The following is a 114,967-nucleotide window of genomic DNA, read 5'->3' as shown; positions in this document are numbered from 1 at the left end:
GTCGATGGTTCGACGCATCGCGCTACGTTTGAGGAGATTCGTTTCTATGGCAACGGTATCGACGATGGCAACCCGGGACGGCAGCCTCGCGCTTCGTCACGTGAGCAAGCGTTTCGCTGGCGATGACACCGCGCCCGTGCTCGACCGCATTGATCTGCATGTGGAAAGCGGCGAGTTCGTGAGCATCGTTGGGGCGAGCGGCTGCGGCAAGTCGACGCTACTGCGCCTCATCGCCGGTCTCGACGATGCCTTCGATGGCGAGATCGACTTCGGCGGCGAGCGCGTCGTCTCGGCGGACCTGTCGCGCGGCATCGTGTTTCAGGACCATCGGCTGTTTCCGTGGCTGAATGTCGAGCAGAACATCGCGGTCGCGTTGCGCAATGCGCCGCTATCGAAGGACGAAAAGGCCCGTGCCGTCGCCGAGCATGTCGCGCTCGTGGGCTTGCGCGGGTATGAGCGGCATCATCCGCATCAGTTGTCGGGCGGCATGGCGCAGCGCGTGGCGATTGCGCGCGGTCTCGTGAATCGTCCGCGTCTCTTGCTGCTGGATGAGCCGTTCGGCGCGCTCGATGCTCTCACCCGTGCGCGCATGCAGGATGAACTGCAGCGCATCTGGGCGACGGAACGGATCACGATGGTCCTCGTCACCCATGACGTGGAGGAAGCCGTCTTGCTGTCCGATCGCGTCGTGGTGATGCAGGCGCGGCCGGGGCGAATCGCCGAAGTCGTCGATGTCGCCGTGCCGCGTCCCCGAAAACGCGCCGATGCGAAGCTCGCGCTTGTCAGGGATCGCATCGTCGCCGAGTTCTTTTCCGAAGCCTGAATCAGGGCGCCGATGCAGGCGCTTCGCTCACTGCTTCGCTGGCGGCTTCGGGGCTCGAAGGCAATAACGGCGGCATCGTCTGAAAGACCGGTGGCTGAGCAGGCGCTTCTTCGGTCACTTCGGCTTCGGGTTCGGCAGGCGCACGCTTCACGCGAGCCGGCTTTTGCGTGGTCGTCTGGCCGGGCTTCGCCGTGGTCGGCTTCGCATCGTGGCCGAACGTCTCGTCGATCCATCCGCGCAAACGCGTCGTGAACGTCTGCCATGCGCTCGGCGGCGTCTGGATGTCGAAGCGCGCGCGGGCATCGATCAAATGCGAACGCAGCGCGCGCCGCGTGAAGTCGCCGACCATCGGCAACGCGCTATGCGCGCCTTGTCCCCAGTAGTCGCTGCGCAACGTGACGCGGCTATCGTTAAAGCCGACCCACGCGCCCGCGACCAGTTGCGGATGCATCAGGATGAACCAGCCATCCGCGTTGTCCTGCGTCGTGCCGGTCTTGCCCGCCACATCGGCGCGAATGCCGAAGCGCGTGCGAATGGCCGCGCCGGTGCCGCGATTCACCACGTCGCGCATGACATCGACGAGCTTGTGCGTCGCATCGACCGATAACGCGCGCTCCGGCGTGCTGTCGAACTGTGCGAGCACTTCGCCCTGCCTGTTTTCGATGCGCGTGACGAAGAGCGGCTCCATGTAATTGCCGTCGTTCGCGATGGTCCCGTACGCCGAGACCATCTCCTTCAGCGTGACCGGGCTCGTGCCGAGCGCAAGCGACGGCACTTCGTCGAGACGGCTCTCGCGCACGCCCATATCGCGTGCGAGCCGTGCGACGCGTGCGGGGCCGACCGTCTGCATCAATTGCGCGGTGATGCGGTTTCTCGAATACGCGATGCCGTCGCGCAAGCTGACCGCGCGGCCACTCGGCGGCGCTTCGTCGGTCGGATGCCAGGTTTCGTCGCCTTTGACGGGAATCGTCACGTCCTGGTCGATCAACGTATCGGTCGGCATCGCGCCGCGCGCGAAAGCCGCGCCATAGACGAACGGCTTGAACGTCGAGCCGGGCTGGCGGCGGGCCTGCTGAACGTGATCGAACGGGTCCTGCGTGAAGTCGCGGCTACCGACCCATGCCTTGATCTGGCCGGTGCGCGGATCGAGCGCGAGAAACGCGGCCTGCACGCGCGTCTTGTCTTCGCAGAGCGCACGCATGAAATTGCGATCCGCAATCAGATGCTTCAACGCATCGGCATCGTTCGCGCCGGCATCGCGGGCCTTTCGATAGTCGCCCGTCTCGCGGATGAATGCGCGCGTCAGATCCTCGTTCGCGCTCGCGCAGCCGCCGCGCCCGCCCCATGCCGCATTCGCGATCGATTGCAACTGATTGCCCTGCCACATCAGCGACTGAGTCGCCATCGACTGCAGACGCGAATCGATCGTCGTCCGAACGATCAGGCCATCGGAGTAGATATTGAAGTCGTTGTCATCGGCCCATGCGATCAGCCATTTGCGCAACTGCTGCGCAAAGTGCGGCGCGCGTCCCGGCTCCTCGGTCTGCCGCTCGAAGTCGATGCGCAGCGGGCGCTTCTTCAGGGCATCGAGCTTCGCGGGCGCGAGATGACCGAAGCGCACCATCTGACCGAGCACGATGTTGCGCCGATCCAGCGCGCGCTCCGGATTGATGACGGGGTTGTAGTAGCTGTTGCCCTTCAACATGCCGATGAGCGTTGCGCTTTCGAGCACGTCCAGTTGGCCGGCGGACTTGTCGAAATAAGTACGCGCGGCCATTTCGATGCCGTAGGCGTTATACAGGAACGGCACCGTGTTCAGATACGTTTCGAGAATCTCGTCCTTCGAATAAACGGCTTCGATCTTGAACGCGGTGATCGCTTCCTTCATCTTGCGCGTGAGCGTCTGCGAGCGGCCGACTTCATCCGGGTACAGGTTCCGTGCGAGCTGCTGCGTGAGCGTCGAGCCGCCCTGACGATCACCCGAGAACGTATGCAGCGCCGCCGAAGCGGTGCGCCGCCAGTCGATGCCGTGATGCTCGTAGAAACGCCGGTCCTCTGTTGCGATGAGCGCATCGATGACGTTCGGCGATATCTGCTTCAGGCTCACCCATTCACGATGCGTCGGCTTGAACTCGGCGAGCAGCTTGCCGTCGGCGGAATAGATCTGTGCGGGTTGATCGACCTTGGCTTTGCGAATGTCGCGGATGCCGGGGGTAAACGGAATCAGCACCAGCACATAAAGGAGGAACAACGCGGGCAGCAGAAGCAGCGTGCGGGGCCGCAGATGCGGGCGCAGCCGGACCGCGAGTCGGGTCAGCGCTGCGCGCGCGAGGGCTTTGAATTCGGACGCGGTCAAAACGAAACGGCGGGGCCGGACAGGGAAAAGACTGCATCGTAACGCATCTTTACATGTTCCCCGCCGGCGTTTTATCGCAAGATCATGCCTTGCGGACGAATTCGGACTTCAGGCTCATTGCGCCGAAGCCGTCGATCTTGCAGTCGATATCGTGATCGCTATCGACCAGGCGGATATTCTTGACCTTCGTGCCCATCTTGACGACGCCGCCCGAGCCCTTCAGTTTCAGGTCCTTGATGACGGTGACCGTGTCGCCGTCCTGAAGGATGTTGCCCGCCGAATCGCGATACACCTTGGCGGCGGCGTCCGGGGCGTCCCCGGCTTGCGCCTTCCATTCGTGCGCGCATTCGGGGCAGATGTAGACGCCGCCATCTTCATAGGTGAATTTGGAATGGCATTGCGGGCAGGGAGGGAGGGCGTTCATCGGTAATCCTGTGTTGCTGGTTCAAAGCGCGAGAGTATAGCGCCGCGCGTGCAGCCGATTACGAGCCTGCATTATCACGCTGTTGCCAGCCGAGTCCAAGACTCTTTTGCAGCGAAACGAAGTCCTTCAGCAATTCCGCCTGCGCCGCGACCACGTCCTGTTGCGCGGCGAATTGCGTGCGTTGTGCATCGAGCAGATCGATCAATGTCGATACCCCCGCCGTATAGCGTTGACGCACGAGCGTGGCCGAACGTTCGGACGAAGCCTGCACCTGCTGAAGCCGCACCACATGTTCGCGCTGATTGCCATAACGCGAGAGCGCGGAATTGGCGTCCTTCAGCGCAGCGAGCACGGTCTTCTCATAGCGCGCCTCGGCTTCGTCGCGCGACGCCTTCGCTGCATCGACGTTCGCGGTGGTGCGGCCGAAGTCGAACACGTTCCATTGCAGATACGGCACGCCCAGCCACGAGAAGTTCTGCTTTCGCAACAGATGGCCGGGGTCGGCAGCGGAGAAGCCGATATCGCCGAGCAAAGACACCTTCGGGAAATAATCGGCGATGCGCTCGCCGATCTGGGCATTGCTCGATGCAAGACGCCGTTCAGCCGCGCGAATGTCGGGGCGCTGCTGGAGCATCGTCGCGGGATCGCTGATGGAAACCGATGCGGGCAACGCAGGCAACGGCGCGGCCGGCGCGAGTTCGGCATCGAGCGCGCCAGGTGCGCGGCCCGTGAGCACGGCGAGTTGGTCCAGCGAATCGGTGATCTGAACCTGCAGCGGCACGAGCGTCGCGCGCGTCGTATTGACTTGCGTGGACAGGCGTTCGACATCGACTTCGGCCGCCGTGCCGCGTGCGCGCCGCTGCTCCGTAAGCGTCAGCATCTGCTGCTGATATTCCGCGGTGCGCTGGGCGAGCGCGAGACGTTCCTGCTGATCGCGCAGGTCGATATACGCCGACGCCACTTCCGCCGCAAGCGACACTTGCGTATCGGAGAGATCGGCCTGAACGGCGTCCGCTTCGCCGGATGCCGCTTCGATCGCGCGCCGCGTGCCGCCGAAGAGATCGATTTCCCAGGAGGCATCGAAGCCCACGGTGTAGAAATCGACGGGCCCGCGACCGCCTGAGCCCTCGGATTGCCCGAGGAACGACGTATCGGGCGAACGCATGCGCAACGCCGCGGCGGATGCCGACACCTTCGGCAACTCGCTCGCCTGCTGGCCGCGCAACTGCGAGCGCGCCTGCCGCAGACGCGCTTGCGCCATCTTGAGGTCAGGGTTGTGCGCGAGTGCGGCATCGATCAGCAAGTTCAGCTGCGGATCGTTGAGCGCGGCCCACCATGCAGCGGGCGCATGGGTCGTCGCAATGCCGTCGAGCGGCGCACGCACGAAGACGCCGCTACCTACGGATTCAGAGGCGACATCCGGCGCACCGCGATAGTCGGGGCCGACCGTGCACGCGGCAAGCGCGAATGCGGCGAGCGGCAGCAGCCGGGCGAACGAAAAGGGGCGTGGTGGCATCGTTGAGTGATTCATTGCATCAGTGTCCGGCCGATGGCATTTCGCCGGGCTGCGGCTTCGGCGTCTTCAGGAGCAGCGCGAGCGGCAGGCATGCGAGCAGTGCGATTGCGAGCACATAGAACGTTTCGGAGTACGTCATGACGATGGCTTGCTGGCTGATCTGCATCGACAGTTGGCCGAGCGCCTGCAGTTTCGCGTGCGCCATGTCGCCGGTCTGCGCGAAGAAACCGGCCGCGCTGCCGGCAATCCTTTCCTGGCCGATGATCGAATTCGCGGTCACGGATTCGCGGATGGCCGCGCCGTGAAAGTCGTTGCGCCGGTCGATGACCGTGCCGAGAATCGCGAGTCCGACCGATCCGCCCAGATTGCGCGCCATGTTGTAGAGGCCGGCGGCATCGCCTGATTCCTCGCGCGAGACCGCGGCCATCGAGGCCTGGTTGAGCGGCATCATCGCGAGCATCTGCCCGAAGCCGCGCAGAATCTGCGACCAGAAGAAATCGTGACCGACGCTTTGCGCGGTGAGCGAAATGTCGAGCAGGCAGCTTGCGGCGAAGAACAGCAAGCCCGCAATGACGAGCACGCGGGAATCGACCTTGCCGAGCAGGCGTGGCAGCACCGGCATGATGAGAAACGCGGGCACGCCGGATATCAGCATGATCGAACCGGACTGAAACGCGTTGTAGCCCGCGACGATGCTCAGGAACTGCGGCAGCAGGAACGACACGCAATACAGCCCCGCGCCGACCGCGAACACGATGAAGATCACGCTCGCATAGCGCGGATTGCGCAGCAGCGACAGCCGCACGATAGGCTGCTTCGCGACGAACTGCGACACCGCGATGAGGATGAAGCCGAACACGGTGATGCACGTCAGCATGACGATTTCATGCGACTCGAACCATTGATTGCGCTGGCCTTCTTCGAGCACGACCGTGAGCGAGCTCAGACCGATAGCCAGCCCCGCGATGCCGATCCAGTCCGCCTTGAAGAACGCTTCCCACTGCGGCCGATCCGCCGGCAGGCCGGTCACGAGCAGCACGGCAAGCGCGACGCCCACCGGCAGATTGATGAAGAAGCACCACGACCACGAAATGTTCTCCGCAAGCCAGCCGCCCAGCACGGGGCCGAGCAGCGGCCCGAGCAGCACGATCAGGCCGAAGATGGTCATGCCGACGGGCATCTGCTCGCGCGGCAGCCGCGTGCGGATGATGGTCTGCGCGGTCGGGATCATCGCGCCGCCGGTGAACCCCTGGCCGATGCGGCCCGCGACCATCATCGGCAGGGAATTGGAGAGGCCGCACATTACCGAGAACAGCGTGAAAAGCACCGCATTGCCGAGCAGAAAATTGCGCAGCCCGAACACGCGCGTGAGCCACGCGGCAAGCGGAATCATCACGATTTCCGACATCAGATAGCCGGTGGAAATCCAGGTGCCTTCGGTGCCGGTCGCGCCGATTTCGCCCTGAATCTGCGGCAGCGCGGAGTTCGTGATGGAGATGTCGAGCGTGGCCATTAACGCGCCGAGCGCGCCCGCCGTGACCGCGATCCAGTCGGTGGCGCTCGCGCGGGCTTGCGCTTTCGCGTCAGTCATGGCGATTTTCAGCGGCGATGCGCTTGCTTTCGTCGGTTGCGGATTTCGTATCGACATCGACGGTCACGGACAGCCCCGGCAACAGCACCTTGCGCGTTTCCGGCCCCGTGTCGATGCGAATGCGGACCGGCACGCGCTGCACGATCTTCGTGAAGTTGCCGGTTGCGTTCTCGGGCGGCAGCAGCGCGAACTGCGCGCCCGTGCCGGGCGAGAAGCTCTCGACGACGCCGTGCAGGTCGGTGCCCTTCAGTGCGTCGACGTGCAGCGTCGCCGGTTGCCCGACGCGCATGCGGCCCACTTGCGTTTCCTTGAAGTTGGCTTCCAGATAGACCGTCTGCACCGGCACCACGGTCATGAGCCGCGTGCCGGGTTGCACGTACTGGCCGACGCGGACTGAACGATCGCCGACGCGCCCGGCGAGCGGGCTATACAGCGTGGTGTCGTTGAGATCGAGCTTCGACTGATTCAGTTGCGCCTCTGCTGCTTCCATTTGCGCGCGGGCCTGGACGATCTGCGCTTGCGTCGCGCCGATCTGCGTGGCGGCGGAGCGGGCTGCGGCCTGATTCGCGGCGAGCGTGGCGCGCGCCTGATCGCGCCTGCTGACGAGGCTTGCAAGACGCTCTGCGCTTTCCGCGCCGGTCGCGACGAGCGGACGATAGCGCGCCACGTCGTCTTCCGCGTGCTGCAGGCTCACGCGCGAGACTTCGGCCTGAGCCTTCGCCTGATCCGCGTTGGCCTGCTGCTGCTTCAGCTCGGCTTCGGCGCGCTGGATGTCCGCGGCGCGGGCATCCAGCGTGGCCTTGGCCTGATCGAGCGATGCCTGATACTGCCGCGTGTCGAGCCGCGCGAGCGGAGCACCGACCGCGACGGCCTGATTGTCTTCGACGAGGACTTCGGTGATATAGCCGCTGACCTTCGGCGCGATGGTCACGCTATCGGCCTTCAGATACGCGTCGTCCGTGCTTTCGACGAAGCGGCCGACGGTCCACCACCGAAGCCCCCATGCGATGGCAACGACGGCCGCGACGATGCCGACGATAATGAGCAAGCGCCGCCGCGAGGGCTTGCCTTGCGTGGCCGCATTGGAATCGCCGCCTTGTGTGGGCGCTGCAACTGCCATGTTTTCTCCGGAGATTCGTGAGCGCGCGCGAGGGACGGCGACTCATTCGAGGCGGCGCATGCGATGTGAAGGTGCACGCCGTTGCGCTCGCCAAACTAGACGATGTCGTCTAGTATGCACGAATGTAGACGCGAGCGTCTAGTTTGATCAGATCATGGACACAAGATGACGAAGCAGCGCCACGACCGCGACACCGAAGACCACGACTCCGGCCGCGCCAGCGCCGCCCGCTCGCCGTTGCAGGCGCGTGGCCGCGCGAGGATCGAAGCCGTTCTCGACGCGACGGCGGAACTCATCGTGGAAAAGGGCTTGCCTGGCGTGACGATGCACGGCGTCGCGCGGCGGGCGCAAACGCCCATCGGCTCGATGTATCACTTCTTTCCGGACCGCGAGAGCCTGTTGAGCGCGCTGTGGGACCGGCACATGGCGGCGACCGGCGAGATCGACGACGAACTCGGCCAGATCGATAACGAAACGTGGCGCGCGCTGTCGTCCGAGGCGGTGATCGATCGCTTCATGACGCCGTACATCACCTATCTCGAGCAGAATCCGGATTGCCTGATCCTGATGACCGTCATGCCGCACGACGACAACAAGAAGCGCGATGCCGGCACGCTGAGAAAGGTGGTCGATGCGCGCATGCCGCACGTGAAGCCCGCCGAGCGTGCGCTCTATGTCGAAATCCTGCGTGCGCTCGCGAGCGGCTCGCTCGCCATCAAGCTGCGGCCTGCAATGGGCGACGTGCAGCTCGCCAGGCGTTATCTGCGTGAGGTGAAGCGTGCGCTGGCCGCTTATCTGGCGGCTGTCGAGGCTTCGGTGCTGAAATGAAGCGGCGGCAGGCCGCCTCCTTTCGAACCGCATAAAAGCCAATACAAAACAAAAAGGCGTTCGTCTGGCGGCGGATACGCGAACGGCTTCAGCAACGACGCGTTCGCGCTATCGGCCGCCAATCTCTATGCAGCCACGCAACCGGGCGGATCGCTGTGTGGCCTGAACAACTCGAATCCATTCGATGCGCGCTTTCTCGAACAGGGAAGCGGCATCGGGCGCACGCTCGGGGGCGTCATCACGTTCGGCGGCGGCGTCGCGCTTTATGCGGGCGGCAAGGTGATCGGCGGGCTGGGCGTGAGCGGCGACAGCGCATGCGCCGATCATATCGTCGCATATCGCATGCGCAAGCTCGCGGGGCTCGGGGGCGTGCCCGCCGGCCAGGGTCCGGGCAATGCGGACAACATCGCCTGTTCGACGGGCGCATCGCCGATGGGCTTCGAACGTCCGCATTGTTTTCCCACTGACACGCGCGCGCTTCCTGTCGCTCATAGCCGGTAAAATGCCACGCCCGCCGTCATTCCGGCCGCGCCGTGCGCCACCCGCGCACGCCGGCGCCACGGCGGGCATGCGCCCCACGAAGGCAAGCCTTTCGCAGTTCTCTTCGACCGCAAAGCCGCAGCGATTGCCGGCTCACGCGTCATTGCACCCATCAGCACACGACTTTCGAGGAACGCTTCAAATGCTTGCCCGCATCACCCGTCTTTTTCCGCTCTGGGCGGTCGTGGTTTCGATCGCCGCTTACCTCTCGCCTTCGTCCGTGACCGGCATTGCGCCGCACGTCACCACGCTGCTCACCATCATCATGCTGTCGATGGGCGTCACGCTTTCCATCGATGACTTCCGCCGCGTCTTCACGCGCCCCGCGCCCGTCATCGCGGGCATCGTGCTGCATTACCTCGTGATGCCGCTCGCAGCATGGGTGATCGCGAAGGCGCTGCGCATGCCGCCCGATCTCACGGCGGGCATGGTGCTCGTCGGCAGCGTCGCGAGCGGCACGGCGTCGAACGTGATGATCTATCTCGCGCGCGGCGACGTGGCGCTGTCCGTGACGATCAGCGCATTGTCGACGCTCGTCGGCGTGTTCGCGACACCGCTGCTCACGCGCCTCTACGTCGATGCGTCCATCGCCGTGGACGTGCACGGCATGCTGATGAGCATTCTGCAGATCGTCGCGCTGCCGATCGTCATCGGGCTGGTCGTGAATCACCTGCTCGGCAAGTTCGTGCGCAGGATCGAGCCGGTCCTCCCCATCATATCGATGGTCTCGATCCTGCTCATCATCGCCGCGGTGGTCGGCGGAACGCAGAAGAGCATCGCGTCGGTCGGCGTGGTGGTGGCGCTGGGCGTGGTGCTGCACAACGGCATCGGCCTGTTGGGCGGCTATTGGGGCGGCCGCCTGCTCGGCTTCGACGAAGCCGTCTGCCGCACGCTCGCGATCGAAGTCGGCATGCAGAATTCCGGCCTCGCCGCGACGCTCGGCAAGCTGTATTTCACGCCGATCGCCGCGCTCCCCGGCGCGTTGTTTTCCGTGTGGCACAACCTGTCGGGCTCAATGCTGGCCGGCTACTGGGCGGGCCGTCCGGCGAAAGGATCGACGCGTGACGCCGATGCTCCCGGCGTCGCGGCGCGGCAGAACTAAGCGGTCAGGGCCGGGCGAATGCGCTCGGCCAGCGCTTCCAGCGCCGCATCGTCGGCCCGCGTGCGGCCGTGCTGCCTGAGCGGCACATCGCGCCAGCGCGGAATGATGTGGAAGTGGATGTGCGGCACCGTCTGACCGGCCGCCTCGCCGTTGAACTGCGCGATCAGCATGCCATCGGGTTGCAGCGCATCCCGCACCGCTGCCGATACGCGCTTCACCTCGCGCATGCATTCGGCGAGCGCGGCATCGGATACATCGTGGACGGTGGCGGCGGGCTCTTTCGGAATGACGAGCACGTGCCCGTCCGATTGCGGCATGACATCCATGAAGGCGAGCGTGTGCTGCGTCTCGCGCAACCTGATGCACGGCAGTTCGCCGCGAAGAATGCGGGCGAAGATGTTGTTCGGGTCGTATTGCATGGGCGGCTCCGTGGAAGATACCCGAGTGTAGTGCGTCCGGATGGCGGGCGATCGCACGGCCTTTCGCGATGACAGGCAAATACGCGTTCGACCTGACCGCCGCTCCCATGAACCCTGCCAACCCCGACCGCTCCTTCGCCGCCGTTCGTGAATCGAATTCGCCGCGTTTCCTGCTGTTTCTCGTTTGCTTCTTCGCGTCCGCTGGTCAGCTTGCCATCGACATCTACGTGCCCGCGCTTCCCGCGATGGCGCGTTACTTCGCCACGTCGCCCCAGGCGATCCAGTCGAGCGTGTCCGGCTACATGGCGGCGTATGCGCTCGGCCAGCTGATTTTCGGACCCGTCGCCGATGCTTACGGCCGCAAGCGTGTGCTTGCCTTCGGCCTCGTGATCTTCACGCTCGGCTGCCTGCTTTCGCTCGCCGCGACGAACCTCGAAACGTTTCTGCTCGCGCGCTGCATGCAGGGCTTCGGCATCGCGACGACCAACCTGCTCGCGAAGACCATCATCACCGATTCGTTCAAGGGCCAGGCGCTGTTGCACGCGTTCACCTATATGTCGATCGCATGGGGCCTCGCGCCGATCGTCGCGCCGGTGATCGGCGCGCACCTGCAGACGCTGTTCGGCTGGAAGTCGTGCCTCGTATTCCTGCTGCTTTACTCGATCGTGATGTGGTTCCTCGTCTGGCGCTATCGCGAGACCTTGCCGCGTCCGGTGCGTCTTGCGCCGCGCACGCTCGTGACGAACGCGGGCAAGGTGCTGTCGAGCCCGGTGTTTCAAAGCTGCTTCCTCGCGCAAGGACTGTGCTACAGCATCCTGCTCGTGTTCAACATCGTCGGCCCGTTCATGGTGCAGAACACCTTGCACAAGCCGCCGACTTACTTCGGCTATCTCGCGCTCGGCATCGGCCTGGCGTACTTCCTCGGCGGCCTCTCGAACCGCGTGCATGGTCCGCGATTGCCGAGCGCGGAGCGGCGGCTGCGTATCGGGGCCTGCACGATGGCCGTCACTTCCATCGCCATGCTGCTGCTTGCGTTGACGGTCGGCCTGCGCGTGTGGACGCTGGCTGTGCCCGTGCTCGTGATGGGCTTCTGCGCCGGCGCGATGTATCCGACGCTGATGGCCAAGGGCAATTCGCTGTTCCCGCATATCGCCGGGCTGACGAGCGCGATTCTCGGCTGCGCGTTGCTGCTCGTTTCATCGGCGATGATGGGCCTCGCCGGTTTCGTATCGGTGCATGTGCTCGCGCCGCTCGCGGTGTTCTTCGTCGCGCTGGCGTTCACCGTCGTCTGGATGGTGACGAAGCTGTTGCGGCATCTCGAGCTGGCGCAAGCCGAGCCCGTCATGCAGCGCGAGGCCTGATATGGCGCATGGGTTGCTGGTGTCGCGTACAGATGTCCCACGCTCCCGGAGCGACCGTAATGAATCGAGCTGCATCCATCCGCAAGCGAATGGCGCTCGTGTGCGCGTTGACGGCAGCCTGCGCGTCGCCTTCGTTCGCCGATACCGCGCCGCCCCCGGTCACCGATGCAACGCGCGAACGCATCCAGCAGGACCTCGCGCAATACCGCTGCGCGGGCTTCAATCCGATGGCCGACGAGATCACCTACCCGGCCGATGTCGAAGCGGCCACGCAACGCCTGCAGACGAGCGGATGCCCGAACTCCGACGCGGCGGGAAACTCGTCGAAGCGGCGCAGCGGGCAATCGAAATGATCGCGGGGCGCGGAGTCAGAGCGTCTTCGTGACCATGAGCCAGAAGATCGCGAGGAACGCGACGAAGGCGAGCACGCCGAGCGCGGTCCATATCGCCATGAGCCGCCAGAAGCGCCGCGACAGCCGCGCCTGCGACGCCGCACAGTCGCGCGCTTCGGCGGCGATCAAAACCTGCAGCCACACGACCGGCAGCCAGCACGCAATCGCGAACACGTATAGCCCGATGGACCACGCGAGCCACGGCGTCTGCATCGGGAAGCCGACGAGCCGCATCATCAGATAGCCGGTAAGCGGCTGGATGATGGCCGTGGGCGTCGTGAAAAGCCAGTCCGCGAGCACGACGAGACGGCTCACGCGCGCGACCGTGCGCGCATCGCGCCCGAGGCTCGCGCTCAGCAGATAAAACGCCGAGCCGATGCCGGTGCCGAAGAGAATCGTGGACGACAGCACATGCACCCACTTGATGATGAGGTAAGTCACTTTCGGTTCTTTCTATCGAGTTGAATCAGTAAGACGAGGGCCGCGAGCATCGGCAGGTTCTTCGAAAGCGGACCATACGGATGCAGCCAGAACTCCGGCAAGCGCCAGCTGATGAGCGCCGTATAAGCGACGATCAACGCAATCTGACATTGCCAGAGCCGCGTGCGCGGGCCGAGACGCGCGGGCCACCAGAGCGACAGCACGCCGAGCAGCAGATCGAAGAGGGCAGCGGCGTAGAGCAGGAAAAGGCGCGTGCCGGGCGGCGCGCCGACGCGCGCGAGCAAATCGAGACTCGCCGCTTGCGGATAGAGCCATGCGGAAACGATCGCGGTCCAGATCCACACCGCCGCAATCGACGCGATCAGCAACGGCACGAGCCACGCGAGCTTCGCCTGCAGGCCGAGGCCGTGCGGCATCGCGCGCAACTGCGAGAGCCCTTTCGGCGGCCGGCCGAGCCATCGCGCGATGCCGTCGGCGGGCGCTGTGTTGCCGCGTTCCAGCATGCCGATGGAATCGCCGCTGACGAAGCCGCCCGGCAACTGTTCGCCGATGCGGGCGCTCAGCCGCACGAGCGGCATCGGCACCGATACGAAACGCGGGGCCGATGCGCCGGCGAGGCGCGCGAGCACGGCGAGATAGCTTCGCATCGTCATCGGCTCGGGGCCGACTGCGGCCACCGTTTCGTTTGGGGCATCCACGGCAATCGCGCCCTGGGTGACGAGTGCGACGACGTCATCGACATGCACGGGTTGGATGGACTGCGCGCCGCGCCCCGGCAGCGGGACGACCGGCAGCGTCGACCATGCGGTAAAAAACTTCGTGCTGGCTCCGTCCGGCGAAAAGACCAGCGACGGCTGCACGATCAGCGACGACACCGGTAGCGCGCGCAACGCATCGTCGGCGGCGCGCTTCGTCAAGTGATACGTGCTTGCGGCGTGCTCGTCCGCGCCGAGCGCCGAAATCTGCACGATGCGCCGCACGCCGGCCCGCGCCGCCGCATGAAAGAGCGCGATGGGCGCATCCGCATGCAGACGCTGGAAATCGTGGCCGGTGCGATCGTTGAAGATGCCGACCGCGTTGATCAGGATATCGACGCCTTCGAGAAGCGGTATCAAAGTTGCTTGATCGTCGATGCGCGCGAAGTCGAGCGCGACAAACCGGCATTGCTTCGATGGGTCCGCGTCCGCCGACGGATGGCGCGCGCAGCAGATCACCGAGTGACCATCGGCGAGCAAGGCCGCCGCGATGCGTGAACCGAGAAGGCCGGTTGAACCCGAGAGGAATATGACCATGACGCTGGGCATCGACCCGAAAAGAGACATTCTGTGGCCCGGCATCGCGGCCGGGCTGCTATCGACCGCGGCGCTCGCGGTGTGCGGCCGCCTCCACGGCAAGCGCGCGACGGCTCCGGTGAGCGCCGTGAGCCACTGGGTCTGGCCGCAAGAAGCGAACCAGACGGCGCGTCCGAAGCCACGGCATCTGCTGACGGGTCTCGCGATCCATCAACTGATGTCGGTCGGATGGGCGGCGGGCAACGCACTGGCTGTCGCGGCGGCGCGCCGTTCGATGGATCAGCGCGGCGGGCAGGGGGGGCACGGCCGGCGCATCGCGCTCGCTGCCGCGACGACCCTGGCCGCGGCGGCGGGCGATTATATTGTGGTGCCAAAGCGCTTCACGCCGGGCTTCGAATATCACTTGCCGGTCGCGCACATCGCGGCGGTGTATCTCGCGTTCGGGGCGGGGCTCGTCGTGCCGTTCATGATGAAGCGCCCGGCGCGCTGAGACTATTCCGCCGCCAGCGCATAGCGCCGGCAGTGCTCCAGATAGCCCACCTCGTGGCTGCCGACCAGCTCCACGATGCTGCTCCAGAGCCACAACGGCGCATCGATCGATTTGGTCTTCGCGCGCCGCAGTTCGGCGAGCCAGCCGCGACGCGTCGCCTTGTCCATCTGGCGCGCGTGCGCCTGGCCGACGACGAACGCGAGATAGCGCGCGACTTCCATCGCTTCCGTCTCGCCGATCTGCTCGATCTCCAGCTTCAGGTCTTGCGGCAGCAGTTCGCGCAGGACGACCGGCCGTTGCTGCAAGGTAGCGGCGAGCATCCGCTCACCGAGATGCGGCGACAATGCCCGCGCGCCCGCGACGACGCGTTCCGCGTTGTCGCGCGGCATCGAGACGCCGGGATATCGCGGCGCGGCGGCCTTCACGCCTTCCTTGATGTCGATGAGGCACAGATCGTCGCCTTCGACCACGCCGCCGTCGACATCGAGCAGCACGGCGTAGCGAAGGCGTCCGAGCGAGCTGCATCCCTTGACCCAGAACGCGGCGTCGAGGACGGTGACGTGTCCCGTATTCGGGCGATGACGCAGGCTCGTTGCGAGATCCGCGACCGTCGCCTTCTCGAAGAGCGCGTCGATTTCCGCGCGTTCGTCCTTGCTCACCGGCCAGAAGCGGCTGCCGAACGGAATGGTCGGGCGGGTGTCGTCGAGACGCTCGCGCGCGAGGTGCTTCCATGAGCGGCGCACCGCTTCGCGCATCACGACGCGCACCACTTCGGGCTTGCGGCACGCTTCGTCGGAGGCGCGGTCGCGGTCGAACGCGAGCACATAGCCCTGAAACAGCGCCTCGATCATGTTGATGGTGGTGACGCCGGGCAAGGCCGAACCGCGCGCCGCCGTCGCGAGCGAGAGCCCGAGGCGGATCAGGTCGTGCACCGGATTGCCGATGACCGTCTGATCGAGATCGCGAATCTGCACTTCGATGCGCCCATGCGCGTCCGCGACGGGCCCGAGATTGCCGGTGTGGCAATCGCCGCAGATCCAGATCGCCGGTCCTTCCGGCAGGCTGCGGATATCGGCCTGTTCCAGCCAGTCGTAAAACTTGGCGGTATTGCCGCGCACGTAGGCGTGCGTCGAGCGCGACATCTTGGCGTTGCGCCGCGCAGTCAGCAGGTCCTGTCGTTGGTCGAAGCGGGTCAGCCTGGGCTGTGGGGGATTGCGCATGGTGGCGTGTGTGCTGTGCGGACGTTTTCTCTCGTCCGATGAACGCATGGCGTGTGCCTGATTGTCAGCGGGTAGGCACGCGCTTCGCTGATCGATTGACGATTCCTACTCGGAGCACGAATGAGCACGCCGGAAACCATCGATAAAGCATCGACAGGCCGCATCGCACTGGCCTTGCAGGGCGGCGGCGCCATCGGCGCGTTCCAGGCGGGCGTGCTGGAAGTGCTGCACGAAGCGCAGGTGCCGATTCACGCGTGCTGCGGGTCGTCGATCGGTGCGATCAACGCGGCGCTCTTTTTCGGCAATCCGGCGTCGTCACGAATCGACCGCCTCCGCGCGTTCTGGGACGGCGTCTCGACGCCCGGCTCCGCCGCCCGCGACCAGATGCTGATGTTCTCCGGCTTCGCTCCGCTCGGCGATAACCTGCGCCGCATGTTCGCGGAGGCCGATCAGGGTTATGCGATGAGCTTCGGCATACCGGGTCTCTTCACGCGGCGGCTGAACGTTCCCTGGACGGTCGGCGCGGGCGATCCCGGCCTCGCGAGCGTCATGGACACGCGTCCGCTCATGCAGACGCTGACGCGCCTCTGCGACTTCGGCGCGCTGAACGCCAGCGAGACGCGCGTGTCCGTCATCGCGGCGAACGTGGCGACCGGTCAGCCGCGCTACTTCGACAATCGCGATGACGCCCTCGATGCGCGGATGATCGTCGCTTCCGGATCGCTCCCGCCGTGGTTCCCGGCCGTGGAGATCGACGGCGCGTGGTACTGGGACGGCTCGCTCGTGACGGCCGCGCCGCTGCGCCGCCTCATCGATACCGCGCCGCCCGGCCTGCCGACGACGGTGCTTCGCGCGGACCTGTGGAGCCCCGATGGCCCCGTGCCGGACACGATCACCGATGCCGAGATTCGCCAGAAGAACATCGAGCATGGAAGCAGGGCGGCCGAATACTACGAAGCGCTGCGTGAATCGCAGCAACTGAAGGCGCTGCTCGCGCATGCGCTCGAATCCATCGATGCGTCGCGCAGAGCGTCCGATCCGCAACTCGTGCGCGCCGCGTCGATGGTCGAGGCGAAGCCGGTGAACGTCGTGCCGGTCGATTACCGGCGGTCGCAATGCGTATCGCATTACAAGGACGGGCAGTTCGGCCGCGCGGCGCTCGCTGAACACTGGCGTCGCGGGCGCGATGCGGCCGAAGCGGCGCTTGCGCGAATGAATCGCGGCGGCTAGTGCGACGGGAAGGCGGTCGCGGGCACGATGAATGCGCGATGCGTCGCATCGAGTCACCGTTGCGGGTTCCGTCGTGGATCATCCTCCGTTCAGACTGACCGACTGGCATCGCTTCCTGTTCGGCAACACGTCATGGCACTTTCTGCTCGAAGTGCTGCTCCGGACGAGCCTCACCTATGTGCTGCTCGTCATGACGATGCGTCTGCTCGGCCGGCGTGTCGCGGCCCAATACACGCTGTTCGAGATATCGATCGTCGTCACGCTGGCGGCTGCCATCGGCGTGCCGCTTCAGGCTGCGAATCGCGGCATGCTGCCGCCGCTCCTGATCGCGCTCGTCGCCGTCGGATTGCAACGGCTGATCGCGCGGGCGGGCATCACGAATCGTCGCGTGGAAACGATGGTCGCCACCGATGTCACGCTGCTCGCCCGCGACGGCCGCCTGGATCACGCGGAACTCGTTCGCACCGCGATGCCGCGCGAGAAAATTTTCGAGGCGATGCGTATCGGCGGCTGGCAGCATCTCGGCCAGGTCAGCCGTCTGTACATGGAACCTTCGGGGCGCTTTTCCTTCATTCCGGCGCGTCCGGCGAAGCCCGGCCTGTCGGTGTTGCCCGCCGTCGACGAAGAGCTGCGCGCCGAGGCTCGCGTCGACGGATGGTCCGCGTGCACGCACTGCGGCAACACGGTCGGCGCCGACGGTTCAGCGGCGGCGTGCGACAACTGCGGCGCACGTGAGTGGACCTACGCCGTGTCCGACGTGGAGCGTTGATGGCATTCATCGAGCGGCTGCTCATCGGCGACGGACCGTGGGCCTTTCTCATCGAAATCATCGTGCGGGCCATCGTCATGTATGCGCTGCTGCTGGTCGCCATGCGGATGATGGGCAAGCGCGTGGCCGCGCAGCTCAGCATCACGGAGCTTGCGGTGATCCTGATGCTCGGCGCGGCGATCGGCATGCCGATCCAGGTATCGTCGCAGGGCGTGCTGCCCGCTGCGGTCGTCCTGCTCACGGTGGTCGCGCTGCAGCGCCTGAGCGGCAAGGCGGGGCTGCGCTGGCGGCGTTACGAAGTGCTCGAACAGGGCGACGTCACGATCCTCGTGAAGGACGGCCGCATTCTGATGGACGAGCTCAAGCGGAGCCAGATATCTCGCGAGATGCTCGCGTCCGAACTGCGCGCGATGAACGTCGCGCATCTCGGACAGCTCCGGCGCGTGTATCTCGAAGCGTCGGGGTCGTTCAGCATCGTCTACCGGAAGGAGCAGCGCCCCGGTCTCACGGTGCGGCCGGACATGGAGCAATCTCTTCTGGAGGCGATCGGCGTCGACGGTCATTTCTCATGCTGGAGCTGCGGCGTGACGGTCGCATCCCAGGAGCGGCCCCGCGAGCCGTGCGCGGCGTGTGGCGCGCATCGATGGGAATCGGCGGTGCGCGTACCCGACGAGCGATCGACGAAGACCGATCTCGGCGCGGCGCTCGACGCCTGAACATGGCCGCGCGAACCGGACGCGACGTCCGGCCCGCTGCGGCCGTCGGTCAATGAAAGAGCTTCACCGCCTGCGTGAGCGTGTTGGTGACGCCCCATGCGAGCGGGATCAGCACATAAAGCCAGAACAGCACCAGCAATCCCTTGTTCGACGAATTCATCGAGGTCTCCGAGTGTCAGCCGGCAGTCTGCGCCGCCGTGTCCATGTGATGCCTGTCGTTCACGCGCGTGACCAGCAGGTTGCAGAAGAAACCGATGACGAGCAGCACGGCCATGATGTGCAGCGTCATCGTGTAGGCATCCGCCTTGGCGACGCCGTGCGCCACTTCATACGCGCGGATATAGTTGACGAGCACCGGCCCCGCGATACCCGCCGCAGCCCATGCAGTCAGAAGCCGTCCATGAATGCCGCCGACGAACGCGGTGCCGAACATGTCCGCGAGATAAGCGGGAATGGTCGAGAAACCGCCGCCGTACATCGAGAGAATCACGCAGTACGCAGCCACGAAGAGCGCGACGTTGCCGGCCACGGCGAATTGCGGCACGAGATAGTAGAGCACCGCGCCGAGCACGAAGAAGACGAAGTACGTGTTCTTCCGGCCGATCCAGTCCGATGCCGACGCCCACACGAAACGTCCGCCCATGTTGAACAGCGACAGCAGCCCGACGAAACCCGCCGCCGCGCCCGCCGTGATCGACGACTTGAAGCTCTCCTGGATCATCACCGATGCCTGCCCGAGCACGCCAATGCCCGCCGTCACGTTGAGAAAGAGCACGAGCCACAGCAGATAGAACTGCGGCGTCCTGAGCGCCTGATCGATATGCACGTGGTTCTTCGTGATCATCCGGTTCGCGGTCACGGGCGGCGTCCATCCGGCGGGCTTCCAGTCGGCCGGGGGAATGCGGATGGCGAGCGCGCCGATCGTCATCGAGATGAAATAGACGACGCCGAGCACGACGAACGTCTCCGCCACGCCGGTGCTCGTCGCGCTCTTGAAGTAGTTCATCAGCGCGACGGAGCCGGGCGCCGCGATCATCGCGCCGCCGCCGAAGCCCATGATCGCCATGCCCGTCGCCATGCCGCGACGGTCGGGGAACCAGCGGATCAGCGTCGATACGGGCGATACATAGCCGAGCCCGAGCCCGATGCCGCCGATCACGCCATAGCCGAGATAAAGCAGCGCGATCTGATGCAGGTACACGCCGAGCGCGGAAACGAGGAAGCCGCCGCCGAAGCAGCATGCCGCGGTGAACATCGTGCGGCGCGGGCCGACCTTCTCGAGCCATTTGCCCGTGAACGCCGCCGATAGCCCGAGAAACACGATGGCCAGCGAGAAGATCCAGCCGAGCGTGGTGAGCGACCAGTCATCCGGCGCGGACTGCGTGATGCCGATGATCTTCGTGAGCGGCGCATTGAACACCGAGAACGCATACGCCTGCCCGATGCACAGATGCACGGCGAGCGCGGCGGGCGGCACCATCCAGCGTGAGAAGCCGGGCCGGGCGACGGTTGCTTCCTTCGAAAAGAAGCCATGCGGGCCATGTGCGGCCCCTTGCTTGATGCTGGTCATCGTGGTCTCCGTGACGCGCCGTTCGACTTCGAATTGCCGGCGCGCTCATCTTTGCTTTGTCATGGCCGTCCTGAAGCGCTGCGTCAAACATGCGATCCGCCGACATATGACGGAGGCAACGCATGACGGCTGCGCATGACCTTAGACAAGAGCAATGCGCTTTGCAATATGAATCGGCCCGGCATAAGCGTTTGCCCCAACCCGATGCGGGGCGCGGCCGCCACGCGCTTTGCACTGCAGGGAATGTGAACAGCGAGCGCGATGCCGGCATCGGCGCTTGTGCCGGTCGTCCATGCATCGGGGCTTCGCGCACGCAAAGGCGTCGAACGCGCGGATACGTCCCGCGCGGTGACGAAGCACGCATGAATCGCGTGCCGGCAACGGCGGGATGTTCCCGCTGGAACGTGCAAGGCGGAACGTGCCTGGCTAACGGGCCATGTGGTGCGAGGCGCGCGCTCGGTCGATCATCACCAGCGCGGCAACCGCTTTTCGACGAACGCCTGTGTCCCTTCTAGCGTGGCCTCGTTCATCATGTTGCAGGCCATCGTTTCCGATGCAAGCGCATAGGCGGCATCGATGCCCGCTTCGAGTTGCCGATAGAAAAGCCGCTTCCCCGCCGCGACGGCTTCGCGCGGCTTCCCTGCGATGCTCGATGCAAGCGCGCGGACCGCATCATCGAGTTCGCCCGGCGGCGCGACGCGATTCACGAGCCCGCGTTCCCGCGCCGTGCGTGCATCGATGAAATCGCCCGTCATCAGCATCTCGAACGCGGCCTTGCGCGATACGTTGCGCGAGAGCGCCACACTCGGCGTCGCGCAGAAAAGCCCCAGATTCACGCCGGATACCGCAAAGCGCGCTTCCTCGGATGCGACCGCGAGATCGCACATCGCGACGAGCTGGCAGCCCGCTGCAGTCGCAATGCCATGCACCCGCGCGATGACCGGCTGCGGGATGCGCTGAATCGTCAGCATCATGCGCGAACACCGCGTGAACAGGGCGCGATAGGTGTCGAGCGCCGGCTCCGCGCGCATCTCCTTCAGATCGTGGCCCGCGCAGAACGCGCGCCCTTCGCCGGCGATCAGCACGACGCGCGCCTCCGATTCACCGACGCGTTCGAGCTCGCGCTCCATCGCATCGAGCATGGCCTCCGAGAGCGCGTTGAACGCGTGCGGGCGATTCATCGTGAGCCTGACGGCGCCTTCGATGCCGTATGCGTCGTGTTCCACTACGACGAGTGCTTCGCTATCGCTCATTCGAAAGAGCCTCCTTCAAACGTCGATTGCCGCAACCGAGCCTGCGCGTTTGCGCAGTTCGAACTTCTGGATCTTGCCGGTCGATGTCTTCGGCAACTCGCAGAACTCGACGGCACGCGGCACCTTGAAGCCCGCAAGGTGCGCCTTGCAATGCGCGATCAGTTCGTCCGCGCTCACTTGCGCGCCGGGCTTCGTCTCGACGAACGCGCAGGGCGTCTCGCCCCATCGCGCATCCGGCTTCGCGACGACGGCCACCGTGAGCACCGCAGGATGCCGGTACAGCACGTCCTCCACTTCGATGCTCGATATGTTCTCGCCGCCCGAGATGATGATGTCCTTGCTGCGATCCTTGATGCGGACGTAGCCATCCGGATACGCGACGGCCAGATCGCCCGTATGAAACCAGCCGCCGCTGAACGCTTCCCCGGTGGCCTTCGCGTTTTTCAGATATCCCTTCATCGCGATGTTGCCGCGAAACATGATCTCGCCGATGGTTTCGCCGTCGTGGGCAACAGGCTGCATGGTCAGCGGATCGAGCACGCTGACCGCATCCTGCAAGTGATAACGCACGCCCTGCCGCGCATTGAGCCGCGCCCGCTCGCCGATATCGAGCGCACGCCATTCCGCTTGCTGCGCGCAGACGGTTGCGGGCCCATACACTTCGGTGAGCCCGTACACATGCGTCAGTTCGAAGCCGAGCCGCTCCATGCCTTCGATCATCGCGGCGGGCGGCGCGGCGCCCGCGACCATCGCATGGACCTTCTGCGCGATGCCTTGCTTCATCTCCTCCGGTGCGTTGACGAGCAGGTTCTGCACGATGGGCGCGCCGCAGTAATGCGTCACGCCTTCGTTGCGGATCAGATCGAAGATGGTCTTCGCATCGACCTTGCGCAGGCACACGTTCACGCCCGCCCGCGCGGCGACGGTCCAGGGAAAGCACCAGCCGTTGCAGTGGAACATGGGCAATGTCCACAGATACACGGCATGCTTCGGCATGTCCCATTCGAGGATATTGCTGATTGCATTCGTATAAGCGCCGCGATGGTGATACACGACGCCCTTCGGATTGCCCGTCGTGCCCGAGGTGTAGTTGAGGCAGATGGCGTTCCATTCGTCCGATGGCGGGGACCATTCATAAGCAGGATCGCCGCCCGCGAGCAACGCTTCATAGTCTATTTCGCCGATGCGCTCGCCTTCGCCCGCGTACTGGGAGTCATCGACATCGATCACCAGGATGGACTGCGGCACGTCTTCGAGCGCCTTCTTCATCGTACCGGCGAACTCACGGTCGACGAGCACCGCTTTGGCTTCGCCGTGCGTGAGCATGAAGGCGAGCGTGGCTGCATCGAGCCGCGTGTTGAGCGTGTTCAGCACGGCGCCCGTCATCGGCACGCCGAAGTGCGCTTCGACCATCTCGGGCGTATTCGATAGCATGGCCGCGACCGTATCGCCGATGCCGATGCCGCGCGCGATCAGCGCCGACGCGAGCCGGCGCGTTCGCGCGTACGTTTCGCCCCACGTGCGCCGTATTTCGCCATGCACGATGGCCGGCCGCTGCGGATACACGGACGCCGCGCGCTCGATGAAGGTCAGCGGCGTCAGCGCCGCGAAGTTGGCGGTGGTCTTCGGCAGGCCCTCGTCGTACATGTGCGCGGTCATGGTCGTCTCCTCGTTGCATCGGCCTCGAATGCCGCTCATCTTACGCGTGCCTGACGGTCGCGACGCATCAAGGCTGGTTGTCGAGCTTCACTTCGAAGCCGCGTCGCACGCCGGGCCTCGCGAACAAGGCGTCATACCAGCGTTCGACGTTCGGGTAATCGCCGAGCGCCACCTGATGACGCTCGTGCCGCCACGCCCAGCCGAGTATCGCGAAGTCCGCCACCGACAGCGCGCCCGCGACGAATTCGACTTCCGACAGCCGCTTGTCCAGCACGCGATAGAGGCGGCGCGTTTCGTCGGAATAGCGCTTCAGGCCATAGCGCCGGTCGCTTTCCGCTTCGACCATGCGGAAGTGATGCACTTGTCCCGGCATCGGCCCGAAGCCGCCCATCTGCCACATCAGCCATTCGAGCACCGGCACGCGATCGCGCAGGCTCGCGGGCAGAAACTGTCCGGTCTTTTCGCCGAGATAGAGCAGGATCGCGCCCGATTCGAACACGCTGATCGGCAGGCCGCCGGGGCCGTCGGGATCGACGATAGCCGGAATGCGGTTATTCGGGCTGATGCGCAGAAACTCGGGCGCGTGCTGCTCGCCTTTCGTGATGTCGACCGTCCTCACGGTATAAGGCAGTTGCATTTCTTCCAGCGCGACGCTGATCTTGCGCCCGTTGGGCGTGTTCCAGGTGTGCAGTTCGATGGTCATGTCGGTAGGGCGCCGATGGATGCGTTCAGGTCAGTTCTGCTGCGACGTAGCGCTGGAATCCCGCGCGCACGGACTGTTGCGCGTACCAGCGTTCGAGATCGGGCAGCGCGGGGCGTTCCAGTTCGGCGATGCCATACCATCGGCGCGCGTAAGCCGCGATGACGAGATCCGCCAGCGAGAACGCGTTGCCTTCGAGATGGTCGCGGGCTTTCAGGTGCGCGTCGACTACGCGCCAGAGTGTTTCGACTTCCCGCGCATCGGCTTCCAGTTGCCTGAGATGGCGCTTGGCTTCGGGCGTGCGGATGTAGCCCCAGAACACCGGGCGTTCCGCCGGCTGCAGCGTGGACAGCGTCCAGTCGAGCCAGCGATCGACGCTCGCGCGCAGCTTCGGCTCCGCCGGATAGATGGCGCTGCCGGGGCCGTACTGCATCGCGAGATAGCGGATGATTGCGTTCGATTCCCACAGCACGAAGTCGCCGTCGACGAGCGTCGGCACGCGGCCCATCGGGTTCATCGCGAGATAGCCGGGTTCGTGATTGCGGCCGAACTGCATGCCCGCGTCGATGCGTTCGTATTCGAGTCCCAGTTCGTCGCAGCACCACAGCACCTTCTGCACGTTGACCGAATTGGCCCGGCCCCAGATCGTCAGCATTCGATGTCTCCGTCTTGTCGAGTGTGTCGTTTGCTCAAGCATAACGGCTATTAAGCGAGGGCTGCAATCCGGCTTTGCTCTTACATAAGAGAGGGCTAATTCGTCCCTGGAAGATGCTTGGAAATACTAATCAAACGGCTGCGACCGTCGACAGCCGCGAGAACGCCCCGGAATGCCCGCGCGTTTGCGCTAAAGACAACACAAACGCCTGCCCGCTTGCCTGAGCCGATGCGCTGCGATATTTGATGTGATAAAAGTCCGCGTGCCCATCCGTCGTGCGGTCGCGCCCGCGATCCGAAGACAGCTAGACGAAAGCCGCTCGGATGGGCGCATCACATCGAACAGCAATAACGCCAAGACAACCATGAAGACGATCACCTCGCGCGCGGCCACCGCGCTTGCCGCATCCGCCATTGCCTGCGCCTGCCATTCCACGTTCGCGCAAAGCTCGGTCACGCTGTATGGCGTCGCCGATGTCAGCGTGCGCTATCTGACGAACGCCAACGCCAATAACGACGGCAAGCTGTCCATGACGAACGGCGCGATCACGAACAGCCGTATCGGCCTGAAGGGCACGGAAGACCTCGGCGGCGGACTGAAGGCGATCTTTCGCCTGGAGAGCGGCGTCGAACTGAGCAACGGCCAGTATTCGGACAGCCAGCGCGCCTTCAATCGCGCGGCCTATGTGGGGCTCGCGAACCAGTATGGCGCGCTGACGCTCGGCCGCCAGAAGACGCCTCTCTTCGACATGCTCGGCGATACCTACGATCCGCTCACGGTCGGCAATTACTTCGAGAACGCGTGGCTCCCCGTGGCGCTCGGCGCCGGACTCTATGCGGACAACGCCGTGAAGTACAACGGCACGTTCGCGGGCCTCACCATCGGGGCAATGTATTCGTTCGGCACCAACTACACGGCGACCGGCCCCGGTGGCTTCTCGGGCCAGGTGCCGGGGCATCTCGGCGCGGGCAACATGTACGGCTTCACGGCGTCGTATGCGGTGGGGCCGCTGTCGATCGGCGGCGGATACCAGCAGAACAGCGACAACGCCAGCAACAAGCAGAAGATCTGGAACGCGAACATCGTCTATGCGGTCGGGCCTGCGAAGCTCTATGTCGGCTATCTGCATTCGACCGACGACACCGGCTTTGTCGACAGTCTGCTCGCGCAACGCAATCTCGTATCGGGCGTGGACATTCTCAAGGGCTCAGGCCGCCGCGACGATGGCCCGTTCGCCGGCGTGACGTGGCAAGTGACGCCCGCGCTGCTGCTCACGGGCGCGTTCTACTACGATCACATGAAGAACGCGGCAATAGGCGGTGGCGAGACCGGCAGTGGCAATCGCTATACGGGCGTCGCGCTCGCGGAATATGCGTTGTCGAAGCGCACCGAAGTGTACGGCACCGTCGACTTCAACAAGGTCACGGGCGCGGGCTTCGTCGAGCTGCCGGGCAGGTCGAATCAGACAGGCGTATCGGTCGGATTGCGCAATCTGTTCTGATCGTGCCGATGGTGTCGGCTCCCACGCGGGCGCGGAACTTGCAACGCAGCGCGCGTAGTCAATATCAGGGAGACGAGAATGTCCGACACTCAAAGCACTCGACAGATCGACCCGTGCAGGCTCGGCGTTGCGTTCATCGACGCGCAATTGCTGTCGCTCTGCACGCACGCCGGCTTGCTGGCCGACTGGATCGAAAACGGCGAGCACGCGCCGGATTTCAGCGCACTGGCGCGGCTGGTTGCGCATCGGCGCGCGCATCCGGAAGCGCACGCGCATAGCGAAGACGGCATGCCGATGAAACAGGAGCCGACCGACGACCTGCAACCGTGGCCTTCGCTCGCGACTGCTTCCGAGCGCATGGCGTTCGCGTTGCGCGTGCCGTGCGTGAACGCGATTCTCGCGGTGGCGGATTTCTTCGACGTGCATCGGCTGTCGAGTTCGCGCACGCCCGAAGTGCAATTCCTGATGCGCCTGCGCGATGCCGCCGTGAATGGCGAGCGCTTTCGCATCGGCGAGGATGAGTACGTGCCGCATGCGGCATACGGCGGTCTCATCATCGACAAGACACTCGACGGTCAGGCCTTGTTCGGACAGACCGCGGATACCGGGTTCATTGCGTTCGGCGATGTGGTCGGTCTGCTCGCGTACTTGCGCAAGCTCCTGAAGAGCATGCAGGCGGTGATCAGTTCGGGCGATGCCGGCTGAAGCCGGAGAAACGCGGCCGCGTGCCATCTTGCGCGGCCGCGTTTCCTCGATGATGCGTTACTGCGCCGTCGCCTTCTTGTGATGCTTGTGGTGCTTGTGCGTCTTGCTATAGGCGGGGCGCTTCTGGTTCGACGGATAGTCGGCGGCGGCGAACGACAGCGTCGGCGCGGCAAACGCTGCGAGCACGAGCAGCGCGAGGGTCTTCTTGAAGGCAGTTTTCATCGGATGATCGAAAGTGAATCGTGAAAGATGCGGCGCGAACGATTCGACCGTCCGGGCCGCAGGCAATAAACGGTACGGCGCGGCCAGTGTAGCCGGACAAAATGACAGTGCCTCGATTGCCGCTTTCATGATTCACGCGTTCGGTCCTTCCGGCAACTTGCGCTGCCACGCCACCGCAATCGCGCTGCCGACGATCAGCGCAATCCCGCCAATCGATAACGCCGCGATCGTCTCGCCCCACGCAAGATAGCCGAACAACGCGGCCCACACGATGCTCGTGTAATTGAACGGTGCGAGCGCGCCCGCGTCGGCGCGGCGATAGGCAACCGTCATCAACAGTTGTCCCGCCGTCGCAAACGCGCCGAGCAGCGCCATTACGCCGAGCGCCTGCAGCGTCGGCATCTTCCAGCTGAAGGGGAGCGTGCACGCGGTGACGATCGTGCCGACCGCGCTGAAGAAGAGCACTGTCGTGCGTGAATCGTCGGTGGCGCGAATGCGCTTGATCTGCATGATCGACAACGCGCCGAAGAGCGCGCTCGCGAGCAGCAGCAACGGACCGAACCAGTTGGCCTCGCCCCCTCCGGGCCGCACGACCAGCAGCACGCCCGCGAAGCCGATGCACGCGGACCATGCGCCGCGCGTCGTCAATTTCTCCTTGAGGATGAACGGCGCGAGCACCACGACGATCAGCGTCTCCGAATAGGCGATCGCGACCGCTTCGCCGAGCGGGATGAACGGCAAGCCCGCGAAGAAGAAGCCCGATGCGCCGAGCAGCGTCAGCGCGCGCAAGGTCTGGCCTTTGACATCGAGCGTCCTGATGCGCTCGATCAGCGAGCGCTTGCCGATGCAGCACATTGCGAAGGCGGGAACGAGGCCGAACAGCATGCGAAAGAAGGTCACTTCGTTCGGCGGATACTGCAGCGCGACGACTTTCGCGAGGGCATCGACGATGGCGAAGGACAGCATCGACGCGAGAATGCAGCCGATGCTCGCAAGCGGTAGCGGCCCGGTGCGTGTGGCGGTGATCGATGGCATGAGGCGCAATGAGCAATCAGATAGCGGACAGGGCGCTGCCGCGACGCTTGCGCGGCTTCGGCTCGACGCCCACGCGCGGATCGCGGGCGAGCACGAGCGCGGTCAATTGCGCGGCGACGGTCTCGAAGTCGGGGCTTTCCTGCGCGACATACAGCCACTTCCCGAGCACCGGATGCGGCCGCAAGGCGGGCATCGCGTCGATCAGCGCTCCGTGGCGTTCGTGCGATGTACACACGAGCAGGCCGTTCCACGGCTTCTCGCGATCGGCGGCGACGAGGCACAGCAGGCCGTCGATATACGCCGCATCGCACCCGAACATGCGGCGGCGAATGTAAGTGGCGTCGCCTTCGAGAGCGTCGAAGATCCAGAGCAGCGAATTGCGGATGGAGGCGGGCATCGTTCAACCGGGTTGCTGCTGGCAGTCCGTCTGCAGCCAGCGAGCGATGCGGCGCTGCGCCATCTGGAGATCGTCGGGATAGTACGGGTCGTACCACTTCGACGGGTCGTAGCCCGCCTTCCTGAGCGCGGTCAGCTCGCTGCGCTTGCGCTCGGGCGTCGGCGGCGCGTGATCGCGCAGCGCGATGAGGTCGCGGCATTCCGTTGCGGACAGGCGCCCCGCGTCGGCGGGGGAGCCGCTCGCGGCGCAGCCCGCCAGCGCCGGTATCAGCGCGCACAGCGTCAATGAGGTGATAAAGGCGATCTTCATGTCAGGTCTCGGAGGAGAAGCCATTGCGCGGCTGGTGAATTGTGTCCGATTTCTCGCGATGTCGATTTGGGCCCCGGTGCATCGTCGTAGACTGTGTCGACTTTTTCAAGTGAAGGGTGAACACCATGGCTACCGGCACCGTCCGTCTGCAACGCGTCTTGCGCGCCACGCCCGAACGCGTCTATCGCGCGTTCGTCGAACCGGACGCCATCGCGAAGTGGCTTCCGCCGTATGGCTTCACGTGTCAGGTTCATCATATGGACGCCCGCGCGGGCGGCACGCACAAGATGTCGTTTCGCAATTTCAGCACCGGCCACAGCCATTCGTTCGGCGGCGAGTACATCGAACTCGTGCCCTTCGAGATGCTGCGCTACACCGACCGTTTCGACGATCCCAACCTTCCCGGCGAGATGCACGTCACCGTCTCGCTGCGGCAGGTGTCCTGCGGAACGGAGTTGAGCGTCGTGCAGGAGGGCATACCCGAAGTCATTCCAGTCGAGATGTGCTATCTCGGCTGGCAGGAATCGCTGCTGCAACTCGCGAGACTCGTCGAGCCCGACATCGCGGAATGACGTGTCGCGGCGCGTGTGCCGTTACGCTCAGGGCCTTGCCGCGACTTCATCCAGATGCGCCAGCAAGTCGGCCGGATCTTCGTACACGCGCAACGCGCCCGCGCGCTCCAGTTCGTCGCTGCCGTAGCCGCCCGATAGCAGGCCCACGCCGAGCGAACGGCAACGGCGCGCCGCGAGCATGTCCCAGATGCTGTCGCCGACGACCACCGTATGCTCGATCGGCACGTTCAGCCGTTCGGCGGCGGCGAGGAACAGGTCGGGGTCGGGCTTCGCATACTTGACGTCGTCGCGCGTAATGACGACCTGCTTCGACGCATCGACACCCAGCGCCTCGAGATTGACCGCCGCCGTTTCCATGCGTCCGCTGGTCGCGATGGCCCAGCGCGTGCCCGCGTCCGTCAGCGCGGCGAGCAGTTCACGCGCGCCCGGCAGCGGACAGACCTGCGCGCGCAGCCGCTTGTACGCTTCGGCATGCAACTGACGCAAGCGCTCCACGCGCTCCGCGCTGATCTCGCCGTGCGTCTCGCGCAAGAGCTGGTTGGTGAAGAGCCCGCCGCTCATGCCGATCTTGCGATGAATCCGCCACACCGACAGTTCGATGCCCTCGGCATCCAGCGCTTCCTTCCAGGCGAGCACGTGCTGATAGACGCTATCGACGAGCGTGCCGTCCAGGTCGAAGAGAAACGATGTTTCGATCCGCATGTTCTGCTCCCTTGAAGTCACTCCATGATACGCACGATCCCGCACGCGAGGGCCAATGCCCTGCATCGATGCGATAATCGATCCTCGCGCCTACTGGCCGCAATGACGCGGTAAAACCGCATCCAATCCCACTTCGAAGCATCGACAACGCACCACGGAGCCCATTTTGAGCCGCATCGACAATCCCGCTCGCGATCAGGAGGCCGGCGTGGCCGACTCCACGCAAGATACGACCCGCATCGACGACACGCGCATCGGCGCGGTGCGTCCGCTGATTTCGCCCGCGCTGCTGCTCGACGAACTGCCGGTCACGTCCGAGGTGCAATCGCTCGTCGAGCGAAGCCGCGCGGGAATAGCGAATATCCTGCATGGCCGCGACGACCGGCTCGTCGTCGTCGTCGGGCCGTGTTCCATTCACGACCACGATCAGGCGATGCAGTATGCGCGGACTTTGAAGACCGTCGCCGAGCGGCTCAGCGACGATCTGCTCATCGTGATGCGCGTGTACTTCGAGAAGCCGCGCACGACGGTCGGCTGGAAGGGCTATATCAACGATCCGCGTCTCGATGGCAGTTTCCGCATCAATGAAGGTCTGCGCCGCGCGCGCGAACTTCTGCTCGAAATCAGCGCGCTCGGGTTGCCGACCGCCACCGAGTTTCTCGACCTGCTGAGTCCGCAGTACATCGCGGATCTGATCGCGTGGGGCGCGATCGGCGCGCGCACGACCGAGAGCCAGAGTCATCGACAGCTCGCATCGGGGCTGTCATGCCCGATCGGTTTCAAGAACGGCACCGATGGCGGCGTGCAGGTGGCCGCCGACGCGATCGTCGCGGCGAGCGCGAGCCATGCGTTCATGGGCATGACGAAGATGGGCATGGCGGCGATCTTCGAAACGCGTGGCAATGCCGACTGTCACGTCATTCTGCGCGGCGGCAAGAAAGGCCCGAACTACGATGCGGACAGCGTGAACGCCAGTTGCGCGGCGCTGGCGGCGCTCGGTCAGCGCGAACAGGTGATGATCGACTGCTCGCACGCGAACTCGAACAAATCGCATCAGCGTCAGGTCGATGTCGCCGAGGACATCGCGCGCCAGTTGTCGGCGGGCGAGACGCGCATCACGGGCGTGATGATCGAGAGTCATCTCGAGGAAGGGCGTCAGGACCAGAAGCCCGGCGTGCCGTTGAAGCACGGGGTATCGATCACGGATGCGTGCCTCGGCTGGACGCAGACCGAGCCGGTGCTCGAGTTGCTGGCGGAAGCGGTGCGCAAGCGCAGGGCGCGGTAAGGCAGGGAAAAAGCTGCCGCGCTCAGGCGGCAGCCGCTGAATTTACCGCATCGAGCAGCGCTTCCGGATCGTAGGGCTTGCGCAGTTGAATCGCTCCCGGCAGCGCCTGGCGTTCCTCGTCGCTCAGTGCAAGCTCGTAGCCCGTCACGAACACCACGCCGAGCGACGGTTCTTCGCGACGCGCGGCCATCGCCAGCGCAACGCCGGACTCCCCCGCGAGGTCCACGTCCGTCAGCAAGACCTCGAAGCGATGCGCGCGCAACAGCGCCGTCGCTTCATCGACGCTCGCGGCTTCCGTCAGGTCGAGTCCCAGCGAGCGCAACAGTTCCGCGCTGCTCGTGCGGACCATTTCGTTATCTTCGACGAACAGCACGCGCTTGCCCGACACGCCATCGTCCGTGCCTTCGGGCGGCGCGGCTGCGGCATCGGCATTCGCGTCCGCGCTCTTGCGAACGTGTCGCCCGAGCACGAGCCGGACCTTGCGCGCGAGCGCGTCGTGCGTATAAGGCTTGCTCAACAGGTCGATGCCTTCGTCGAGCCGCCCCGCATGCACGATCGCGTTGTCGGTGTATCCCGACGTGAACAGCACCGCGATGCCCGGCACGCGCTCGCGCGCCTTGCGCGCCAGTTCGGTGCTGCGCAGCGGCCCCGGCATCACGACATCGGTGAAGATCATGTCGATGGGCACGCCGCTTTCGACGATGGCGAGCGCGCTATGCGCGTCCTTCGCGCGCAGCACGCGATAGCCGAGATCGGCGAGCAGGTCGACGACGGTGGCGCGCACTTCCTCATCGTCCTCGACGACGAGAATGGTTTCGCTGCCGCCCTTGGCCGGTCCCGCTTGCGTATTCGTTTCGAGGTCTTCTTCCTCGCGCGCACGCGGCACGTAGATACGCACCGTCGTGCCGTGGCCTTCCTCGCTGTAGACCTTCACGTGCCCGCCCGACTGCTTGACGAAGCCGTACACCATCGAGAGGCCGAGGCCCGTGCCTTGTCCTTCGCGCTTGGTCGTGAAAAACGGCTCGAACGCGCGTTCCTGCACTTCCGGCGACATGCCCGAGCCCGTATCGGTGACGGCGACCATCACGTACTGGCCGGGCAGGACATCGGCGTTGCGCATCACGTAGGTCTCATCGAGCGATGCATTGCCCGCCTCGATGGTGAGCTTGCCGTGGCCGTCCATCGCGTCGCGGGCGTTGATCGCGAGATTGAGCAGCGCGTTCTCCACCTGGAAAGGATCGACGAGCGTGTTCCACAAGCCGCCCGATACGATCGTCTCGATCTCGATGCCGTCGCCGAGCGCGCGGCGGAACATGTCGTCGAGGCCGCGCACGAAGCGGCCCAGATTGACGACCTTCGGCGCGAGCGGCTGGCGTCGTCCGAACGCGAGCAGTTGCGATGCGAGATTCGCGCCGCGCGCCACGCCCGCGAGCGCGCTGCGCACGCGCTGCTCGGCCTTGTCGTGACCGGCGACATCCTTCGCGAGCAGTTGCAGATTGCCGCCGACCACCTGCAGCAGGTTGTTGAAGTCGTGCGCGACGCCGCCCGTCAGCTTGCCGATGGCCTCCATCTTCTGCGCCATGCGCAGCGCCTCTTCGGCGTGACGCAGCGCGTCGGCGGTTTCGCGGTCGGCGGTGACGTCGCGGCCCACGCCGTGAATGCGCCGCGTGCGCGGATCGAGCGACAGCGTCCACGCGATCCATCGCCATCCGCCGTCGATGCGCGCAAGCCGGCACTCGTACCGCACCGGCGCGCCGCTCGCGCGCAGCTTGTCGAGTTCGAGCGCGACGCCGGGCGCGTCGTCGGCATGGACGAGTTCGAGCATCGTGCGCGCATGCAGGCGCTGCGCATCGATTCCGAGCACCGACGACCACGACGGACTCACGCGCAACAGCGCGCCTTCGAAACTCGCGATCACGAACAGGTCTTCGCTGAGTTCCCACAGCCGGTCGCGGTCCGCGACGACTTCCGTCACGCGCCGCTCGAGCGTTTCGTTCAGATCGCGCAGCGCGGCCTGCGCGCGGGTGCGCTCGGCGATCTCGTCCTGCGCCGCCTGAAAGAGCCGGGCATTGTCGATGGCGATCGACGCCTGCGCCGCGATGCCGCTGAGGATATGCTCGGCGCGCTCATCGAATATGTTTGGTTCGGGATGCCCGAAGAAGAGACCGCCGAGCACTTCGCCGGTTCGCGAGATGACGGGCGCGGCGAGATAGCTGCACACCGCGAGATGGCCCTTCGGCATGCCGTAATGCGGCGCGCTGTGGCCGTAGCGCGGGTCTTTCGTGATATCCGGCGAACGGACGATGCCCTCGCCGCGAAACGTCGGCCCGAAGACGCTCGTGTTGCGCGGCATCGGAAACTTCGCGAAGCTGTCTTTCGGCACGCCCGAGAGCGCATAGAGCTTGTAACTGCCGCCTTCGTTGTCGGGCACGTTATAGAAGAACGAACCGAACGCCGCGCCCGTCAGTTCGGTGGCCGCGTCCGTCACCACCTGGACGACACGCGCCAGATCGAGCTCGCCCGCGACCGTGGTTCCGACGCGGTTGAGCACTTCCAGCACGCGCGATTCCTCGCGCAGCCGCAGTTCCGTCTCGCGCCGCAGCCGCGCGAGCCGCAGATTGTTCGCCACGCGCGCGAGCAGTTCGCGAGCGGAGAAGGGCTTGGTCAGGTAATCGTCGGCGCCGGCGTCGAGGCCGCCCACGCGCGCTTCCTCGCCCGCGCGCGCCGACAGCAGCACGACGGGCGTGTCGCGCAGCATGTCGTCGTCACGCAGCGCGCGCAGCAGGCCGAAGCCGTCGAGGCGCGGCATCATCACATCGGAGACGATCACGTCGGGGCGCAACGCACGGGCGGCATCGAGCGCGGCGGCGCCGTCTGCGGCGACGTCGACCTCGTGGCCTGCGGCGGCCAGCATGCGGCGCATGTACTCGCGCAAGTCGGCGTTATCGTCGACGACGAGCACGCGGCCCGTCGTCGCGAGGATCGACGCCGTTTCACCGTCGGCAGGCGCGAGCGGTGCGTCGAACGCGGGCGCAAGGCCGTCGATCGCGCGGAGATCGCCGGTTTCGTCGGCATCGGGCGTCCAGCGCAGCGCCGCATCCACGTATGAACGCGCGCCGCTGCTCGCTTCGGCGCGCGCGGCGGCGTCGCGCGGAACGGACGCCAGCTGCGCGGCGGGCAGCGTGACGCGGAAGCACGCGCCGTCGCCGGGGCTGCTGTCGACGCCGATGCGCCCGCCGTGCAGCTTGACGAGTTCCTGGACCATCGCGAGGCCGATGCCGCTGCCTTCGACCGAGCGCCCCGTCGCGCCCGCGACGCGATGAAAGCGCTCGAAGACGCGCTCCAGCTCCTCTTGCGGAATGCCGATGCCCGTATCGCGCACGCACATCTCCACTTCCTGACCGGCAATCGTGCGCAGCGACACTTCGATCGCGCCGTCGAACGTGAACTTGAACGCGTTCGACAGCAGATTCATCACGACCTTCTCCCACATGTCGCGGTCGATGTCCGCGATGATGGGCGTATCGGGAATGTCGATGCGAAGCTCGATCCCGGCCGATTCGATGGCCGAGCGGAACAGCGACGCGAGTTCGGCGGTGAAGGCGGCGATATCCGTCGTCTGCCGGTGAATCTCGATGCGTCCCGCCTCGATGCGCGAAAAGTCCAGCAGCGCGTTGACGAGCTTCAGAAGCCGCAAGCCGTTGCGATGCATCATCTCGACGAGCCGCACGTCGCCGGGCGCGACGCGCTCGCGGTTCGCGAGCATCTCTTCGAGCGGGCCGAGCATCAGCGTGAGCGGCGTACGAAATTCGTGGCTGATGTTGGAGAAGAACGTCGTCTTGGCGCGATCGATTTCCGCGAGCGCCTCGGCGCGGCGGCGCTCTTCGTCGTACGCATGGGCGTAGCCGATCGCCGCGCTGACCTGTCCCGCGACGAGATTCATGAACGCGCGATAGCCGTCATCGAACAAGCGATACGGATTCAGCCCGACGACCAGCACGCCAGCCGGGCCCGTCTCGCCGGTCGGTGCAATCGGCAGGAGCGCGGCGCGCGTCGGCGCGGCGTTCCATGCGCCGCTCGGCAGGGCGGTGTCGAAGTGCTCTTGCAGATTCGTCACGAGCCGCGCCTGATTTTCGCGCAGGACGTCGTGAACGGGCCATGCGCCGGGTTGCCCCGCATGCAGCGTGTCGGGCGCGGCCGGATGCCCCGGTGCGATGCCGCACGCGCCGACGAGCGCCGCCGTCTGGCTGGCGGGCTCGGCTGCATAAAGGAGCGCGAACGGCATGTCGCGCGGCGCGTTTCCGAGCGCTTTCATGGAACGTTCGCAGGCTTCCCGCCAGGTGCGCGCATCGGCGGCGGAAGTCGCCAGTTCGCGCAGCACGAGTAGTTGCCGCTCGCCGAGCACGCGTTGCGTATCGTCGCTGTTCGCGCAGATGATGCCGCCCGCGCTGCCGCGGTCGTCGGGAATCGGGCTATAGGAGAACGTGTAATACGTTTCCTCCGGAAAGCCGTTGCGCTCCATGATGAGCAGCTTCTGTTCGACGAATGTCCCTTCCACGCCCGAGAGCGCGGTGTCGAGCAGCGGGCCGATGTCGTTCCAGATTTCCCGCCATACGACCGAAGTCGGCTGGCCGAGCGCCTCGGGATGCTTGCCGCCGATGATCGACTTGTACGCGTCGTTATAGAAGAACAGCAGTTCGCGGCCCCAGCCGATCCAGATGGGCTGGCGCGAGGTGAGCATGATGCGGATGGCGGTCTTGAGGCTCTGCGGCCAGAGCATCGGTTCGCCGAGCGAAGTCTGCGCCCAATCGAAGCCCCGGATGAGCACGCCCATTTCGCCGCCGCCGAGCAGGAAACTCGGTTCCACGCCGTCTGCTGTCGTATCCGGGATCAGATTGTTGGACTTCATCGACGCAAAATCTCCTCGCTGGTCTTTTCGATGCCGCGGCATGATCGCGCAAGAGCGACGTTCTGTGGATGAGGCTGCCTGAATGAGCCACGCGATTTTCGCATGGAACAGCGGTCGCCCCGCGTCGGCTCGCGCGGCCGCGATGCGCTTTTTTGCGTGACGGCGATAGCAACTTTCGTGACCAGCGCGCGCCCGCGGATTGCGGACGGACAGGATTGCAGGGACCTGGAAGTCTCGTGTAAGGATTGCTTCTTGCTGTCCGGCTTGTGTCCAGCAGGGAGGAATATATGCAAACCAAAGGCCACACTTCCACCGACCAACTCGACACCATCCCCGACACCACGAGTCCCGCCTATGCGAAGGCGAACCCGATCATGCGGGCGTTCGACAGTTTCGCGAGTCTCGTCACGCGTTGGGCCGGCTCGCCGTATGCCTTCGGCTTCGCGGTGACGAGCATCGTCGTATGGGTCGTCACCGGGCCGCTCTTTCATTACTCGGACGGATGGCAGCTCGTCATCAATACCGGCACCACGATCGTCACGTTCCTGATGGTGTTCCTCATTCAGCAGAGCCAGAACAAGGACAGCGTCGCGCTGCACCTGAAGCTGAACGAACTGCTCGCGACGCATCGGCGGGCGAGCAATCATCTGATCGGCATCGAGGATGCGAGCGAGGAGGAACTGCGCAGACTCGCCGCGGCGTATCTGCGCCTGGCTGCCGACGGCGGTTCGAAAGCGGGGGCGAGTCCGTCGCCCGCGTGCGATGTCGACGCTCAAACCGAAGTGGAAGGCGCGAGCGCCAAGGGCGCACGCTGAAGCGCGGCGCCCGTTAGGAACAGCGCCGGTTACTTGTCCTTATGCCCCGGCAGCACGGCGCCGAGCACTTGCCTGGCCGTATCGACGATGACGTTGCCCTGATCGGGATCGCCCTCGAACAACGTCGTCGCGAACGCCTTCGCCTGTTGCAGCGTGAAGTGCGGCGGCAGTGGCGGCACATTTGGATCGGTCTTCACTTCGATCACGACAGGACGGTCCGACGCCAGCGCTTCGTCCCACACGGCGGCCATGCGCTCCGCGTCGTCGACATAGAAGCCCCGCAAGCCGATCAGCTCCGCGAACCGGTGATACGGCACCGACGGAATGTTCTGGGATGCTTCGAACTTCGGATCGCCGTTCATCACGCGCTGCTCCCATGTGACCTGATTCAAGTCTTCGTTGTTGAGCACCATGCAGATCCAGCGCGGATCGGACCATTGCTTCCAGTACTTCGATACTGTGATGAGCTCGGCCATGTTGCTCATCTGCATCGCGCCATCGCCGACGAGCGCGATCACCGGTCTGCCCGGATGCGCGAACTTGGTTGCGATCGCATAAGGCACCGCCGCGCCCATCGATGCAAGGCCGCCCGATAGCGAGCACATCATGCCGCGCTTTACTTTCAGGTCGCGCGCATACCAGTTCGCGCACGATCCGGAATCGCTCGTGACGATCGCATTCGACGGCACGCGCGGCGACAGTTCCCATACGGTGCGTTGCGGATTCACGCCGGTCTCTGCAGGCTCGAGCGCGCGCTTTTCGAGCTTCTTCCACCAGTCGCCCATCCAGCCTTCGATGTCGTCGCGCCATCCGTGATCGGTCTTCTCCTGCAGCAGCGGCAGCAGCGCACGCAACGTCTCGGCGCTGTCGCCGACGAGATTGACTTCCATCGGATAGCGGATGGAGAGCATGTCCGCCTTGATATCGATCTGCACGCCGCGCGCCTGACCTTCCTTCGGCAAGAACTCGGAATATGGAAAGCCCGAGCCGATCATCAGGAGCGTGTCGCATTCGGTCATCAGCTTGTAGCTGGGCTCGGTGCCGAGCAGGCCAATTGAGCCGGTGACGAACGGCAGATCGTCGGGCAACGCGGCCTTGCCGAGCAGCGCCTTCGCGACGCCCGCGCCGAGTTTTTCGGCGACCGCGATCACTTCGTCAGTCGCCTGAAGTGCGCCCGCGCCGACGAGAATCGCGACCTTCTTGCCGGCGTTGAGGACATCGGCGGCGCGTTGCAGATCGTCGGCATAAGGGACGATCTTCGGCGCGCGATAGCCCACGCCCGAATGCACGGTGCCATGCTTGCGCGGCGGCGGCTCGTACTTCAGGTCCTGCAAGTCGTTCGGCAGAATCAGCGCGGTTACGCGGCGTTCGCCGAGCGCCGTACGCACCGCGCGATCGACCAGATGGCGAACTTGCGACGGCACGCTCGCCTGCGCGACGAAAGCGCCCGCGACGTCCTTGAACATCGCCTGAAGGTCGAGTTCCTGCTGATAGTGTCCGCCGAGCGCGGCCCGCGCCTGCTGGCCCGCGATGGCGAGCACCGGCATGTGATCGAGCCTTGCGTCATAGAGACCGGTGAGCAGATGAGACGCACCCGGTCCCGAAGTCGCGATGCACACGCCCAGCTCGCCCGTGAACTTGGCATGGGCGGAGGCCATGAACGCGGCCATCTCTTCGTGGCGCGCCTGAATGAATTCGATCTTGCCGTTCGCGCGATTGAGCGCGCCGAACACGCCGTTGATGCCATCGCCCGGATAGCCGTAGATGCGGCGCACGCCCCAGGCGTACAGGCGGTCGACCAGAAAATCGCCGACGGTGGTGCTCATGATGATTGCCTCCGTGATGCGTTCGGAAAGGAATGCAGGAACGAGAGGCGGGCAGCAAGGCACATGCCGTGCGCGTGCAATCGACGCGTAAGCTCAGTGCGCGACTTTCGCAGGCATCGCCCTTCGCTTCAGCACGCGCGCCTGCAGCACGATCACGAGCAACAGGAACAACCCGCGAATCACCGACTGCCAGTACGCCGACAGGCTGATATAGCCCAGACCATTTTCGAAGTTCAGCAGATTGAACACGAGCCCGAGCAGCGCGACGCCTGCAATCGTCATCGCGATGGAGCCTTCGCCGCCCGTCAGCCGGGTGCCGCCGAGCACGACCGCCGAAATCGCGAACAGCTCCCAGCCGACGCCTTCGTTCGGCTGTCCCGCGCCGAATTGCGCCGCGAGAATCGCGCCCGCGATGCCCGCCAGCAGTCCGCTCACCGCATAGACCGCGACGAGCGTGCGATCCACGTTCAGGCCCATCAGCCGCGATGCCTCTTCGCTCCCGCCGATGGCGAGCGCATGCCGCCCGAAGCGCGAACTGCGCAGCGCGATCCATCCCGCGACCGCTGCGATCAGCGACACGATGCCCGGTATCGGCAGGCCGAACAGATCGTCCTGGCCGAAGGCGGCGAAGTTCGTGCCGGATGAAATCGCGACGGCATCGTTATGGCCGAGCAGCAGCGCGAGACCATGCGCGCCGAGACTGGTCGCGAGCGTGACGATGAACGGAAGAATCCGCATGTGCGTGATGACCATGCCGTTCAGCACGCCCACGGCCAGCCCCGCGAGCGAACCCGCAAGCACGCCCGCCACCGCGCCGTAGGGGCTCGCCAGCGCCGCCACGACGCTCGCGAGCGCGGCCACCGCGCCCACGGAGAGATCGATGCCGCCCGTGATGATGACGAACGCCATGCCGATGGAGATCAGCGCGAACATCGAGTTGTATCGCCAGAAGGACGTGACGTTGTATGCCGACGCGAAGTGCTCGTAGCGCACGAGGCCGAGCACGACCAGCGCGACGAGTGCGATGAGGATGGGAAGGTTCTTCTTCATGTCATGAGCCCCGGCGACGCTGCACATAGACGGCGGCGATGATGATCGCGGCCTTGAGCACGAGCGCGGCGGCATCCGGAATGCCGTGCGCGAGCAGCGTATAGCGCAATAGCTGGATGATGAGCGCGCCGATCAGCGTGCCCGTGATATAGGCCTTGCCGCCCGTCAACGCGGTGCCGCCGACGGCCACCGCCGCGATGGCGTCCAGTTCGACGCCGAGACCCACCACGTTCGCATCCGACGACGAATTGACCGAGATCGAGATCAGGCCCGCGAGTCCCGCAAGCGCGGCGCACAACGTATAGGCGATCATCTTCACGCGCGCGGTCGGAATGCCGCATAGATAGGCTGCATCCTCGTTGCCGCCGGTGACGAGCAGGTACTTCCCGAAGAGCGTCTTGCGCACGATCCACGTGAAGATCGCGACGAGCGCGAGCATCAACAGAATCTGGAACGGCACGCCGGCGACCTTGCCGAGCGCAATCCACTGAAACGCGGGATTGTTGAACGCCTGCAGGCTGCCATCGGTGACGACCTGCGCGATGCCGCGGCCCGCGATGAACAGCACGAGCGTCGCGACGATCGGCTGCACATGGAGCCTCGTCACGAGCAAGCCGTTGAAGACGCCGCATAGCGCAGCGGCCAGCACGGGCAACGTGAACGCGAGCAGAATGCCCAATGGCCCGTCGATGTTCATGAAGAGCATCGGCGCGAGCGCGCCTGCAATGGCCATCGAAGCGCCCACGGACAGGTCGATGCCCCCCGTCGCCACGACGAGCGTCATGCCGATGCCGACGATCACGATCGTCACCACCTGCGTGAGATTCACGTTGAAGGTCTGCAGCGACCAGAAGTGGTCCGTGAAGATGAGGTTGAACACGATCATCGCGACGAGCACGACGATCTCTCGCTGGATTGCGATGCCGCGCTTCTTCTTCGACGGCGTTGCCTGCGCGTCGGCGGCGAGGGGTGCGGCCGGTTGCGTCTTGTCGATCATGCTTCGTTCCCTTGCGCGGCGCTCGCTTGCGCCAGCGACGATTCTTCGCCCGAACCGTAGGCGATGGCATCCATGATCGATGCCTCGTTCATTTGCGCGCCGTCCAGTTGCGCGACCGTTTCGCCATCGCGAATGACGACCGCGCGGTCGGCCACGGCGGTCAGTTCTTCGAGCTCGGATGCCGATAGCAGCACGGCCATCCCCGCATCGCGCAGTTCGCGCACGATCTTCGCGACATCCGCTTTCGCGCCGACGTCGATGCCGCGTGTCGGCTCGTCGAGCAGCAAGAGACGCGGACTGGTCGCGAGCCAGCGCGCGAGCAGCACTTTCTGCTGATTGCCGCCCGACAGCTCGCGCACCGGCTGATCCGGCGAACGCAGCTTGATGCCGAGCGATGCGATGAAGCCATCGACGATCTCCCGCTGTTTCGCGACATCCACGATGCCGCGTTTCGTCAGCGCGGGCAGGCAGACGAGCGTGAGGTTGTCGCGCACCGAAAGGTCCGGGACGATGCCCTCGGCCTTGCGGTCCTCGGTCAGATACGCGATGCCCCGCGCGATCGCATCCTTCGGAGAACGGAACGATACGTCATCGCCGCCGACCGCGAGCGCACCCTGAGACGGACGGTCCGCGCCGAACAGAAGGCGCATGGTTTCCGTGCGGCCCGAGCCGAGCAGGCCCGCGAGGCCGACGGCTTCGCCCGCGTGGACATCGAGCGATACGTTCGTGACCTTCGCGCCTGCCGCAAGCGACTGCGCGCTCAACGCAACCGCGCCGCGCTTCGCGAGATTCGCTTCCTTCACCGCGCTGTCTTCGTGAACGACGGCGGCGAGCGTGCGGCCGAGCATCGTCGTGACGAGCCTGAGCTTGTCCATCTCCTGCATCGTGCTTTCCGCGACGGTCTGACCATCGCGCATCACCGTGACGCGGTCGCATAGCGCGTAGAGTTCGTCCAGCCGGTGCGATACGAAGATCACCGCGCGGCCGTCGTCACGCAGGCGGCGCACAACGGTGAACAGCAGTTCGACTTCGCGTTCGTCCAGCGAAGATGTGGATTCGTCCATGATGACCATCTTCGCATCCGACGACACCGCACGGGCGAGCGCGACCATCTGCTGAATCGCGGTCGAATAGTCGCGTACGGGCTTTCTCACGTCAATATGCAATCCGAATGATTCGAGCAGGCCGGACGCCTGACGCTGCACCGTTTTCCAGTCGATGAGGCCGAAGCGCCGCGGCTCACGCCCGAGGAAGATGTTCTCGGCGACCGAGCGGAACGGCACGAGGTTGATCTCCTGATAGATCGTGCTGATGCCGGATTCCCGTGCTTCCTTCGGCGTGCGGAAATCGACTTCGCGGCCGTCGAAGCGAATCGTGCCGCCGCTCTTGCGATAAGCGCCCGTCAGGATCTTGATGAGTGTCGACTTGCCCGCGCCGTTCTGGCCGATGAGCGCGTGCACTTCGCCCGCCGCCACGGTGAGCCGCGCGTGCTTGAGCGCCGCGACGCCGCCGAACGCGATATCGATGTCCTGCATGTCGAGTAAGGGAGTCTGAGCCATGCGTGTCGTCCGTCGATTGAGAAAAGCGGGCGCGCTCGAACACGCGCCCGCAACACACACGCCTGCTTCAGTACCCGTACTGCATGCTTTGATCGACGTTGCTCTTGTCGTAGAAGCGGTCGGACACCTTCACCCAGGCCGGAATGGTCTCGCCCTTCGCGTACTTCTGCGCAACTTCGCACGCAAGCGGTCCGAAGAACGGGCTCGACTGCACGCTCGCGCCGAGCTCGCCTGCCTTGATCGCTTCGAGGCCGCCCTTGGTGCCGTCGATGGTCACGAGAATGATGTCCTTGCCGGGCTGCTTGCCGGCGGCCTTGATCGCGGCAATCGCGCCGAGCGCCATTTCGTCGTTGTGCGCGTAGACGGCGGTCACGTCCGGGTGCGCCTGCAACAGCGTTTCCATGACCTGGCGGCCCTTGTCGCGCGCGAAGTCACCGCTTTGCGACGCGATGATCTTCATGCCCGGATTCTTCGCGATGACTTCGTCGAAGCCCTTCTTGCGATCGTTCGCGGCCGATGCGCCCGTCGACCCTTCGAGTTCGATGATCGTGGCTTTGCCGTTCGTCGCCTTCACGAGCCAGTCGGCGGCGCGGTGTCCCTGATCGATGAAGTCCGAGCCGATGAACGTGAGGTAGTCGCGGCCGGCCTTCGCCATCGACTGATCGATGTTGCGGTCGACCAGGATCACCGGAATGCCCGCCTTCTTCGCCTGCATGACGACCGGCACGAGCGGCTTCTCTTCGCGCGGCGGAAACACGAGCAGGTCGACGCGCTGCGCGATCATGCTCTGGATATCCGAGACCTGCTTCGCCGCCGAACTGTTCGCATCGGTCATCACCATCTGCCAGCCGCACTTCGCGGCGACGTCCTTGAAGCTCTTCGTTTCCGCAAGCCGCCACGGGTTGTTGCTTTCGGTCTGTGCGAAGCCCACGCGCAGCGGCTTCTTGTTCGGAATCTTGGGCAGGGCGTCGTCGGCGGCGTGCGCGGCGGTGAAGCCCGCGGAAAGCGTCAGCGCGGCGAGCGCGCTGAGTGCGGCGGCGAGCGGGCGCAGGCCCGGGCGTGATTGCTTCTCTAGCGACAGCATGTCTTCCTCCGATAAGGATGCTTCTCTTGTGGTGATGCCGATGCTTGTTGTTGCACGGTCGATCTGCTGCGAGAGTGGCTTGCTGTTGCTGCTTTTATGGTTATGTGCGCCGGGTCATCCGCCGTCAGCCGATTCACTCGCCGATTTGATTGATGGCGAGTTGCCTGACTTCATTGATGGCCCTGACCGATCCGCGCTCGATCAGCGGACCGTCGAGCTTCACGGTGCGGCGTCGCACCGGCGCGCCCGCCGCGCGATTGTGTTCTTCCTGCAAAAGCGTTTCGACGGCCCAGCGGCCGAGATCGTAGTTCGGCAGCACGACCGTCGTGAGCGGCGGATGCGTGTGCCGCGCGATTTCCTGATCGTCGTAGCCGACGACGGACACATCGTCCGGCACGCGCAGTCCCAGTTGCTTCAGCGCTTCGATGGCGCCGAGCGCCATCAGGTCGTTCGCGCAGAAGATCGCCGTGGGCGGATTGGCTTCGCGCATCAGCGAAAGCGTCTGCTCGAAGCCGGTGCCGGAACTCCAGTCGCCTTCGCGCACGAGTTCCGGCGCGAACGGCAGATCGGCTGTCGCAAGTGCCGTGCGATACCCCTTCAGGCGCTCGCGCGCGGCGTCCTGCCATGGCTCGCCGTTGATATACGCAATGCGCCGATGCCCCGCCGCGAGCAGATGATCCGTCGCCGTATGGCCGCCCGCGACCTCCGCCGGCACCACCGACGACACGCTCGCCTCGCTCGTGTAGCAGTTGAGCAGCACGGTCGGCACCTGCGCGAGCGAAGCGGGCAGCGTGACGCGGCGTGTGTACACCGTCGCGTAGATCACGCCGAGCACGTTCGGATTGCCGAGCGTCGAGTCCAGCACGCGCTGCTCGATCTCCGCGTTGCCGTGCGTCGAATAGACGGCGAGCATCCGGCCATGCGCAAACGCCGTTTCACGCGCGCCGTCGATGCTGACGACCGGATGCGGGCTCGTCGAGATTTCGTCGGCGAGATACACGATCAGATTGCGCTCGCCTTGCGCGCCGAGCGTGTCGATGGCTTCGAGGCTCGCCGATTCGCGCGGCGTCATGCGATAGCCGAGCTCTTGCGCGACCTTCAGCACCTTGTCGCGCGTCGCGTCCGAGAACTTCGCGCCGCTCGCGTTGTTGAGCACCAGCGATACCGTCGATTGCGAGACTCCGGTGAGCTTCGCGATGTCGGTCATCGTCGGACGGCGGGGCGTGGTTTTCTTCATCGTGCGGGCAACGCAAGTCATAGAGCGAATGAAACTTACCACTAATATTAATGATGAACAACGCGGGAAGCCCCTAAGCGAACAGAGCCGTCACGGGGTTTTCCCTGTCTATTACTAATAATATTGACGAGCCGATTACCCCCATGCCATGCTGTTTTCGATCGAACCGAGACCGAAACATGGAGGAGACGATGGGCCGGTATGACGAAAGCACGAGAGATGCGCTCGCCCGAGCGTTCGAGCAGGATGGATTCGTACTGCTGCGCGACCACTTCGACCGCGCGAAGCTCGAAGCATGGCGCGATGCGTTCGCGCCGCTCTTCGCGCCGCATGTCGAGTCGGCGAAAGCGGCATCCGTCAGTGGCAACCGCGGGCCGGGGCGCTACTACGTGACCTTGCCGTTCGAAGGCGAGTTCGCGGACCCGGCTTTCTTCTGCGATGAGGATATCGTCGGCATCGTAGAGCGCGTGGCGGGGCCGGACCCGGTGATGTGCCAGCTCGCCACCGATACGCCGGTGCGCGGCTCAGATTTCCAGGACTGGCATCGCGACACGCCGCCGCTCTTCGACGACGCGCCCGAAACGCCATCGTTCCAGCTTGCCGTGAACTTTCCGCTCGTCGATGTCGACGACAGAAACGGGTCGCTCGAAACGACGCGCGGCACGCATCGCATCTCTCGCGAAGAAGCGCTCGCCGGTCTCGCCGATGGCCGCTTCCCGCCCGAGCGCGTGCCGATGCGCCTCGGCGACGTGATGATCCGCGACGTGCGCGGGCTGCATCGCGGCACGCCGAATCTGACCGACGAGCCGCGTCCGATGGTCGTGATCGGTTATAGCCGCGCCTGGTACTTCCGGCCCGAAGTGCATATCGACGTGCCGCGCGCCGTGCTCGCCAGCTTGCCGCCGCGCGCGAAGCGTCTCTTGCGATACTGCCCGGTGGTCGAGCAAACCGCGCGCACCTTCGACGAAAACTACCGGCAGTTCGCATATTGAGCGCCGATCCCAACGAAGGCGCGGACCACGCGCTCGTCACATTGCGGCATGGCGCGCGGCGCGTGGTGCTCGCGCCGCATATCGGCGGGGCGATTGCGGCGTTCTTCGACGCGCACGGGGACGGCGAGCGTCACTGGCTGCGTCCCGCCACGCCCGATGCGCTCGCCGCGCGCAATCCACTCGGCATGGCGAGCTTTCCGCTGGCGCCGTACTGCAACCGCATCCGCGATGCGCGTTTCACGTTCGATGGCGCGCCTGTCGATCTGTCCGGCGACGGCAACCTGTTCCCGCATGCGCTGCACGGCAATGCGTGGCGGCGGCCGTGGCGCGTCGATGCGTTGTCGGAGGCGAGCGCGCGGCTCACGCTCAGTCACGATCCGTCGATGGACGTGGCGCATCACTGGCCGTTCGCCTATGAGGCCGCGCAGGACATCGCGCTCGACAACACATCGCTGACGGTCACGATGTCGCTCTGCAACCGGTCCGACCGGCGCATGCCGTTCGGCATCGGCCATCATCCGTACTTTCCGCGCACGCCGAACACGCGCGTGCGTGCGCAGGTTTCATCGATGTGGCATACGACGCCCGATCCGCTGCCGACGCACATCGGACCGCATCCGTGCGTGGATGCGCTGGCATCGCCCGAAGGCATGGCCGCCGATGCGTTCGACCTCGACAACAACTTCGCGGGCTGGACGCGCACGGCGTCGATTGCCTGGCCGGATGAGCATCGCTCCATCACGCTCGATGCCGATGCGCCGTTCGACTTCATGGTGATCTATGCGCCGGCGGCTTTTCCGTCGCTGCTGTGCGTGGAGCCGGTGAGCAACGTGGCCGACTGGGTGAACCTCGATGTCGATCACGCGCTCAAGGGCGGCGGCGTGCTGGAACCCGGTGAAGCGGCCAGCGTCGCGTTCCGATTGACGCCGCGGACGGATTAGGGTCCACGGCGTCCGCACGCGTTTCAATGCCCGAAGAACACGGTACATGCAGGCGCCCATGCGCAATCGGCGCTGCGTCCGCTCGCCGATGTTCCCGCGTTGCCGGTCGCGCCGCCATAGGCGCGATCGTCGCTCGCCCTCGACTGCGCGCTCGCATCCTGTTCGGGCGCGCCGTTGTGCGGCTGCATCGGACGCATCGTCTGCACGAGTTGCTGCGCGGACTCGGGCATGCCTTCGGCGCGCGCAGTGCCGACGGTCGCGGTCACTGCACAGGCGGCCATCATCGCGACGACTTTCAGGTTCAGGCTCGGCTTCATGTTCCAGCTCCTTGTAACGAATGCTCAAGCAGCCGGAAACGAATTTCGCGGACTCCTTGCAGCGTTGGGACGAAGTGGCGCGATGATCGAATGCGGCCAGGCGCGCGAACGATTCGGCCATGCGGCGTGTTTGCCGCAGTGCCGTGTCGAGCGCGTGAGACATCGCGCAGGCACACGTTACGGATTCGGGAGAGGACGCGAAATCCCTATGTCGAAGGGATGCGTTCGGAGGGATTGGTCATGGGGCGTGACCGTCGACAGCGAAGTAATGAGGGAAGAAAAGGCCGCGCATTCAACGCGGCCTGTGCGTTCATCGGCGCAGCGCGTTAATACGCCTTGCTGCCGCTGCTCGAACCGCTCTTCTTGTTCATATGGCTGCTGGAACCGGTCGATCCGCTCGTGCCGCCCGAGGAATCCATCGTGCTCGAACCGGATGCGCCTGACGTGGCGCCGGTCGTGCCGTGTGCGTTCGGCGTGCTCATGCCGGTGCCGCCCTGGCCAGCGCCATTACCGCCCGCCGTGCCGCCGCCCGCACCGCCCGCTCCACCGCCGCCGCCCGCACCGCCGCCTGCACCCTGCGCGAATACAGCGCCCGACATGCTCAGAACCAGCGCGGATACAAGCAAGCTCTTCTTTGCGATCTTCATGGTGCCTCCCTTGATGGTGGTTTAAGCGCGCCGCTTCGCGTGGACTGCGCGGCGTCGCGGCTTACATACCGCAATCGCTGTGCCGCGCGATGAAAGCCGCCACGTCAGGAAGTAACGAACACGTCAGGCGAGCGCTTCGTCGCACCATTCGATGGCCCATGCCCGCGCGCAATGTAAGGCGTCCCATTCATTCGCGAAGGCGTCGAGGTCACCAGAGTCGTGGACTTCGAGATTAGGCGTATTTTCGTTCGGCGCGCTCGTGATCCGGGCATGTGCGTAGAAGCTGCCGTCTTCATCATGACGGGCCGTGCAGTCGATATGAAAGTGCTTGTAGTCGAAACGCATTCGGGAAGTCTCCGCTAGTAAGGAAAGGCGATGTCACGGGAGCGATGTTTGCTCGAACAATGCGACGCGATACCGGGAGCAAACTCGTGACCACAGCCACTACGCATGGACAATCGACGGACGAAGAAGACAGGGCCGCGTTCGAAGAGTTCAAGACGCTCGTCAACATGACGGCGCACCAACTCGAGAAGTGGCTTGCGACGGAAGAGTCCCGCGCAGTCGGCCAGAAAGACGGTGATGCGGAGTCCGTGGGCCACAAGTCGGGCAGACGCATTATCGAGCTGCTCGGCGCGAAGAAAAGCGATTTGCAGGCCGACGACTACGCGCACATGCGCAAGGTGGCCGGCTACGTGAAGCGCCATATGGCGCAGCGCCCGCATGGCGATATCGAGCATACGAACTGGCGTTATTCGCTGATGAACTGGGGACATGATCCGCTGAAGTGAAGCGCCCTTTCAACCTCGCACGACACCGATAGCATACTGTATAAACATACAGTATCATAGCCAGAATGGAACTGTCAGAGAAGCTCGAAATTCTTGCGGATGCCGCCAAGTACGACGCCTCGTGCGCGAGCGGCGGCGCGCCGAAACGCGAGTCGCGCGGGGTAGACGGCCTCGGTGCGAGCACGGGTTCGGGCATCTGTCACAGTTTCACGCCGGATGGCCGCTGCGTGTCCTTGCTGAAAATCCTGCTGACCAACTTCTGCCTGTACGACTGCCGTTATTGCATCAATCGCCGGTCGAGCAACGTGCCACGCGCGCGCTTCACGCCGGAGGAAGTCGTCTCGCTGACGGTGGACTTTTATCGCCGCAATTACATCGACGGCCTCTTCCTCAGTTCGGGCGTCATTCGCTCATCGAACTACACGATGGAACAACTCGTTCTCGTCGCCAGGACGCTGCGCGAGAAACATCAGTTTCGCGGCTATATCCACCTGAAGACCATTCCCGACGCCGATCCCGAAATCATCGCGCAGGCGGGGCGGTATGCGGACCGGTTGAGCGTGAACATCGAGTTGCCGACCGAGATCAGCCTGGAGCGTCTCGCGCCCGAAAAAAGCGGGCGGACGATCAAGCTCGCGATGGGCAATATCCGCGTGGCGCGCGAGGAATCGGAAGCGGAGCCGCGCGCTCCGCGTTTCGCGCCGGCGGGGCAGAGCACGCAGATGATCGTCGGCGCGGACGAGACGGACGACCGCACGATCCTCGGCACCGCTGAAACGCTGTACGGCTCGTATCAATTGAAGCGCGTCTACTATTCCGCGTTCAGCCCCATTCCCGACAGCCCGACCGGCGTGCCGTCGAAAGCGCCGCCGCTCTTGCGCGAGCATCGGCTGTATCAGGCGGATTTTCTGATGCGCGGTTACGGCTTCAACGCAGCCGAATTGCTCGGCGATGCCGGCAACCTGCCACTCGATGTGGATCCGAAGCTCGCCTGGGCGCTCGCGCACCGCGAGCGCTTTCCGGTGGACCTGAACGTCGCGCCCGGGCGGATGATCGCGCGCGTGCCGGGCATCGGGATGCGCAACGCGAAGCGCATCGTCGAGTTGCGGCGAACGCGCCGCGTGCGCTATCACGATCTCGTGCGGCTGCGCTGCAGCATGGACAAGGTCAAGCCGTTCGTGGTGACGGAAGACTATCGGCCGCCGCTCGTCGAGGCGTCGTCGGAAAATCTGCGGCGAGCGCTCGCAACGCAGCCGGTGCAGTTGTCGCTTCTCTAGCGCCACGATGCAGGCCATCACCATCGACGACGACTTCGACGCCTGGCGCAGCGCGGCACTGAACGCGCTGTCGCTCGGGCTTGCGCCCGAAGCGATCGACTGGCGCACGCGCGAAACAGAGGCGCCGCCGCTATTCGACGCGACCGACCCCGGCGCCGCGCCATCCGGCAATCCGGAACAGGTGCGCGTTTCGCGCGAGCTTGCCGCGCTGCTGAAAGACGCCGCCCATTTCCGCGACGTGCATCGCTGGGGCTTTCTGTATCGCGTGTTATGGCGATGGACGCACGGCGACCGCTCGGTCGCCTCTCCCGCCGATGAGGACGGCGCGCGCCTCTACAAAATGGCGAAGGCCGTGCGGCGCGCACAGCACGACATGATCGCCTACGTGCGTTTCCGCCAGCGCGATGCATCGCTCGGCGCGCCGGAATACGTCGCGTGGTACGAGCCGGATCACGATGTGCTCGCGTGGGGCGCGGAGCACTTCGCAGCGCGCATGGGCCGCTCGACGTGGCTCATCACGACGCCCGATGGCGCGGCGATGTGGAACGGCGAGCGCTTGCAGATCGAGCGTCGCCGCGCGCTGGCGGCGGACCATGCGACGGACACGCCCGACGCCGCCGAAGACCTCTGGATGACTTACTACCGCAGCATCTTCAACCCGGCGCGGCTCAACGAATCCGCGCTCGAACAGCAGATGCCGGTGCGGTTCTGGAAGGGCTTGCCCGAAGGCGCGCTGATCCCGCAAATGCTGAGCGATGCGCGCGGCGGGGCGCGGCGCGTCGCGCAGGCGAGAACGGTCGGCGCGCTCGGCGGCAAGACGGTGCACGTCGAGGCCGAAGATGCGCAGCCGGAACGCGACGCGCCCACATCGCTCGATAGCTGCCGCCGCTGCGATCTCTGGCGCAACGCGACGCAGGCGGTGCACGGCGCGGGGCCGTCGGATGCGCGCATCATGCTGCTTGGCGAGCAGCCCGGCGATCAGGAAGACCTGAAGGGCGAGCCGTTCGTCGGACCGGCGGGACAGCTGCTCGATGACGCGATGCGCCGCGCCGGCGTGCCGCGCGAACAGGTGTATCTCACCAACGCGGTGAAGCACTTCAAGTGGGAACCGCGCGGTAAGCGGCGTCTGCACAAGACACCCGGGCAGCAGGAAGTCGAAGCGTGCTCGTACTGGCTCGAACGCGAGCTGGACGACACCGCTGCGCGCGTCATCGTCACGCTCGGCGCGACGGCGCTTACCGCGCTCCTCGGCAAGCGCGCGACGTTGCGCGAGCATGTCGGACGCGTGGTGCCGTTCGGCGACAAGCTGATCGTCGCGACGTATCACCCGTCATACGCGCTCAGGCAACAGGACGATACGGCGCGCGAGAAGACCGTCGCCGATATCACCGATGCGCTCGCAAAAGCGCACGCGCTGAGCAACGATCCGGGCACGCGCTAGAACGCCGCGCGCACCACGCCGCCATCGGCGCGTAACGCCGCGCCGTTCGTCGCCGACGACAGCGCCGAGCACACGTACACGACCATGCTGGCGATCTCCTCCGGCTCGATGAAGCGCTTGAGCAGCGAACTCGGCCGCGCCTCCGCGAAGAACGACTTCTCGGCTTCCTCGAAGCTCTTGCCGCCCGAGAGCTTGTCGACGAACTCGGTCACGCCCTCCGAACTCGTCGGGCCGGGCAAGACCGCGTTCACCGTCACGCCGGTGCCGGCGCACGTTTCGGCGAGACCGCGAGACAGCGCGAGCTGCGCGGTCTTCGTCAGCCCGTAGTGAATCATCTCCACGGGAATCTGGATGCCGCTCTCGCTGCTGATGAAGACGACGCGGCCCCAGTTCCTCGCCTTCATCTTCGGCAGATATGCACGCGACAGCCGCACGCCCGACATCACGTTGGCGTTGAAGAAGCGCAGCCAGTCGTCGTCGGTAATGTCTTCGAACGGCCTCGGTTCGAAGATGCCCATATTGTTCACGAGAATATCGACGTCCGGAAAGCGCTGCACGAGCGCGTCGACTTGCGCGGCATCGGAGACATCGCCGGCGAAACCTTCGGCCTGCGCATTCGGCACGGCCTTACGCAGCTTGTCGAGCGCGGCATCGACGGATGATTGCGAGCGTCCGTTGACGATCACGCGCGCGCCTTCACGCGCGAGACTCACCGCGATTGCATGACCGATTCCTTTCGTCGATCCGGAAACGAACGCGAGCTTGCTGGCGATCTGTAGGTCCATTCCTGACTCCCTGGTTGATCTGGTTGACTGGCGATTCGTGCAACCGGTGAATGGTAGCGACGTCGGCGCAAACGCGCTGAATCGCGGGCAGAAGGCCCATCGCGCGATGAAACTCCGCGACATAAATGTTCGATGGCGTGAGCGTCGGGCGTCGTCCATAGTTGCGCCTGCAGCCAACCACTGAGCCAATGTCACCATGTCCAAGCCGATCCTTGTCTCCTCACTCGATTCCATCCTCAAACATGCGCGCCGCGTCGTGATCGCCGGCGTGATGACCGGCACCGCATTGTTCGCGGGCTGTGCGCAAGCCGGCCCGTATGCGGATGCGACGACGGTCGCCTCAGCGCCCGCGACGCGTCCCGATGCGATCTACGTCTACGCGTTCGACAGCGATGCAAGCGACGTCAGGCTCGACGACCACGGTCTCGCAGCCAAGCTGAAAGCCTCGATGTCCGGCGAATCGCGCGCGCAGCAGCAATCGCAGGAAGCGGTCGAAGCGCGTGAGGAAGTCGCCAACGAAATCGTCGCGAAACTTCAGTCGATGGGCTTGCCCGCGATCCGTGCCGATGTCCCGCCGCCGGACGACCGGAGCGTGCTCGTCGTCGCGGGCAGCATCGACAGGATCGACGCCGGCAACCGTCGGCGCCGCATGCTGATCGGTCTTGGCGCGGGCGAAAGCAAGGTCGGCGCGACGGTGCAACTCGTCTACAAGCCGGCGCACGGCGTGCCGCAACTCGTCGAACAGTTCGACGCGAGCGCGGACAGCGGTCACGCGCCGGGCGTCGCGGAAATGGCGGGCGTCGGCGCAGCGGCGGGTCATGCGGTGAGTTCCCTCGCGGTATCGGGCGGTCTGCATGCGGTATCCGAAACGAAGCGGGCGGGCGTCTCGTCCGACGAGAAACGCCTCGGCGATGCGATCGCGGCGCAGATCGGTAAAAGCGGCGCGGCGCAGGGCTGGATGCCCGCGAAGAGCTGAGCGCGGATTCAAGATTGCCCGGCACGCGCCGATAAGACGCAGAAGCAAACAAGCATCTTCAACCGGCACCCATGCACGGCACTTACAACTTCTGGCTCGTCGCGGCGTCGCTCGTCGTGGCGGCGCTCGCCTCGCTCACGGCGCTCGACATCTCCGGCCGCATCGCGATGCTGTCGCGCTCGCGCGTGCGCTATCTGTGGCTCGCGGGCGGCGCGGCATCGATGGGCACCGGCATCTGGTCGATGCACTTCATCGGCGTGCTGGCTTTCTCGTTGCCGATTCCGCTCGGCTACGACCTGCGCATCACGGCGGCGTCGCTCGGCGTCGCGATACTGGTTTCGTTCTTCGCGCTGTCGGTCATCAATGGCGCGCGGCTCACCTTCGCGCGGCTCGCGGTGAGCAGCGTGCTGATGGGCGCGGGCATCGCGACGATGCACTACATGGGCGATGCCGCGATGCGGATGCAACCGGCCATCGTCTACGATCCGGCGCTCTTCGCTGCATCGATTGCGATCGCGGTCGTGGCATCGGGCGCGGCGTTGTGGATCGCGCGTGCGTTGGCCGATGCGAGCCAGGCGCACCTGACGGCCAAGCGTATGGCATCGGCACTCGTGATGGGTGTCGCGATCACCGGCATGCATTACACCGGCAATGCCGCCGCGAAATTTCCGCTCGGCGCGATCTGCGGCGCGGCCAACGATGTCGACGTGTACTGGCTCGGCACGACGGTCACGCTCTTCACGCTGACGATTCTCGTCATCACGCTCGTGCTGTCGCGCTTCGACGCGCATAACGCGATGCTCGCCGGCTCCGTGACGCGCCTGCACGGACAGATGGTGCACATGGCGACCTTCGACACGCTCACGGACTTGCCGAACCGCCGCACGATGACCGAGCGCATCGAGCTTGCCGTGCGCAATGCGACGCATGGCGGCACGCGCTTCGCGATTCTCTTCATGGACCTCGACGGCTTCAAGACCATCAACGATTCGCTCGGCCACTCGACGGGCGACGAAGTGCTCAAGGCGTTCGCGCGACGGCTGCTGCGATGCGTGCGCGGCGGCGATACGGTGGCGCGGCTCGGCGGTGACGAGTTCGTGGTGTTGCTGGAGAACATGAAAGCGCATGAGGATGCGGAGCGGCTTGCCGAACGCATCCTCGATACGATGAGGAAGGGGCTCGTGATCGGCGAGCATCCGTTGCAGGTGATGCCGAGCATCGGCATTGCGCTCTTTCCCGACGATGGGGAGAGCGTCGAGGCGCTGCTCAAACATGCGGATGTCGCGATGTACGAAGCGAAGCGCGGCGGACGCAGCACGTATCGCTTCTTCGAGGCGAGCATGAACGAGGCGGCGGTTCGCACGCTGCAGATTCAGCAGGCGTTGCACGAAGCGCTGGACGCGGGCTATTTCTTTTTGCTGTTTCAGCCGAAGTTTCGCGGCGACGGCGAGCTTGCGGGCGCGGAGGCGCTGATCCGGCTCGATCATCCGCAGAGCGGGTTGCTGACGCCGCTCGAGTTCATTCCTATTGCGGAGCGTTCGGGGCAGATCGTGGAGATCGGCTATTGGGTCGTGCGCGAGACATGCCGGCAGATCGTGCGATGGCGCGAAGCGGGATGTCCGCCGGTGAAAGTGGCGATCAACCTGTCGCCGCGGCAGATGAACGAGACCGATCTCGTCGAGCGCATTCTTGCGATTTTGCGCGAGGAAGGCGTGGCGAGCGAGCAGTTGATGTTCGAGATCACGGAGTCGGTGGCGATGCAGGACGCGCCGCGCACCATCGACATGATTCGCGCGTTTCAGGACAGCGGCTTCGAGATCGCCATCGACGATTTCGGCACGGGGTATTCGAGTCTCGCGTATCTGCAGCGGTTTCGCGCAAAGCAGTTGAAGATCGACCGGTTCTTTACGAACGGGCTCGACGAGAACGGGCAGGAAGGGCGCGCGATCGTATCGGCGATCATCGCGCTTGCGCATTCGCTGGATATGGATGTGGTCGCGGAAGGCGTCGAGACGGGGACGCAGCGGGATCGATTGCGGGATCTCCGGTGCGACGAGATGCAGGGCTTCTTGCTGGCGAAGCCGCTTTCGGCGCAGGCGTTCGAGGCGTTGCTGGAGGAGGGGGCGGTGGGTGTCTGAGTCCACGCATTAGCGGCGCGCGCTTTCGTGCGCGTGCATTTCGATTAGGCATCCTACGACTCTGTGTTAAATCTCCCCTCGCGCGGATCGACTTCGTTCATCCCCGCGTGATGACAACGAGGCAACAAACGAGGGGGGCAGTATGACCAAGAAGCAAACGTCGCACGTGTTGAGCTTTATCAATCTCAAAGGCGGCGTCGGCAAGACGACGACGGCGGTCGCCGTCGCTGAAATCCTTGCGCAGGACATGGGCAAGCGCGTGTTGCTCATCGATCTCGATCCGCAGACCAACGCGACGGTGAACCTCATCACCGAGGAAGCGTGGGATGAACTGGACCGCGATGGGCGAACTATCGCCCAGCTTTTCAGCGACAAGATCAATCATCATTTGCCGCCGCGCTTCGATATCGCCCGTTCGATTGTCCGCGGCGTCTCGACCATCGACGGCGGCATCCGGACACTCGATCTTCTGCCTTCGAGCATCCAGTTGGTCGAACTGCAGGACAGGATTCCGACGATCGCGATGACGGGCAACTTTACGGTGAATCCGCGCGACATCCTGAGAATTGCGTTGCAGCCGGTCATCGACGACTACGACTATGTGATTATCGATTGCCCGCCGAGCCTCGGAACAGTGACAAAGAACGGGCTGAACATATCGAACAGCTACGTCATCCCGACGATCCCCGACATCGTGTCGACGTGGGGCATTTACCAGATCGTCGAGAATGTGCGCCGCTTCGCGCAGGAAGTGAAGCAGTCCATCGAGCCCCTCGGCATTGTCGCGACGAAGGTGCAGGGCAACAACCTGCACGTAAGGGTGATGAGCGATCTCTCGCACGGACGTCTCGGCAAGTTCGCGGAATCGGACGTGCCGCAACCGCGCTTCTTCAAGCATCACATTCCGCAATCCGTCGCTGTCGCACGCGGCGCCGATGCGCAAGCTGACTTGCGCACGTTCAAAGGCAAGTACGGCGTGCCCGCTTACGAGGCATTGCTGGGCGTGACACAGGAAATTCAGACGCTATGCGAAGCAAGCAATCTTTGATCGAATTGCTGCATGGGCTCGTCCAGCTCATCGACGACGAAGCGTCGCGCAATTCCGAATTCGCGGCGAAACTGGATGCGCTGGTGCAGCCGGTTTACGACCGGCCAGAGGGGCGCGCGAGAGCGGGGGGAAAGCGGAAGGACGCGGACGTACCCGACGTGCATCAAGAACTCGCGTCGCGGGGCGAGGATGCGTTTCGTACATGGCTCCGCGAGCAGAGTGTCGAGGTGCTCAGAGCGATCATTCGTCGTGAAGACCTCGATGCGTCGCGACGGGCGTCGAAGTGGAAAGACGTGACGAAGCTGGCGAATTTCATAGCGGATGGGTTGAAGGCAAGGATGTCGCGAGGGGCGGCGTTCATGGCGAGGAAAGACTAAGAGCCGTGCCGCAATGGATGAAAGCGTCATGGTTCGTTCGTTGCGGCTCTTGGTGACCGGTTTGCAATCGGCGAAGAACGTGCTGCTTCGCGGCTTTCGGAAAGACACAGCGGCTTACAGGCAACTATTCATATCGAGAATCGGATTCTTCCGAATTGCATTGCGCTAGGCAGTACCTCACAATGCTGTCACTATTTTTCGGGCTGGTGAACGAGCGTTACCGCGCATCACACATGCGCCGTCGTTCAATCGAGACATAGTCACTGAATAGATAGTAAGCATGACGTAATGGCGTTAGTCGACGATGTTTTTCGTCGCCTGGTCACGCACGCACCAACGTCCGGGTCGTGCAGGCCTCTTCATTGGTCACTAGACAGCGATTCACCAGTCGGAGCGGACGTGAAACCAAGATTTCAGGAGTACTATGAACGGGAAGAAAACTACGTTAGCGAGTCGTTCCGGGATTTTGCGGTAGACCATCCAAAGATCGCTGCGAGGCTCGGCGCGCGGGCGGGCGACGCCCAGGATTCTTATGCGCAGCGTTTGCTTCAGGCTTTTGCGTTCGCGTCTGCGCGCTCCCAGATGCGTATCGATGACTGGACCCTTGATCTACCGCTGCGCGAACTCGAGGCCGTCAATCCTAACTTTGTGGCGCCGCTGCCTTCGCTGGCCGTGGCGCGTTTCTATCCTGATGCGCAAGCTGCTCATAGTCCTCAGGGTCTTCTGTTGCCACGCGGCACACGCCTCACGACACACGCTACAGACAAAGGCGCGACTGCTGAATTCCGCACCGCTCAACCCGTCAGAGTATGGCCGCTCCGGATAGATCGCGTACGCTCGACGGGCATTCCTGCCGATATTCCTTCATTACATCGTTTTGTGGAGGGAAGCCAGGACGTCGCGGTCGTGCGCGGAGCACTCCGTATTCGTCTTGCCACGATCAATGGTGCGCGCCTGTCGAGCCTGGCAGCGCTGGACAGGTTGCCGGTCTACTTGTGTGGCGAGGAACGCTTGGCCTCGCGCCTCTTCGAGTTGATCCATACCTCTGTGATAGGAATGGTGATGGGCGCGCCGGACCGGTTCGAGAGCGGCGACCTGTACGGTGCGAAGCTTCCCGGTCTGCCGCACATGACTGTGAGTTACGAAGGGCTGAATCCCGACGAGAGCTTGCTGCGCCCAATTTCGCCAAAATTTCACGGGCAGATGCTGGTGCACGAATTCTTCGCACTACCCGCAAGATTCTGGTTCTTTGCCCTGAATGGCTTAGGTCCGGGGTTGCGGAAGATCGATGGTCCGGAGGTGGAAATCGTGCTCCTGCTCTCGCGGGAAGTGAACGTGTTCGAAGAGCACATCGACGCTTCGCAATTTGCGCTCTTTTGCTCTCCGGTCGCGAATTTGTTCCCGACGCGAACGGCGCGTCTCGATCTTGCTACGCAAGCGGCAGAGCCGATCATTACACCCGTTGCCGGGGCACCCGATGATTTCGAAGTCCATTCAGTCGATCTGGTATTGGGCCAGGTGGACAAGGACTCCGGGCCCGTAGCATTTCGGCCTCTCGACGTGCCGTTTGCCGACGACAGTGCTCGTCACCCGCGCTTTTTCACGTTACGGCGGGAGCTCGAAGCAGTCGTGGACCACGAACGCCGCTACGACAAGCGTCAGCAGTTCGTCCGCACACGCACGCGACTGAAGCTGCTCGGTCCGGACCTCCAGCCGGACGACATCGGTATCCAGTACGTCACCCTCGAAGCGTGGCTGACGAACGGGGACCTGCCGTGTATCGTGCCGCGCAACGGAGTGAACGACCTGATCGCGAAGGATGCGAAGTCGGTCGCGACGGTCGGTTTCGTGCGTGCCCCGACTGCTCCCCGGGCGCCGCTCGCGTTCGATGCCGGTAGCGACGCGGCTTGGGATCTGCTGCGCCAGCTCCATATCGAGTTGCAAGCCTTCGATGACGAGTTCGACGAGAAAGATCCAGGCGAAGGACTGCGCTCGATGCTGCGTCCTTTTCTCGGTGCGGGCGATCCGACAATGGCCCGCTGCCTTGAAAGCCTCGTCGGCGCGAGTGGCAGGCCCGTGTACGACATGCATCGCTGCGGCGGTGAACTCGAACTGTCGCGTGGCATCGAGGTGACGCTTACCTTCGACGAAGAGGACGAAGGCGACTGGTTACCGTTCACTTTCGCCTTGGCGCTGGAGCGCTACGTCGCGCGTCACGTCTCAGCGCATGCCTTCACGCGCACCGTTATGCGTACCGTGCAGCGCGGAGTAGTTTTCACTTGGCCGACGCGCGCGGGCACGCGCGGCATCTTCTAGAAAAGGTTAACAAAATGGACTGGCTGACTCAGGCCCGCCCGCTGGCGGTCCACAGCGATGCGTTCCCGAACTATTGCGGAGAACCGATCTTCGAAGCCGCGCGCCTGTGCGGCGTGGAGAAACTCGGGCGGCTGTCGGTGCGCGGCACCGTGTCGCTGTTCGCGTACCAGCAGGGGATGCGGTTCATTGCGGCGAAGGGACCGTGGATGGCACAGGCGCAAAGCGGCGCGATGTCGCTGGCTGCGCTCAACGATGTGACGGTCAGCAGCTCCGATGGACGCGTGGTGATCACGGCGGCGAAGGAGGTGTGGATCGGGGCGGGGGGATCGTATGTGCAGATCAACGGCAGTGGAATTGTGAATGGATCGCCGGGGGCGATTCTGGAGAAGGGGGCGGTGTGGGATAAGGCGGGGGCGGATTCCATGCGCGTCCCGCCTCCGGATCTGCCTGGAGAGAAAGCGTACAGCGCGCAATTCACCGTGCGCGACCGGGATGGCTCAATTCTCAAGAACTACTCATACCGAATGGAAGCGGAAAGCGGTGTGACATGGTACGGGAGGACGGATGAGAATGGTCTGACGGAGCGGGTCTGGACGGCAAGCGAACAGTCAATTCATTTGTATCCACACGCCGGGCCACATCGAGATGATGAGTGCGACGACGCACGCTGCAGTTGCACCTGAGTAAGAGTGCTCACGCTGGCACGCGAAAGGCCATATTGGCCTGCGCTCAACTAATAAAACCGACAAGACATGGCCACACAAACAAAAGCAACGGAACCGATAGCCACGATGAGAAGTGGCACGCAACTTCCTACTGAGCCCGCTCATCATAAGCGTCGCGTGGTCAAGTTCAATGTCTATTGCGCGCCGCTGGATGAGCGCGGAGCAAATCCGCTTTACAACGCGAAGTATGACGGAGACACAAGCAAGCTCGCTTGTACGGATTCCGCCTCATACTTGACAGGCTCGCCGTACGTGCTAATTGACGCCGACACTAAGGCGGAGCTTGCGAGAGCGAATTTCCAAGCGTACACCAAAGTTTCCGTTTGGAGGGATGGAACGAGAAACTTACACGCGCTGACTCCGATCACAATTCGCGATGATGTCAAGAAGATCGCTCTCTTCATTGCCAACGATTCATACAGGTCTCGGCGCCAATATCCCTTGTTCCCATTTGATCTGCCCGATTCGGCGAGTACGACGATTAATATCTTCGAGATCAGAACGGACTTGGTCCTGGATTTCTGTGACGTCAACACATTGGGCGCAGCGCCGGACACGAACAGCTTAAAGAAGGCACCATCCCACACAGACGAATACTTCGGGTTCCTCACCGGAGACATGTGGCGAAAAATTAGCCACGAGTTTCATAACGAAGTAGGAACGCTGTGCCCGATCGAGTCCATTTCTCGGCCGCTCTTGAAAGGACACCCGGCGCATATTCCGCCCGAGTCGTCGCTAGCTAATGTGTCAAGCACCCGGCCAGCGCAGATTCCTCGACTACCTGACCAATCCGAAAATCCGCAGACTCATAGTGGACCAGTGACCGGTCCATATGCCAGCGGGACGCCAACCACTCCGCGCGGTGGCACCGGTGCTCCGCCTCAACTCTCGACCAAGGACGGAGTCGAAACGCTGAGCAATGTAGATTGGACCGCGGTACTTTCGCCGATCTACGAGGCCGGCGCTGGATCGCGGTCATTGGACGCCTTTGAAGTCCACATACCGTTGTTACAAATCAAGCTGACGTTTGCCGAGAGGTCGTTTGCTAATGCGATTAACTCTAGTAACGACACCAACGTCCGGGATGCTATTCGACGTACGTCGCCAGGGACATTCGCCGCAATATTGAAAGCTATGTGGCGTTGCACATTAATACGGTGGCACTGAGCAGTTCGTGGAGACCGATGCTCGGTTCGCGGCTCCATAAGATGGGAACGGCTCTGGACGTGGCGCGCTTTGACGACGACGATGAGGACATTCACTTCGCCCTACATAACAACGGCAAGAATGACCGCGGCAAACCATTTCCAAAGGGCGCGGGAGGCAGCAAGATGGCCGCATTTTACAGAGAACTCACCTCGGATTCGCATATCCAGGCGGGCGCAGTTTACACCCCGTGGGTCAATTGGGTTAGACCCCACGATAGCCATATGCATGTGACAGCGAAGGATAATGCCGATGAATGAATTCGAGCCTCGAACGTTCGAGCGAGTCACCAGTGCGGTTGCGGCTCTGTCGCTGCTCATTTCCAGCAATGCGATCGCCGCAAGCGCGGCGATCCGGATAAATGACCTAACCATCCACTACGACGAAGTTCTTAAGCCCAAATGTAACGTTTTTTTGAGGAGCACCATCGGTGAATGGCGGGCCGGCTCCGCCCTGCTATCGGTGCCATGTTTTACCTATCGAGGCTCGTCAGATGACGACATTCTAAGAACTATACGGCCCACTGATAGCCGGAGAGACCAGTTCATTTTTAGAAAAAAGGACATGATCTCGCTTGAGGAGATGTCCCCCAGAGAAGGGCTTCCCCCATATCGAGTGTCATTCATGATTCAGTATAAGGTTGAGCCACCCGATCCGGAAGGCGCCGTACCTTTTTTTCCTTATGACAGCAGTAGGCAGGTCGTCGACTATCTCGCCATAAATGCTGATGGATTTGAGTTGGATCCAAAGACTGGAACTGCTACGGGCTATAGGGTGTTTGAATCTTCGGGTACTTGTTACCTGGCAACGGACAGGAAACCTCGTTCATATAAGCTGTTCTGGTTTTGGAGTGATGCATCCACTCCGCGGTACAAGGGCCTGCCCTCGACGATAGATACGACCACGCTCCCGTGGGTGAACGTTTCTTACGAAAACACAATCGCGAAGAACGTGGAAATGCCCAAAGAAGTGGCGATCGACGCAAGACTTCCTGTGAAGCCGCTGATTTATTCCGACTACGCGATTAGAGCAGACGGACGAGTTCGAAAAGGGAAGGCTATGTGCATGGCAGACTGTCCTCCCGGAATGCTAATGAAGCTGCTCCATGCCGGACAAAGCATCTGGGGACCGTCGGGCAAGCCACCTGTAACCAAATGAGGAGCTTCGAATGATTAATCTGATCCGCCTCGGCGACACCACCGACCACGATGGCGAAGTCATAACCGCATCGGACAGCATGCGTTACGACGGCATACCGGTCGCCCGCAAGGGTGACGAAGTGAAGTGCCCGCAGCATCCGGAGGTGCAGCCCAATTTAATCGTGGAAGGCGATTCCGGCATCACCGACAACGGCATCCCGGTTGCTCGAGAGGGGCATCGGGGCACCTGTGGTTGTCGCTTGATATCGAGCATCAAGTGAATTGGAGGACCGTTTGATGTGCGGCTTAACGACAGACGGACACAGGCACAAGATGGATTTTCCGGTACAACTGATGGAGCGTTTGCAGTCCGCGCCCTGGCGCTTCGGCTTCCTGCCACTTCTGCGCCAGATCAACGCCAACTGCGCGCGCGACCCGGTCGGCGCCGCACAGCGCCCGGGCGCCGAGCCGTATCGTATCGGTCAGAAACCCAGTCTCGTGTTTGCTCCGCGCGAAGTCGCGGACGCAAAGCTGAGAAATGGCAAGCTGCATATCCGGCTTTTCGGCCTCGGCATGCTGGGACCGAACGGGCCGTTGCCGATTCACGTCACCGAAATCGCCCGCGAGCGCGAAGAGCAACGACACGACCCGACGCTTTGCAACTTCCTCGACATCTTTCACCATCGATCGCTGACGCTGCTGTATCGCGCCTGGGCGTCGGCGCAATCGGCGGCGAGTCTGGACCGGCCCGAGCACGACCGCTTCTCTGCCTATACGGCCAGCTTCTCCGGACATGCGCAACGACGCGGCCGCGCACCGTTGCTGCCGGAACACGCGCGTCTGTCTGCCGCGCCGCACCTGGTCGGCGAGTCGCGCGATCCATCCGCGCTTTGCAACGCGGTGGCGCATCACTTCGGCGTGCCGGTGAGCATCGAAGAGTACGCGGCGCACTGGATTGTGCTGCCGCCAGAGCTTCATTGTCGTTTGGGGCATTCGAACGCGGCAGCGTGTCTGGGCGGTGGCGCGTTGCTGGGCGAGCGCGCGCCCGACCGGCGGCACCGCTTCTGCATGACCATCGGACCACTCGAGATAGAGACGTATCACCGCTTCACTCCGCGCGGCGATGATCTGTTGCGGCTCATCGAGTGGGTGCGGGTCTACGTCGGCCTCGAGTTCGAGTGGATGCTGGAGTTGCAGATCGAACCGCATAGCGCGCCGGCGGCGGTACTGGGCGGCTCTCAACAACTCGGGTGGTCGAGCTGGCTCGGTGAATCACGGAGCAACGCGCCGATCACCGGCATGCGCTTTGAACCGGAGCAATACCGGCGGCAGTTGCGTGCGAAAGGCGGGCGACGAGTCGATGAGTCGACACGACGGCCTCGAGTCGGCGTCAATGGAAAGTAAGTGGAAGAACTGCGAGCCGCACTGGACGCGAAAAACGCAAACCGGATCGCTTCTTGCTCTTGGATTCGGAAACCCACCTCACCGGAGCCGCCCATGCTCACACTCCGCACCGCCCCTCTGGCAGTCATCGCCTTGTCCGTCGCCGCGCTCGTCACTGTGCCCGTGACGCCCGCGCAGGCTCAGGACTCCGCCGCCTCCACACCGAAGGAAGCCAAGAAGGCCGAGCGTAAAGCCGCACGGGCGAAGAAGAACGCCGAGCTTAAAGAACTGGAGCAGAACGGCTACAACCCGTCGGGCGAGCAGACGGACTATCCGCGCAATCTGCAGAACGCGCAGCAGCGCATCAACGCGCAGAAGGCCGGTCAGGCTGCGCCGGCTTCGGCGCCTTAATCGGAGCATGAAACGCGATGCGCCTTTGATCCGCGCATCGCCCGATCAGGCATACAAGCGCCATCAAGCTGCAGTCGCGAGATGCAGGTCCGTCACGACGCTACCCCGCATCGACGCTCGTACGCCCGGCACGTTACCCATTCCGAACACAGGCCTCGCGAGATAGAAGCCCTGCGCAAGCGCTTGCGGCCACTGTGCGAGCCACTGCGCCTGCGCGGGCGTTTCCACGCCCTCGACGACGATTTTCACGTTGAGCCGCGTCAGCAGCGCAAGCACCGACGAAAACACCATCCGCGCGTTCGGGCAACGCGGCGCTTCCGCCAGCAGTTCCTTCGCGATCTTCACCGTACTGAAGTCGATAGGCCCGAGCGCCGAAAGACAGGCGAAGCCTGTGCCGAAGTCGTCCATCGCCACGCCGACGCCGCGATTGCGCAGCCGTTGCACGACCCTCGGCATGGAAGGAAAGCGCGCAAGATCCTGGCTCTCGGAGAGTTCGAGTTCGATCAGGTCAGGCGTGATGCCGTGCGCATCGCATACGGTTTCGAGCCTTTCGCCGAACCCGTCCGACGACGCGACCGAGGGCGGGACGTTGATCGCGACGGGATAGCACACGCCGCGCGCCTGCAGCGCCGCGATGTCGCGGGATACGGTGTTCATCACGAAGTCCGTCAACTCGACGACGACCTCGTCATCTTCGAGCGCCTCATGAAAACTCCCTGGCAACAACACGCCGAACTCCGGATGACGCCACCGGATGAGCGCTTCCATCTGTGAGAGCTCGCTGGTATCGACCCGGTAGATGCCCTGGTAAGCCACGCAAAACTCACCGGCTCTCAACCCCTGAAGCACACGCCGCTTGAGCGCATGACCGGCTTCTGGCGCGGCGTTCGAAATGTACGACCGACGTGTTGCTGCGTTCATGCTGTGCCGCCCCTTGATTGAACCGGGCGTTTAAATGCATGACTCGTGCCCGTGGCCACAATGGTCGGGCGAATTGGGATGGCAGCGAGGGAAAACCCCGATGCATGCATCATGACGGGGCGTATCCCTAGTCGTACCAAGTATCGCGGCGAAGTAAAGGTAGGAACATTGCACGCCGTCGCCGGTAACACTGACAGCAAGAGCGAACGATCGTGCCGAAGCGCTTTGCAGCAAACGTTGAAGTTTCTTCGAAGTTTTGTAATACGGACTAACGAAACGTCAGAGCCTTCAGTCAGACGATAGCCGCCTCGGCGACCGGCCGCATGCGTTCGAGCGCGCTGCCGTCTTCGCGAAAGAGATGCACGTGACGAATGCTGAAGCCGACGTTGAGGCGTTGACCATCCACCGCGGTCGACTCGCCCGAGCCCTTCACGTTGATGACGAGATCGTTCGGCAAGCGGATGTGCAAAAGCGTTTCGCCGCCAAGATGCTCGATCACCATGACTTCGCCAGTGAGGCCGCTGTCGATGTCGCCGCTGCCCGACTCGATGAAATGCTCCGGACGGATGCCGAGCGTAAGCGTCTCTCCAACGTTGACAGATGCCCCTGCGAAAGGAAGCGTCAGCGGTTCGCCTCCCGGCAATTCGATGGTGACGCCCGCGGCATCGGCACGCAGCACGCGGACATCGATGAAGTTCATCTTCGGCGAGCCGATGAAGCCCGCAACGAAGCGATTGTGAGGCGTACGATACAACTCCAGCGGCGAGCCGATCTGCTCCACACGTCCATGATTCAACACGACGATGCGGTCGGCCATCGTCATCGCTTCGGTCTGATCGTGCGTGACGTAGATCATCGTCGCGTTGAGTTGCTTGTGCAGCTTGATGAGTTCGAGGCGCATCTGCACGCGCAACGCTGCATCGAGGTTCGACAAGGGTTCATCGAAGAGAAAGACTTTCGGCTCCCGAACGATCGATCGGCCAATGGCGACGCGCTGCCGCTGCCCGCCCGACAGCGCGCGTGGACGCCGTTCGAGCAGTTGCCCGATCTGCAGGATCTCCGCAGCGCGATTGACCCGTTCCCTGATCTGCGCTTCGGGCAGCTTCAGCATGCGCAACCCGAACGCGATGTTCTCGTACACCGACATGTGCGGATACAGCGCATACGACTGGAACACCATTGCGACGCCGCGCTGTGAAGGCTCGAGGTCCGTCACGTCTTCACCGCCGATCAGCACTTGTCCCGAGTCGCACTGCTCGAGTCCGGCAATGCTGCGAAGCAGAGTGGACTTGCCGCAGCCTGACGGTCCGACAAAGACCATGAACTCGCGGTCGGCCACTTCGATATCGACGCCCTTCAGCACTTCGGTACTCGCGAAGGTCTTGCGAATCTGCTGCAAATGGACTGCACTCATGCGTGTCTCCATCTAAGCCGCGTTTCAATCGCCGGACTGCGCAGCAAGCATCGCAGTGCAGCATCGAATGCCTTGACTCACATTGTTCTTGACAACCTGTTCGGGCCCAAATATACAATTGTAAAACCGAAATTACAAGTGAAACGACGCGGCGCTCAACCGTGTCTTTTCAATCCGCCACGCAGGGAAGGACGCACGACACGAACGTATCCGCTCGAGAAAACAGAAAGGAGACAAGGCATGAAAAAGCGCATCATGCAGGGCATACATTCCCGTCCGTTGAAGCACATTGCGGCGGTCACGCTGCTGGCAGCAAGCGCGGCGTTTGCTGCATCCAGTGCGCAAGCGTGGACGCTGAAGGAAGCGGCGCAGCCGTACTCCGGCACCACCATCAAGGCTATATTTCTCGATCGCCCCGGCTACAAGGCCGCACAAACCCTGATTCCTCAGTTCGAGAAAGAGACGGGGATCAAGGTGCGCTGGGAAGTCATTCCCTACGAGAACACGCGCGAAAAGGAAGTGCTCAACTTCGTCGGCGGCGGGGAGCAGGATGTCGTGCTCGTCGATGTGGTGTGGATCGGTGAATTCGCAAGCAACAAGTGGCTCGTGCCGATCAAGAAGTTCACCGATGACCCCAAGCTCGCGGACCCGAACCTCAACCTGCAGGGCTTCTTCCCGATCCTGCTCGATTCGTTCGGCACATGGGACAAGGTCACCTACGGCCTGCCGTTCGATAACTATTCGGGCCTCATGTTCTACAACAAGTGCATGTTGAAGGACGCCGGCTTCGATGAGCCGCCGAAGACCTGGGACGAACTCCTCAACACCTATGCGCCGAAGCTCACGAAGGGCGACAAGTTCGCATTCGCGCTCCAGTCGCGGCGCGGCGAAACGCAATCGGCAGACAGCTTCATGCGCGTGCTGTGGCCCAACGGCGGCTCGCTGCTCGATGCGAAGTTCAAGTCGAACCTGATGTCCCCGCAATCGCAGGCGGGGCTCGAGTATCGGCAAAAGCTGATGAAGTACATGCCGCCGGGCATCGTCGATTTCGATCACGCCGAAGCGGTGAACGCGCTTGCGCAAGGCCAGGTCGCGATGATCACCGAATGGTCCGCGTTCTACCCCACGCTTACCGATCCGAGCAAGTCGAAGATCGGCAACTGTCTCGCGATCACGACCGAGCCGAAGGGTCCGGCGGGCCTTAAGCCAGCACTCGGCGGCTTCTCGCTCGCGGTCAACGCCAAGTCGAACGCGAAGAAGCAGGCGGCATCGTGGCTGTTCATTCAGTGGATCACGTCCGAGGCGATGGCGAAGCCCTATCTCGAAGCGGGCGGCGTGCCGGCGCGCACGGCGGTGTACCAGGACAAGGCCGTGCAGGACAAGTATCCGTTCGTGAAGCCGATGGTCGAATCGTGGCAGGGCGGCGTGCCGGATTATCGGCCGCGCTTCCCGGAATGGCCCGCGGTGTCGGAAGTCATCGGCGAATGGGGCAGCAAGATGATGCTCGGTCAGGTCACGGTGAAGGAAGGCGCCCAGACCATCGGCCAGAAAACCGAGGACATCCTGAAGAAAGCGGGCTATTACGACGGCAAGAAGCCTTTGTTGAAGTAATCCCTGATCACGCAGCATCCCTAAGGAACCGGAGGCGAATCAATGGCGAACGGCACTGCATCTGCGACGCAGGCGAGGGGGCCGCGCAGGCATGCGCGCCGCTTCGGCGTATTGCCGCGCTCGCCCGCCTTCTGGTTCCTGTTTCCCGCAATCTTCGCGCTCGCGGTCATCGGCATCTATCCGCTGCTGCTTGCGCTCTACAACTCGTTTCATCAGTACAAGCTGGCCGATCTCGCATCGGGCACGCCGTTCGTCGGCGTCGATAACTACATCGCGACGCTGTCCGATCCCTCGTTCTGGGGCGCGCTCGGCCGCACCGCGCTCTTTCTTTGCCTCACGCTGCCGATCGAAGTCGCGCTCGGTCTCTTCGCTGCGCTCATGTTGCATCGCATGGATTTGCGCTTCATGCGTGCCGCCGCGCGCGTGAGTCTCGTCATTCCGATGGCGACGACTTATGCGGTCGTCGGTCTCATCGGCCGGCTGATCTTCAACCGGCAATTCGGTGTGGCGAACTATTTGACGGGGTTGCTGGGCATTCCGCCGCAAGACTGGCTCGCCGATCCCACGCTCGCGTTCGTCTCCGTGATGATCATGGATATCTGGCAGTGGACGCCGTTCTGCGCGCTCATCATGCTCGCGGGTCTTTCAATGGTCCCGAAGGAAGCGGAAGAAGCGGCGCGCCTGGAAACGCCGAAGTGGAGCATGATTCTCTGGCACTTGCAGCGGCCTTACCTGTTGCCGGGCCTGACCGCGATCCTCATTCTCCGCTCCGCCGACATGCTCAAGATGTTCGACGCCGTCTTCACGATGACGCGCGGCGGCCCCGGCGCGGCGACGGAGTTCATCAGTGTCTATATTCAGCGCGTGGGCTTCCGGCTCTTCGATCAGGGCATGGCGTCGGCGCAAGCCATCATCCTGCTGATCCTGACCATCGTGCTGTCGCGACTTTATATTCGCTTCGTTTATCGGGAGGCCGCGTGAGCACGACAAATTCGCAAACCCCAAACGGCGGCGTGGCGCAGCGCGGCAAGCGTGCGCGCGCAGCACGCAGACGCGCAACCGTATGGCACTTTCTGGGCCTTCTGGTGGTGTTTCTGTCGTCCGTGTTTCCGTTCTACTGGATGGTGACGACGAGCCTCAAGAGCCAGTCCGACGCATTGGCGTATCCGCCGAAATGGCTCTTCAGTCCGACGTTCCATCACTATTCGGCCGCGCTCTTCGAGCATGACGTGGCGGGCAGTCTGCTCAACTCGTTCATCATCGCGAGCTCGACGACCGTGCTCGCCATCCTGCTCGGCGCACCCGCCGCTTACGCGCTCGCACGTTATGAATTCCGCGGCAAGGAAGACCTGTGGTTCTGGTTCATCTCGAACCGCATGGTGAGTCCCGTGGTGCTCGCGGTGCCGTTCTTCCTGATCGCGACGAAGCTCGATATCGTTGATACCCATATCGTGCTGATCCTGCTCTATCTGACTTTCTCGCTGCCGATCGTCGTATGGATATGCACCGACCAGTTCCGCAACATCCCCGTCGAGCTCGATGAAGCCGCGCGGCTCGACGGCGCATCGCCGTGGCGCGTGTTCTGGCGCATCAACTTGCCGCTCGCGATGCCGGGCATCGTCGTATCCGCGATCTTCGCGTTCATCTTCTCGTGGAACGACCTGCTCTATGCGCTCGTGCTGACGCGCACCGAAGCCATCACATCGCCTGTTGCCGCGACGAGTTACATGAGCGGCTATGAGTTGCCCTGGGGCGAGATCATGGCGACAGGCACGCTGATCGTCTTGCCGATGGTGGTATTCGCGCTGCTCGTATCGGGCCGGCTCGTGCAGGGGCTCACGATGGGTGCAGTGAAGTAAACTCGCGCGGCCCTTCATTGCGACTACATAGAGAACATGAGCAAGACAGCCCCGCCCATCGCGATTGCCGTAACGGACGGTTCGATCGACTCGGAGGAGGAACTGCAGGCGCGCGTCGCGTGGCATTACTACGTCGGCAATCTGACGCAGCAGGAGATCGCGCAGCGCATCGGCAGCAATCGCGTGCGGGTGAACCGGCTGCTCGCCGCGAGCCGCGAATCGGGCCTCGTGCAGATCACCATCAACAGCAAGATCGCGCCGTGCGTGGCGCTCGAGGAGGCGCTAGTCAGGCGCTTCGGGCTCGAAAGCGCGGTCGTGGTGCCGAGCGGTGCGAACACCGAGGCGAACAATGCGGCGCTGGGGATCGGCGCGGCGAGTTACTTCGCCAAGCAGATCGTCGCGGGGCAGACCATCGGGCTAGGCTGGGGGCGCACGATACGCGCCGTCCTTCGTGCGATGCCGCAGCGTTCGTACGGCGCGGTGTCGGCGGTATCGCTGCAAGGGGGACTGTCGCATTGCCCGAGCATCAACACATTCGATCTCGTATCGGATTTCGCGGACATCTGCCGCGCCGACGGCTATATCTTCGCGGCGCCGATCTACGTGAGCAGTCAGAAGGCGCGCGACGTCATCCTGCAGGAAGGCACCGTGCGCGAAACCTACGATCTTGCGCGCAACGCGGACCTTGCCTTGCTGACGTGCGGCGATCTGACGGAATCGCTCGTCGTCACGTACGGCATCGACAATCCCGAGCAATTGCGCACGCTGGAGAAGGCGGGCGCGGTCGGCGACATGCTCGGCCATTTCATGGATGAAGACGGCGAGCTGATCGATCATCCGCTGAATCGCCGCACCGTGGCCATTACGCTCGAAGACTTGCGCAAGATTCGTCGCGTGATACTGGTCAGCGGCGGACCGAAGAAATTCCATGTGACACGCGCGGCGTTGCGCGGCCGCTATCCGTCGGTGCTCGTCACCGATGAAGAGACCGCGCGGCGCTTATGTGACGAGCCTTGAACGAGCCATGACGACCATCGACAGAAATCGCGAATTCGAAGGAAAGACCGTGCTCGTCACGGGTGCGGGCAAAGGCATCGGTCATGCGACGGTGCATCTGCTGAGCGAACGGGGCGCGCGCGTCATTGCACTGAGCCGCAGCGCGGAAGACCTCGCGGTGCTGGCGAGGGAAACCGGCTGCGACACCATCGCAGTCGATCTCGCCGATGCCCGCGCCGCGAGCGAAGCCGCGCGATCCGCGCAGCCGGTCGACCTGCTCGTCAACTGCGCCGGTCTCGTGGAACTGCAGCCGTTTCTCGATACCACCGCCGATGCCTTCGATCTCACGATGAACGTCAACGTGCGCGCGGCGATGATCGTCGCTCAGGCATGCGCGAGAAGCATGATCGAGCGCGGCAACGGCGGAGCGATCGTCAACGTGTCGAGCATATCGGCGGCGGTCGGCTTGCCGCTGCATGCGTCGTATTGCGCATCGAAGGGCGCGCTCGACGCGATGACGCGCGTGATGGCCGTGGAACTCGGCCCGCACGGCATACGCGTGAACGCAGTCAACCCTGTGGTCACCATGACGCCGATGGCGGAAAAGGCATGGAGCGACCCCGCGAAATCAGGCCCGATGCTCGCGCGCGTTCCGATGAATCGCTTCGTGCAGCCGGTGGAAGTGGCGCGCACCATCGCTTACTTGCTGAGCGACGATTCGAGCATGGTAAGCGGCGTGAGCCTCGCAGTCGACGGCGGCTTTCAGGCGGGATGATACGGAATCCTCATACAAACGCGAAGGAACGACGATGGAAGCACTGGTTCTTGAAGAAGCACGGCGCATCAGCCTGCGTCCGTTCAGCTTGCCGCAGGTCGTGGGTCCGCATGACGTGCGGATACGCATCCACACGGTAGGCATTTGCGGCAGCGATGTTCACTATTATCAGCACGGACGCATCGGGCCGTTCGTCGTGAACGAGCCGATGGTGCTCGGGCACGAAGCATCCGGCACGGTCGTGGAAGTGGGCGATGAAGTCACGCATCTGAAGGCGGGCGACCGCGTGTGCATGGAGCCGGGCGTGCCGGACATGCAGTCGCGTGCATCGCGCGAAGGCATGTATAACCTCGATCCCAAAGTGCGCTTCTGGGCGACGCCGCCAGTGCATGGCTGCCTCGCGCCGTTCGTCGTGCATCCGGCGGCGTTCACCTACAAGCTGCCCGACAACGTGAGCTTTGCGGAAGGCGCGATCGTCGAGCCGCTGTCCATCGGGTTGCAGGCCGCGAAGAAAGCGGCGATCCAGCCGGGTGATGTTGCCGTGGTGCTCGGCGCGGGCACCATCGGGATGATGTGCGCGCTCGCCGCGCTCGCGGGGGGATGCAGCCGCGCGATCGTCTGCGATCTGGTACAGGAAAAGCTCGATCTGATCGGCGCGGTGCAGGGCGTCACCGCAGTCAATATTCGCGAGCAGCGCGTGCAGGACGTGATCGCCGAACTGACGGACGGCTGGGGCGCGAACATCGTGTTCGAAGCAAGCGGCAATGAGAAGGCGTTCGAAGGCATCGTCGATCTGCTGTGTCCCGGCGGATGTCTCGTCCTCGTCGGCATGCCGCAACACGCAATTCCGCTCGATGTCGTCGCGGTGCAGATCAAGGAAGCGCGCATCGAATCCGTGTTTCGCTACGCGAATATCTTTCCGCGTGCGATTCAGTTGATCGCATCCGGCAAGCTCGATGTCAAGCCTTTCATCTCGCGCACGTTCCCCTTCGCCGAGGGCATCAAGGCCTTCGAGGAAGCCGCGAGCGGCGTGCCGACGGATGTGAAAGTACAGATCGTCATGGAATGACGCGACAACTACCGGGAGACGCGATCATGGAGAACACCGACAACGCGGAGATGACGGCGATCGTATGCCGTGCGCCGAAGGATTATCGCGTCGAGCGCGTGCAGCGTCCGCGTGCGGGGCCGAACGAGCTGGTCATCCGCATCGCGGCATGCGGCATCTGCGCGAGCGACTGCAAATGCTGGTCGGGCGCGAAGATGTTCTGGGGCGGGCCGAATCCGTGGGTCAAGGCGCCGGTCATCCCCGGACATGAGTTCTTCGGTTATGTCGAAGAACTCGGCGATGGCGCCGCGGAACATTTCGGGGTGCAGAAGGGCGATCGCGTGATCGCGGAGCAGATCGTGCCGTGCGCGAAGTGCCGCTATTGCAGGTCGGGCCAGTACTGGATGTGCGAAGTGCACAACATCTTCGGCTTTCAGCGCGAAGTGGCGGACGGCGGCATGGCGGAATACATGCGCTTTCCGCCCACGGCAATCGTTCACAAGATTCCCGACGGCATCTCGCTCGAAGACGCAGCGATCATCGAACCGCTTGCCTGCGCGATCCATACGGTGAACCGCGGCGACATTCAGTTGAGCGATGTCGTCGTGATCGCAGGCGCGGGTCCGCTCGGCCTGATGATGGTGCAGGTCGCGCATCTCAAGACACCGAAGAAACTGGTCGTGATCGATCTCGTCGACGAGCGTCTCGAACTCGCGCGCGAATACGGCGCGGATATCACGATCAACCCGAAGACCGACAATGCGCTCGAAGCGATCCGCGCGATCACCGATCAATACGGCTGCGATGTGTACATTGAAACCACCGGCTCGCCGGCGGGCGTCACGCAAGGGCTCGAACTGATTCGCAAGCTCGGGCGTTTCGTGGAGTTCTCCGTCTTCGGCAGCGATACGACGGTCGACTGGTCGATCATCGGCGATCGCAAGGAACTCGACGTGCGCGGCGCGCATCTCGGACCGTACTGCTATCCCATCGCCATCGACCTGCTCGCACGCGGTCTCGTGACGTCGAAGGGCATCGTCACGCACGGCTTTACGCTCGAAGAGTGGGACGAGGCGATCGAAGTCGCGAACTCGCTCGATTCGATCAAGGTGCTGCTGCGGCCCAAATAAAAAAGGCGGAGCGCGATACGCGCTCCGCCCGGAGACACTTACTTCGAGGCCGCGACCGCCGCCTTCACCGACGAATAGACCGCCTTGTTCGCGCCGCCATTCGTCAGGATGCCGAACGTGCCGCTAGGATCGTCATACAGCTCGTACCAGTTGAAGCCGATCACGTTGTACGTGCTTCGCGCCGCGTACAGCTCCGGAATCGTCTTGGCGATGTAAGCCTGCGCCTTGGCCGTCGAGAAGTCCGCGTTGATGCCGATTTCGGTGAACATGATCGGCAGGTTGTATGTGTCGTGAAGAATCTTGAGCACGTTATAGTTGGTGCCGTCCTTGCCCCACGTGTTCACCGGATCGAGACCGTCCGAGTACCAGTGCAACTGGATGATGTCCGTGGGCACTTTCGGATGGCCCGTCGAACCGTCCGGCTGCGTGCCGGTCAGCATGCCCTTGTACCAGCCGAGATTCAGGAAGCCCGTCGACGCCGTGTTGATGATCTTCGTCTGGCCGGACTTGTCGACCGAGCGCCAGCCGTCATACGAGCCGCGCATCGTGCCGCGCCAGATCGGCCACGTGTTGTTGTCGTAGTCGGAGACATTGACGCCGTCGTTCGCGATGCGCTGATTGTGCTCGTCGATGTCGTACTCGTTGCCGAACTCCACGACCGGCACGCCCTTGAAGCGCGTCGCCGCGTAAGCGGCCATGTTGTAGGCGTACGTGTAAGCCGATGCTTCCGTCGGCGTGCGGCCGTTGAGCGTCGGGTCCATCCACGGATGAGGAATCACCAGCGGCATCACGTTGACCTTCGAGCCGACGTTCGGCATGACCTTGTCGGCGAGGATATCGATCTGCGCGTTGCTGTAGACGTCCTGACGCACGCTCGTCAGACCGAGGTCGACCATCGTCGCGGATTGCGTCGCGAGCGGGATCGACGAATACACGCCGCCCTGAATGTAGTGGGCGTTCACGCCGAAGAACGGGATCGCCGTCGAAGCGGCGGCGGCCGTCGCCGTGCGCGGATCGCTGGACGTGACCCACGTGTTGTTCTGCCACACCCACCACAGCTTGTTCACGTTCTGCTGATAAATCTTGCCGCCGTACCACAGCAACTGGATGACCGCCTGCGAGAAGCCAGCCTTCTGGCCCGCGCGATAAATCACGCCGTTGGTCACGGTCCAGACCGCGTTCGAGGAATCGACGATCGACGTGGCGGAAGGGATGGTCGTGCCGCTGGGCGAGGGGGCTTGCGTGCCCGCTTTCGCAACCGCCGCCGGATCATTCGCGCTGTTTGCCACGCTCGACGGGAGATTGTCCGCGCCGCCGCCGCATGCCGACAGGATTAGCGAGCTTGCACAGAAAGAATAAACGATGAAATGGTTTTTCTTCATTGTGAGTTTGGATGAACGTGTTCCAATTCCGACCGCCGAAAAAAGGTCTTCCCTGAATGCTTTTCGAAGCACTCGCGATTCGAACCTGAAGGGAATAGACAGGCGATCAACCAGTGCGCCTCAGAAATGAGAGGCGCGTTTCGCAGTCGTTTTTGCTGACCGGACGAAAGCAATGGTACCTGCTCGTTATTTCTTACCGTATGAAAAAGGCCGTAACGGTATGTAACAGTGAACGTTTGCGCGGCAATTTATGCATTCCTGCGCATACAAATAAGAACGGAACCCGTATTAGGTCTTGCGTCTCGGCTTCAACGTCGATAAGAACCGGTCATTTGAAAGCATGTGTTCATATGAATGGTGGCATAACTTACGTATCGCCGCATTGCTCGTTTCATCGGATAAATGTACTTTCTATCGAACGTGCGGGCGCTAAAAAGTAACCTTTTTTTGACTATGGTTAAATCGCGGTTTCTGAACGCGCTGAAACTCGCGTGTCGACCGGTTCAAAAAATGGGAATCGCAAATAATGGGCGTTTTGCGAAGCCGGTATTTGCACGGATATCGGATCGCCATTTACGAGCCATTCGCGGCCGAAAAAAAGCCCGCCATCGCTGGCGGGCCGGGCATTCAAAGCGTAAATGCGCTTGCGGATTATCAGGAGCCGTACAGCCACCGCAACGCCGGCGACAATGATCCGACCGGCATTGCCCATGCGCCGTTGGCGCTGAAGTCCCACGTCGGACCGAAGCTTGCCGTATCGCCCAGTTGCGCGTCGGTGAGCCCGGCTGACGCCGGCGCTCCCGCGCCCTGGCCGACCGGCGAGGCTACGCCCGACGACTCCTTGTTCCAGAACACGTTCGACGCGATCAACCCGCGGTTTCCGCCCACGATGCCGCCCGCTCGCGCGCCCGCGCCGGTGGACAGCGTGGACGTCGTGTAGGACTCGTAGATGCCGCCCGCATTGCCGCCCACGAGTCCGCCGACGGCTCCGTTGCCCGTCAGCGATTCCTGCGCATACGACTGCACGACCCTGCCGTTATTGATGCCGACGAGTCCGCCGAGCGCGCCCTGGCCGCTTGCCGCCGCGGAGCCGAGCGCATACGACTGGCCGATGAACCCGTCGTTGCGGCCGACGAGTCCGCCGACCGCGCTGCCGCCGCTGACATTGCCGCCGGCCCACGATTGCTCGATGCGTCCGAAGTTCTCGCCCGCCAGTCCGCCCGCCACCGTGGAGCCTTCGCCCGTCGACGTGATCACACCCGATGCGCCCACGTTCACGAGATAGCCGCGGTTAGTGCCGACGAGCATCCCGACCGGTCCGCTGGACGCCGTGGCCGTGGTTCCGGCAAGCACGAAGTTGCGCAGGATGCCGCTCGCGCCGACGACGCCGAAAAGCCCCGTCTCGCCACCGCCCAGCGTGAGGCCCACGGGCAGATGGCCCATGCCGTCGAACTGTCCGGTGAACGGCGTTGCCGCCGTGCCGATGCCACCGAGACCCGTCGCGCCGAAGAGTCCGAGGCTCGTGCCGAGCGCGTAAGTGCCGGAGAGATCGTTCTTGACCGCGCGCAGATCGTCGATCGAATTGACGAGCCTATATGCCGTGTACTGCGTGACGAGGCCGCTATAGGGCGCGGCGCTCCACGACGGATTGACGCGCACCGTGCCAGGCGTATTCGCGCCGTTCATGTCGTAAAGCACGGAGATGACGCCGTTGCTGCGCGACCAGTCGATGGTCCCGAGGTTCGTCACGCTGCCGCCGTTGTTGAACGCGTGCGCGTCCGCGTACAGCTTGAGCGAGCCCGAACCGGCATTGGCGACGGTGACGCCGGGCGCGATCGTCACCGAGTGCGCCGCGTTGAGCGTGAGCGACGACGCGCCGTTCCAGCGCAGGTTCGTCGGCACGACGATATTGCCCTTGCCGGTCGCGCCGGCGCTGCCGTCCGTGCCGTCCGCATTCACCGTGATCGACGTGCCGCGGTTCAGGCTCGATGTGAACGTGCCGGCGGTCGCGGCATCGGCGGTGAATTCGCCGGTCGTGATGTTGAGCGCGCCCGCGCTGATGTCCGCGCCGCCGACCTTGACGTCCCGGCCGATCATGTCGACGCCCGACGGCGTGCCGTCCGCATTGCGTGCGCTGATCTGCGCGCCGCGTGCATCGACCGAGCCGGTATCGGCAACAAGCCACACGTGGCCGTCGCGCGTGGCGGTGCCAGTCGCGCGCAACGCGGCCGAGCGGCCCGCGAGCGCGAAGATATTGCCGTCGGCTGCCTGCAGATTAATGAGCGCCGCCTGGACTTCGCCCGCGTTCGCGATCGTGCCGTGGCTGCCGACGGCCACGCCGATCTGCTGGTCGTAGCCGGTGTCGATCAGCGACACGGAACGGCCCGCCACGAGATTGGCCGATCCCTCCGGCGCCTCGATGCGTCCCGCGTTCATCACCTTGTTCGCGGAGATGAGATACACGTTGCCGCCGGTCGAACTGATGTTGCCCAGATTGACGACGCTCGCATTGGAGTTGCCGGTGAACGTGGCCTGATAGCCGGAAGCGAAGTCGTCGTTGCTGATGTCGAGCGTCGAGGCGACGAAATGGCCGCCCGTCGACACGACGCCGCGCGGTCCGACGACCACGCCGTGCGGATTGATGAGGTAGACCGTACCGGTTCCCTTGAGCGTGCCGTAGATCGAAGAGACGTCGTTACCGGTCACGCGATTGAGCGTCGCGCCGGTCCCGTTGTTGATCGACACCGTCCGCCCCGAAGCAATCGAGAAGCTGTTCCAGTCAATGACGCCGCGCGCCCCCGATTGCGTGATGGTCATGTTGCCGCCGCTTTGCGTGATGCTTCCCGCGCCGGCGACGAACTGCCCGCCTTGCGGCAGAGGCGGAGCGGCTATCGCGGCCGATGCGAACGACCCGCAAGCAATGGCGATGAACATGGAAAGAGGGCGGATGGTGAAGCACGCCGCCCGCGCGCCTGCATGACCGGCAGCACTGCCGGTTGCGAAGGCGCTTACGAGACGATTGACTGAATGACGCATAGGCCCCCCTTTGGGCTGTGACATTCCCCGTCTTACTGGTCGCTATTATCTGGTCGCTTAGTGGCGCTCTGGTGGCAGGGCAGTGTAGCAGCACTAACGAAGCGCAACGACAGTCTTTTGCGTTCGTGTCGGATCGGCGGCACGCTTCGAATTCTTGTGGCGTCAGCCCGGAGAATGTGCCGTTGTGGCGAGAGCGAATGACTCGCAAGTCTGCAAGTCGGGATCGACCGGGTACTGCAACTCATCGCGATGGACAAGCGCATCCCCGCGCCGGTAAAAATGCCAGTCACCCCCGAATGTTTTCCGGCGCACATACAAGAGACGATTCAAGCCCGTGCCCGCATGGCCGTAAACGTGAGCATCAACGCCACCCTTTGCGGCCATGCCAGTCCCGAACCAAGCCTCACGACCCCGACTCTCCTATCCCGCCGCTTCGCTCGACGCACCGAAGCGCAGAACCTTTCTCGCGATGATGCTCGCGTCGGCCGGCAGCGCCGTGCTGGCCGGCTGCGGCGGCGGAGGCGGCGGCAGCAGCGATTCGCAGGCCGCCGGCAAGACGAGCGCGAGCACGAACCCGGCGTCGTCGACGACCTCGACGCCATCGACGAACGGAACGCCGGTCGCGACGACGACGGCAGCGAATACGACCGCAAGCACGAGCACCAGCAACGCGACGCAGCCCGCGAACACGAACGCGAACGATGCGAGCTCGCAAGCGCCGGCCGCATCGGACGGGCTTTTCTACGGCATCAACGGTCACATGGCGTGGGGCGAAGGCATCTACATGACGATGCCGCCGGCTGCGCAGCTCGCCATCCTTCAGGATCTGGGCGTCACGAACTATCGCTGCGACATCGCCGACGGCGGCATGGCGACCACGCTCGCCAACGCGCTGAAGGGACCGTTCGCGAACAGCGGCGTATCGATCCTGCCGGTGTTCAATCCGCTGTCGGCGCACTGGGACCCGCACAGCAGCGAAGCGGATGCCTATGCGCTCGGCTATGACCTCGCGGTGCGCTGCACGCGTCCGTTGAAGGGGCTCGTCAAGTACATCGAGTGCGGCAACGAGCTTGACGTGGACCTGAAGATCGCCGGCGACGGCAGTTCGCGCGCGGACTGGGACCCCGCCTGCTGGCCGTCGTTTCGCGGTGCGCTGCGCGGCATGATCGACGGCGTGCGCGCTATCGATCCGACTATCCAGTGCGGCGTGAACGTCGGCATTCCGATGGCCTACGGCGCACTGCAAATGCTGTGGAACGGCATCTCGCCCGATGGCACGGTGCAGGGCGTGAGCGGCGCGGCGTCGCTGCGCTGGGACTTCACGAGCTATCACTGGTACAAGAGTTCGGGCGACATCCAGTGCGGCGGCCGCAACAACGCGTGCATCGACGTGCTGCAAGTGCTGAAGGATTCTTTCAACGTGCCGATCTGGCTGACCGAGTGGGGCTGGTCCGGTGCGAACGATACGCCGCAATCGGCCGCTGCATATACGAGCAGGGCGCTCACGCAGTATCGCGCGATCAAGGACAAGTACAACATTCAGTCCATCATGATGTATGCGGTGATGGACCGGAACTACGGTCTCATGCAGCTCGACGGCGTGACGAAGAATCCGGCGTATGCCGTGTTCAAGGACTTCATTGCGGCGAACCCGGTATAAGTCGCGGGGCGGCTGGAAAGGGAAAAGCGCATCGCGCGATTAACGGGTATCGTGTCGCGAATACCGGACTCTCGCCGATGCCATGAACGCCATTCGTCTTGCCCGCGCGCGCTCGGTCGCGCTTTCGACCTTCGTTGCGCTCGCGCTGGCAGGCTGCGCGTCGTCGTCGCTCAAAGACAACACGTCGCTCGATGCCGCCATCGGCGGATCGCAACGCGCGGACAAGGCGCGTGCGCGAGATGGATATCGCCATCCGAAAGAGACGCTGCAGTTCTTCGGTCTCGCGCCGACACAAGCCGTGCTGGAAATCGCGCCGGGCGGCGGCTGGTACACGGATATTCTCGCCCCTTATCTGCGCGATGCCGGCCATCTCTACGAAGCGCAATATCTGAGCACGTCCGCCGATCTTGCCGCTGAAGACAGCGCAAGCGACACCGCCTATCGACGCAAGCTCGCGAGCAATCCATCGGTGTATGGAAAGGTTGTCGTCGGCACTTTGCATGCCGGGCGGTTCATCGGCTTCGACGCCGCCGAGCGGTTCGACCGCGTGCTCACGTTCCGCAATATCCATAACTGGATCAAGGACGGACAAGTCGATGCGAACCTGCGGGCGTTCTACGGCGCGCTCAAGCATGGCGGGGAATTGGGCGTCGAAGAGCATCGCGCGCGGCCGGGGGCGAGCGTGCAGCAGATGATCGATACCGGTTACGTGACCGAGGCCTTCGTCATCGAACGTGCTCAGGCAGCGGGCTTCGTGCTGAGCGCGCGCAGCGAGATCAACGCGAATCCGAAGGATACGAAGGATCACCCGCACGGCGTGTGGTCGCTGCCGCCCACTTACGAAGGCGGCGATGCCGACCGCTCGCGCTTTGCGGCCATCGGCGAATCGGACCGCATGACGCTCAGGTTCGTCAAGCCGTGAGCGTCGTCTCGTTTATCGGCTGTGTGCGCGTTGCCGGATGGCTTCGAAGTCGGCCGGCAGCCGATGCAGGTCCAGACGGCGGCCCGCCTTGACGATCTGACTCGGAATGTCATGGCCGATGAGCGCCGGCAAGCGCCGCGAAGCATCGATGAGACCGCCGAGGTCCACGCCGGTGTCGTAGCCCATCAGTTCGAGGCCATGCACGATTTCTTCCGTGCACACGTTGCCCGTCGCGCCCGGCGCATACGGACAGCCGCCGATGCCGCCGAGCGACGCATCGAAACGGTCGGCTCCTGCATCGATCGCGGCGAGTACGTTCGCCATCCCGAGACCCCGCGTGTTATGGAAGTGCAGCGTCAGTTCCACGCCGGGCCATCGTTCGCGGAAGGCTTGGGTCAGTGCCGCGACTTGCGTCGGATAGGCCATGCCGGTGGTGTCGCATAGCGTGATGCCGCGCGCGCCCAGCTTGCCGACGAATGCGCTGCACCAGTCCATGACCGTGTCTTCGGGCACATCGCCTTCCATCGGGCAGCCGAAGGCGCAGGATAGCGAAACGTTCACCGATACCCCGGCATCCCGCGCGATCGACGCGACTTCGGACAGCGCATCGAACGACTGGCTGCGCGTCATTCGCAAGTTCGAGAGATTGTGGGTTTCACTCGCGGACATGACGAGATTCAGCTCGTCGGCACGGGCTTCGATCGCACGTTCGGCGCCGCGCACGTTCGGCACGAGGGCGCTGTACACGACGCCGGGCCGGCGCTCGATGCCGCGCAGCACCGCATCGGCGTCGCTCAGGGCCGGAATCGCTTTCGGCGAGACGAAGGCCGTCACTTCTATCTTGGCCAGGCCGGAGCGCGATAACGCATCGACGAGCGCGATCTTGTCCCGCGTCGGGACGAACGCCGTTTCGGCCTGCAAACCGTCGCGCGTGCCGACTTCCTGCATATGGATGCGCCGTCCGGCGCCGTTCCAGAGTGTCATGCGACCACCTTTCTGCCGCGCAGCGCGGCGATGTCCTGCGTCGAATAGCCGAGTTCCTGCAGCACGGCGTCGGTGTCGTCGCCGAGACCGGGAGCCGAACTGCGCACCGTGCCTGGCGTGCCCATCAGCTTCGGCACGACGCCGGGGACCTCGACTTCGTAACCGTCGCGCGTGGTTTGCGAGAGGATCATGTCGCGCGCGCGGTAGTGAGGGTCCTCGACGATATCCTTCGCGGTGTACACCTTGCCGGCCGGCACGCCTGCCGCGCCGAGCACATCGAGCACCTGCTGCACGGACTGCGTGAGCGTCCATGCTTCGATGGCCCGGTCGAGTTCGTCGGCCCGCGCGACGCGGCCTGCGTTGTCGGCGAGATCGGGTGCGCCGCCGAGGTCGTTGCGGCCGATCGTCTCCATCAGGCGCCTGAAGATGCTGTCGCCGTTTCCGGCGATCAGCACGAAGCCATCCGTGCATCGATACGCATTCGACGGCGCGATGCCGGGCAGCGCGCTTCCGGCTGCTTCGCGCACCGCGCCGAACGCGCTGTATTCGGGGACGAGGCTTTCCATCACGTTGAACACGGCTTCGTTCAACGCCACGTCGATGACTTGCCCCACGCCGCCGTTCACCTTGCGGTGATAAAGCGCAGTCAGAATGCCGATGGCGCCGTGCAAGGCCGCGAGCGTATCGCCGATCGATATCCCGCATCGCACCGGCACGCGGCCCGGCTCGCCGGTCACGTGACGCAGCCCGCCCATCGCTTCCCCGATTGCGCCGAAGCCCGGCAAATCGCGATACGGGCCGGTTTGCCCATAGCCGGAAATGCGCAGCATGACGAGGCCGGGATTGATGCGGGACAGCTCGTCCCAGCCCATGCCCCATCGTTCGAGCGTGCCGGGGCGGAAGTTTTCGATGAGCACATCGGCTTCGGCGATCAGCTTGCGCGCGATCTCCTGACCCTCGGCGCTGCGCAGATCGAGTGCGATCGAGCGCTTGTTGCGCGATTGAACCTGCCACCAGACCGATGTGCCATCCTTGATCAGACGCCAGTTGCGCAGCGGATCGCCGCTGCCGGGCGCTTCGATCTTGATGACGTCGGCGCCGAAGTCACCGAGCGTCTTTCCGGCGAACGGCCCGGCGATCAGTTGCCCCATCTCGACAACGCGCAGTCCCTGCAAGGCGGCGGCGGATATGCCGTGGTTCATCATCGTGTTCCTTCTAATGACGCGTCCGCGCCGGCGAGGCGGCATGGACGTCGTGTATCGGTTTCATCTGGAAGTCCGTCGTGAGTCGAGGCGGACGCATCAACTGGCGGATGCATGCGCTTCTCTTGCACGCAGCCTGGCGGGCAGCGCGAAGAGCAGAATCGCCGCGCAGACGATGGCAAGCCCGCCGATCGCATAGAGCGCCGGTGTGGTGCTGCCGGTGACGTCCTTGATGCGGCCGACCATCACGGGACTGACGATGCCGCCGAGTTGACCGAGCGTGTTGATGAGCGCGATGCCGCCCGCAGCGCCCGCGCCGGTCATCAGCTTCGGCGGCAGCGCCCAGAAGGCCGGAATGGAAGCGATGATGCCCGCGCCCATCACCGCCAGCGCGGCGATCAGAAAGGACGTGTGCTTGTCGAAGAGGCCCGCGCACAGGAAGCCCACGGCCGCGAGCAGCATGAGCGCGGCGACGAAGCGGCTGCGATGTCCGCTCGCATCGGAGAGCCGGCCGACCACGACCATCGTCACTGCGCCGCAGATATACGGCACGGCAGTGAGAAAGCCGATCGTCGTCGGATGCGTGATGCCCGAGGTGCGAATCAGATGCGGCGCCCAGAAGTTCAGCCCGTAGGAGCACACCTGGATCATGAAGTAGACGAGGCCGAGTTTGAGAAAGCCGGGCGTCTTCAGCGCGCCGGGCAACGAGTGCCCGCCGATGTGCCGGTTTTGATCGGCGATTCGCCGTGACAGCATCGCTTGCTCGTCGGATGTGAGCCACGGCGCGTCCTCGATACGATCCTTCAGCACCTTGAACACGAGATAGCCGAGCGCGACGCAAGGCAGTCCGCCCACGAGAAAGAGCCAGTGCCAGCCGCGCATGCCGAGCACGCCTTCCATCTGCGAAAGCACGAGTCCCGCAACGGGCGCGCCGAGGATGCCGGCGAAAGCCGAGGCGAGGAAGAGCGTCGACGTGATGCGGCCGCGATACGCCACCGGGAACCACAGCGTCAGATAGAACAGGACGCCGGGTGCGAAGCCGGCTTCCATCGCGCCGATCAGAAAGCGCAGCGTATAGAACTGCCACTCGGTCTGCACGAAGGCCATCAACGCAGTGGCGATGCCCCACGAGATCATGATCCGGCAGATCCAGCGGCGCGCGCCGACCTTGTAGAGCATCATGTTGCTCGGGACTTCGAAGAGCACGTACCCGACGACGAACAGGCCCGCGCCGAGGCCGTAGGCCGTGTCGGTCAGTGACAGATCGCTCTGCAGCGCGAACTTGGCGAAGCTGATGTTGATGCGGTCGAAGAACGCAAAGAGATAGCACACCATGATGAGCGGCATGATCCGCCAGGCGACCTTGCGAACGGTGCGGGCTTCGTCGGGAGGCGCCAGGCCGATGCTGGCGGATAGGGCTTCGTTCACGTTTGTCTCCGGTGACCAGTCAGGAATCGTGCGCTTCTCATGGCGCATGGAGACATGGTGATGGCGCGCTCGCGCCTCGAAAAGCGCAAAGCGGCGAAACGAGCTTTCGCGATTCGCGAAAGCTAAGCCGACGGCTCGCTGTTCGCGTTGCAGAGATGATCGACTAGCAGGCGAGCGTGACGTGGGACGGCGGCCGGATCGCGCATGCCGATGAGCAGCCGGCGTTCGGTCCATGCGTCTTTCAATGCGACCTGCCGCAGGTTCAGCGATCGCACGAGCGCATGAACGGCAAGCGATGGCAGCACGGCGACGCCCATGCCGGCCGCCACCATCTGACACATGGCGTCGAAACTGCGGACGCGGATGCGCAGCTTCAGATGTCGCCCGAGCGCTTCGGCTTCCATCTGCATGCGCTCGGCCAGGGATGTTCCCTTCGACAGACTCACGAAATCGTATTCGAGCGCTTCTTCGAAGCAGATCGACCGTCGCCCGGCCAACGGATGCGTCCGGGGCATGACGAGCACGAGACGGTCCACGCGATAGTCCGTCAAATGAATGCCGAGCGCCGGCGTGCGGTCCGCGAAGATGCCGAGATCGGCGCGGCCATCGAGCAACGCCAGCACGATTTCCCTGCTGTTCTGCTCTTCCAGTTCGATGCGTATGCCCGGATTCGTCTCGGTGAAAGCCGCGATCTCGGACGGCAGAAACTGCGTGATCGCCGATGTATTCGCCCACAGCCGAACGATGCCGACCATCCCCGACGCATAGTCGGACAGATCGGCGGCGAGGCGGTCGACATCGTGAAGAATGCGCTGTGCGTGGTCATACAACGCCTGTCCCGCGACGCTGAGCGTCACGCCTCGCGAATGGCGCTCGAGCAAGCTCGAACCGACGGCGCCTTCCAGGTCCGAGATGCGCTTGCTCGCAGCGCCGACAGCCAGGTTCGCGAGCGCCGCGCCCTTGCTGATGCTGCCGGCGCGCACGACGAGATTGAACAGCGACAGGGAGACGAGGTCGAGGCGGTGCAGGTTCATCGCGGAGGGCTCGGAGACGATTCGCGCCATTGTGCGCTAGGGAGTCGGTTCGTCGTCGGGCAAGTGTCTTAGCGTCGTTTCGAAAGCCATCTGAAAACACGCGGTAAGTCGTATGACATCTGACTGCATCACGCTCACTCTTTCGAAGAAAGCCCCTAGTTAAACGGTATCCCTCTACGGGTAATTGCCTAGTGAATTCGAGCCGGTCGTCGGCGATAGTACGTCATCGTATGACTTCGCGCAGGCATTGATACTGAAGGCGCAGCCGCTTCGCCGGCGTCATCGTCATCTTCCCGGAAAAGGTTTTCCATGAAAAAGATCGCTCTCAGTGGCGCCGGAGGGCAGCTCGGCGCTGTCGTCCGCGCTGCGTTCGTTGCGCGCGGCGTTCCGCTGCGCTCGGCTGCCGGCTCGAAAGCCCTCACGCCGCTGGTCGTCGGCGAGGATGTGATGCACGGCGATCTTCGCGATCCCGCCGTCGTCGACCGGCTGCTGGACGGCGTCGATGTACTGATCCACTTCGCCGGCACGAGCGTCGAGCGGCCACTGCCGGAGATCATCGAGAACAACCTGCGCGGCCTCGTGGAAGTGTACGAAGGCGCGCGCCGGCACGGCGTGAAGCGCATCGTCTTTGCAAGCTCGAATCATGCGATCGGCATGTACCCCGTCACCGAGCGTCTCGCTCTCGATTGCGAACTGCGTCCGGACGGCTTCTACGGCCTGAGCAAGGTTTGGGGCGAAGCGCTCGCGCGAATGTATTGGGACAAGCACGGCATCGAGAGCGTCTGCGTGCGCATCGGCAGTTGCCTCGAGCGGCCGACGGAGCCGCGGCATCTGAGCACGTGGTTCGGTCATCAGGACCTGCTGCATTTTCTTAACCGCTGTATCGAAGCGGACGACGTGGGTTTTCTCACTGTCTGGGGCGTGTCCGCGAACACGCGCAGCTGGTGGGACAACAGCGGCGCGGCACGCCTCGGCTATCGGCCGACGCAAAACGCCGAGGACTACGCCGACGAAATTCTGGCGCGCCCGAATCCGCTCGATGCGCTCGGTCAGCGTTTCCAGGGCGGCAGCTTCGTCGGCATCGACTATTCGCGTAACGATGCAGCTGCAAGCGGTCAGTCCGCTTCGACGGCTGCGCAAGCCTGACCGCATCGACGCTCAGGAGGAGACTTCACATGAAAATCAAGGGCATTCGCTGGTGGATGGTCAGCCTCGTCGCTGCCGGCCTCATCATCAACTATCTGGCTCGTAACACGCTGTCGGTCGCGGCGCCGAGTCTCATGAAGGATCTGAACGTCACGACGGAGCAGTACGCGCATGTCGTGGTCGCGTGGCAGCTTTGCTATGCGTTCATGCAGCCGGTGGCGGGCTTCATTCTCGATACCATCGGGACCAAGGTCGGCTTCGTGGTCTTCGCGCTCGCGTGGTCGCTTGCATGCGCGGCGGCGGCGTTGTCGACGGGCTGGCGCAGCCTCGCGTTCTTCCGCGGCCTGCTCGGCGTGGCCGAGGCGGCGGGCATTCCGGCCGGCGTCAAGGCGACGAGCGAGTGGTTTCCCGCGAAGGAGCGGTCCGTCGCGATCGGCTGGTTCAACATCGGCTCGTCCATCGGGGCGCTGCTCGCGCCGCCGCTGGTCGTGTGGGCGCTGATGCACGGCGAGTGGCAACTGGCGTTCGTGCTGGTGGGCGTGGCGGGCATCGTATGGTGCGTGCTGTGGATGGCGCTCTATCAGCATCCGCGCAAGCAGAAGATGCTGGGCAACGCCGAGCGCGACTACATCCTGACCGGCCAGGAAGCCATTCACAGCGATGCGGGCGGCGCGAAGCGCAGCCGCTTTGCGATGCTGCGCAGCCGCGACTTCTGGGCGATCGGCATCCCGCGCATCTTGTCCGAGCCGGCATGGCAGACCTTCAATGCGTGGATTCCGCTCTACATGATGACCGAGCGCCACATGAATCTGAAGGAAGTCGCGCTGTATGCATGGATGCCGTTCCTTGCCGCCGATATCGGCTGCGTGCTCGGCGGTTATCTGAGCCCGCTCTTTCATAAGTACGCGAAGGTGTCGCTTTTCACGTCGCGCAAGATGGTATTCGTGGTCGGCGCGCTGTGCATGGTCGGACCGGCGTGCGTCGGGCTCGTCGCGAGTCCTTATGCGGCGGTTGCGCTGCTGTGCGTCGGCGGCTTCGCTCACCAGACCTTGTCCGGTGCGCTGTATGCCATCACGTCCGACATGTTCGGCAAGAACGAAGTCGCGACGGCGACGGGCATGGGCGGCATGGCCGGCTATCTCGGCGCGGCGGCCTTCACTGCGCTCTTCGGCGTGCTGGTGACGCGCATCGGCTACAGCCCGCTGTTCGTCGTGCTCGCGGTATTCGACATCATCGCGGCAGGCGTCGTGTGTCTGCTGGCAAGGCGCGACGACCGTGCGACCGCGCCGGCCTGGGCCGCAGCGGGCGCAGCGGCGAAGTAAGTCAGCCTGGATGTGTTGTATCGACGCCGTCGCTTCCTCAACGAGCGACGGCATTTTTGCTTTCGCCCCCGGGACGCCGGTTCTGTCGGCCGCATGTCGTCTCATACGGGCGTGGTGTCGGCATCGTGTCGGACAACGAAAAGCCCGCTGTAAGCGATGCATCGCATCCCGATGACGGCTGCTCGTCAGGCACGACTCGTGCACCTTCCGCATGGCCGTTTCCTTCAACTACAAAGGGATTCGTCCATGATTCCGCTCCGTCCGCGATACCGCTCGCGACTGGCCACGGCGCTCTTCGACTGGCTCAATCCGGTCCCGTATGGCCTCTTCGTTGGCACGCTCATCTTCGACATCGTCTACGCGAACACCGCCGTGATCTTCTGGGCGAAGGCGGCTGCCTGGCTCGTCACCGTCGGCGTTCTCTTTGCGATCGTTCCGCGTTTCATCAACCTCGGCCATGTCTGGTTCGGCCCGCGCGGGACAGTCACGGGCCTCGAACGCACCGACTTCTGGCTGAACTTCGCAGGCATCGTGGCCGCGATCGTCAATGCATTCGTCCATAGCCGCGATGCTTATGCGATGGTCCCGCTCGCCACCATCCTTTCGGTCGTGACGGTGGCGCTCCTGAGCGTCGCCCAGATCGCGCTCGCGCTAGACAGGTTCAACCGATTCGACCTGCCGGAGGCCGCCCGTGAATAAATCCATGTTGACCGGCGTCCTGTCGATGGCCGTTGCGCTGTGCGTTGCGGGATGCAACGAGCACGCCGCTTACGATTCGCAGCATCAGGCCGGCGCGAATCCCCCGCTGCCGGGACCGCGCAACTTCTTCACGCCGCCGATGCAGGTTCCGAAGCACGTCGGCTGGAAAAGCGGCGAAGCGCCCAAGGTCGCGGACGGTTTGAGGATAGAGAACATCGCTTCGGGCCTCGAGCATCCGCGGCAGGTGCTCGCGCTGCCGAACGGGGATATCCTCGTCGCCGAATCGAGCAGCCCGCAGGAAGAACCGGTGACGACGCCGAAGCAGCTCGTCGCGGGCATGGTGCAAAGCCGCTCGGGGAAGGAGGCGAAGGGCGGCAACCGTATCACGCTGCTGCGCAAAAGCGGCGGCGCGTGGCAGAAGCATGTGTTCATCGAGCATTTGCATTCGCCGTTCGGCATGCAGTTGATCGGCGATACCCTCTACGTCGCCGATACCGATGCGATCCTCGCGTTCCCATACAAGGCCGGGGCGACGAGCATCGCGCAGCCGGGCGTCGAACTGGCCGATCTCCCGAGCACGATCAATCATCACTGGACGAAGGCGCTGCTGGCGAGCCGTGACGGCAAGAAGCTGTATGTCGGCGTCGGTTCGAACAGCAATGTCGGCGAGAACGGTCTCGAGGTGGAGTACCGGCGCGCGGCCGTGCTGGAGGTCGATGTCGCGACCGGCGCAAGCCGCGTCTATGCGTCGGGCATTCGCAATCCGACCGGCCTGCAGTGGGAGCCGAGCACGGGAGCGTTGTGGGCGGTCGCGAACGAGCGCGACGAGATCGGTGCGGATCTCGTTCCCGACTATCTGACATCGGTGCGCGAGCACGGTTTTTACGGCTGGCCCTATAGCTACTACGGACAACATCTCGATGAGCGCGTGCATCAGCAGCGGCCCGATCTCGTCGCGAAGGCGCTGAAGCCGGACTACGCGATCGGCTCGCACGTCGCGCCGCTCGGCCTGTTGTTCTATACGGGCGATAACCTGCCGGCGCAATATCGCGGTGGCGCGTTCATCGGCGAGCATGGCAGTTGGGACCGTTCGCCGCTGTCGGGATATGCCGTCGCGTATGTCGCGTTCGAGAACGGCAAGCCTGTGGGTGCGCCGAAGCCGATCGTCACCGGGTTCGTCACCGCCGACGAGAAGGAACTGCGCGGCGCGCCTGTTGGACTGGCGCAGGATAGAGACGGCGCGCTCATCATTGCCGATGACGCGGGCAACGCGGTGTGGCGGGTAACTGCGGCGGGTGGATAGCGGCGAGCGGCATTTTGAATGCGGGCGGGTCATGCGGCGTGCTGCATGCCGCATGCCGCATGCAAAAAGCGATGCGCGTTCGCATGCAAAAGATGCGCGCTCAACGCTGCGCAACGCCTCGATAACGTCGCCGCCGACGATGTTCGTGTGTTGCATGCTGCGTGTGGCGCGCTGCATGCCGCACGCAAAACGAGGGCTTCGATCGCGGCCACTTGTCCGCCGCGCCACGCCACGCTCGTGCACCGCATCCCAGCCGTCGACCGATCGCTCCACCGCGACGGTCGCCTGCGTGCTGGCATTTGCATCGTTCAACCCGTCGGCATCGCGCAGATACGCTTTTTGCGCCGCGAGCACACCGAGAAAGCCCGATGCGTTCATCGTCCACAGCGCAGACGCGCCTGCCTTTCGTCAGAACAGCCCGACGCACAGACCAAGCGTTCATGAACTATGCTTGAACGCACGGCGGCACGCGTCCGCGGTTCGATGGCCTCAGACGGAGGTGCGTCATGTCATGCATTGCCGCGCGAGCGCATGGCGCTCCTTTCGCTTTCTCGCTGACTTCCATCGCGCTTGCCGTGATGTTCGCATCGAATGCCGGCGCGGCTCCGCCATTGCCTCAGTGCGGGCAGTTCGTGGCGGGACAAGGTTCGATCAGCACGCAAGCGCAGTCCGTCAGCATCACGCAGACGACATCGCGCGGCGTGATCGACTGGCGCAGTTTTTCCATCGGCAAGGGCAATAGCGTCAGATTCGACAACGGCTCGGGCGCGACGCTCAATCGCGTGACCGGGCTCGAACGCTCGATCATCGACGGAAAACTGAGCGCCACCGGAAGCCTCTATCTGATCAATCCGCAGGGCGTCGTGATCGGACGGTCAGGCGTGGTGACGACCGGCGGGCGCTTCGTCGCTTCCTCGCTCGATGCGTCGAACAGCGCCTTCATGACCGGCGGCGATGTAAGGCTCGGCGGAACCGGCGACGGCGTCGTGGCGAATCTCGGGAAGATCGAGTCGAGCGGCGGCGATGTGTTCCTGATCGCGCGCCGGGCGGTCTTCAATCGCGGGGAAATCAGCGCACCGCAAGGCACGGCGGAACTCGCGGCCGGAACGCAGGTGCTGCTGCACGACGCGGCTTCCGGCCAGCAAGTGTTCGTGCAGGCCGGAAGCCGTGGCACCGTGGATGCCTCCGGCGCCATCGCCGCCGCGCAGATCAGCCTGCAGGCCGCCGATGGCAACGTCTTCGCGCTCGCCGGACGCCCCGGCGAACTGCGCGCGACCGGCACCGCGACGCGCCAGGGCCGCGTGTGGCTCGTCGCGGAGAGCGGCGCAGTGCACGCGCACGGCCGCATTGCGGCGGCGAACGTGGACGCGAGCGGCGGCGCCGTCGACATGAACGGCGCGACGCTGCACATCGATCAGGCATCCGTCGACGCCGCGAAGTGGAATCTTATTACCCCGGCCTTCACGGTCGATGCCGGCGCCGCCGGCGCGCTCGCGAACGCGCTGACACACCGCGTATCGGTGGCCATCGATACGACAGGCAGGAACGGCAGCAGCGGCGACATCGACGTGAATGCGAGCGTGCGCTGGAACGGCGGCGCATCGCTTGCGCTGAACGCATTCCATGCGGTCACGCTTGCGCCGTCCGCAACCATCGCGAATATCGGCGCGGGCAGTCTCACCGTGCGCGCGGACGCGACCGCCATCGATAACGGCGGCGGCGTGGTCAATGCGGGCGTCATCGACTGGTCGCATAGCGTGGGCATCGTCGCGATTCTGCGGGACATGAACGCCGCCTACACGCCCGGCGCCATCACGACGAACGCCCAGTGGACCGCCGCGCCGTACAGCGGCCTCGCGACGCAGCTCGCGGCTTATCGCGTCGTCGACACGCGGGCCGACCTCGACGCCATATCCGCCGATCCGGGCGGCGTCTATGCGCTCGGCAAGGACATCGCGCTGACGACGCCTTTCGCGGGCATCGGCGTGCCGTCGCAAACGGCTTTCAGCGGACAGTTCGACGGCATGGGGCACACGATCTCGGGCTTCAGTCTCATCGATCCTCCCGCAGGAAGCGACGCGGGGTTGTTCAGCACGATTGCGGCCGGGGGCATCGTGCGCAACCTGAACGTGAACGGCGTCGCCGCGACATATGCGGGCGCGAACATCGGCTTGCTCGCGGGGCGAAACAACGGGCGCGTGGCCGGCGTGCACACTGCAGGCACGGTCTATAACGGCGACGGCGTGACTTCGCTGGCCGGAGGCGGTCTCGTCGCGGTGAACGGCGGGACCATCGAACGGTCGTCGAGCACAGCCGACGTCTCCGCGCTGGAGACGATGGGCGGCCTCGTCGGCGCGAACGCCGGCGTCATCAGCCAGTCGTACGCCACCGGCGCGGTGACTGGCGGCTCGCGCGCCGATGCGGTCGGCGGGCTCGCCGGGCGCAGCACCGGAACCATCGCGCAGTCCTACGCAACCGGTTCGACCTTCACCGTACTCGGCGACAGCGGCGGGCTCGTCGGCGATAACGCCGGCATCGTGCGCGAGTCGTTCGCGACCGGCCCGGCGACGCCGTTCGGACCGAATCCGATCGGCGGATTCATCGGCGCGAACGGCGGCCCGATATCGAACAATTTCTGGGATGTGCAGACGACCGGCAAGACCATCGGCGTGAACGGCAGCGGGGCGGAAGGCGCGACCGGCCTCACGACGGCGCAGATGAGCACGGCCCGGAGCTTCGGCCCGGCATGGGACTTCGGCCCGAACGGGACGTGGGTCATCCCGTCGGGCGGCACGCATCCGATCCTGCGCTGGCAGCAACAGACGCATTGATCGCACGGTCAGGCACGCGCCTGATTGCGCTGCGGCAGTTCGATGGTGACTGCGCGGTCGTCGATAGGGAAGTGCAGCAGCGCCGCGACGAGCCCCGCGATGGCCGTCGCGCCCCAGATGAGCGAGTAGGAGCCGGTCGCATCGAACACATAGCCGCCGAGCCACGCGCCGAGAAACGAGCCGAGCTGATGGCTCAGGAACACGACGCCGAACAGCGTGCCGAGATGCCGTGTACCGAAGACTTTGGCAATCAGCCCGTTCGTGAGCGGTACGGTGCCGAGCCAGGTCAGGCCCATCACGGCGGCGAACACGACGACCGAGACACTCGTCGTCGGCAGCAGCACGAACAGTGCGATCGCGCCGCCGCGTATCAGGTACAGCCACGCGAGCACATGATGCTGCCGCAAGCGTCCGCCGAGCCAGCCGCATCCCCAGCTGCCGATCATGTTGAAGAGGCCGATCAGCGCCAGCGCCGTCGCGCCGAGGCCGACCGGCATATGGCAAATGAGCAGATAGCCCGGCAGATGCGTCGCGATGAACGCGAGTTGGAAGCCGCATGTGAAGAAGCCGAGCGTCAGCAGCCGATAGCCGCGATGGCGCGAAGCGTAGGCGAGGGTATCGCGCAGCGGCATCGCGGCCTCCTGCAGCTCGGGCGATCCTGCAACGGACGCGCTCCGACTTCGGCTCGCACGGTCCAGCACGATGCCGAGCGGCGCGGCCAGCAGGATCGCGAAGGCGAGCGCATAGAGCGATGCCGGCACGCCGGCGTGCACGCGGACTTCCTGCGCGAACGGCACCATCAGCACCTGACCGAGCGATCCGCCCGCGCTGGCGATGCCCATCGCGACGCTGCGCGTTTGCGGCGACGCGGCGCGCCCGACGGTGGCGAGCACCACGCCGAAACTCGTGCAACTGATGCCGATGCCGACCAGCAGCCCGAGGCCGAGCACGAGCATCCATCCTGAAGTCGACGCGGCGGCGATGGCGAGCCCGGCGGCGAACGTGGCCGCGCCGGTCGCGACGACCGGGGCGGCCCCGTACCGGTCGGCGGCGGCCCCCGCGAACGGTTGCGCGAAGCCCCACACGAGATTGTGCAGTGCGATGGCGAACGCGATCAGCGTGACGGGCAGCCCCCGGTCGAAAGAGAACGGCCCGATGAAAAGCCCGAAGGTCTGCCGCACGCCCATCGCGGCGCTGAGGATCAGCGCCGCCGCGCCGATGAGCGCCCAGGTCGCCGCGCGGTTCGTACGGGTCGTGCAGGTCGAATCAGTCATGGACGGCATGATCGCGTTCCTCCTTGCGGCCATCGTCGCAGGCGAGCGAGCGCGCTGACAAACGAAAAGTTTTCGTTGACGGATGAGCGCGGTTCAACCGTCGTCGCGCGCGCTCAAAGACGCCCGGCGAAGTCCGTGGCCTGCTCGATCAGCCAGTTTCGAAACGCGGCCCGCTCCGCCCGTTCGCTGCTCTGCGGCGCTTCGCATAGCCAGTATGCGGTCTGCGTTTCGATCGTCGTCCCGCTTGCCTCGACGAGCGCGCCGTCCGCAAGCTCGCGGTCGACGAGCGGCCGTCTGCCCATTGCGACGCCGAGACCCGCGGCGGCGGCATCGAATGCGAGCTGCACGGTATCGAAGCGCAGCCCGCCTTGCACGTCGAGCCCGTCGATGCCCGCCCCGTCCATCCATGCCTGCCAGTCCTGGCTCGCGGTATCGACGTGAATCAGCGTGGCGCGCGAGAGATCGGGCATGACCGCGCCGCCCGTCAGCATCGCGCGATAGCCGGGGCTGCACACCGGCACGAGCCGCTCGCCGAAGAGACGCAGCCACGATGCGCCGTCCACCGGGCCGCGGCTCAGGCGCAGGCCGAAATCGAAACCGTCGACGGGAAAGCCGGCCTGGCGGCGGGACGTGTCCACGCTGACATCGACGTTCGGCCAGCGCGTGCGAAAGTCCGCGAGACGCGGGACGAGCCAGCGCGCGGCGAGCGTCGGCGCGCAGGTAACGGAGACGGAGCGGCGCTTGCGCCGGCCCGGCAGCGATTGCGTGCCGATGGCGATCAGCCCGAACGCTTCCGCGATATACGGCAGATACAGCTCGCCCGCCGCGCTCAGCGACAGGCCGCGCGCTTCCCGCACGAACAGTTCGACGCCGAGCATCTCCTCCAGCGCGCCGATGCCGTGGCTCACCGCGCCCGGCGTCAGGTTCAGTTCGGCGGCGGCGAGCTTGAAACTGTTGTGCCGCGCCGCCGCTTCGAAGAGGCGCAGGGCGTTGAGCGGAGGCAGGCGCTGAGGCATGAGCGTGCTTTTTTCCGGCGAGGGACGGTGACGCTATCGTACCGCTGTGCCTCGTGCCAGACGATGCTCCGTGCGTTTGCAACATCGGCCTTAGCAAACTGAAAGGCGACGCCTAGAATCAAAGGCACCGCGTACCGCCTTCGTCCCCGTTCAACAGGACACGTCATGCTGCAGCCTTTCGCCTCCTCGGACTGGTTCACGATCGGCGTCGAACTCGAGGTTCAACTCGTCAACACGCACGACTACAACCTGACGAAGGCGACGACGGAACTGCTGAACCGCGTACGCGCGGAGACTTTCGCGGGCGCGATCAATCCCGAAACGACGGAAGGGATGATCGAGCTGTCGACCGGTATTTGCCGCAACTTCGAGCAGGCGCGAAGCGAACTGCTGGGCCTTCGCGATACCCTGGTTCGCGCGGCCGACTTTCTGAACGTCGGCGTATGCGGCGGCGGCACGAACTTCTTTCAGAACTGGTACGACCAGCGTTCGGACGGGCGTGCGCGTTCCGAATATCTGATGGGCCTGTACGGCGCGCTCTATCAACAGTTCACGATTTTCGGCCAGCACGTGCATGTGGGCTGCGCCGATGCCGACTCGGCGCTCGTGCTGTTGCATTCGCTGTCGCGCTATGTCCCGCACTTCATCGCGCTGGCGGCTTCTTCTCCGTTCGTGCAGGGCAGCGACACGCGGTTCCAGTGCGCGCGACTGAATTCCGTCGCGCCGTTTCCGTTGTCGGGGCAGGCGCCGTTCGTCACCAAGTGGTCCGAGTTCGAACAGTACTTCGACCGCATGACGAAGACGGGCCTCGTGAAAAGCCTCAAGGATTTCTACTGGGACATTCGTCCGAGCCCCGGCTACGGGACGATCGAAGTGCGCGTGATGGATACGCCGCTGCGGGTCGAATGGGCCGCCGCGATTGCCGCGTACATACAGGCGCTCGCGCGATATGTCCTCGTCGACGAGCCGCTGCGTCTCACCGAACGCGATTACGAGGTGTATCGGACGAACCGGTTCATGGCCTGCCGCTTCGGGCTGGAGGGCGCCTGCGTGAATCCGGAGACCGGGCAAAGCGGCCTCATTCGCGACGACATCCTTGCCACGCTCGACGCGATCGCGCCGCATGGGCGTGCGCTCGGCGCGGAAGAGGGCCTCGATGAAATCCGGCGCGCCGTGACCGATGGCCAGAGCGATGCGACGTGGCTGCGGCGTGTCTACGGCGCGCATCGGTCGTTGCATGAGGTCGTCCGTCAGGAGTGCCGGATATGGCGTGGCGCGCAAACGAGACAGTGAGGGGCGTCTTCGATGTCGAAACGATTCGTGAGTCAGGGGCGGCGCAGGTTCTTGCTGGAGTCGCGTGTCGTGCCGTCCGCGCTATTGATGATGGCTTTCGGCGATGCAAGGACGGCGCTCGCTGCGACGCCCGCCTGCCGCGACGGAGACGCGCCGACGCGGCGGCAGACGGCGGGCCCGTTCTTCCTGCCGCGCTCCCCGCAACGGACATCGCTACTGGAACCGGGCATCGACGGGACGAAGGTCGTATTGAGCGGCCGCGTGTGGTCGTCGCAATGCAGGCCGGTGGCGGGCGCGCTGCTCGATTTCTGGCATGCCGACGATACCGGCGAATACGACGTCGACGGTTTTCGGCTGCGGGGGCATCAGTTCGCGGATGGCGAGGGGCGGTATCGGCTGGAGACGATCGTGCCGGGGTTGTATCCGGGGCGCACGCGGCACTTTCATGTGAACGTGCAGCCGCCCGGCGGGGCGATGCTCACCACGCAACTGTACTTTCCGGATGAGCCGGGCAATGCGCGGGATGCGCTGTTCGATCGAAGGCTGCTGGTCGCCACCGGCGAGGAGGGCGGGCGAAAGACGGCGCGGTTCGGTTTCGTGCTTACGCTCGCATAGCGATTCGCCGCACTAGCTTATTCGATGACGCGCGCTTTAGTTATGCATAAGCATTCGTTCCTTTGGCAGGCGGTCCGTTTTACCGTAAGCGCTGCGGCAGCAGCACGTTCTGCACGCGCAACGGCAAACCGGACGCTCAACGACACGCAAAGGAACGGCATTACATGGCAGGCTTCAATCGACGTGACTTCCTGATTACATCCGGTGCGGCCATCGCATCGACGGGTCTGTCTTCGCTGGCATTCGCACAGAATCAGGGCGCGGCGCCCAAACGCGGCGGCACGCTCAACATGCTGATCAATCCCGAGCCGCCCGTGCTGGTTTCGATCTTCCAGACGACCGGACCGGCACTTGTCGCAAGCTCGAAAGTCATCGAAGGGCTGCTCGCCTACGACTTCGATCTCAAACCCCGGCCGCAACTCGCCACCGCTTGGAACGTAAGTCCCGATGGTCTCAAATACACATTCACGCTGCGAGAGAACGTCAAGTGGCACGATGGCCAGCCGTTCACGTCGGCGGATGTCGCCTTCTCCATCGATCTGCTGAAGTCCATTCATCCGCGCGGCCGCAGCACCTTCGCCAACGTGACGCGCATCTCAACGCCCGACGCCCGGACTGCGGTCATCGAACTGTCGAAGCCCGCGCCTTATCTGCTGAAGGCGCTGTCGGCGGGGGAATCGCCGATCGTGCCGAAGCATCTTTACGCGTCCGGCGATCCGCTGACGAATCCGCATAACAACGCGCCCATCGGGACCGGGCCCTTCCGCTTCAAGTCGTGGACGCGCGGCGCGAATATCATCTATGAGCGCAACCCGGACTACTGGGATGCGGGCAAGCCGTACATCGATTCGCTCGTCCTCAAGGTCATTCCGGATGCCGCCGCGCGTTCGGCCGCCTTCGAAACGGGTTCGCTCGATCTCGGCGGCGAAAACCCGGTGCCGCTGTCGGATTTGCCGCGCCTCACGCAATTGCCGCAGCTCGCGGTGGAAACGCGCGGCTATCGCTTCCTGCAGCCGCAAGGCGAGATCGATTTCAACCTCGCGCATCCGATCCTGAAAGACCTGCGCGTGCGGCAGGCCATCGCCCACGCAGTGAATCCGCAGATCGTGCAGAAGACGATCGCCTACGGATACGCGGATCTGTCGCCGACGCCGATCACGCCCGCCTCGCCGTATCACGACGCGAAGCTCACCCCTTATGCGTTCGACACCGCGACCGCCGAGAAACTGCTGGACGCGGCGGGTTATCCGCGCAAAGACGGCGGCCCGCGCTTTCAGCTCACGCACGACTATCTCCCGTATGGCGACATGTACCGGCGGCAGGCGGATTACGTGAAGTCCGCGCTTGCGCGCGTGGGCATCGACGTGACGGTGCGCTCGCAGGACTTGCCGTCGTTTCTGAAGCGCGTGTATGCGGACCGGCAGTTCGACTTCACGAGCATCGGGGTGAACACGCTTTTCGATCCGAGCGTGGGCGTGCAGCGGCTTTACTGGTCGAAGAACATCCGCCCCGGCGTGCCGTTCTCGAATGCGCCGCACTACAGCAATCCGCAAGTGGATGCGTTGCTCGAATCGGCATCCGTCGAAACGGACGAAGCGAAGCGTGTCGCGTTGTATCAGCAGTTTCAGCAGATCGTGTATCGCGATTTGCCGATCCTCAATCTGATCGCGCCGCGTATGGTCACACTCGCCAACCGCCGCGTGCATGACCATACCGTGTCCGCGCAAGGGCTCGAGGGCAATCTCGCCAATGTGTGGCTGAGCGCCTGAGGACACGCGACATGAACCGACGCACGCGCCTTCGCGCAATCGCGCGCCGCACGGCATGGCAGGCGGTGCCCGCGATGCTCGCCATCGTGATTCTCAACTTCCTTCTGCTGAAGCTGATGCCCGGCGATGCAGCCGATGTCATCGCCGGCGAGTCCGGCTCGGCGACCGCGGAGACGCTGCAGGCGTTGCGCGTGAAGTTCGGTCTCGATCAGCCGGTGCTGCATCAGTTGTGGTCGTATCTCTCACACCTTGCTCACGGCAGTCTCGGCTACTCGCCGCGTTACGACGCGCCTGTGATGCAGCTCATCCTGGCGCGGCTGCCGAACACGCTCATCCTGATGGGCACGGCGCTCGGCATGGCGATCGTCGCGGGCATCGTGCTCGGCGCGATCATGGCGCACTGGGCGGGCAAGTGGCCCGATCGCGTGCTGTCGGTGCTTGCGCTGTTGCTGTATTCGACGCCGGGGTTCTGGATCGGCCTGCTTGCCATCGTTCTCTTTTCGGTGCGCCTCGGGTGGCTGCCGAGCGGCGGCGATGTGACCGTCGGCGCGCAACTGCATGGGATAGGGCATGTCGTCGATGTCGCGAAGCACGTGCTGCTTCCCGCGACCACGTTGGCGACCTTCTTCGTCGCGATCTACGCGCGTCTCACGCGTGCCGCGATGCTCGAAGTGCAGCGTCAGGACTTCGCGCGCACCGCGCATGCGAAGGGGCTGCATCCGTTGCGGGTGTCGCTGCGTCATGTGTTGCGCAATGCGCTCATGCCGCTCACGACGATGATCGGCATCCACTTCGGCACCTTGCTCGGCGGCGCGGCCGTGACCGAGACCGTGTTCAGCTGGCCGGGCCTCGGCCGGCTTGCGCTCGATGCGGTGATGGCTCGCGATTTCAGCGTGCTGCTCGGCGTGCTGCTGCTTTCGTCGTTTCTCGTGATCGTCGCCAATGTGCTGGTCGATCTGTTTCAGGCGTGGCTCGATCCGCGCATCGCATGACTTTTTATCGACGACGTATGGCTTCCGATTCCACTGACCTCCCAGCTTCCGCCCGCAACGGCTCGGCCTGGCGCAATCAGCTTGCAGGCACGCTGTTCGGCATGCGGCGCGCACGAACGGCGCCATCTGCGCGCGCATCGCGCGGTGTCTGGCGAGGGTTGCTGCGTAACCCGTCCGCGCTTGCCGGCGTGCTGCTGCTGGCCGCGTTCGCCGTGCTCGCGATTGCCGCGCCGCATCTCTTTCCCGGCGATCCGCTCGACATGGTCGCGGCGCCGTTCGAATGGCCGGGCAGCGATCCGGCGTATCGCTTCGGCACCGATTCGCTCGGCCGCGATGTCGCCGCAGGCATCGCGCACGGCACGCGCGTCTCGCTGCTGATCGGGGCATCGGCGGCGGCGATCGGCCTCCTGATCGGCACGCTCGTCGGCGCGGCCGGCGGCTACTTCGGCGGCGTGCTCGACGACGTGCTCGTGCGGATCACCGAAATCTTCCAGACGGTGCCGTCGTTCCTGCTCGTGATCGTCATCGTGGCGATCGGGCGGCCGAGCGTGACGATCATCGCGCTCGCCATCGGCATCGCATCGTGGCCGACGGTCGCGCGCATCGTGCGCGCCGAGTTCCGCGCGCTGCGACAGGCCGACTTCGTTCTGGCCGCGCGCAGTCAGGGCTTTTCGAACGCGCGCATCATCTTCGGCGAAATCCTGCCGAATGCGTTGCCGCCGGTGATCGTCACCGCATCGGTGATGGTGGCGAGCGCCATCCTCATCGAATCGTCGCTGTCGTTTCTCGGCATGGGCGATCCGAACGTCGTCACATGGGGCGGCATGATCGGCGCGGGCCGCGATGCATTGCGCACCGCCTGGTACCTAACGGCGATCCCCGGCGCGGCCATCGTGCTCGCCGTGCTCGCGCTCAACCTGCTCGGCGACGGACTCAACGACGCCCTCAATCCGCGCTTGCGTGAACGCGCGTGAATCACTGAATCACCGGAACCGAACGTGGCCCATCTTCTCGAAGTGCGCGATCTGCGCGTGAGTTTCGGTGCGCATCGCGCCGTGCGAGGCATCGACTTCAATATCGCGGAAGGCGAGACGCTCGCCCTCGTCGGCGAATCCGGCTGCGGCAAATCAGCGACGGCGCTCTCGCTGATGCGCCTCTTGCCCGAGCCGGGGCGTGTGAGCGGCAGCATCCGTTTCGACGGACGCGAACTGCTGACGCTCCCGCCGCGCGACATGCGTGCATTGCGCGGCAGTCAGATATCGATGATCTTTCAGGAGCCGATGACATCGCTCAATCCGGTCCTGCCGGTGGGCGCGCAGATCGTGGAAACCTTGCGTCAACACGAATCGCTGTCGAAACCGGCGGCGCAGCGGCGCGCGGTCGAACTGCTCGATCTCGTGCATATTCCGCAGCCGCATCGGCGTGCGGCCGATTATCCGCACGAGTTGTCGGGCGGGCAGCGGCAGCGCGTGATGATCGCGATGGCAGCCGCGTGCCGTCCGCGCCTGCTGATCGCCGACGAACCGACCACCGCGCTCGATGTGACCATTCAGGCGCGCATCCTCGAACTGCTCGATGAGCTGAAGCGCGAATTGTCCATGTCGCTGATGCTCATCACGCACGACCTCGGCGTGGTCGCGCAACACGCGGATCGCGTCGCGGTGATGCTCGCCGGCGAGAAGGTCGAGGAAGCGCCCGTCGCACGCCTCTTCACCGAGCCGCGGCATGCGTACACGCGCGGCTTGCTCGGCACATCGCTGAACGTGGCGACGGACCTTCACTATCGCGACTGGAAGCTTCCCGAGATCCGCCACGCATCGACCGATGACGGCGCGACCGCGTTCAACGTGATACCGCTCGCGCCGCGTGCGGACGTATCGACTGCGCATGAGACCAGCGCCGCGCCGCTGCTGTCGGTGAGAGACCTGCGAGTGGACTACGCGCATCGGCACGGCAAGGGCGCGCTGCGCGCCGTCGATGGTGTCTCGTTCGATATCGCGCGTGGCGAAACGGTCGGTCTCGTCGGCGAATCCGGATGCGGAAAGTCGACGCTCTCGAAGGCGATCATGCGTCTCGTGCCTTCCATGAGCGGATCGATCCTGCTCGATGGCGACGATATCGCACCGCTTTCGGAACGCGCATTGCGCCCGTTGCGGCGACACGTGCAGATGGTGTTTCAGGACCCGTATGCATCGCTCAATCCGCGCCGCAGCGTCGGCGAGATTCTCGAGACCGTGCTCGCGGTCAACGGTATCGCCGATACGAACGCACGCCGCGCCCGCGCCGCCGCGATGCTCGATCGGGTCGGACTGCCGGCTGCCGCCCTGCGGCGATTCCCGCACGAGTTCTCCGGCGGCCAGCGTCAGCGCATCGGCATTGCGCGAGCGCTGATTCTCGAGCCTGCCCTTCTGATCTGCGACGAACCGGTGTCGGCGCTCGACGTTTCCATCCAGGCGCAGATACTGAACCTGCTCGTCGAACTGAAGCGCGATCTCGGCCTCGCGTATCTCTTCATTTCGCATGACCTGTCGGTCGTGCGCTATATCGCGGATCGCGTGCATGTGATGCATGGCGGGAAGATCGTCGAGAGCGGCGATCATCGCGAAATCTGGCGCGCACCGCGGCATGCCTACACCCGCGCGCTGCTCGATGCGGTTCCCGTCAACCGGTTCGACGCGCAAGCCGCATAAAACATGACTCGACAAGGAAAAGAGATGCCGGAACATCACACCCCTTCGGCTTCACCCGCCCTGCAGCAGGCGCTCGATGCGCTGCCCGCGCTCGCGGCCGCGATCGGAGAAGAAGCGGCGGCGCGCGAAGCGCGTCGGGAGCTGCCGTTCGAAGCGTTCGCGCGCTTTCGCGAATCGGGGCTCGGCAAGCTGCGTCTGCCGGAGGAGTGGGGCGGCTTCGGCGGTTCGCTCGAAGATGTCTTTCACGTGATATCGACGCTTGCCGCGCATGAGAGCAACGTCGCGCATGCGTTGCGCATCCACTTCGACCAGACTGAAGCGCTGTTGCTGTCGCCGCGCACGCCGTTCAACGAACTGCAGATCCGACGCGTGGCGGACGGTGCGGTCTTCGGCGGCGCGTCGACGGAAGCGGGCACGTCGAGGCCCGGCGAAATCACGACGCAGCTCACGCGCGACGGCGGCCACTATCGCCTGAGCGGCCGCAAGTACTACGCGACGGGCACGGCATTTTCCGACTATGCGCGTCTCAACGTGCAGGACGAAAACGGCGCGCCGGTCATCGCCATCGTGCCGACGCAGCGCGAAGGACTGAACGTGCTCGACGACTGGGACGGCATGGGACAGCGCATGACCGCGAGCGGCAGCCTCGTGTTCGAAGACCTGCTCGTGCGCGCCGACGAAGTCGCGCCGCGCACGCTGACGACGCTCGCCGGACGCCACGGCGGCGCGCTGCGGCAGTTGCATCTGGTGGCGGTGGCGGCGGGCATCGTGCGCAACGTCGTGGCCGATGCAAAGCGCTACGTGCTTCGTCACGGGCGTCCGGTGCTGCACAGCGCCGCACCGTCGGCCCGGGAAGACGGCTTCATTCAGCAGGTGGTCGGCGAGTTGTCGGCGCACAGCCATGCGATCGATGCACTGGTGCGCGACAACGCACGCGTGCTGGACCGCTCGTCGCGTGCCATCCGGAACGGCAGCGCCGATGCCGATGCGCTCGTGCTGGAAGGCGCGCTGGCCACCGCGCGCACGCAGCTCGTCGTCAGCAAGCTGGCGCTCCACGCAGCCGAGCGCATGTTCGAGGCGGGCGGCGCGTCGGCGACGGCGCGCGCGCATAACTTCGACCGGCACTGGCGCAATCTGCGCACGATCTTCAGTCACAACCCGCTGCTGCACAAGTCGCGCGTCATCGGCGACTACGAGCTCAACGGCGTGACCACGCATCTCACCGAAGGACGCGTGTTCTGACGCGCTTCGCCCATCATCCGAACCGGAGGCTTCCATGAGCGGCGATTTTCCGCGCCAGCTGCATCTGAACATCAACGCGCTGCACTCGGGTTTCGTGCCGTCCGCGTGGCGCGTGCCCGATGCCGATCCGCGCGCTTTCATCGACGTGAACCATTACGTGCGCGTCGCGCGAATTGCGGAACGCGCCTGTCTCGATGCGATCTTTCTCGCCGATAGCGCCGCGATTTCCGATCAGCTCGACCTGCGTCCGATCACCGCGCTCGAACCGACGCTGCTGCTCACGAGCATCGCCGCCGCGACGACGCATATCGGGCTGATCGCGACCGCATCGACGAGTTACAACGAGCCGTACAACATTGCGCGGCGTTTCGCGACGCTCGACCTCGTCAGCAACGGGCGCGCGGGATGGAACATCGTGACGACGGCGGACCTGCCTTCCGCGCGCAACTTTGGTCTCGATGCCGTTCCGGATCACGCGCAACGCTATGCCCGCGCCGACGAGTTCGCCACGCTCGTCAAGTCGCTGTGGAATAGCTGGGAAGACGATGCGTTCATCGCGGACAAGGCGAGCGGCCGGTTCGTCGATCTCGGCAAGCTGCATCCCGCGGCGCATCGCGGGCGCTTCTTCGGCGTGCAGGGCGCCCTGAACCTGCCGCGCTCGGCACAGGGCCATCCGGTGCTCGTGCAGGCGGGCGCATCCGGCGACGGGCGCGATCTCGCCGCACGTCACGCGGAAGCGGTGTTCTCGGCGTCGCAGTCGTTCGATGAGTCGCGGGCGTATCGCGAAGACCTGAATGCACGTGCCGCGCGCTATGGCCGCGGCCCGAACGCGGTAAAGGTGCTCGCCGGGCTGACCACAATCATCGGCGCGACCGAGACCGAAGCGCTGCGCCGCCGCGACGAGCTCGTCGACCTGATTCCGTGGCGCTACAGCCTGAACCGGCTGGCCGGGACGCTCGGCGTGCCGGTGGATGCTCTCTCGCTCGACAAGCATCTGCCGGACGATCTGCCGCTGCCCAATAACGGCAACGGCAATCACACGTTCTTCAACGCGACGCTCGCGCAGGCGCGCGCGCATGGCTACACGGTGCGCGAACTGGTGCGGGCGCTGGCGGGCGGCGGCGGGCATCGCGTGATCGTCGGGACGCCGGAACAGATCGCCGACGACATCGCGCACTGGTTCGAGAACGGCGCCGCCGATGGCTTCAATCTGATGCCGGACGTTCTGCCCGACGGGCTCGAAGCATTCACGGAAGGCGTCGTGCCGATACTGCAGCAGCGCGGCATTTTCCGTCGCGCATACGAAGGCCATACGCTGCGCGGCCACCTGGGCCTCGCAAAGCCGGCAGGGCGCCGTGCCGCCCAAGAGGCGGCGTAACGAACCAGCCGGTCACGGCACGGCCGCATCCGCTTCCACCGGCAACCCCTCCGCCTTCCACCTCAGCATCCCCCCGGCGAGGTTGGCCACCTTGCCGAATCCGGCTTTGGTCAGCAGCACGCTCGCCTGAGCCGACCGCACTCCCGAGCGGCACACCGTCACGACCGGCCGCTCGCGATCCAGCTCGTCGAGCCGGCTCGTCAACTGCGAGAGCGGCACGAGCTTCGCGCCCCGCAGATGCCCCAGCCGGTCGATGAACTCGGGCGCCTCGCGCACATCCACTATCTGCAGCGCGTTTTCCTGCTCCAGCAACGCCATCGGTTCGATCTCCCATACGCCGCTGAAACGTAGCGTCAGCGGCGCCCAGTCCGGGACGTCGTCGGCCTGCGCGCCGGCTTCGGGCTGCCCGCAGCGCAGGTTCGCAGGCACCGCCACGGCCATCCGCTTCGGATGCGGCAGGTCGAGATGGCTCATGTGGCCCACGAAGTCGCCCATATCGACATCGCCGCCGAGGCGCGGATTGAACCGCCGCTCCTCGGCGATGCTCGTCACGGTGATGCCCCGATAATCATGCGCAGGGTAGAGCAGGCAGTCGTCCGGCAGCGTCAGAATCTGCTCGTGAACCGATGCGAACAGCTGGCGCGGGCTGCCGTGCTGGAAATCGGTGCGGCCGCAGCCGCGAATCAGCAGGCTGTCGCCGGTGAAGGCCATGCGCCGATGGTCGAGCACGTAAGTCAGGCAGCCGTTGGTGTGGCCCGGCGTCGCGCGGACCGTCAGATGCCGGCCGCCGAAGCCGATGCGATCGCCATGTTTCAAAGGCCGGTCCACGCCCTCCGCGCCCGCCGCTTCCGCAAGCGCGATGGCACTGCCGCATCGCCGGCGCAGCCGCCACGCGCCCGTCACGTGATCGGCATGCACATGCGTGTCGAGCGTCGCGCACAGACGCAGGCCGAGTTCGTCCAGAAGCGCGAGATCGCGCGGAGCCTGCTCGTAGACAGGGTCGATCAAGAGCGCCTCGCCGGCATCGCCGAGAAGATAGGTGTAGGTCGAAGAAGCGGCATCGAAAAGCTGGCGGAAGATCATCGCGGAAATCCGAAGTTGCGGTCTCCCTCCATTCAAGCCGCTCAGGCGCCAATGCTCAAGTGCGGCGTGCGGCCGCCGTCACCCGAGCCGGGACCCGCTCTCGAAAAGCCAGTCCTATGAATGTTTTCGAATGCCAAGGCTGCTGCTTGGCAACATACTTGCCTGCTCGTAGGGCCGCGTCTTCTCGTGGTTTCGGGCGTTTTGCGCGCCGGCGGCCGAAACCCCTGTCCCTTGATTCCCCCTTACGAGCGATGATCGAAGATCGGCGCTTCCAACGATAACGGCCGATGCTCGCCAATACCTATAACCCGCTGCTGGTCGTTTGTTCGCTGCTTGTCGCCATGCTGGCCGCCTATACCGCGCTCGACATGGCCGGCCGGATCGCGCTCGCGCAAGGGCGGGCCGCGCGCTGGTGGATGATCGGCGGCGCGTGCGCGATGGGCCTCGGCATCTGGTCGATGCACTTCATCGGCATGCTCGCGTTCAACTTGCCGATCGCGCTCGGCTATGACCCGGCGATCACGCTGCTGTCGCTGCTGATCGCCGTCGCGGCGTCGATGTTCGCGCTCTGGCTCGTCGGCCAGAAAACGCTTCCGGTCTCGCGGCTGATCGTCGGCGCATTGCTGATGGGGCCGGCCATCGCAGGAATGCACTACACCGGCATGGCGGCCATGCGGATGCGGCCCGGCATCGAATACGAACCGGCGCTCGTCGTGTTGTCCGTCACCATCGCCATCGTCGCTTCGGGCGCGGCGCTGTGGATCGCGTTCCGCTTGCGGCAGGCGTCGGGCAGGCTCTTTCTTCGCGGGATTGCATCGCTCGTGATGGGCGTGGCGATCGTCGGCATGCATTACACCGGCATGGCGGCCGCGCATTTTCCGCTCGGCAGCGTCTGCGATGCCGCCCAGGACGGCGCCGATCCCGCGTGGCTCGCGCTCGTGGTGATTCTCGTGACGCTGGCGGTGATCGCCATCGCGCTCATCATCTCCGTGCTCGATCTGCGCATGGAAGCGCGCACGGCGGTGCTCGCGGCATCGCTCGCGGAGGCCAACAAGGAACTCGCGTTCCTCGCGCTTCACGACAGTCTCACCGGCCTGCCGAACCGCGTGCTGCTCGATGACCGGCTCGAACAACTGGTCCGCGGCGCGCGGCACGCCAAAGGCCGTTTCACGCTGATGTTCATGGACCTCGACAGCTTCAAGGCGGTCAACGACGCGCTCGGGCATCGTGTCGGCGACAAGCTGCTCGTCGACGTGTCGCGGCGGCTTCGCGATGCGCTGCAATCGCACGATACGATCGCGCGCGTCGGCGGCGACGAGTTCGTGCTTCTTTCGGATGTGGAGGATGCGACTGGCGCGGCGGCCGTCGCGCAGGCGCTGACGCAGGCCATCGAAGCGCCGTTTCAGGTGGAAGGCCACGATGTCCGCATCTCGCTCAGCATCGGCATCGCCATCTATCCGGACAACGGCGCGGACCCGGAAGCGCTGCTCAGCAACGCCGATGCAGCGATGTACCACGCCAAGGCGCTCGGCAGCGGCAGTTGCTGCTTCTTCGAACCGTCGATGCAGGCCGACGTCTACGAGCAGATGCAGCTCGCGCATGAGTTGCGTTCGGCGCTTGCGGCCGGGGAAATGGTCCTCCATTACCAGCCGAAGTTCGGGGCGCTGAGCGGCGCGGCGGTCGGGGCGGAAGCGCTGCTGCGCTGGAATCATCCGGTGCGGGGGGTGTTGTCGCCCGACCGGTTCATCGCGCTCGCGGAGAAGACCGGGGCGATCGTGCCGATCGGCATGTGGGTGCTCGACGAAAGCTGCCGCCAGTTGAAGCTGTGGCATCGCGCGGGGCACGCCGACTGGAGCATCGCGGTGAACCTGTCGCCGCTGCAGTTCATCGACGACGGTCTCGTGCAGGCCGTGCAGGATGTGCTGCGCCGCCACGATCTGCCCGCGCATTGCCTGATTCTCGAAGTGACGGAATCCACCGCGATGCGTGACGTCGACGTGAGCCTCGCGGTGCTCGAACAGCTGCGGCATACCGGCGTGCAGATCGCCATCGACGATTTCGGCACCGGCTATTCGAGTCTGCTTTACCTCAAGCGGCTGCCGGCGACGGAACTGAAGATCGATCGCGGTTTCGTGCGGCAACTGTCGCACGGCACCGAGGACGCGGCGATCGTATCGGCGGTGGTGGCGCTCGGGCGGACACTGAATCTGCGAATCGTCGCGGAAGGCGTGGAGACGCGGCAGCAGCGCAAGCATCTGACCGAAGTCGGCTGCGACATTCTTCAAGGCTACTTGCTGGGCAAGCCGATGCCCGCCGATGCGTTCATCGAGGCGGTGATGCCCGCTTACGCGTCGCTTGCCCGATAGCGGACGCGCTTGTCCTTGTTTTGACCAACGGCGTCCGTCTGCAAGGCGATGTAACGGAACGGAGCTTGCTCGAACACGGGTTCGCAGCGAGCCTCCTTCCATCCATCACCGATCCTCCTCATGCCGACGACTCCCCCTCTCGACGACGAGCGCGTTCCGCTCGACTCCCAACCCCCGCGCCGCCGCTTCCTGCAGCGAACCGGAACCGGCATGGCGGCCGCGCTGATCGCGGGCGGTGTCGGCACGGCGCGGGTCGCGAACGCCGCGCAAGGCACGCCCGGCGATGCGAACGCTGTCGACCTTCCGCCCATCGCGGATACGCAGACCGAGCAGCAGGAAAAGACGCCCGATCCGCGCGCGCGCCCGGATGAACGCGTGGGCTTCGCCGTCGTCGGGCTCGGGCGGCTATCGCTGAATCAGATCCTGCCGGCGCTCGCATCGTCGAAATATGCGAAGTTGTCCGCGCTCGTCAGCGGCGACGCCGACAAGGCGCGCAAGCTCGCGCGGCAATACGGGCTCGCCGACAACGCGGTCTACGGCTACGACAGCTTCGAGCGCCTCGCCGACAATCGCGACGTGCAGGTCGTCTACATCGTGCTGCCGAACAGCATGCACCGCGAATACACGGAGCGCGCCGCGAAAATCGGCAAACACGTGCTGTGCGAAAAGCCGATGGCGACGAGCGTCGCCGACTGCCAGCGCATGATCGACGCGTGCCGCAACGCGAACCGGCTGCTGATGATCGCGTACCGCAGTCAGTATGAGCCGATGGATCGTCTCGTCGCGAAGTGGATCAAGGACAAGCAGCTCGGGCCGGTGACGGAGTTCGTCGCCGGCAATTCGCAGAACGCGGGCGATCCCGGCCAGTGGCGGCTGAAGCGCGCGCTCGCGGGGGGCGGGCCGCTGCCGGACGTCGGCATCTACTGCATCAACGCCGCGCGATTCCTGCTCGACGAGGAGCCCACGGAAGTGATCGGCACCGTCGTGCAGCCGGCGTCCGATCCGCGCTTTCGGGAAGTCGAGCAAAGCGTGCACTTCATCCTGCGCTTTCCGAGCGGCGCGACCGCGACGTGCGCGTCGAGCTATGCGACCCACGAAGCGCGATTCTTCCGCGTACAGGGCGCGAAGGCGTGGGCCGAGATGAATCCCGCGTTCGCGTACAACGGGCTGCGATTGCGCAAGGGCATGCTGGTCGAAGAGAAAAACGCCGCGACGGAGATCACGATCGATCCGGTCGATCAGTTCGCGCGCGAGATCGATCACATGGCGTTGTGCGTGGTGCGCAACCGGACGCCGCATACGCCCGGCGAGGAAGGGCTGCAGGATCAGCGGATCATCGAGGCAATTTACGAATCGGCGCGCACCGGCCGCGTCGTGAGGCTCGCGCCGCCGCCAGGGCCGACGCGAGGCCCGATGCCCGACGAGGAGAAGTTCTAGCGCGACGCCTCAGCGCGCGGCTTGCCAAACGGCCGCGCGCGCGCCGCCCGTCACCAGACATTGCGACCGGAACGCCTCGCCCTGGCTGTTCGCGGCGGCGTGACTGAAGCCTTGGTCGAGCGCATCCAGCCGGACTTGCTCGGCGCCCCGCACGCACGCCGAGGCGTCGAGGTCGCGCGCCTGAGCGTGCAGCATGGCGCGATCCGCCACGAGGTAAGCGACGATCGCGAAGACGACGGCGTTGAATAGTTTCTTCATTCTTGTCTCCTTCCCGCTAGGCTAAGCGGCCATCGGGCCGGCGCAAATCAGGGCAAGCCCCGAGCGAAACGAACGATCGGTGGCCGCCTTTATCGATCCGCGCGCGTTTGTCAATGCCGCCACACGCAATGAACTTGATCCCCGCCAATTCCCCGAAAAGTTTTTCTTTGAGTTATTCTCGTTAACCCTAGCAAAAACGTAGCTTTCAATCGGTTGCGTTCCGGGCTTCGGATCACCCGCGCAACTGTTCCGCCCGTCAGCTCATCGTCAACCTCGCCGTCCCGGCGCGTCCCCAAGCGGCGTGCGGGAGGCGTTTTGCGCTTCGAACCGTTCAAATCTATGCATCTGCCGTCAGTACTCAGTTTTCTCATCTGGATTCCAGTGGTGTCGGGCATCTTCGTGTTCACGTTCGGTCCGTCGGCCACGCTGTCGCGCGCGGTCGCGTTGTTCGGGGCGGTGCTCGGGCTGCTGCCGGTCGTGCCGCTGCTCGCGCGCTTCGATGCGTCCTCGAGCGCCATTCAGCTCGCCGAGCGCGTCGACTGGCTGCCGCAGTTCGGTATCGCCTACCACCTGGGCGTCGACGGCATTTCGCTGTGGTTCTCCGTGCTGACCGCGGTGACGACGCTGATCGTCTTCGTCGCGTCATGGCGCAGCGTCACGAAACAGGTCGCCCAGTATTACGGGGCATTTCTCGTGCTGTCGGGCTGCATGCAGGGCGTATTTCTCGCGCTCGACGGCATGCTGTTCTTCGTCTTTTTCGAAGCGACGCTGATTCCGCTGTATCTGCTGATCGGAACCTGGGGCTCAGAGCGTCGCGTGTATGCGGCGATGCGCTTTTTCTTCATTTCCCTCTTCGGCTCGCTCGCGATGCTGGCCGCGCTCGTGTATCTCTGGAGCCAGTCGCACACGTTCGATATCGACGCATGGCGTCATTTGAAGATCGGCTTCGCGCCGCAACTGGCCGTCTTCGTGTGCTTCATGGCCGCCTTCTCGGTCAAGGTGCCGATGTGGCCGGTCCATACGTGGCTGCCCGACGTGAACGCCGAAGGTCCGACCGGCGCGGCCGTGCTGCTCGGCATGCTGAAGATCGGCGGCTACGGCATGCTGCGCTACGTGCTGCCGATCGTTCCCGATGCATCGCACTTCTTCGCGCCCGCGATGATCGCGCTCGCGCTCGTCGCCGTCATCTACGGCAGCCTCGTCGCGCTCGCGCAGACGGACATGCGCAAGCTGCTCGCGTATTCGGCAGTCGCGCACATGGGGCTCGTCACCCTCGGCCTCTTCACGTTCGATCCGCTGGGCACCGAGGGCGCGGTCGTGCAGATGCTGTCGTACGGCGTGGTTTCCGGTGCGATGCTGCTGTGTACCGGCGTGCTCGTCGACCGCACGCGCAGCGGTTCGATCGACGCTTACGGCGGCGTCGTCAACACGATGCCGAAGTTCGCCACCTACGCGATGCTCTTTTCCATGGCGAACGTCGGCTTGCCGGGCACGTCCGGTTTCGTCGGCGAATTCCTTGTGCTGATGGGCGCGATCCGCTTCAACTTCTGGGTCGGTGCGATTGCCGCGTTGTCGCTCATTTTGAGCGCGGCCTATACCTTGTGGATGGTCAAGCGCGTGTTGTTCGGCGCCGTCAGGAACGAGCGCGTCGCGATGCTCAAGGACATCGGCAAGCGCGAGTTCGCCGTGCTCGGCGCGATGGCGGTGCTCGTGCTGGCGATCGGCGTCCATCCGAAGACTTTCACCGATGCCATCGGGCCTTCGGTCGAGGCTGTCGTATCGGCCGCGCAGGCATCGTCGCTGCCGGCCGACGACAACGCGCCTTCTTACGACGCGCATGGCGTCGAAGGTGTGAAGCGTCTGCCGGGCTAAAAACGACAGGCACTTGCTGCAAGACGGCCTCGGCGCGAGAGTTGCACGCCGGGGCCGTTTCTCTTTGCGACGGCTCATCGCGGCGCCGCCTCGCAAGACAATTCTTTAGCGACAAGCCGGCTAAGGACAATCCCTTAGTCGGCCGCTTAAGGACATTCCCTAAGTTCACCGCTTTGCGCGTGAAGCATCGACCGCAACGGTCGGTGGCGCCGGGTATCTGTCATCGCCCGCCAAGCCCCGCTGCACAACGTCTCCAGCCATTCGGCCCTGACGTGGTGCGTCTGCACGCCTCCATTCCCTCTAAAGCAGCATTACCAAAAGTAGGGCATATGGCCTAGGAAATGTTAGTGGGCGTTTGTAATTGACTTGATACGCTTTGACCCGTGCATGAACGAACCGATGACAAGCACTGACGAATCAGACGCTTTGATTTGCAGGCGATAACAAACACTGTGTGCGATTCGCATGCGCCACATTGAACGATTACAGCCGTTTGGTAACAGGGCATAGAGCCGGATAGCAGGACCTGAGCGATGCGCTCGACGCGGGCCGCGCCGGACAGTGTGCTGCCGGATTCGTTGACTATCAGTCGGAACAAAAGATGACACCCAACTTGACCCTTGCGCCGGAGCACCTGGCACACGTTAGTGTTCCTGAGCATTCGGCCGCCGCTTCGAGCCGTGAAGCCGGCGTTGCAGCCGGAGCGGAGATTCTGCAAGTCAGGAACCTCTCCAAGATCTTTGGCCAGAAGCCCGAGCGCGCGCTCGACATGATGCGGCAGGGCCGCGGACGCAACGAAATCTTCGAACTCACCGGCAACATGGTCGCCGTGGACGATGTGAGTCTCAGCGTACGCGCCGGCGAAATCTTCGTCATCATGGGACTGTCCGGATCGGGCAAGTCGACGCTGGTTCGCCTCCTGAACCGGCTGATCGAGCCGACATCGGGCAGCGTGATTCTGGAAGGCCGCGATATCGCACCGATGTCCACCATCGAATTGCGCGAAGTGCGGCGTCAGAAGATGTCGATGGTGTTTCAGTCCTTCGCGCTGCTTCCGAACCGTTCGGTGCTCGACAACATCGCTTACGGGCTGGAAGTGTCGGGTCAGAAAAAAGCCGAACGTTACGAGACCGCGCGCGCGGCGCTTCAGCGCGTCGGACTCGGTTCATACGAAAAGCTGTTGCCGAGTGAACTCTCGGGCGGGATGCAGCAACGCGTGGGCCTCGCGCGGGCGCTCGCTGTCAATCCGTCCGTGCTTCTCATGGATGAGGCGTTCTCGGCGCTCGACCCGCTCATCCGCTTCGAAATGCAGAACGAGTTGCTCCGTTTGCAGAAAGAAGAGCAGCGCACGATCGTTTTCATCTCGCACGATATCGAAGAGGCGATCAAGATCGGCGGCCGGATCGGCATCATGAAAGACGGCCGCCTGATTCAGGTCGGCACGCCTGCCGAACTGATCCAGACGCCCGCCGACGATTATGTGCGGGACTTCTTCCGCAACGTGGACGTCTCGCGCTTTCTGACTGCGTCGAGCCTGATGGAAAAGCCGGAGAAGGGCGTGTTCGCTTGCGACATGGGCGCTTCGGCGGAACGCTATCTCACCGACATGATCGACTCGAACGTCGATTGCGGATACGTCTGCGACCAGGCCGGCCGATTCGTCGGCTGCGTGACGCTGGACCGGCTGCACAAGGCAGGCAACCGCACTGTGCGCGATGCGTTGCATCCCGACTTGCATGCGGTGCAATCGGAAGCCGACCTGCACGAACTCGCTGAAGTGGCGCTCGGCCGCGAGTACGACGTTCCCGTCGTGGACGGGGACGGCAAGCTCGCCGGCGTCGTCTCGTGTCGGACCATCCTCAGGCAAGTGTTGGAGCGGAGAGCAGCATGAACTCGTCATCATCGATTTTCGGTAAGTTCGCGGAAGACCTCGTCAACTTTCTCTTTCAGCATTTTCGCGGCGGTTTCGACGCCTTTTCTTCGGTCCTCGGCGCATTCGTGAAGCTGCTCGAAGATGGACTGGCCGCTGTGCCGTTCGTCGCCATGCTCGTGCTTCTCATGGCGCTCGCGCTCTGGCGTCGCGGCGTGTTCTTCGCGGCGTTCGTCGGCGTCGCGCTGTACGTCATCAATTACATGGGGCTGTGGGCGCAGACCGTATCGACACTTGCGCTCGTTGTGGCCGCTACGTTTTTCAGTCTCGTCATCGGCGTGCCGTTGGGCATCTGGGGCGCGCGCAACCGGCGAGTCGAAGTGGTCCTGCGTTCGCTGCTCGACTTCATGCAGACGATGCCCGCATTCGTCTACCTTATCCCCGCCGTCATTCTGTTCGGCCTCGGCCGTGTGCCTGCGGTGATCGCCACCATCGTCTTCGCGATGCCGCCCGTCGTGCGACTGACGACGCTCGGCATCAAGCAGGTGCGCGAAGAACTGCTCGAAGCGGGGCGCGCGTTCGGCAGCACGGATGCGCAGTTGCTGTGGAAGATTCAGCTTCCGAACGCGTTGCCGTCGATCATGGCCGGCGTGAATCAGACGATCATGATGGCGCTGTCGATGGTCGTCGTCGCCTCGATGATCGGCGCGGGCGGGCTCGGCGAGTACGTGTTGAGCGGCATTCAGCGCCTCGATATCGGTATCGGCTTCGAAGGCGGGCTGGGTGTCGTGCTGCTGGCCATCGTGCTCGACCGCCTGACCGAGAGCTTCGGCGTCAAGTCGAAGAAGAAGCCGCGCAAGTCGGCGAAGTCCCTGAAGCAAGGCGCGAGCGGTGCCGCGCAGACCTGAGCGATGACGCACCGGTAACACCTTACGATCAACCCACGCGATCTAACGACTGTACGAACTATAAAGGAGTGCAAAATGGCGGGCGGCTTCCTCAAAGGATTCCTGGCAAGAACTGCATTGGCTGTGACGTTCGGTGTGACGGCGGTATCGGCGGGCGCTGCGGAGCCCGTCAAGATCGCCGTGACGAACTGGGCGGACGTGCTCGCGGTGGCGAACGTCGCGAAGTACGTGCTCGAGACGAAGCTGCAACAGCCGGTCAAGCTGGTGCAGGCCGACATCGGCATTCAGTATCAGGGCGTCGCGCGCGGCGATCTCGACATCATGGTCGGCGGATGGCTGCCGGTGACGCATGCGAACTACTACTCGCGCTACAAGAACGACATGTCGGACACCGGGATCATTTATTCGGGCGGCAAGAACGGCTGGGCGGTGCCGGACTATATCCCCGAAAGCGAGCTCGGTTCCATCGCCGACCTGAACAAGCCCGAGGTCAAGAGCAAGCTCAATGGAACCATCCAGGGCATCGAGCCGGGCGGCGGACTGATGCAGGCGTCGGAGAAGGCGATCAAGGAATACAACCTGTCCGGCTACAAGCTGCAGTCGTCGAGTGAAGCCGGCA

104 protein-coding genes and 1 pseudogene (2 of these 105 cut by a window edge) are annotated in these 114,967 nt (G+C 64.3%); 62 read left to right on the top strand and 43 right to left on the bottom strand.

The genetic code is table 11. The features are described from left to right. Together P9220_RS23355 and P9220_RS23350 are read left to right on the top strand one after the other, a co-directional pair. Nucleotides 1–32 carry the final stretch of an ABC transporter permease gene (locus tag P9220_RS23355; RefSeq protein WP_309768051.1) on the top strand. It extends 772 nt beyond the left edge of the window, so 32 of the gene's 804 nt are visible here — the last part of the coding sequence; its start codon lies beyond the left edge, outside the window; it ends in the stop codon at nt 30–32. Between the two features lie 32 nt (nt 33–64). Next, a complete protein-coding gene (locus P9220_RS23350) occupies nt 65–823 on the top strand; it encodes an ABC transporter ATP-binding protein (RefSeq protein ID WP_309768048.1) in 759 nt (252 codons plus the stop codon). Nucleotide 824: 1 nt separating this feature from the next. Here the strand turns inward: P9220_RS23350 and P9220_RS23345 are convergent, their stop codons facing one another. Further along, nucleotides 825–3,179, bottom strand: a complete 2,355-nt coding sequence (locus P9220_RS23345) for a transglycosylase domain-containing protein (RefSeq protein ID WP_404980305.1) — start codon at nt 3,177–3,179, stop codon at nt 825–827. Between P9220_RS23345 and P9220_RS27110 the strand changes: the two are divergent. After that, a pseudogene (locus P9220_RS27110) lies at nt 3,094–3,372 on the top strand (hypothetical protein); the annotation flags it as partial. The gene P9220_RS23345 and the pseudogene P9220_RS27110 sit on opposite strands and share 86 nt — an antisense overlap. Here P9220_RS27110 and P9220_RS23340 read toward each other — a convergent pair. From P9220_RS23340 to P9220_RS23325, 4 genes are read right to left on the bottom strand one after another with little or no spacing between them, the layout of a single operon-like run. Then, entirely contained in the window at nt 3,262–3,603 is a 342-nt protein-coding gene (locus tag P9220_RS23340) for a zinc ribbon domain-containing protein YjdM (protein ID WP_309768047.1), read from the bottom strand. The pseudogene P9220_RS27110 and the gene P9220_RS23340 overlap by 111 nt on opposite strands. A 58-nt stretch (nt 3,604–3,661) precedes the next feature. Then, nucleotides 3,662–5,119, bottom strand: coding sequence for an efflux transporter outer membrane subunit (locus tag P9220_RS23335; protein ID WP_404980306.1), 1,458 nt, complete (start codon nt 5,117–5,119; stop codon nt 3,662–3,664). Nucleotides 5,120–5,138: 19 nt separating this feature from the next. Next, the gene (locus P9220_RS23330; RefSeq protein WP_309768045.1) at nt 5,139–6,710 is read right to left on the bottom strand and encodes an MDR family MFS transporter; all 1,572 of its coding nucleotides are present in this window, start codon (nt 6,708–6,710) and stop codon (nt 5,139–5,141) included. Further along, nucleotides 6,703–7,830, bottom strand: coding sequence for an HlyD family secretion protein (locus P9220_RS23325; RefSeq protein WP_309768043.1), 1,128 nt, complete (start codon nt 7,828–7,830; stop codon nt 6,703–6,705). Before P9220_RS23325 ends, P9220_RS23330 begins: the two co-directional genes overlap by 8 nt. Nucleotides 7,831–7,995: 165 nt before the next feature. Between P9220_RS23325 and P9220_RS23320 the strand changes: the two genes are divergently transcribed. The 3 genes from P9220_RS23320 to P9220_RS23310 all read left to right on the top strand — a co-directional run bounded on the left by P9220_RS23320 (nt 7,996) and on the right by P9220_RS23310 (nt 10,300). Continuing rightward, on the top strand, nt 7,996–8,658 hold the full coding sequence (locus tag P9220_RS23320) for a TetR/AcrR family transcriptional regulator (protein ID WP_309768041.1): 663 nt from the start codon (nt 7,996–7,998) through the stop codon (nt 8,656–8,658). Nucleotides 8,659–8,811: 153 nt separating this feature from the next. After that, nucleotides 8,812–9,159 carry a heme-binding protein gene (locus tag P9220_RS23315; protein ID WP_309768253.1) on the top strand — a complete coding sequence of 116 codons (348 nt, stop codon included), beginning with the start codon at nt 8,812–8,814 and terminating at the stop codon, nt 9,157–9,159. A 181-nt stretch (nt 9,160–9,340) separates the two neighbouring features. Beyond that, a complete protein-coding gene (locus P9220_RS23310) occupies nt 9,341–10,300 on the top strand; it encodes a bile acid:sodium symporter family protein (protein ID WP_309768040.1) in 960 nt (319 codons plus the stop codon). Here the strand turns inward: P9220_RS23310 and P9220_RS23305 are convergent. Then, nucleotides 10,297–10,719: an HIT family protein gene (locus P9220_RS23305; RefSeq protein WP_309768038.1), complete on the bottom strand. Its 423-nt coding sequence runs from the start codon at nt 10,717–10,719 to the stop codon at nt 10,297–10,299. The genes P9220_RS23310 and P9220_RS23305 overlap by 4 nt on opposite strands. A gap of 107 nt (nt 10,720–10,826) precedes the next feature. Here P9220_RS23305 and P9220_RS23300 point away from each other — a divergent pair, with 107 nt between their 5' ends. Both P9220_RS23300 and P9220_RS23295 read left to right on the top strand, forming a co-directional pair. Further along, nucleotides 10,827–12,080 (top strand): multidrug effflux MFS transporter, encoded by a 1,254-nt coding sequence (locus P9220_RS23300; protein ID WP_309768252.1) that lies wholly within the window; start codon nt 10,827–10,829, stop codon nt 12,078–12,080. Nucleotides 12,081–12,139: 59 nt separating this feature from the next. Further along, nucleotides 12,140–12,433, top strand: a complete 294-nt coding sequence (locus tag P9220_RS23295; RefSeq protein WP_309768037.1) for a DUF4148 domain-containing protein — start codon at nt 12,140–12,142, stop codon at nt 12,431–12,433. A 15-nt stretch (nt 12,434–12,448) separates the two neighbouring features. On the opposite strand, the gene P9220_RS23290 is transcribed toward P9220_RS23295, so the two are convergent. Both P9220_RS23290 and P9220_RS23285 read right to left on the bottom strand, forming a co-directional pair. Then, on the bottom strand, nt 12,449–12,913 hold the full coding sequence (locus tag P9220_RS23290; RefSeq protein WP_309768036.1) for a DUF2269 domain-containing protein: 465 nt from the start codon (nt 12,911–12,913) through the stop codon (nt 12,449–12,451). Further along, nucleotides 12,910–14,205 carry an SDR family oxidoreductase gene (locus P9220_RS23285; protein ID WP_309768035.1) on the bottom strand — a complete coding sequence of 432 codons (1,296 nt, stop codon included), beginning with the start codon at nt 14,203–14,205 and terminating at the stop codon, nt 12,910–12,912. Before P9220_RS23285 ends, P9220_RS23290 begins: the two co-directional genes overlap by 4 nt. Between P9220_RS23285 and P9220_RS23280 the strand changes: the two genes are divergently transcribed. Next, entirely contained in the window at nt 14,198–14,695 is a 498-nt protein-coding gene (locus P9220_RS23280; RefSeq protein WP_309768033.1) for a hypothetical protein, read from the top strand. The genes P9220_RS23285 and P9220_RS23280 overlap by 8 nt on opposite strands. Nucleotides 14,696–14,697: 2 nt before the next feature. Here P9220_RS23280 and P9220_RS23275 read toward each other — a convergent pair whose 3' ends face one another. Then, nucleotides 14,698–15,915 (bottom strand): DUF2252 domain-containing protein, encoded by a 1,218-nt coding sequence (locus P9220_RS23275; protein ID WP_309768031.1) that lies wholly within the window; start codon nt 15,913–15,915, stop codon nt 14,698–14,700. A gap of 120 nt (nt 15,916–16,035) precedes the next feature. Between P9220_RS23275 and P9220_RS23270 the strand changes: the two genes are divergently transcribed. The 3 genes from P9220_RS23270 (at nt 16,036) to P9220_RS23260 (ending at nt 18,630) form a co-directional block, all read left to right on the top strand. Then, on the top strand, nt 16,036–17,145 hold the full coding sequence (locus tag P9220_RS23270) for a patatin-like phospholipase family protein (RefSeq protein WP_309768030.1): 1,110 nt from the start codon (nt 16,036–16,038) through the stop codon (nt 17,143–17,145). Between the two features lie 73 nt (nt 17,146–17,218). After that, nucleotides 17,219–17,914 carry a YetF domain-containing protein gene (locus P9220_RS23265; RefSeq protein WP_309768029.1) on the top strand — a complete coding sequence of 232 codons (696 nt, stop codon included), beginning with the start codon at nt 17,219–17,221 and terminating at the stop codon, nt 17,912–17,914. Then, a complete protein-coding gene (locus P9220_RS23260) occupies nt 17,914–18,630 on the top strand; it encodes a YetF domain-containing protein (RefSeq protein WP_309768028.1) in 717 nt (238 codons plus the stop codon). Before P9220_RS23265 ends, P9220_RS23260 begins: the two co-directional genes overlap by 1 nt. A 49-nt stretch (nt 18,631–18,679) precedes the next feature. Here P9220_RS23260 and P9220_RS23255 read toward each other — a convergent pair whose 3' ends face one another. The 6 genes from P9220_RS23255 to P9220_RS23230 form a co-directional block, all read right to left on the bottom strand. Continuing rightward, nucleotides 18,680–18,790, bottom strand: a complete 111-nt coding sequence (locus tag P9220_RS23255) for an oxalate:formate antiporter (RefSeq protein ID WP_309768027.1) — start codon at nt 18,788–18,790, stop codon at nt 18,680–18,682. Between the two features lie 15 nt (nt 18,791–18,805). Continuing rightward, complete coding sequence (locus tag P9220_RS23250) at nt 18,806–20,200, bottom strand: OFA family MFS transporter (RefSeq protein ID WP_309768026.1); 1,395 nt, start codon at nt 20,198–20,200, stop codon at nt 18,806–18,808. Nucleotides 20,201–20,667: 467 nt separating this feature from the next. Further along, nucleotides 20,668–21,453: an enoyl-CoA hydratase gene (locus P9220_RS23245; protein WP_309768025.1), complete on the bottom strand. Its 786-nt coding sequence runs from the start codon at nt 21,451–21,453 to the stop codon at nt 20,668–20,670. A 15-nt stretch (nt 21,454–21,468) separates the two neighbouring features. Then, the gene (locus P9220_RS23240; RefSeq protein WP_309768024.1) at nt 21,469–23,112 is read right to left on the bottom strand and encodes an acyl-CoA synthetase; all 1,644 of its coding nucleotides are present in this window, start codon (nt 23,110–23,112) and stop codon (nt 21,469–21,471) included. A gap of 67 nt (nt 23,113–23,179) precedes the next feature. Beyond that, nucleotides 23,180–23,815 (bottom strand): glutathione S-transferase N-terminal domain-containing protein, encoded by a 636-nt coding sequence (locus P9220_RS23235; RefSeq protein WP_309768023.1) that lies wholly within the window; start codon nt 23,813–23,815, stop codon nt 23,180–23,182. Between the two features lie 25 nt (nt 23,816–23,840). Beyond that, nucleotides 23,841–24,467, bottom strand: a complete 627-nt coding sequence (locus P9220_RS23230) for a glutathione S-transferase N-terminal domain-containing protein (protein WP_309768022.1) — start codon at nt 24,465–24,467, stop codon at nt 23,841–23,843. Between the two features lie 364 nt (nt 24,468–24,831). On the opposite strand from P9220_RS23230, the gene P9220_RS23225 reads away from it, so the two are divergent. After that, entirely contained in the window at nt 24,832–25,968 is a 1,137-nt protein-coding gene (locus P9220_RS23225) for a porin (RefSeq protein WP_309768020.1), read from the top strand. A gap of 78 nt (nt 25,969–26,046) precedes the next feature. Continuing rightward, nucleotides 26,047–26,673, top strand: coding sequence for a hypothetical protein (locus tag P9220_RS23220; protein ID WP_309768019.1), 627 nt, complete (start codon nt 26,047–26,049; stop codon nt 26,671–26,673). A gap of 57 nt (nt 26,674–26,730) precedes the next feature. On the opposite strand, the gene P9220_RS23215 is transcribed toward P9220_RS23220, so the two are convergent. The 4 genes from P9220_RS23215 to P9220_RS23200 all read right to left on the bottom strand — a co-directional run bounded on the left by P9220_RS23215 (nt 26,731) and on the right by P9220_RS23200 (nt 28,636). Next, the gene (locus tag P9220_RS23215; RefSeq protein WP_309768018.1) at nt 26,731–26,895 is read right to left on the bottom strand and encodes a hypothetical protein; all 165 of its coding nucleotides are present in this window, start codon (nt 26,893–26,895) and stop codon (nt 26,731–26,733) included. A 132-nt stretch (nt 26,896–27,027) separates the two neighbouring features. Continuing rightward, nucleotides 27,028–27,930, bottom strand: a complete 903-nt coding sequence (locus P9220_RS23210) for a DMT family transporter (protein WP_309768016.1) — start codon at nt 27,928–27,930, stop codon at nt 27,028–27,030. 16 nt (nt 27,931–27,946) lie between these two features. After that, the gene (locus P9220_RS23205; protein WP_309768015.1) at nt 27,947–28,327 is read right to left on the bottom strand and encodes a hypothetical protein; all 381 of its coding nucleotides are present in this window, start codon (nt 28,325–28,327) and stop codon (nt 27,947–27,949) included. 3 nt (nt 28,328–28,330) lie between these two features. Further along, nucleotides 28,331–28,636 carry a DUF4148 domain-containing protein gene (locus P9220_RS23200; RefSeq protein ID WP_309768014.1) on the bottom strand — a complete coding sequence of 102 codons (306 nt, stop codon included), beginning with the start codon at nt 28,634–28,636 and terminating at the stop codon, nt 28,331–28,333. A gap of 125 nt (nt 28,637–28,761) precedes the next feature. Here P9220_RS23200 and P9220_RS23195 point away from each other — a divergent pair, with 125 nt between their 5' ends. Further along, a complete protein-coding gene (locus P9220_RS23195; RefSeq protein ID WP_309768013.1) occupies nt 28,762–29,208 on the top strand; it encodes an SRPBCC family protein in 447 nt (148 codons plus the stop codon). 27 nt (nt 29,209–29,235) lie between these two features. On the opposite strand, the gene P9220_RS23190 is transcribed toward P9220_RS23195, so the two are convergent. Then, a complete protein-coding gene (locus tag P9220_RS23190; RefSeq protein WP_309768011.1) occupies nt 29,236–29,910 on the bottom strand; it encodes an HAD family hydrolase in 675 nt (224 codons plus the stop codon). 166 nt (nt 29,911–30,076) lie between these two features. Between P9220_RS23190 and P9220_RS23185 the strand changes: the two genes are divergently transcribed. Then, nucleotides 30,077–31,195 (top strand): 3-deoxy-7-phosphoheptulonate synthase, encoded by a 1,119-nt coding sequence (locus P9220_RS23185; RefSeq protein ID WP_309768010.1) that lies wholly within the window; start codon nt 30,077–30,079, stop codon nt 31,193–31,195. 22 nt (nt 31,196–31,217) lie between these two features. Here P9220_RS23185 and P9220_RS23180 read toward each other — a convergent pair whose 3' ends face one another. Continuing rightward, nucleotides 31,218–36,104: a response regulator gene (locus P9220_RS23180; protein ID WP_309768008.1), complete on the bottom strand. Its 4,887-nt coding sequence runs from the start codon at nt 36,102–36,104 to the stop codon at nt 31,218–31,220. 287 nt (nt 36,105–36,391) lie between these two features. Here P9220_RS23180 and P9220_RS23175 point away from each other — a divergent pair, with 287 nt between their 5' ends. Then, nucleotides 36,392–36,919, top strand: a complete 528-nt coding sequence (locus tag P9220_RS23175) for a low affinity iron permease family protein (protein WP_309768007.1) — start codon at nt 36,392–36,394, stop codon at nt 36,917–36,919. A gap of 29 nt (nt 36,920–36,948) precedes the next feature. Here the strand turns inward: P9220_RS23175 and P9220_RS23170 are convergent, their stop codons facing one another. The 6 genes from P9220_RS23170 to P9220_RS23145 all read right to left on the bottom strand — a co-directional run bounded on the left by P9220_RS23170 (nt 36,949) and on the right by P9220_RS23145 (nt 44,672). After that, nucleotides 36,949–38,745, bottom strand: a complete 1,797-nt coding sequence (locus P9220_RS23170) for a thiamine pyrophosphate-requiring protein (protein WP_309768005.1) — start codon at nt 38,743–38,745, stop codon at nt 36,949–36,951. A 93-nt stretch (nt 38,746–38,838) separates the two neighbouring features. After that, the gene (locus tag P9220_RS23165; protein WP_309768004.1) at nt 38,839–39,795 is read right to left on the bottom strand and encodes an ABC transporter permease; all 957 of its coding nucleotides are present in this window, start codon (nt 39,793–39,795) and stop codon (nt 38,839–38,841) included. Between the two features lies 1 nt (nt 39,796). Beyond that, a complete protein-coding gene (locus P9220_RS23160) occupies nt 39,797–40,792 on the bottom strand; it encodes an ABC transporter permease (RefSeq protein ID WP_309768003.1) in 996 nt (331 codons plus the stop codon). Further along, on the bottom strand, nt 40,789–42,351 hold the full coding sequence (locus P9220_RS23155) for a sugar ABC transporter ATP-binding protein (protein ID WP_309768002.1): 1,563 nt from the start codon (nt 42,349–42,351) through the stop codon (nt 40,789–40,791). The genes P9220_RS23160 and P9220_RS23155 overlap by 4 nt, the downstream gene beginning before the upstream one ends. Nucleotides 42,352–42,418: 67 nt before the next feature. Continuing rightward, nucleotides 42,419–43,435 carry an ABC transporter substrate-binding protein gene (locus P9220_RS23150; protein WP_309768001.1) on the bottom strand — a complete coding sequence of 339 codons (1,017 nt, stop codon included), beginning with the start codon at nt 43,433–43,435 and terminating at the stop codon, nt 42,419–42,421. Nucleotides 43,436–43,568: 133 nt separating this feature from the next. Further along, the gene (locus tag P9220_RS23145; RefSeq protein WP_309767999.1) at nt 43,569–44,672 is read right to left on the bottom strand and encodes a LacI family DNA-binding transcriptional regulator; all 1,104 of its coding nucleotides are present in this window, start codon (nt 44,670–44,672) and stop codon (nt 43,569–43,571) included. 191 nt (nt 44,673–44,863) lie between these two features. On the opposite strand from P9220_RS23145, the gene P9220_RS23140 reads away from it, so the two are divergent. Then, a complete protein-coding gene (locus tag P9220_RS23140; RefSeq protein WP_309768251.1) occupies nt 44,864–45,664 on the top strand; it encodes a phytanoyl-CoA dioxygenase family protein in 801 nt (266 codons plus the stop codon). Continuing rightward, nucleotides 45,661–46,605, top strand: coding sequence for an aldose 1-epimerase (locus tag P9220_RS23135; protein WP_309767997.1), 945 nt, complete (start codon nt 45,661–45,663; stop codon nt 46,603–46,605). Before P9220_RS23140 ends, P9220_RS23135 begins: the two co-directional genes overlap by 4 nt. Before the next feature lie 23 nt (nt 46,606–46,628). On the opposite strand, the gene P9220_RS23130 is transcribed toward P9220_RS23135, so the two are convergent. The 3 genes from P9220_RS23130 to P9220_RS23120 form a co-directional block, all read right to left on the bottom strand. Continuing rightward, nucleotides 46,629–46,922 (bottom strand): hypothetical protein, encoded by a 294-nt coding sequence (locus tag P9220_RS23130; protein ID WP_309767996.1) that lies wholly within the window; start codon nt 46,920–46,922, stop codon nt 46,629–46,631. A 326-nt stretch (nt 46,923–47,248) separates the two neighbouring features. Then, entirely contained in the window at nt 47,249–47,569 is a 321-nt protein-coding gene (locus P9220_RS23125) for a hypothetical protein (protein WP_309767995.1), read from the bottom strand. 123 nt (nt 47,570–47,692) lie between these two features. Beyond that, nucleotides 47,693–47,914, bottom strand: coding sequence for a hypothetical protein (locus tag P9220_RS23120; protein WP_309767994.1), 222 nt, complete (start codon nt 47,912–47,914; stop codon nt 47,693–47,695). Between the two features lie 86 nt (nt 47,915–48,000). On the opposite strand from P9220_RS23120, the gene P9220_RS23115 reads away from it, so the two are divergent. From P9220_RS23115 to P9220_RS23105, 3 genes are all read left to right on the top strand, one after another. After that, nucleotides 48,001–48,360 carry a DUF3140 domain-containing protein gene (locus P9220_RS23115; protein WP_309767992.1) on the top strand — a complete coding sequence of 120 codons (360 nt, stop codon included), beginning with the start codon at nt 48,001–48,003 and terminating at the stop codon, nt 48,358–48,360. Between the two features lie 65 nt (nt 48,361–48,425). Further along, complete coding sequence (locus tag P9220_RS23110; RefSeq protein WP_309767990.1) at nt 48,426–49,637, top strand: putative DNA modification/repair radical SAM protein; 1,212 nt, start codon at nt 48,426–48,428, stop codon at nt 49,635–49,637. A 7-nt stretch (nt 49,638–49,644) separates the two neighbouring features. After that, nucleotides 49,645–51,078, top strand: a complete 1,434-nt coding sequence (locus P9220_RS23105; protein WP_309767989.1) for a UdgX family uracil-DNA binding protein — start codon at nt 49,645–49,647, stop codon at nt 51,076–51,078. Here P9220_RS23105 and P9220_RS23100 read toward each other — a convergent pair. Further along, nucleotides 51,075–51,863, bottom strand: coding sequence for an SDR family oxidoreductase (locus tag P9220_RS23100; RefSeq protein ID WP_309767988.1), 789 nt, complete (start codon nt 51,861–51,863; stop codon nt 51,075–51,077). The two genes, P9220_RS23105 and P9220_RS23100, sit on opposite strands and share 4 nt — an antisense overlap. 196 nt (nt 51,864–52,059) lie before the next feature. Between P9220_RS23100 and P9220_RS23095 the strand changes: the two genes are divergently transcribed. From P9220_RS23095 to P9220_RS23040, 12 genes are all read left to right on the top strand, one after another. Then, entirely contained in the window at nt 52,060–52,839 is a 780-nt protein-coding gene (locus P9220_RS23095; protein WP_309767987.1) for a DUF4410 domain-containing protein, read from the top strand. Between the two features lie 71 nt (nt 52,840–52,910). Then, nucleotides 52,911–54,977, top strand: a complete 2,067-nt coding sequence (locus P9220_RS23090; protein WP_309767986.1) for an EAL domain-containing protein — start codon at nt 52,911–52,913, stop codon at nt 54,975–54,977. A 142-nt stretch (nt 54,978–55,119) separates the two neighbouring features. Then, nucleotides 55,120–56,025, top strand: coding sequence for an AAA family ATPase (locus P9220_RS23085; protein ID WP_309767985.1), 906 nt, complete (start codon nt 55,120–55,122; stop codon nt 56,023–56,025). Further along, nucleotides 56,004–56,402 (top strand): hypothetical protein, encoded by a 399-nt coding sequence (locus tag P9220_RS23080; protein ID WP_309767984.1) that lies wholly within the window; start codon nt 56,004–56,006, stop codon nt 56,400–56,402. Before P9220_RS23085 ends, P9220_RS23080 begins: the two co-directional genes overlap by 22 nt. Before the next feature lie 399 nt (nt 56,403–56,801). Beyond that, nucleotides 56,802–58,718 carry a type VI secretion system baseplate subunit TssF gene (tssF, locus tag P9220_RS23075; RefSeq protein WP_309767983.1) on the top strand — a complete coding sequence of 639 codons (1,917 nt, stop codon included), beginning with the start codon at nt 56,802–56,804 and terminating at the stop codon, nt 58,716–58,718. Nucleotides 58,719–58,732: 14 nt separating this feature from the next. Beyond that, nucleotides 58,733–59,401, top strand: coding sequence for a DUF2345 domain-containing protein (locus P9220_RS23070; protein ID WP_404980307.1), 669 nt, complete (start codon nt 58,733–58,735; stop codon nt 59,399–59,401). A 69-nt stretch (nt 59,402–59,470) separates the two neighbouring features. Beyond that, nucleotides 59,471–60,610 (top strand): hypothetical protein, encoded by a 1,140-nt coding sequence (locus tag P9220_RS23065; protein ID WP_309767982.1) that lies wholly within the window; start codon nt 59,471–59,473, stop codon nt 60,608–60,610. Nucleotides 60,611–60,651: 41 nt separating this feature from the next. Further along, a complete protein-coding gene (locus P9220_RS23060) occupies nt 60,652–60,909 on the top strand; it encodes a hypothetical protein (protein ID WP_309767980.1) in 258 nt (85 codons plus the stop codon). Continuing rightward, complete coding sequence (locus P9220_RS23055; RefSeq protein WP_309767979.1) at nt 60,902–61,807, top strand: hypothetical protein; 906 nt, start codon at nt 60,902–60,904, stop codon at nt 61,805–61,807. Before P9220_RS23060 ends, P9220_RS23055 begins: the two co-directional genes overlap by 8 nt. Nucleotides 61,808–61,817: 10 nt before the next feature. Beyond that, a complete protein-coding gene (locus tag P9220_RS23050; protein WP_309767978.1) occupies nt 61,818–62,069 on the top strand; it encodes a PAAR domain-containing protein in 252 nt (83 codons plus the stop codon). A gap of 52 nt (nt 62,070–62,121) precedes the next feature. Continuing rightward, a complete protein-coding gene (gene tssG / locus P9220_RS23045) occupies nt 62,122–63,192 on the top strand; it encodes a type VI secretion system baseplate subunit TssG (protein ID WP_309767977.1) in 1,071 nt (356 codons plus the stop codon). A gap of 93 nt (nt 63,193–63,285) precedes the next feature. Further along, the gene (locus P9220_RS23040) at nt 63,286–63,582 is read left to right on the top strand and encodes a DUF4148 domain-containing protein (RefSeq protein WP_309767976.1); all 297 of its coding nucleotides are present in this window, start codon (nt 63,286–63,288) and stop codon (nt 63,580–63,582) included. A gap of 63 nt (nt 63,583–63,645) precedes the next feature. Here P9220_RS23040 and P9220_RS23035 read toward each other — a convergent pair whose 3' ends face one another. Next, complete coding sequence (locus P9220_RS23035) at nt 63,646–64,503, bottom strand: EAL domain-containing protein (protein WP_309767975.1); 858 nt, start codon at nt 64,501–64,503, stop codon at nt 63,646–63,648. A 292-nt stretch (nt 64,504–64,795) separates the two neighbouring features. Beyond that, entirely contained in the window at nt 64,796–65,917 is a 1,122-nt protein-coding gene (locus P9220_RS23030) for a sn-glycerol-3-phosphate ABC transporter ATP-binding protein UgpC (protein WP_309767973.1), read from the bottom strand. A gap of 240 nt (nt 65,918–66,157) precedes the next feature. Between P9220_RS23030 and P9220_RS23025 the strand changes: the two genes are divergently transcribed. From P9220_RS23025 to P9220_RS22995, 7 genes are read left to right on the top strand one after another with little or no spacing between them, the layout of a single operon-like run. Further along, nucleotides 66,158–67,528, top strand: a complete 1,371-nt coding sequence (locus P9220_RS23025; protein ID WP_309767972.1) for a sugar ABC transporter substrate-binding protein — start codon at nt 66,158–66,160, stop codon at nt 67,526–67,528. A 42-nt stretch (nt 67,529–67,570) separates the two neighbouring features. Further along, nucleotides 67,571–68,509, top strand: coding sequence for a sugar ABC transporter permease (locus tag P9220_RS23020; protein WP_309767971.1), 939 nt, complete (start codon nt 67,571–67,573; stop codon nt 68,507–68,509). After that, nucleotides 68,506–69,387, top strand: a complete 882-nt coding sequence (locus P9220_RS23015) for a carbohydrate ABC transporter permease (RefSeq protein WP_309767970.1) — start codon at nt 68,506–68,508, stop codon at nt 69,385–69,387. Before P9220_RS23020 ends, P9220_RS23015 begins: the two co-directional genes overlap by 4 nt. Before the next feature lie 36 nt (nt 69,388–69,423). Further along, nucleotides 69,424–70,404, top strand: coding sequence for a sugar-binding transcriptional regulator (locus P9220_RS23010; RefSeq protein WP_309767968.1), 981 nt, complete (start codon nt 69,424–69,426; stop codon nt 70,402–70,404). A 7-nt stretch (nt 70,405–70,411) separates the two neighbouring features. Beyond that, nucleotides 70,412–71,158 (top strand): SDR family oxidoreductase, encoded by a 747-nt coding sequence (locus tag P9220_RS23005; RefSeq protein ID WP_309767967.1) that lies wholly within the window; start codon nt 70,412–70,414, stop codon nt 71,156–71,158. Between the two features lie 34 nt (nt 71,159–71,192). Then, the gene (locus P9220_RS23000) at nt 71,193–72,227 is read left to right on the top strand and encodes an NAD(P)-dependent alcohol dehydrogenase (protein WP_309767966.1); all 1,035 of its coding nucleotides are present in this window, start codon (nt 71,193–71,195) and stop codon (nt 72,225–72,227) included. Nucleotides 72,228–72,253: 26 nt separating this feature from the next. Next, nucleotides 72,254–73,336: an alcohol dehydrogenase catalytic domain-containing protein gene (locus tag P9220_RS22995; protein WP_309767965.1), complete on the top strand. Its 1,083-nt coding sequence runs from the start codon at nt 72,254–72,256 to the stop codon at nt 73,334–73,336. A gap of 38 nt (nt 73,337–73,374) precedes the next feature. On the opposite strand, the gene P9220_RS22990 is transcribed toward P9220_RS22995, so the two are convergent. Together P9220_RS22990 and P9220_RS22985 are read right to left on the bottom strand one after the other, a co-directional pair. Beyond that, nucleotides 73,375–74,718, bottom strand: coding sequence for a beta-glucosidase (locus P9220_RS22990; protein WP_309767963.1), 1,344 nt, complete (start codon nt 74,716–74,718; stop codon nt 73,375–73,377). Nucleotides 74,719–75,372: 654 nt separating this feature from the next. Beyond that, nucleotides 75,373–77,754 carry a filamentous hemagglutinin N-terminal domain-containing protein gene (locus P9220_RS22985; RefSeq protein ID WP_309767962.1) on the bottom strand — a complete coding sequence of 794 codons (2,382 nt, stop codon included), beginning with the start codon at nt 77,752–77,754 and terminating at the stop codon, nt 75,373–75,375. A gap of 469 nt (nt 77,755–78,223) precedes the next feature. On the opposite strand from P9220_RS22985, the gene P9220_RS22980 reads away from it, so the two are divergent. Then, nucleotides 78,224–79,414, top strand: coding sequence for a glycosyl hydrolase (locus P9220_RS22980; RefSeq protein ID WP_309767961.1), 1,191 nt, complete (start codon nt 78,224–78,226; stop codon nt 79,412–79,414). An 82-nt stretch (nt 79,415–79,496) separates the two neighbouring features. Then, nucleotides 79,497–80,336, top strand: coding sequence for a methyltransferase (locus tag P9220_RS22975; RefSeq protein WP_309767960.1), 840 nt, complete (start codon nt 79,497–79,499; stop codon nt 80,334–80,336). A 12-nt stretch (nt 80,337–80,348) separates the two neighbouring features. Here the strand turns inward: P9220_RS22975 and P9220_RS22970 are convergent, their stop codons facing one another. From P9220_RS22970 to P9220_RS22955, 4 genes are all read right to left on the bottom strand, one after another. Continuing rightward, nucleotides 80,349–81,320 (bottom strand): hydroxymethylglutaryl-CoA lyase, encoded by a 972-nt coding sequence (locus tag P9220_RS22970; protein WP_309767958.1) that lies wholly within the window; start codon nt 81,318–81,320, stop codon nt 80,349–80,351. After that, entirely contained in the window at nt 81,317–82,525 is a 1,209-nt protein-coding gene (locus P9220_RS22965; RefSeq protein ID WP_309767956.1) for a CaiB/BaiF CoA-transferase family protein, read from the bottom strand. Before P9220_RS22965 ends, P9220_RS22970 begins: the two co-directional genes overlap by 4 nt. 96 nt (nt 82,526–82,621) lie before the next feature. Further along, nucleotides 82,622–83,950, bottom strand: coding sequence for an MFS transporter (locus P9220_RS22960; RefSeq protein WP_309767954.1), 1,329 nt, complete (start codon nt 83,948–83,950; stop codon nt 82,622–82,624). Between the two features lie 122 nt (nt 83,951–84,072). Next, complete coding sequence (locus tag P9220_RS22955) at nt 84,073–84,984, bottom strand: LysR substrate-binding domain-containing protein (protein ID WP_309767952.1); 912 nt, start codon at nt 84,982–84,984, stop codon at nt 84,073–84,075. Nucleotides 84,985–85,293: 309 nt separating this feature from the next. Between P9220_RS22955 and P9220_RS22950 the strand changes: the two genes are divergently transcribed. From P9220_RS22950 to P9220_RS22930, 5 genes are all read left to right on the top strand, one after another. Continuing rightward, nucleotides 85,294–86,130 (top strand): NAD(P)-dependent oxidoreductase, encoded by an 837-nt coding sequence (locus P9220_RS22950; protein WP_309767951.1) that lies wholly within the window; start codon nt 85,294–85,296, stop codon nt 86,128–86,130. A 29-nt stretch (nt 86,131–86,159) separates the two neighbouring features. Continuing rightward, nucleotides 86,160–87,452 (top strand): MFS transporter, encoded by a 1,293-nt coding sequence (locus P9220_RS22945; RefSeq protein ID WP_309767950.1) that lies wholly within the window; start codon nt 86,160–86,162, stop codon nt 87,450–87,452. A gap of 246 nt (nt 87,453–87,698) precedes the next feature. Continuing rightward, nucleotides 87,699–88,151 carry a DUF2231 domain-containing protein gene (locus P9220_RS22940; protein WP_309767948.1) on the top strand — a complete coding sequence of 151 codons (453 nt, stop codon included), beginning with the start codon at nt 87,699–87,701 and terminating at the stop codon, nt 88,149–88,151. After that, nucleotides 88,144–89,454, top strand: coding sequence for a sorbosone dehydrogenase family protein (locus P9220_RS22935; protein WP_309767946.1), 1,311 nt, complete (start codon nt 88,144–88,146; stop codon nt 89,452–89,454). Before P9220_RS22940 ends, P9220_RS22935 begins: the two co-directional genes overlap by 8 nt. Before the next feature lie 506 nt (nt 89,455–89,960). After that, nucleotides 89,961–92,285 carry a filamentous hemagglutinin N-terminal domain-containing protein gene (locus P9220_RS22930; RefSeq protein WP_309767944.1) on the top strand — a complete coding sequence of 775 codons (2,325 nt, stop codon included), beginning with the start codon at nt 89,961–89,963 and terminating at the stop codon, nt 92,283–92,285. Between the two features lie 8 nt (nt 92,286–92,293). On the opposite strand, the gene P9220_RS22925 is transcribed toward P9220_RS22930, so the two are convergent. Together P9220_RS22925 and P9220_RS22920 are read right to left on the bottom strand one after the other, a co-directional pair. Beyond that, nucleotides 92,294–93,559, bottom strand: coding sequence for an MFS transporter (locus P9220_RS22925; RefSeq protein ID WP_404989571.1), 1,266 nt, complete (start codon nt 93,557–93,559; stop codon nt 92,294–92,296). 113 nt (nt 93,560–93,672) lie between these two features. After that, nucleotides 93,673–94,575, bottom strand: coding sequence for a LysR substrate-binding domain-containing protein (locus tag P9220_RS22920; RefSeq protein WP_309767941.1), 903 nt, complete (start codon nt 94,573–94,575; stop codon nt 93,673–93,675). Nucleotides 94,576–94,740: 165 nt separating this feature from the next. Between P9220_RS22920 and P9220_RS22915 the strand changes: the two genes are divergently transcribed. The 8 genes from P9220_RS22915 (at nt 94,741) to P9220_RS22880 (ending at nt 104,554) form a co-directional block, all read left to right on the top strand. Next, nucleotides 94,741–95,868: a YbdK family carboxylate-amine ligase gene (locus tag P9220_RS22915; protein WP_309767940.1), complete on the top strand. Its 1,128-nt coding sequence runs from the start codon at nt 94,741–94,743 to the stop codon at nt 95,866–95,868. A gap of 12 nt (nt 95,869–95,880) precedes the next feature. Continuing rightward, nucleotides 95,881–96,483: an intradiol ring-cleavage dioxygenase gene (locus P9220_RS22910; protein ID WP_309767939.1), complete on the top strand. Its 603-nt coding sequence runs from the start codon at nt 95,881–95,883 to the stop codon at nt 96,481–96,483. Between the two features lie 164 nt (nt 96,484–96,647). Then, nucleotides 96,648–98,252: an ABC transporter substrate-binding protein gene (locus P9220_RS22905; RefSeq protein WP_309767937.1), complete on the top strand. Its 1,605-nt coding sequence runs from the start codon at nt 96,648–96,650 to the stop codon at nt 98,250–98,252. Between the two features lie 11 nt (nt 98,253–98,263). Further along, complete coding sequence (locus tag P9220_RS22900; protein ID WP_309767936.1) at nt 98,264–99,244, top strand: ABC transporter permease; 981 nt, start codon at nt 98,264–98,266, stop codon at nt 99,242–99,244. A 17-nt stretch (nt 99,245–99,261) separates the two neighbouring features. Then, the gene (locus P9220_RS22895; protein ID WP_309767935.1) at nt 99,262–100,218 is read left to right on the top strand and encodes an ABC transporter permease; all 957 of its coding nucleotides are present in this window, start codon (nt 99,262–99,264) and stop codon (nt 100,216–100,218) included. Between the two features lie 24 nt (nt 100,219–100,242). Further along, nucleotides 100,243–101,934: an ABC transporter ATP-binding protein gene (locus P9220_RS22890; protein ID WP_309767933.1), complete on the top strand. Its 1,692-nt coding sequence runs from the start codon at nt 100,243–100,245 to the stop codon at nt 101,932–101,934. 24 nt (nt 101,935–101,958) lie between these two features. Further along, nucleotides 101,959–103,176, top strand: a complete 1,218-nt coding sequence (locus P9220_RS22885; protein WP_309767932.1) for an acyl-CoA dehydrogenase family protein — start codon at nt 101,959–101,961, stop codon at nt 103,174–103,176. Nucleotides 103,177–103,210: 34 nt separating this feature from the next. After that, nucleotides 103,211–104,554 (top strand): LLM class flavin-dependent oxidoreductase, encoded by a 1,344-nt coding sequence (locus tag P9220_RS22880; RefSeq protein WP_309767931.1) that lies wholly within the window; start codon nt 103,211–103,213, stop codon nt 104,552–104,554. Between the two features lie 12 nt (nt 104,555–104,566). On the opposite strand, the gene P9220_RS22875 is transcribed toward P9220_RS22880, so the two are convergent. Then, nucleotides 104,567–105,637: an MBL fold metallo-hydrolase gene (locus P9220_RS22875; protein WP_309767930.1), complete on the bottom strand. Its 1,071-nt coding sequence runs from the start codon at nt 105,635–105,637 to the stop codon at nt 104,567–104,569. 287 nt (nt 105,638–105,924) lie between these two features. Here P9220_RS22875 and P9220_RS22870 point away from each other — a divergent pair, with 287 nt between their 5' ends. After that, on the top strand, nt 105,925–108,003 hold the full coding sequence (locus P9220_RS22870) for an EAL domain-containing protein (RefSeq protein ID WP_309767928.1): 2,079 nt from the start codon (nt 105,925–105,927) through the stop codon (nt 108,001–108,003). A gap of 120 nt (nt 108,004–108,123) precedes the next feature. Continuing rightward, nucleotides 108,124–109,440, top strand: coding sequence for a Gfo/Idh/MocA family oxidoreductase (locus P9220_RS22865; protein ID WP_309767926.1), 1,317 nt, complete (start codon nt 108,124–108,126; stop codon nt 109,438–109,440). A gap of 9 nt (nt 109,441–109,449) precedes the next feature. Here the strand turns inward: P9220_RS22865 and P9220_RS22860 are convergent, their stop codons facing one another. Next, nucleotides 109,450–109,698 (bottom strand): adhesin, encoded by a 249-nt coding sequence (locus P9220_RS22860; RefSeq protein ID WP_309767924.1) that lies wholly within the window; start codon nt 109,696–109,698, stop codon nt 109,450–109,452. A 339-nt stretch (nt 109,699–110,037) separates the two neighbouring features. Here P9220_RS22860 and P9220_RS22855 point away from each other — a divergent pair, with 339 nt between their 5' ends. From P9220_RS22855 to P9220_RS22840, 4 genes are all read left to right on the top strand, one after another. Continuing rightward, nucleotides 110,038–111,570, top strand: coding sequence for an NADH-quinone oxidoreductase subunit M (locus P9220_RS22855; protein ID WP_309767922.1), 1,533 nt, complete (start codon nt 110,038–110,040; stop codon nt 111,568–111,570). Between the two features lie 601 nt (nt 111,571–112,171). Continuing rightward, a complete protein-coding gene (locus tag P9220_RS22850; protein WP_309767921.1) occupies nt 112,172–113,461 on the top strand; it encodes a glycine betaine/L-proline ABC transporter ATP-binding protein in 1,290 nt (429 codons plus the stop codon). After that, the gene (locus P9220_RS22845; protein WP_309767920.1) at nt 113,458–114,348 is read left to right on the top strand and encodes a proline/glycine betaine ABC transporter permease; all 891 of its coding nucleotides are present in this window, start codon (nt 113,458–113,460) and stop codon (nt 114,346–114,348) included. Before P9220_RS22850 ends, P9220_RS22845 begins: the two co-directional genes overlap by 4 nt. A 75-nt stretch (nt 114,349–114,423) precedes the next feature. Further along, a protein-coding gene (locus tag P9220_RS22840; RefSeq protein ID WP_309767919.1) for a glycine betaine ABC transporter substrate-binding protein crosses the window boundary here: on the top strand, nt 114,424–114,967 show its 5' portion. The gene runs 332 nt beyond the window's last position; 544 of the gene's 876 nt are visible here — the first part of the coding sequence; its start codon is at nt 114,424–114,426; its stop codon lies off the right edge, out of view.

Origin of the sequence: Caballeronia sp. LZ016, assembly GCF_031450805.1 — a bacterium.
In the GTDB taxonomy this organism is placed as follows: Bacteria; Pseudomonadota; Gammaproteobacteria; order Burkholderiales; family Burkholderiaceae; genus Caballeronia.
Note: the sequence above shows the minus strand (reverse complement) of the source record. Positions and strands in the feature narration are given on the sequence as shown.

Bases quoted from the DNA above. Each gene is read 5' to 3' on its own strand.
- P9220_RS23325 (WP_309768043.1), bottom strand. From the start codon at position 7,830: ATGGCAGTTGCAGCGCCCACACAAGGCGGCGATTCCAATGCGGCCACG.
- P9220_RS22885 (WP_309767932.1), top strand. From the start codon at position 101,959: ATGCCGGAACATCACACCCCTTCGGCTTCACCCGCCCTGCAGCAGGCG.
- P9220_RS22870 (WP_309767928.1), top strand. From the start codon at position 105,925: ATGCTCGCCAATACCTATAACCCGCTGCTGGTCGTTTGTTCGCTGCTT.
- P9220_RS23145 (WP_309767999.1), bottom strand. From the start codon at position 44,672: ATGAAGAAAACCACGCCCCGCCGTCCGACGATGACCGACATCGCGAAG.
- tssG (WP_309767977.1), top strand. From the start codon at position 62,122: ATGGATTTTCCGGTACAACTGATGGAGCGTTTGCAGTCCGCGCCCTGG.
- P9220_RS23110 (WP_309767990.1), top strand. From the start codon at position 48,426: ATGGAACTGTCAGAGAAGCTCGAAATTCTTGCGGATGCCGCCAAGTAC.
- P9220_RS22965 (WP_309767956.1), bottom strand. From the start codon at position 82,525: ATGATGAACCACGGCATATCCGCCGCCGCCTTGCAGGGACTGCGCGTT.
- P9220_RS23210 (WP_309768016.1), bottom strand. From the start codon at position 27,930: ATGCCATCGATCACCGCCACACGCACCGGGCCGCTACCGCTTGCGAGC.
- P9220_RS22905 (WP_309767937.1), top strand. From the start codon at position 96,648: ATGGCAGGCTTCAATCGACGTGACTTCCTGATTACATCCGGTGCGGCC.
- P9220_RS23280 (WP_309768033.1), top strand. From the start codon at position 14,198: ATGACCATGACGCTGGGCATCGACCCGAAAAGAGACATTCTGTGGCCC.
- P9220_RS23130 (WP_309767996.1), bottom strand. From the start codon at position 46,922: ATGAAGCCGAGCCTGAACCTGAAAGTCGTCGCGATGATGGCCGCCTGT.
- P9220_RS22995 (WP_309767965.1), top strand. From the start codon at position 72,254: ATGGAGAACACCGACAACGCGGAGATGACGGCGATCGTATGCCGTGCG.
- P9220_RS23300 (WP_309768252.1), top strand. From the start codon at position 10,827: ATGAACCCTGCCAACCCCGACCGCTCCTTCGCCGCCGTTCGTGAATCG.
- P9220_RS23120 (WP_309767994.1), bottom strand. From the start codon at position 47,914: ATGCGTTTCGACTACAAGCACTTTCATATCGACTGCACGGCCCGTCAT.
- P9220_RS22970 (WP_309767958.1), bottom strand. From the start codon at position 81,320: ATGACACTCTGGAACGGCGCCGGACGGCGCATCCATATGCAGGAAGTC.
- P9220_RS23305 (WP_309768038.1), bottom strand. From the start codon at position 10,719: ATGCAATACGACCCGAACAACATCTTCGCCCGCATTCTTCGCGGCGAA.
- P9220_RS23095 (WP_309767987.1), top strand. From the start codon at position 52,060: ATGTCCAAGCCGATCCTTGTCTCCTCACTCGATTCCATCCTCAAACAT.
- P9220_RS23155 (WP_309768002.1), bottom strand. From the start codon at position 42,351: ATGGCTCAGACTCCCTTACTCGACATGCAGGACATCGATATCGCGTTC.
- P9220_RS23020 (WP_309767971.1), top strand. From the start codon at position 67,571: ATGGCGAACGGCACTGCATCTGCGACGCAGGCGAGGGGGCCGCGCAGG.
- P9220_RS23105 (WP_309767989.1), top strand. From the start codon at position 49,645: ATGCAGGCCATCACCATCGACGACGACTTCGACGCCTGGCGCAGCGCG.
- P9220_RS23055 (WP_309767979.1), top strand. From the start codon at position 60,902: ATGAATGAATTCGAGCCTCGAACGTTCGAGCGAGTCACCAGTGCGGTT.
- P9220_RS23235 (WP_309768023.1), bottom strand. From the start codon at position 23,815: ATGACCATCGAACTGCACACCTGGAACACGCCCAACGGGCGCAAGATC.
- P9220_RS23000 (WP_309767966.1), top strand. From the start codon at position 71,193: ATGGAAGCACTGGTTCTTGAAGAAGCACGGCGCATCAGCCTGCGTCCG.
- P9220_RS22845 (WP_309767920.1), top strand. From the start codon at position 113,458: ATGAACTCGTCATCATCGATTTTCGGTAAGTTCGCGGAAGACCTCGTC.
- P9220_RS23125 (WP_309767995.1), bottom strand. From the start codon at position 47,569: ATGAAGATCGCAAAGAAGAGCTTGCTTGTATCCGCGCTGGTTCTGAGC.
- P9220_RS23170 (WP_309768005.1), bottom strand. From the start codon at position 38,745: ATGAGCACCACCGTCGGCGATTTTCTGGTCGACCGCCTGTACGCCTGG.
- P9220_RS23060 (WP_309767980.1), top strand. From the start codon at position 60,652: ATGGGAACGGCTCTGGACGTGGCGCGCTTTGACGACGACGATGAGGAC.
- P9220_RS23005 (WP_309767967.1), top strand. From the start codon at position 70,412: ATGACGACCATCGACAGAAATCGCGAATTCGAAGGAAAGACCGTGCTC.
- P9220_RS22915 (WP_309767940.1), top strand. From the start codon at position 94,741: ATGCTGCAGCCTTTCGCCTCCTCGGACTGGTTCACGATCGGCGTCGAA.
- P9220_RS22925 (WP_404989571.1), bottom strand. From the start codon at position 93,559: ATGACTGATTCGACCTGCACGACCCGTACGAACCGCGCGGCGACCTGG.
- P9220_RS23085 (WP_309767985.1), top strand. From the start codon at position 55,120: ATGACCAAGAAGCAAACGTCGCACGTGTTGAGCTTTATCAATCTCAAA.
- P9220_RS23070 (WP_404980307.1), top strand. From the start codon at position 58,733: ATGGACTGGCTGACTCAGGCCCGCCCGCTGGCGGTCCACAGCGATGCG.
- P9220_RS23190 (WP_309768011.1), bottom strand. From the start codon at position 29,910: ATGCGGATCGAAACATCGTTTCTCTTCGACCTGGACGGCACGCTCGTC.
- P9220_RS23195 (WP_309768013.1), top strand. From the start codon at position 28,762: ATGGCTACCGGCACCGTCCGTCTGCAACGCGTCTTGCGCGCCACGCCC.
- P9220_RS23270 (WP_309768030.1), top strand. From the start codon at position 16,036: ATGAGCACGCCGGAAACCATCGATAAAGCATCGACAGGCCGCATCGCA.
- P9220_RS23340 (WP_309768047.1), bottom strand. From the start codon at position 3,603: ATGAACGCCCTCCCTCCCTGCCCGCAATGCCATTCCAAATTCACCTAT.
- P9220_RS23050 (WP_309767978.1), top strand. From the start codon at position 61,818: ATGATTAATCTGATCCGCCTCGGCGACACCACCGACCACGATGGCGAA.
- P9220_RS23090 (WP_309767986.1), top strand. From the start codon at position 52,911: ATGCACGGCACTTACAACTTCTGGCTCGTCGCGGCGTCGCTCGTCGTG.
- P9220_RS23275 (WP_309768031.1), bottom strand. From the start codon at position 15,915: ATGCGCAATCCCCCACAGCCCAGGCTGACCCGCTTCGACCAACGACAG.
- P9220_RS22850 (WP_309767921.1), top strand. From the start codon at position 112,172: ATGACACCCAACTTGACCCTTGCGCCGGAGCACCTGGCACACGTTAGT.
- P9220_RS23220 (WP_309768019.1), top strand. From the start codon at position 26,047: ATGTCCGACACTCAAAGCACTCGACAGATCGACCCGTGCAGGCTCGGC.
- P9220_RS22895 (WP_309767935.1), top strand. From the start codon at position 99,262: ATGGCTTCCGATTCCACTGACCTCCCAGCTTCCGCCCGCAACGGCTCG.
- P9220_RS23295 (WP_309768037.1), top strand. From the start codon at position 12,140: ATGAATCGAGCTGCATCCATCCGCAAGCGAATGGCGCTCGTGTGCGCG.
- P9220_RS22920 (WP_309767941.1), bottom strand. From the start codon at position 94,575: ATGCCTCAGCGCCTGCCTCCGCTCAACGCCCTGCGCCTCTTCGAAGCG.
- P9220_RS23240 (WP_309768024.1), bottom strand. From the start codon at position 23,112: ATGACCGCGCACATGTACGACGAGGGCCTGCCGAAGACCACCGCCAAC.
- P9220_RS22880 (WP_309767931.1), top strand. From the start codon at position 103,211: ATGAGCGGCGATTTTCCGCGCCAGCTGCATCTGAACATCAACGCGCTG.
- P9220_RS22940 (WP_309767948.1), top strand. From the start codon at position 87,699: ATGATTCCGCTCCGTCCGCGATACCGCTCGCGACTGGCCACGGCGCTC.
- P9220_RS23010 (WP_309767968.1), top strand. From the start codon at position 69,424: ATGAGCAAGACAGCCCCGCCCATCGCGATTGCCGTAACGGACGGTTCG.
- P9220_RS23350 (WP_309768048.1), top strand. From the start codon at position 65: ATGGCAACCCGGGACGGCAGCCTCGCGCTTCGTCACGTGAGCAAGCGT.
- P9220_RS22875 (WP_309767930.1), bottom strand. From the start codon at position 105,637: ATGATCTTCCGCCAGCTTTTCGATGCCGCTTCTTCGACCTACACCTAT.
- P9220_RS22980 (WP_309767961.1), top strand. From the start codon at position 78,224: ATGATGCTCGCGTCGGCCGGCAGCGCCGTGCTGGCCGGCTGCGGCGGC.
- P9220_RS23285 (WP_309768035.1), bottom strand. From the start codon at position 14,205: ATGGTCATATTCCTCTCGGGTTCAACCGGCCTTCTCGGTTCACGCATC.
- P9220_RS23080 (WP_309767984.1), top strand. From the start codon at position 56,004: ATGCGAAGCAAGCAATCTTTGATCGAATTGCTGCATGGGCTCGTCCAG.
- P9220_RS23330 (WP_309768045.1), bottom strand. From the start codon at position 6,710: ATGACTGACGCGAAAGCGCAAGCCCGCGCGAGCGCCACCGACTGGATC.
- P9220_RS23030 (WP_309767973.1), bottom strand. From the start codon at position 65,917: ATGAGTGCAGTCCATTTGCAGCAGATTCGCAAGACCTTCGCGAGTACC.
- P9220_RS23040 (WP_309767976.1), top strand. From the start codon at position 63,286: ATGCTCACACTCCGCACCGCCCCTCTGGCAGTCATCGCCTTGTCCGTC.
- P9220_RS23230 (WP_309768022.1), bottom strand. From the start codon at position 24,467: ATGCTGACGATCTGGGGCCGGGCCAATTCGGTCAACGTGCAGAAGGTG.
- P9220_RS23100 (WP_309767988.1), bottom strand. From the start codon at position 51,863: ATGGACCTACAGATCGCCAGCAAGCTCGCGTTCGTTTCCGGATCGACG.
- P9220_RS22910 (WP_309767939.1), top strand. From the start codon at position 95,881: ATGTCGAAACGATTCGTGAGTCAGGGGCGGCGCAGGTTCTTGCTGGAG.
- P9220_RS22865 (WP_309767926.1), top strand. From the start codon at position 108,124: ATGCCGACGACTCCCCCTCTCGACGACGAGCGCGTTCCGCTCGACTCC.
- P9220_RS23035 (WP_309767975.1), bottom strand. From the start codon at position 64,503: ATGAACGCAGCAACACGTCGGTCGTACATTTCGAACGCCGCGCCAGAA.
- P9220_RS22860 (WP_309767924.1), bottom strand. From the start codon at position 109,698: ATGAAGAAACTATTCAACGCCGTCGTCTTCGCGATCGTCGCTTACCTC.
- P9220_RS23215 (WP_309768018.1), bottom strand. From the start codon at position 26,895: ATGAAAACTGCCTTCAAGAAGACCCTCGCGCTGCTCGTGCTCGCAGCG.
- P9220_RS23250 (WP_309768026.1), bottom strand. From the start codon at position 20,200: ATGACCAGCATCAAGCAAGGGGCCGCACATGGCCCGCATGGCTTCTTT.
- P9220_RS22985 (WP_309767962.1), bottom strand. From the start codon at position 77,754: ATGCGTCATTCAGTCAATCGTCTCGTAAGCGCCTTCGCAACCGGCAGT.
- P9220_RS22975 (WP_309767960.1), top strand. From the start codon at position 79,497: ATGAACGCCATTCGTCTTGCCCGCGCGCGCTCGGTCGCGCTTTCGACC.
- P9220_RS23200 (WP_309768014.1), bottom strand. From the start codon at position 28,636: ATGAAGATCGCCTTTATCACCTCATTGACGCTGTGCGCGCTGATACCG.
- P9220_RS23150 (WP_309768001.1), bottom strand. From the start codon at position 43,435: ATGCTGTCGCTAGAGAAGCAATCACGCCCGGGCCTGCGCCCGCTCGCC.
- P9220_RS23165 (WP_309768004.1), bottom strand. From the start codon at position 39,795: ATGAAGAAGAACCTTCCCATCCTCATCGCACTCGTCGCGCTGGTCGTG.
- P9220_RS23065 (WP_309767982.1), top strand. From the start codon at position 59,471: ATGGCCACACAAACAAAAGCAACGGAACCGATAGCCACGATGAGAAGT.
- P9220_RS23255 (WP_309768027.1), bottom strand. From the start codon at position 18,790: ATGAATTCGTCGAACAAGGGATTGCTGGTGCTGTTCTGGCTTTATGTG.
- P9220_RS23225 (WP_309768020.1), top strand. From the start codon at position 24,832: ATGAAGACGATCACCTCGCGCGCGGCCACCGCGCTTGCCGCATCCGCC.
- P9220_RS23320 (WP_309768041.1), top strand. From the start codon at position 7,996: ATGACGAAGCAGCGCCACGACCGCGACACCGAAGACCACGACTCCGGC.
- P9220_RS23180 (WP_309768008.1), bottom strand. From the start codon at position 36,104: ATGAAGTCCAACAATCTGATCCCGGATACGACAGCAGACGGCGTGGAA.
- P9220_RS22855 (WP_309767922.1), top strand. From the start codon at position 110,038: ATGCATCTGCCGTCAGTACTCAGTTTTCTCATCTGGATTCCAGTGGTG.
- P9220_RS22945 (WP_309767950.1), top strand. From the start codon at position 86,160: ATGAAAATCAAGGGCATTCGCTGGTGGATGGTCAGCCTCGTCGCTGCC.
- P9220_RS22950 (WP_309767951.1), top strand. From the start codon at position 85,294: ATGAAAAAGATCGCTCTCAGTGGCGCCGGAGGGCAGCTCGGCGCTGTC.
- P9220_RS22955 (WP_309767952.1), bottom strand. From the start codon at position 84,984: ATGAACCTGCACCGCCTCGACCTCGTCTCCCTGTCGCTGTTCAATCTC.
- P9220_RS23260 (WP_309768028.1), top strand. From the start codon at position 17,914: ATGGCATTCATCGAGCGGCTGCTCATCGGCGACGGACCGTGGGCCTTT.
- P9220_RS22900 (WP_309767936.1), top strand. From the start codon at position 98,264: ATGAACCGACGCACGCGCCTTCGCGCAATCGCGCGCCGCACGGCATGG.
- P9220_RS23160 (WP_309768003.1), bottom strand. From the start codon at position 40,792: ATGATCGACAAGACGCAACCGGCCGCACCCCTCGCCGCCGACGCGCAG.
- P9220_RS23140 (WP_309768251.1), top strand. From the start codon at position 44,864: ATGGGCCGGTATGACGAAAGCACGAGAGATGCGCTCGCCCGAGCGTTC.
- P9220_RS22990 (WP_309767963.1), bottom strand. From the start codon at position 74,718: ATGAAGAAAAACCATTTCATCGTTTATTCTTTCTGTGCAAGCTCGCTA.
- P9220_RS23205 (WP_309768015.1), bottom strand. From the start codon at position 28,327: ATGCCCGCCTCCATCCGCAATTCGCTGCTCTGGATCTTCGACGCTCTC.
- P9220_RS23175 (WP_309768007.1), top strand. From the start codon at position 36,392: ATGCAAACCAAAGGCCACACTTCCACCGACCAACTCGACACCATCCCC.
- P9220_RS23310 (WP_309768040.1), top strand. From the start codon at position 9,341: ATGCTTGCCCGCATCACCCGTCTTTTTCCGCTCTGGGCGGTCGTGGTT.
- P9220_RS23025 (WP_309767972.1), top strand. From the start codon at position 66,158: ATGAAAAAGCGCATCATGCAGGGCATACATTCCCGTCCGTTGAAGCAC.
- P9220_RS23335 (WP_404980306.1), bottom strand. From the start codon at position 5,119: ATGCCACCACGCCCCTTTTCGTTCGCCCGGCTGCTGCCGCTCGCCGCA.
- P9220_RS23245 (WP_309768025.1), bottom strand. From the start codon at position 21,453: ATGAGCGATAGCGAAGCACTCGTCGTAGTGGAACACGACGCATACGGC.
- P9220_RS22930 (WP_309767944.1), top strand. From the start codon at position 89,961: ATGTCATGCATTGCCGCGCGAGCGCATGGCGCTCCTTTCGCTTTCTCG.